We start from the raw sequence: 109773 nt of genomic DNA, 5'->3' as shown, positions 1-109773 counted from the left end.
CAAAGCGCAATGGACAAGAACGGAGGATGCCCGGTTTTGGTTCCAGTAGGTGAACGCCGAGCCGCCTTGATTTGGGCCAGCGAATATGATGGACCTGCCCGCCATGAGAAAGCTCTGTCTCACCGCGTCGGCACTCCTCGTGCTCGCCTCGCCGGCCATGGCGCTCGACCCGCGGCTCAAGGCCGGCCTCCTGAAACTCGACCCCGACACGCGGCTTGAACAGCGCTGCGACGCCGAGGCGCTGGAGCGCATCGGGCGCGATCCCAACCCCTACAAGCCGGACCGTGTCGTCGCCTATGCGATCAGGACGCCGAAGCTGCAGGGAACCACCATCGAGAGCCTCGGCGCCGCATTCCGCGCCAAGGGTCAGTGGTATCGCCTCTCCTATACCTGCCGCACCGCAAACGACCGCATGAAGGTGCTGTCGTTCAGCTACACGATCGGCGACAGGATTTCCGAGAACGACTGGCCGAAATACAATCTCTGGCGCTGAGGGCGGCGCATACCCCGGGGGCGGCCAGACTAGCCGCGCCGCTTGGAGTATTCGCCCCGACCTGGCTTCGACCTACGCGCCCATGCCGCTGCGCGGCAGCAGGATGTTTTCGAAGCGCGCGCGCAGCTTGTCGTCGATGGCGCGCGACACATGGCGCGGGAAGCGCTCGGCCAGGATCTTCTTCTTTTCCGCGATGGCCCGCTGCAGGATGTCGGGCTTGCCCTTTTCGTTCCATTCCTTGGGGCTGAAACGGTCGCCGATGGCCGGATAGAAATATTCGGTCTGCATCAGCTTCAGCGTCTGGTCGTTGCCGAGATAATGGCCCGGCCCGTTGAGGCAGACCTCGCTGATGGTGTCGATGGACAGCGCCTCGTCGGTGACCTCGATGCCGCGCACGCAGCGCTGGCAGTGGCCGAGCATGTCGTTGTCGATGATCAGGCTTTCCAGGCAGAAGCCCAGCAGCGAGGCATGCATGCCGGCCGATTCATAGACGAGGTTGAGGCCCGACAGGCCGGCCATGACATTGGTGATGCCCTTTTCGTAGCCGGACTGGATGTCAGGCAGCTTGGAATCCGCCATGCCGGCGGCCGAACCGCCGGGCAGATCGTAGAACTGGGCCATCTGCGCGCAGGCCGCCGTCAGCAGCGCCTGCTCGGCCGAGCCCCCCGACATGGCGCCGGTGCGCAGGTCGGAGACGAAGGGCCACGTGCCGAAGATCGCCGGATGCCCGGGCTTCAGCGCGTTGACATAGACGAGGCCGGCGAGCACCTCGGCCACCGCCTGCACAACCGCGCCGGCAATAGCGGCGGGTGCGGTCGCACCAGCCTGGCCGGCCGAAAGCAGCAGGATCGGGATGCCGCCTTCCACGCAGGCCTCCAGCACACCGCAGGCGTCCTCGGCGAATTTCATCGGCGGCACGACGAAGCAGTTGGAATTGGAGACGAACGGCCGAGCCCGGAATTTCTCCTCGCCGCCGGCGATCGCATAGAGCATCTCCAGCGCGGGTGCCACGTTCTCGCGCACGGTGAACGACGTGCCGACATGCTTCGACGTGCCCATGATACAGGCGTAGAGCGTGTTGAAGTCCATATCGAGCGGGTCGGGAATGTCGCGCGGGACCATCGGCCGCTGGAAGAAGTGGATGTTGTCGAGCCCGTCGACGATGCGGGCGGCATCATAGATGTCCTGCAGCAGCGACTCGCGGTACTCGCGCTTCTCGACGTCGACCAGGTGCACAGCAGCGCCCGCCGTGCCGTAGTGCACACGCGTGCCCTGGATCACCATATCGTGCTTGGGATCCTGGCCATAAAGCGTGAAGTTGCGCGCGGCGTTCTTGATCGTCGACAAGACAAGCTCGCGCGGGAAGCGGATGCGCCCGTCCTCGCCATAGGTGGCCCCGACCCGCGTCAGCGCCTCGATGCAGCTGGGGATGGCATTGGCGAAGCCGACGGTTTCGAGCAGCGTCAGCACCGCCTCGTGGATGCGCTCGAGCTCGTTCTGGCCCAACGGCTTATACCTGCCGCCCTCCAATCCGGCACGGATCGGCCGCACATCCTCGGCCAGTGGCGCGGCGCGAAGCGCACGGCGGGCCTCGCGGCCGCCGGACCTGCGAGACCTCTGGTCTGCTGCCGCTGCGTCATGTTCTTGAAGGGCGGTCGACATACGAATCCTCCACCATAGTCGTTAGCCTTGTCGCGCCGAATGTGCCTCCGGTCGCGCGGCGTTGTTCCCCAATGGGCACGACTATGCAGCGGCGAGTGGACCACGCGTATGGGCCACGCTTTTCCGCCAGATGTGCCAGAGTTTTCGCAAGGAAGACGGCCGAGCAAGCCCGGCCGCATGCGGTGCTTCAGGCGGCCGCTGGGCGGCGGCCGGCGGCAGTCGCCAGTTCGCGAATGCCGGGCTCGATATGCTGGAGCGAGATCGAAGAAAAGCCGAGCCGCATGAAGCGCGACGGTTTGTCGGTATGATCGAAGAAGCGGTCGCCTGGCTCGATGATGACGCTGCGCGAGGCGGCTGCCTCGGCCAGGCTGCGGGCATCCGTGCCACGCGGCCCCTCCAGCCAGAGCGAGGTACCGCCGGAGGTTTCCGTCGGCCGCCAGTCGGGCAGGAAAGCGTCGATCGCCTGGACCAGGCGCTTGCGGCGCTCGTCGAAGGCGGACGACAGGCGGCGCACCAGCGCCTCGTGGTGACCGAGCGACAGGAACAGCGCCACCGCGCGCTGGTTGTTGGCGGGCGGGTGGCGCAGCATGAAGCGGCGAAGCGCCCTGAGCTCGGCGATCAGATCGGCGGAGGCGACTATGTAGCCGAGCCGCAGCCCCGGCGCGAGCGTCTTGGACATGGAACCGACATAGATGACGCGGCCGGAGCGGTCGATGCTCTTCAGCGCCTGCTGCGGTGCCTCGTCGAGAAGCTGGCTGTCATAGCCGTCCTCGATGATGATCTGGTTGTTGCGGCTGGCGCGCGCCAGCAGGTCCTGGCGCCGCTCGGCGCTCATCGACACCATGGTCGGGCAATGGTGGCTGGGCGTGACGAAGACGAAGCCCGCGTCGGAGGGAACTGCCGAGGTGACGATGCCTTCCTCGTCGACCGGCGTCGGATACACATCGGCGCCGGCCAGCCGGAAGATGCTGCGCGCATCGGGATAGCCCGGATCTTCCATCGCCACCTTGGTGCCCTTGGTCATCAGCAGCGAGGCCAGCATGTAGAGCGCGTTCTGCGCGCCGAGCGTGACGATGATCTCGTCGGGATTAGCGAAGATGCCGCGCCGCGGCAGAAGCCGGGCCTGGATCTGCTCGATCAGCAGCGGGTCGTCGCGGTCGACCATGTCGGCCGCCCAGTTGCGGATCTCGAGCACCGCCAGCGCCATGCGGTTGCACTCGCGCCATTCCGCCGTGGGGAACAGCGCCGGGTCGAACTGTCCGTAGACAAAGGGGTAGGAAGACTTGATCCAGTTGTCGGCCTTAGCCGCGCGCGGCATGTCGCTGGCCGCGATCTGGCGCCGTGCCTTCCAGTCGATCTCGCTGGCCTGATCGGCCGACTTCTGCTGCGGCTTGGCGGGCGTGGCCAGCACTTCCGGGTTGACGAAGTGGCCGCGCCGCTCGCGCGCCACCAGAAAGCCCTGGTCGACGAGCTGCTGGAAGGCCAGCACCACGGTGCCGCGCGCCACGCCGAGCTTCTCTGCGAGGATGCGGCAGGACGGCAGCGGCATGGAAGCGGCGATCTGGCGGTCGAGAATGGCCGCGACGATGGCCTGCCGGATCTGTGCCTGAAGCGTCTGTCCGGATTCCGCGGATATCCGGAACAGTCCCGACCATATGGCCGAATCGTTTCTCTGTGGCATCAGTAATTCCCCGGCTCAGGCGCTATGCATTGTCTTCTGTGGACCAGTGGACCGTATCCGTGGTCCAACCAGTTGCGCCAATGAATTTTTCTAATCGCTATGATTTATGCCAGTGATCTATGCTCACGCGGCACGTGGCGGCGAAAGACAAATTCCATTCAAATCGATTGAAATTTTTCACCGCAAAACCGCGCCCCTCCCTCCGCATTGCCGGCACGGTCTGGTAAGGTCCTGCGACACAGGCCCGACTATTGGAGAATGGCAGTGACAGACGCTTCCTTTCATGACGCGTTGACAGCGCTTCGCGAGGACCGGGACGAGACCCCGATGAACATGCGCGAGGCGTTCAAGTCCGACCCGCAGCGTTTCACCCGGTTTTCGCTGACGGATGGGGACCTGCTGTTCGACTGGTCGAAATGCGCGGTCACGCCCACGACTATGGCGCAGCTGGAAAGGCTGGCGCTGGCAGCAAAGCTGCCGGAGCGCCGCGAGGCGATGTTCTCGGGCCAGAAGATCAACTTCACCGAAGGCCGCGCCGTGCTGCACACCGCGCTACGTGCCGGGCCGGACGCCAAGGTGATGGTCGACGGCAAGGACGTGATGCCGGACGTGCGCGCAGTGCTGGCTGCCATGGGCGATTTCGCCCACGCGGTGCGCTCGGGAACCGCCACCGGCGCGACCGGCAAGCGCATCACCGACATCGTCAACATCGGCATCGGCGGCTCCGACCTCGGGCCGGTCATGGCGACGCTGGCGCTCGCCCCCTACCATGACGGGCCGCGCGCGCATTTCGTGTCCAACATCGACGGCGCGCACATGCACGACACGCTGAAGGTCCTCGACCCGCAAACGACGCTGTTCATCGTCGCGTCGAAGACCTTCACAACGGTCGAGACCATGACCAATGCCGAGACCGCCCGCAAATGGGTGGAGCAAGCGCTGGGCAAGGAGGCGGTGGGCAAGCATTTCGCCGCCGTCTCAACCGCGCTCGACAAGGTCGCTGCCTTCGGCATTGCGTCCGACCGCGTCTTCGGCTTCTGGGACTGGGTGGGCGGCCGCTATTCGCTGTGGTCGGCGATCGGCCTCCCGATCATGATTGCCATCGGGCCGGAGCGGTTTGGAGAGTTCCTCGCCGGCGCGCATGAGATGGACCGCCATTTCGAAACGGCGCCGCTTCTGAAGAACATTCCTGTGGTGATGGGGCTGATCGGCTATTTCCACCGCGTGGTCTGCGGCTATCCGGCGCGCGCCGTCATCCCCTACGACCAGCGGCTGGCGCGCCTGCCCGCCTATCTGCAGCAGCTCGACATGGAATCCAACGGCAAGCATGTGCTGCTCGGCGGCCAGAAGGCGGTGACGCCGACCGGCCCGCTGGTGTGGGGCGAGCCCGGCACCAACGGCCAGCATGCCTTCTTCCAGCTTCTGCACCAGGGCACCGACATCATCCCGGTCGAATTCCTGGCGGCGGCGGAAGGCCACGAGCCGGAACTGCGCCACCATCACGACCTCTTGCTCGCCAACTGCCTGGCGCAATCGGAAGCACTGATGAAGGGCCGCACTCTGGAGGAGGCACGTCGGCAGATGCTGACGCGCGGCATGCCGCTGGAGGAGGTCGACCGCATCGCGCCGCACCGCGTGTTCTCGGGCAACCGGCCGTCGGTCACCCTGCTCTACCGCAAGCTCGACCCGCGCACGCTGGGGCGGCTGATTGCGCTTTACGAGCACCGGGTCCTCGTGGAAGGAACGCTCTTCGACATCAACTCATTCGACCAATGGGGCGTGGAGCTGGGCAAGGAACTGGCAACGGGGCTGCTGCCTGTCGTGGAGGGAACGGAAGATGCCGCGCAAAGCGACGCTTCCACCGCCGGTTTGGTGCGCCATATCCATCGTCTCAGGGCAACGGAGTAGACGGATTTGCAAGGCATAAAGGGCATCCTGTTCGACAAGGACGGGACACTGGTCGATTTCCAGAAGACATGGTTCGCCATCGGCGACCTGATGGCACTTAAGGCGGCGGACGGCGACCGCGAAAGGGCGAACGCGCTGCTCGAATTAGCCGGCTATGATTTCGCCAACCACCGCTTCAAGGCCGATTCCGTCTTCGCCGCCGGCACCAATGCCGAGATCGTGGCGCTGTGGTATCCCGACGCCAGCGAGGAGGAGCGCCAGGCGATCACCGCCGGCTTCAACACCATGACTGCACAAGCCGGCGCGGCGGCCTCGGTGCCGCTGCCGGGCAGCAAGGACGCGATTGCCGCGCTGCACGGCTCGGGCTTCCGGCTCGGCGTGGCGACCAACGATTCCACCAGCGGGGCGGAGCAGACGCTGCTGGCGCTCGGCATCGCGCAGATGTTCGACGCGGCCTACGGCTACGACGCGGTGGCCAATCCCAAGCCGGCGCCGGATGCGATCCACGCCTTTGCCGACCTCACCGGCCTGAAGCCCTCGGAGATCGCCATGGTCGGCGACAACCGCCATGACCTGGAAATGGCGCGGGCCGGCGGCGCCGGGCTGGTGGTGGCCGTGCTGAGCGGCACCGGAACCCGCGAGACGCTGGCACCCATGGCCGACGTGATCCTCAACTCGGTCGCGGATTTGCCGGGCTTTTTGGGAACGGCCTGATCAGCCATGCCGCATGACCTCTCGATCCGGACTGCAACGCGAGACGATCTTCCCGCGTTGCTCGAGCTCTACCGGCATCTTGTTCCGGACGAATACGACCTCGACATCGAGCAGGCTGCGGACATCTGGGAACGCTTTTCGCGCTATGACGGCAGCGCGATCCATGTCGGCGTACTGGACGGCGTGCCGGTTTCCACCTGCACGCTGATCGTGGTGCCGAACCTGACCAGGGGCGGCGTGCCCTATGCCTTGGTAGAAAATGTGACGACGCATGCTGAGCATCGCGGACGCGGACATGGAAAGGCAGTGATCGAGGCCGCAGTCGCCAAGGCATGGGACCACGGTTGCTACAAGGTGATGCTGCTCACCGGATCGAAGAACCCGGCCACGCTCGGCTTTTATGAGCGTGCCGGTTTCCAGCGCACCAAGACCGGTTTTGAGATGCGGCGACTGCCCCCGCGAGAGATTTAACCCGCCGGCCTATAGTCTTATGCAAAAGGCTCTGCGCGATGCGCAGAGCCTGCCATGCACGACCTCTCAGCCCCGCAGCTCGCGCCTGAGAATCTTGCCCACATTGGTCTTGGGCAGTTCGGTGCGGAACTCGATGTGGCGCGGGCGCTTGTAGCCGGTCAGGTTCTCGCGGCAGAAGGTCATCAGTTCCTCCGCCGTCAGGTTCGGGTCTTTCCTGACCACGAACAGTTTGGGCACCTCGCCCGAATGCTCGTCAGGCACGCCCACGGCCGCAACCTCCAGCACGCCCGGGTGCTGCGCCACGACATCCTCGAGCTCGTTGGGATAGACGTTGAAACCGGAGACCAGGATCATGTCCTTCTTGCGGTCGACGATCTTGGTGTAGCCGTCCGCATTCATGAAGCCCATGTCGCCGGTCTTGAAGTAGCCGTCCGGCGTCATCACCTTGGCGGTCTCCTCGGGCCGGTTCCAGTAGCCGGCCATGACCTGCGGGCCACGGATGCAGATCTCGCCGACTTCACCCAGCGGCAGTTCCCTGCCCTCCTCGTCGCGGATCGCGACCTCGGTGGAGGGGATGGGCAGGCCGATGGTGCCGGAAAACTCCTCGGCGTCGAAGCGGTTGGCGGTCGCCACCGGCGAGGTCTCCGACAGGCCATAGCCTTCCGAGATGTTGATGCCGGTGAGCTTCTTCCAGCGCTCGGCCACCGCCCGCTGCACGGCCATGCCGCCGCCGAAGGTCAGCAGCAGCGGCTTGAAGTCGAGCTTGCGGAACTCCTCATTGTTGAGCAGCGCGTTGAACAGCGTGTTGAGGCCGGGGAAGACGTTGACCGGGTATTTCTGCAGCTCCTTGACGAAGCCGGGAATGTCGCGCGGGTTGGTGATGAGGATGTTGTGCGCGCCCTGCTGCATGCCCATCAGCGCGTTCACCGTCAGCGCATAGATATGATAGAGCGGCAGCGCGCAGACGAAGGTGAGCGTTGCCGGCCGCGGCTTCTTCACGAAGGCGGTTTCCATCCACAGCATGTTCTGCGCCACATTGGCCAGCACGTTGCGGTGAAGCAGGATCGCGCCCTTGGAAACGCCGGTGGTGCCGCCCGTATATTGCAGGAAGGCGATGTCGTCGGCATCGACGCGCGCCGGCTTGAAGATGCGCGCGGCACCTTCCCTGAGCGCGTCGGGGAACTTGACGTGGCCCGGCAGCGACCAGGCTGGCACCATCTTCTTGATGCGCCTCACCACCAGATTGACGATAAGGCCCTTGAGGCCGAGCATGTCGCCCAGGCTCGCAACGATCACATGCTTGACCGGCGTCCTTGCGATCACCGCTTCCAGGCTGACGGCGAAATTCTCAAGGATGACAATCGCATCGGCACCGGAATCCTTCAGCTGGTGCTCAAGCTCTCGCGGCGTGTAGAGCGGGTTGACGTTGACAACCGTGTAGCCCGCGCGCAGCACGCCCAGCAGCGCCACCGGATATTGCAGCACGTTGGGCATCATCAGCGCCACGCGCGCCCCCTGCGGCAGGCCCTTCGATTGGAGATAGGCGCCGAACGCAGCCGACGCTCGCTCGAGCTCGGCGAAGGTCATGGTCTTGCCCATGCAGGTGAAAGCCGGCCGACTTGCATATTTCTTGGCGGCATCTACCACCAGATCGCCGATGGAGGCGAACTCCAGCGGCTGGATTTCGGCCGGCACGTTGCTGGGGTAGTGCTTCAGCCAGGGCTTGGCGACACTGGGTGCGATCGGCCCGTTGGGCTTGGCTGCGGGGGCGGCATCTGCCGTCTCGACTGTCTTCACTGCCTTCTCCACGACTGCCGCATCATTCCTCGTGACCGCCTTGCTGTTGCCCGCGACCTTCTTCGCTGCCGGCTTGACGGCCTTCCCTGTGACCGGCTTGGCAGCGGATTTTGTCGCGGCCGGGGCAGCCTTAGGCTTTGCGGAGGCCTTCGCCGTCTTCCCGGCGACGGGTGCGGCGGACTTCCCTGCGGGCTTAGGCTTGTCCATGCTCATGGGTTTAGATCCGGCGGACTTGGCGGCTGTCTTTGCGGGAGTAGCCTTCGCCGGCTTGGTTGCCGGGGCCTTGCTCTTCGCCCCCGGCTCGGACTGTTCGGTCGCGCTGGTCGCTCTGCTGGTCGTTCTGGCCACTCGTTCCTCCCTTCGCTCGCCCTTATTGTCGCAATCCTGTCGGCAGCCTCATTCTATGGTCTCGGCCCACCCCGGAGTCCGGCCGCGTTTTCCACGCGGTAATTCGAGTAAAAAAACCGCCTTAACTTCAATGTATTGTGACAAGCGCGGGGCACGCAAGCCTTACCCCTGCGTCACATGGGTCGCGAAGCCCGCAAGGGATGGCGCAGAACGACGCCCGGAACCCAGGTTTACGCTGCGTCAGCACAATCATAAAGGCGCCGGCAAAGCTCGTGCCAGAAGTGGGATCGGCGCATTTCAACGAGATGTATTTCGTATAGAGCCCTCGAATCGAAACAATATGGCGCGCGCACGCCAAAATGTTGAAACTTTGTTCTGCTGGCCCAATGATGTGCAAACAGGAGTTCCAATGGCCCAAAAACGATGCTTATATGCGGCCTTCAAAGCCTGGTAGAGGGGCTTGGATCACGACAGGGAGTGTTCAATGATAAAGAAGCTGACTTTTGCAGCTGCTCTTGCGGCTGCAACCGTCTTGGGCGGCGCAGCGAATGCCAAAACTCTGGTGTACTGCTCGGAAGCGTCGCCGGCAGGCTTTGACCCGTCGCCGTGGAGCGGCGGCAACGATTTCGACGCGTCCTCGCGCACCATTTATTCGCGCCTGGTCGAGTTCGAGCACGGCAAGACCAGCATCATGCCCGGTCTGGCCGAGAGCTGGACGGTCTCGGACGATGGCCTCGAATACACCTTCAAGCTTCGTCCGGGCGTTAAGTTCCAGACGACCGACTATTTCACGCCGAGCCGCGACCTCAACGCCGACGACGTGATCTTCTCCTTCGAGCGCCAGTGGAAGAAGGACAGCCCCTGGTTCGACTACCTGCCGGGCACCGGTTGGGAATACTTCACCGGCATGGGCTTCCCGGATCTGCTCAAGGAAATCGTCAAGGTCGACGACCTGACCGTCAAGTTCGTGCTCAAAACGCCGGAAGTCGCCTTCCTGCCCGACCTCGGCATGGACTTCGCTTCGATCGTGTCGAAGGAATATGCCGATCAGCTGGAAAAGGCCGGCAACCTGCAGCAGTTCACGCAGAAGCCGGTTGGCACGGGTCCCTTCCAGTTCGTCGACTACCAGGTTGATGCCGTCATCCGCTACGCCGCGTGGGATGGCTACTTCGGCGGCCGCCAGAAGATCGACGACCTGATCTTCGCCATCACTCCCGACCCGGCAGTGCGCGCGCAGAAGCTGAAGGCCGGCGAGTGCAACATCATGTCCTACCCGGCCCCGGCCGACATCGCTGGCCTGCAGGCTGACGAGAACCTGAAGGTCGACGAGCAGGAAGGCCTGAACATCGGCTACATGGCCTACAACACCACGCAGCCGCCGTTCGACAAGGCCGAGGTCCGCAAGGCCCTCAACATGGCCGTCAACAAGCAGGCCATCATCGACGCGGTCTATCAGGGCGCCGGCCAGGCGGCCGTCAACCCGATCCCGCCGACGATGTGGGGCTACAACACCGAGATCAAGGACGATCCGTACGATCCGGATGCGGCCAAGAAGATGCTCGATGAAGCCGGCGTCAAGGATCTCTCGATGAAGATCTGGGCCATGCCGGTCAGCCGTCCGTACAACCCGAACGCCCAGCGCGTCGCCGAGATGATCCAGGCCGACTACGCCAAGGTCGGCGTGAAGGCCGAGATCGTCAGCTACGAGTGGACCGAATACCGCACCCGCGGCAAGGCCAACGACCGCGACGGCGCGTTCCAGCTCGGCTGGACCGGCGACAACGGCGACCCGGACAACTTCCTGTTCCTGCTCGGCTGCGAAGCCATCGGCCAGTCCAACTACGCCATCTGGTGCAACAAGGACTTCGAAGACCTTCTCCAGAAGGGCAAGAAGACGACCGACCAGGCCGAACGCACCAAGATCTATGAGGAAGCTCAGGTCATCTTCAAGCGCGAAGCGCCGTGGCTGACCATCGCCCACTCCAAGGTCTTCATGCCCATGACCAAGAACGTCTCGGGCTTCGAGATGGATCCGCTCGGCATCCACCGCTTCGACGGCGTCGACATCGCCGAATAAGAAAAGCGAATGGGGACTGCGCCCTCCGGGGCGCAGTCTTGCCATCGCCACAACCATGTTCCGCTATATCCTCCACAAACTCGCCTTGATCGTTCCGACGATCTTCGGCATCTCACTGGCTGCATTCGCCTTCGTGCGTCTGCTCCCCGGTGATCCGATCCTGGCCATGGCCGGGGAACGCGGCGTCAGCCCCGAACGCTATGCCGAGCTGCTTGAACGCTTCGGCTACAACCGCCCGATCTGGGTCCAGTATTTCGACTACATCAGCAACGTCCTGCACGGCGATTTCGGCATCTCGCTTGCCACGAAGCGGCCGGTGCTCGGCGAATTCCTGGCGCTGTTTCCGGCCACGCTGGAACTGGCGACGGTCGCCATGCTGCTGGCGATCCTGATCGGCATTCCCGCCGGCATCTTCGCAGCCGTCAAGCGCGGCTCCTGGTTCGACCAGCTCACCATGGGCGCTGCCCTGACCGGCTATTCCATGCCGATCTTCTGGTGGGGCCTGCTGCTCATCATCTTCTTCTCGGGCACGCTGGGCTGGACGCCGGTTTCCGGCCGCATCGGCCTGCAATACTTCTTCCCGTCTCATACCGGCTTCATGCTGATCGACAGCCTGTTGTCGGGCAAGAAGGGCGCCTTCTCGTCTGCCGTCAGCCACCTGATCCTGCCGTCGATCGTGCTGGCCACGATTCCTCTCGCCGTCATTGCGCGCCAGACGCGCTCGGCCATGCTGGAGGTGCTGGGAGAAGACTATGTGCGCACCGCGCGCGCCAAGGGTCTGGCGCCGCGCCGGGTCATCGGCATGCATGCGTTCCGCAATGCGCTGATCCCGGTCGTGACCACGATCGGCCTTCAGGTCGGCACGCTGATGGCGGGCGCGATCCTCACCGAAACCATCTTCTCCTGGCCGGGCATCGGCAAGTGGATGATCGATTCCATCGGCAAGCGCGACTACGTCGTCGTGCAGAGCGGCCTGCTCATGATCGCCCTGATCGTCATGGCCGTGAACCTTGTCGTCGATCTCCTCTACGCCGTCATCAACCCGCGCATCCGCGTGCAGTGAGGCAAGGATGAGCAACGAAGCTACTGCTATGCCGGCCAAGGCAGCCGCCGCCCGTCCGGGCGCGCTTGCCGAGTTCTGGCACTACTACTCCATGAACCGCGGGGCCGTCCTCGGCCTCATCGTCTTCGCACTGCTGGTGCTGGTTGCGGTCTTCGCCCCGCTGATCGCACCGCACGCGCCCAACGAACAGTATCGCGATGCGCTGCTGACTCCGCCGATGTGGTGGGCGAACGGCACGTCGAACTTCATACTCGGCACCGATGCCGTCGGCCGCGACATCCTTTCGCGACTGATCTTCGGCGCGCGCTACTCGCTGTTCATCGGTGTCGTCGTCGTCACCTTCGCACTGACCAGCGGCATCATCCTCGGCCTTCTCGCCGGCTATTTCCGCGGCTGGGTCGACACGGTGATCATGCGCGTGATGGACATCATCCTCGCCTTCCCGTCGTTGCTTCTGGCGCTGGTGCTGGTGGCGATCCTCGGGCCTGGCCTGTTCAACGCCATGCTCGCCATCGCAGTCGTTCTGCAGCCGCACTTCGCGCGCCTGACGCGTGCTGCGGTGATGGCCGAGAAGAACCGCGAATATGTCGTCTCGGCCAGGGTAGCCGGCGCAGGCAATAGTCGCCTGATGCTGGTGACCATCCTGCCGAACTGCCTTGCACCGTTGATCGTGCAGGCGACGATGTCCTTCTCCAACGCCATTCTCGAGGCTGCGGCGCTGGGCTTCCTGGGCATGGGCGCGCAGCCGCCGACGCCGGAGTGGGGCACGATGCTGGCCGCGGCACGCGAGTTCATCCTGCGCGCGCCCTGGGTGGTGACCTTCCCGGGTCTGGCCATCCTGATCACCGTGCTTGCAATCAACCTGATCGGCGACGGCCTGCGCGACGCCTTCGACCCCAAGCTGAAGAGATCGTAAGATGCCGCTTCTTGAAATCAGGAACCTTTGCGTTTCCTTCGACACCAGCGCCGGCGAGTTCATGGCCGTGAAGGGCATCGATCTGTCGATCGAGCCGCGCGAGGTGCTGGCGATCGTGGGCGAATCCGGCTCGGGCAAGTCCGTCTCGATGCTGGCGGTGATGGGCCTTCTGCCCAAGACCGCCACGGTGAAGGCCGACAGCATGACCTTCAACGGCAAGGACCTGCTCGCCATGACGCCCGAGCAGCGCCGCAAGATCATCGGCCGAGACATCGCCATGATCTTCCAGGAGCCGATCGCGAGCCTCAACCCGTGCTTCACCGTCGGCTTCCAGATCGAGGAAGTGCTGCGCGTGCACATGGGCATGGACCGCACCCAGCGCCGCGCCCGCGCCATCGAGCTGTTCCAGCAAGTGGGCATTCCCGATCCGGCGGAACGGCTGAACTCCTACCCGCACCAAATGTCGGGCGGGCAGTGCCAGCGCGTGATGATCGCCATTGCCATTGCCTGCAATCCCAAGCTTCTGATCGCCGACGAGCCGACCACCGCGCTCGACGTGACGATCCAGAAGCAGATCCTCGACCTTCTGATGGGGCTGCAGGCCGAGCACGGCATGGGGCTGATCATGATCACCCACAATATGGGCGTGGTCGCCGAGACGGCCGACCGCGTCGTCGTGCAGTACAAGGGACGCAAGATGGAAGAAGCCGACGTGCTCTCCCTGTTTGAATCGCCCAAGAGCAACTACACCAAGGCGCTGCTGTCGGCCCTGCCCGACAACGCCACCGGCGACCGTCTGCCCACCGTCTCCGACTTTGTGCTCGATGCGCCGGAAGGAGCGGTGGCATGACCAACACGGTTCTCGAAGCAAAGCATATCAAGCGCGACTACCATGTCGCGGGCGGGCTCTTTTCCAAGGCGCGCACCGTGCATGCCCTGAAGGGCGTCAGCTTCTCCGTCGAGAAGGGCAAGACGTTGGCAATCGTCGGCGAGAGCGGCTGCGGCAAGTCCACGCTCGCACGCATCATCACTCTGATCGATGCGCCGACCTCGGGCGAGTTGTTCATCGACGACAAGAAGGTGGACATCGCCCGTGAGGGCCTGACGCCCGAGATGCGCCGCAAGGTGCAGATCGTGTTCCAGAACCCCTACGGTTCGCTCAACCCGCGCCAGAAGATCGGCGACGTGCTTGGCGAGCCGCTGAAGATCAACACCGACATGCCGGCCTCCGAGCGGCGCGACCGCGCCATGGCGATGCTGAAGAAGGTCGGGTTGGGCGAGGAACACTTCAACCGCTATCCGCACATGTTCTCCGGCGGCCAGCGCCAGCGTATCGCCATTGCGCGCGCGCTGATGCTGAACCCGAGCCTGCTGGTGCTGGACGAGCCGGTTTCGGCGCTGGATCTTTCGGTGCAGGCGCAGGTGCTGAACCTGCTCGCCGACCTGCAGGACGAACTCAAGCTCACCTACGTTTTCATCAGCCACGACCTTTCGGTGGTGCGCTACATCGCCGACGAGGTGATGGTGATGTATTTCGGCGAGGCGGTGGAATACGGCACCCGCGACGAGGTGTTTTCGGACCCGCAGCACAGCTACACCAAGACGCTGTTTGCAGCCACGCCCCGCGCCGACGTGGAAAGCATCAGGGCCCGGCTGGCGCGCAAGCAGGCGGCCTGAGAGCCAACGTCCCCCTCCCCTTCAGGGGAGGGGCGATCCGCGCAGCGGATCGGGGAGGGATCATAGCGTGCGCCGGCCCCCACCTCCCCTTCCAAAACACAACGCAAGATGCCCGTAGGGCCATTGCGGCCGCGCTTGGCATGAGCCGAGCCCTCCCGGCCCTTCGGGCCACCCTCCCCTCAAGGGGGAGGGAAGGCCGCGCATTCGCTCAATGATTGTCCCGCGGAATGCCCTTGGTCTGCGCGACGCGCTGGTATTTTGTCGCCGGCTTCAGCACCATGCCTTCCGACAGCTGGTCGACCATGCCGCGCTGGATTTCCTGCCACGGCGTCTGGTGGTCCGGGTAATGATAGCCGCCATTGCCCTGTAGTGCGGCGCGGCGGCTCTGCAGCTCCTCGTCGCCGATCAGGATATCGGCGGTCCCCTTGCGCAAATCGATGCGCACGCGGTCGCCCGATTTCAGCAGCGCCAGCCCGCCGCCGACCGCCGCTTCCGGCGAGGCGTTGAGGATGGAGGGCGAACCCGAAGTGCCTGACTGGCGGCCGTCGCCGATGCAAGGCAGCGAGTGCACGCCTTTTTTGATGAGGTAAGCCGGCGGCTGCATGTTCACCACCTCGGCAGCGCCGGGATAGCCGACAGGCCCTGCCCCGCGCATGAACAGGATGGTGTGCTCGTCGATGCCGACAGCGGGATCATCGATGCGGGCGTGGTAATCCTCCGGCCCGTCGAACACCATCGCCTTGCCCTCGAAGGCATCGGGGTCGGAAGGGTTCGACAGATAGCGCTCGCGGAATTCTTTCGAGATCACGCTGGTCTTCATGATCGCGCTGTCGAACAGATTGCCTTTGAGATTGATGAAGCCGGCATCCTTCTTCAACGGATCGGAGACCGGCCGGATGACCTCGGGATTGAGGTTTTCGACCGCGCCGCAATTCTCGCCGATGGGGCTGCCGTTGGCGGTCACCGCGCCGGGATGCGGCAGAAGGCGTGCCTTCATCAGTTCCATCACCACCGCCGGCACACCGCCGGCATGACAGAAATCCTCGCCCAAATATTCGCCGGCCGGCTGCAGGTTCACCAGCAGCGGGATCTTGTGGCCGATGGCCTGCCAGTCGTCATTGTCGAGTTTTATGCCGAGATGGCGCGCGATTGCGTTCAGGTGGATCGGCGCGTTGGTGGAACCGCCGATGGCCGAATTGACGACGATGGCGTTCTCGAAGGCTTCGCGCGTCATGATGTCGGAAGGCTTCAGATCTTCATACACCATGCCTACGATGCGCTTGCCCGTTTCGTAGGCGATCTGGCCGCGCTCCCGGTAGGGCGCGGGAATGGCAGCCGAGCCCGGCAGCTGCATGCCCAGCGCCTCGGCCAGGCTGTTCATGGTGGTGGCGGTGCCCATGGTGTTGCAATAGCCGACCGAGGGGGCGGACGATGCGACGATCTCCATGAACTCGTTATAGTCGATCTCGCCGGCCGAAAGGCGCTGGCGCGATTCCCACACGATGGTGCCCGAGCCGGTGCGCTTGCCCTTGTGCCAGCCATTGAGCATGGGGCCGACCGACAGCGCGATGGCCGGAATGTTGACCGTGGCCGCCGCCATCAGCAGCGCCGGCGTGGTCTTGTCGCAGCCGATTGTCAGCACCACGCCGTCGAGCGGATAGCCGTAGAGCACCTCGACGAGCGAGAGATAGGCAAGGTTGCGGTCGAGCGCGGCGGTGGGGCGCTTGCCCGTTTCCTGGATGGGATGGCAGGGGAACTCGAAGGGAATGCCGCCGGCGGCCACGATGCCTTCGCGCACGCGCTTGGCAAGCTCGAGGTGGTGGCGGTTGCAGGGCGACAGGTCCGAGCCGGTTTGGGCAATGCCAATGAGCGGCTTGCCCGACTGCAGCTCTTCGCGTGTGAGGCCATAGTTCAGGTAGCGCTCGAGATAGAGCGCGGTCATGCCGGGGTTGTCGGGATTGTCGAACCATTCCTGCGAACGGAATTTCTTGGGCGTCTTGGTATCGGCCATCGGCTTCTCCCGGAATGCGGCTGTAGAATCGTTATGACAAGGTTTTGGGGGCCGCAAGAGCCACGGCGCGGAGAGCGCGCGGGGAAGACGAAAGCCGCCCAAGATGCTATCAGCGCGTGCAATAAGGAGGAGTTCCCGCATGAGCCTGATCGACGACCGCCTTTATATCGACCCCGAACTGGTGCAGTTCTACGACCTCGAAAACGACGGCGGCGCCGATCTCGACTATTGCATCGCCTTTGCCGAAGGCGCGCGCAGCGTGCTCGACCTCGGCTGCGGCACAGGCCAGGTGGCGGTGACCCTCGCGACCGGCCGAGACGTTACCGGCGTCGATCCGGCTGGCGCCATGCTGGACGTGGCGCGCAGCCGGCCGGGCGGCCAAAGCGTGGAGTGGGTGGAGGCCGACGCGCGCAACGTGCGGCTGGGCAAGAAATTCGACCTGGTGCTGCTGACCGGCCACGCCTTCCAGGTGTTTTTGACCGCGGAGGACCAGCGGGCGGTCCTGGCCACCATCGCTGCCCACCTCGCTCCGGAAGGTCGCTTCATCTTCGACAGCCGCAATCCGGCAGCGCGGGAGTGGTTGGAATGGGTGCCGGAGCAGTCGCAGCGGTCGGTCGAGCACCCGCGCCTCGGCACGGTGAAAGGCTGGAACGACGCGGCGTGGGACGAAGCGGCCGGGGTCGTGACCTACGAGACTCATTACGAGGCAGCTGACGGCCGCCGTTTCCATGCCGAGTCAAAAATCGCCTTTCCGGACAAGGACGCGCTGACCGGCATGCTGGAGGAAGCCGGGCTTGCCGCCGATCGCTGGCTGGGCGACTGGTACGGAGCGCCGTGGACGCCGACCTCACGCGAAATCATCCCGATCGGGCGGCTGCGCTAGCCGGGAAGGCCCGGTTTCTTAGCCGCATTTGTGCGACGCCAAGCGATTCCGCTTGGCTGCAAAATGCTCTAAGCACTTTGGTGTGATAGACAAGAAACGCCGTGTCCAGTACCCCTCTCGGAGCAATCCACTCGGGAGGAAGTCATGGCTCTGGTCATCGCAGGTGAAGAACACATCGCCGCGCCCGTGCAGAAGGTGTGGGAGGCGCTGAACGACCCGGAAGTGCTGAAGGAATGCATCCCCGGCTGCCAGAGCCTGGAGATGAAATCGCCCACTGACATGGCGGCCACCGTGGTGCTGAAGATCGGGCCGATCAAGGCAACTTTCGCCGGCGAGGTGACGCTGACGAACCTGAAGCCGCCGCACTCCTACACCATCACCGGCGAGGGCAAGGGCGGCATCGCCGGCTTCGCCAAGGGCGGCGCCGACGTGACGCTGACCGAGGACGGCCCCGACACCACCATTCTCAAATATGAGGCCAAGGCCGATGTGGGCGGCAAGATCGCCCAGCTCGGCAGCCGGCTGATCACTTCAACATCGAAGAAGCTCGCCGGGCAGTTCTTTTCGAGTTTTGGGGAAAAAGTGAGCGCGGGGTAGCGCTCACTCAAACACAATGTTCGGCACAGCCGCCTCGGCTGCGCCGCGCTCTTCCTGAACCCGCGTCCAGACCTTCGAGGCAATGTCGCGATAGGTTTGCGCCTCCAGCCCGTCGGGCTTGGAGACCACCACCGGCGCGCCGGCGTCGGAGCTTTCGCGGATGCCCATTTCCAGCGGCACTTCGCCAAGGAACGTGACGCCGAGCCGCTCGGCTTCCCTCTTGGCGCCGCCATGGCCAAAAATGTCGTAGCGCTTGCCGGTATCGGGGGCCACGAAGTAGCTCATGTTCTCGACGATGCCGAGCAGGGGCACGTCGACCTTCTTGAACATGTTGAGGCCCTTGCGTGCGTCGATCAGCGCAAGGTCCTGCGGCGTCGAGACGATGACCGCGCCGGCCAGCGGCACCTGCTGGGCCATGGTGAGCTGGGCGTCGCCCGTGCCGGGCGGCATATCGACCACCAGCACGTCGAGCGGACCCCAATCGACCTCGCGCAGCATCTGGGTGAGCGCCGACATGACCATCGGCCCGCGCCAGATCATCGGCGTTTCCTCGTCGACGAGGAAGCCCATGGACATGACCTTGAGCCCGTATTTCTCCATCGGCTTCAGTACCTTGCCGTCCACCGTCTGCGGCCGGCCGTGGAGGTTGAGGAGCTTCGGCATGGAAGGGCCGTAGATGTCGGCGTCGAGCACGCCGACCTTCAGGCCGTTGGCGGCAAGGCCGAGCGCGACATTGATCGCGGTCGTCGACTTGCCGACGCCACCCTTGCCGGAAGCCACTGCGATAATCGCCTCGATGCCAGGCACGCCGCGCTTGCCCGGCTGGTGGCCGGCGGGCGCGTGGGGTGCAGGACGCGGCGGCGTGGCCGGCGCTGCCGGGCGGGGCGGAACGGGGCGCGGCGGGGCGCTTTCCATCCCGCCGCCCTTCTTCTCGGCGGTCAGCGCCACCATCGCGCTGGCGACGCCCGGAATGGATTTCACCGCGCGCTCGGCAGCCGCGCGCAGCGGCTCCAGTTCCTTGGCCCGGGCGGCCGGAACGGTGATCGAGAAGAAGACCTTGCTGTCGGCGATGAAGATTTCGGAGACCAGGCCGAGGCTGACGATGTCGCCTTCCAGATCGGGGCCCTTGATCGTGCTGAGCTTTTCGAGAACGACTTCTCTGGTGACTGACATGATGCTTCTTCTGTTTCAGGCCGCAGTGTTTGGCTTGAGATAATGCATATTGCCGCCAGAACCAAGCGCCGGTCCCGCGCGGTCGGCGCGACATCCAGACGAAAAGCTTCCGCCGGGTGCGCAAAAGGCAAGCCGGGTGATGCAGGCGATGATGCAGATGAGCAAGATCGACACCGCCGAACTGGAGCGGGCGGCGGCTTGATTGCCGAGACGAGCGGCCGGTCGACTACGATCAAGTCACTGCTGGCGCTCAAAGAATCAAAGCGCTAGTTTCGCCGCATGATCGACAAGCTCGAATTCTTTCTGGCGCTCGCCAAGGAGCAGCATTTCGGCCGCGCAGCCGAGGAATGCGGCGTGACGCAGCCCACCCTTTCTGCCGGCATCAAGCAGTTGGAGGACCAGTTGGGCGTGATGCTGGTGCAGCGCGGCTCGCGCTTCCAGGGGCTGACGCCGGAAGGCAGCCGCGTGCTGGAATGGGCACGCCGCATCGTCGGCGACACCCGCACCATGCGCGAGGAGATGCGCGCGGCGCGCCACGGCCTCTCCGGCCATGTGCGCATCGCCGCAATCCCCACCGCGCTCGCCATGACGCCGCGCCTGACCACGCCGTTCCACGAAAAGCACCCCGCGGTAACGTTCTCGATCATCTCGCGCACCTCGATCGAGGTGCTGACGCTTCTGGAAAACCTCGAGATCGACATCGGCATCACCTATCTCGACAACGAGCCGCTCGGCCGCGTCGCTTCGGTGCCGCTCTATTCGGAGCGCTACCAGCTCATCACCGCGGCAGGCACACCCTACTCTGACCGCAAGACGGTGACCTGGGCCGAGGTGAGCACGCTGCCGCTGTGCCTGCTGACGCCGGACATGCAGAACCGCCGCATCATCAACCGGCATCTGGAAGAAGCCGGAGTGAAGGCGCAGACCACGCTCGAATCGAACTCGATGATCGTTCTGTTCTCGCATATCCGCACCGGCAAATGGGCCTCGATCATGCCGCTGAATCTCGCCGAGACCTTCGGCTTCGCCGAACCCATCCGCGCCATCCCCATCGTCGAGCCGGATGCCAGCCATCTCGTGGGGCTGGTGGCCGCGCACCGCGAGCCGCACACGCCGATCGTTTCGGCATTGATGCACGAGGCGCGTCTGCTTGCGGCACGCCTCGTCGCCCTTCAATAGAAAATTTCTATCGTCCAACGAAACTGCTATATTGATTGCGCTTTCCCGTTCTGACTAGCTTTGCTTGATTACAGAAAGGGAGGGCGCTGCATGGCCATGCAGTCGGCAGGTACCGACGTCGCCGCCAAGGCAAGATCGGTCATCGACGAATTCAAGGATCTGGAAGGCCCTCTGCTTCCGATTCTCCACGGCATCCAGGAAGAATTCGGCCACGTGCCGTCCGAGACCGTGCCGGTCATCGCCGAGGCGCTGAACCTGTCGCGGGCGGAAGTGCACGGCGTCGTCACCTTCTATCACGACTATCGCAACCACCCCGCCGGCCGGCATGTGCTGAAGCTCTGCCGCGCCGAGGCCTGCCAGTCCATGGGCGCCGACGCCATCGCGGCCCAGATCAGCCAGGCGCTGGGCATCGGCTTCCATGAGACGGCCAAGGACGATTCGGTGACGCTGGAGCCGGTGTTCTGCCTCGGCCTTTGCGCCTGCGCGCCGGCCGCCATGCTGGACGGCGAAGTGATCGGCAGGCTCGACGCCGACAAGATCGAGGAAATCGTCGCGGAGGTGCGCTCGTGACCGTTACCATCTACGTTCCCGGCGATTCCGGCGCACTGGCGCTTGGCGCCGACAAGGTGGCCAAGGCAATCGAAGCGCAAATTCTTGCGCACGGCATCGATGCGCGGATTGTGCGCAACGGCTCGCGCGGCCTCTACTGGCTGGAGCCGATGGTGGAAGTCGCCACCGATGCCGGCCGCGTCGCCTATGGCCCGGTTTCGGCCAAGGACGTGCCGTCGCTGTTCGAGGCCGGCTTCGTTTCCGGCGGCCAGCACAAGCTTTCGCTCGGCGATCCTGAAAAAATCCCGTTCCTCGCCAAGCAGACCCGCCTCACCTTCGCCCGTTGCGGCATCACCGACCCGGTGTCGCTGGAGGACTATGAGGCGCATGGCGGCCTCACCGGCCTGAAGAACGCGGTGAAGATGGTGCCGGCCGACATCGTCAAGCAGGTGACCGATTCGGGCCTGCGCGGACGCGGCGGCGCGGGCTTCCCCACCGGCATCAAGTGGAAGACCGTTCACGACACGGCGGCCGAGCAGAAATACATCGTCTGCAACGCCGACGAAGGCGACTCGGCCACCTTCGCCGACCGCATGATCATGGAAGGCGACCCCTTCGTGCTCATCGAGGGCATGACGATCGCCGGCCTCGCCACCGGCGCGACCAAGGGTTTTGTCTATATCCGCTCCGAATATCCGCACGCGATCGCGGTGATGAACAAGGCCGTGCAAGTGGCACGGCGCGCCGGCATTCTCGGCAAGAGCGTCCTAGGGTCCTCCCAAGCCTTTGACCTCGAGATCCGCTCCGGCGCAGGCGCCTATGTGTGCGGCGAGGAGACCTCGCTGCTCAACAGCCTGGAAGGCAAGCGTGGCGTGGTGCGCGCCAAGCCGCCGCTGCCGGCGATCCAGGGCCTGTTCGGCAAGCCCACCGTCATCAACAACGTGATCTCGCTGGCCTCGGTGCCGATCATCATGGACAAGGGCGCGGAATATTACCGCGACTTCGGCATGGGCCGCTCGCGCGGCACCATCCCGATCCAGATCGCCGGCAATGCAAAGCATGGCGGCCTGTTCGAAGTGGCCTTCGGCCTGACGCTGGGCGAGATCGTCGACGAGATCGGCGGCGGCACCGCCACCGGCCGGCCGGTGAAGGCGGTGCAGGTTGGCGGCCCGCTGGGCGCCTATTTCCCGCGCGCGCTGTTCGACACGCCCTTCGACTACGAGGAATTCGCCAAGCGCGACGGCCTGATCGGCCACGCCGGCATCACCGTGTTCGACGACAGCGCCGACATGCTGAAGATGGCCCGCTTCGCCATGGAGTTCTGCGCCATCGAAAGCTGCGGCAAGTGCACGCCCTGCCGCATCGGCTCGACGCGCGGCGTCGAAACGCTGGACAAGGTCGCGGGCGGCATCGAGCCCGAGAAGAACCTCGCGCTGGTCACTGATCTCTGCAACACGATGAAGTTCGGCTCGCTCTGCGCGCTGGGCGGCTTCACGCCCTACCCGGTCATGAGCGCGCTTACCCATTTCCCCGAAGATTTCCGGCCGGTCGCGGTCGCCCAGGCAGCGGAATAGGAGTCAGAACCATGGGTCTCGTCCACGAAATCGACTATGGCACCCCTGCCTCGAAGGCCGAAAAGCAGGTCACGCTGACCGTCGACGGCTTTTCGGTGACCGTGCCTGAGGGCACCTCGATCATGCGCGCCTCGATGGAGGCCGGCATCCAGGTGCCGAAGCTGTGCGCCACCGACATGGTCGATGCCTTCGGCTCCTGCCGCCTCTGCCTGGTCGAGATCGAGGGTCGCGCCGGCACGCCCGCCTCCTGCACCACTCCAGTGGCGCCGGGCATGGTGGTTCACACCCAGACGAGCCGGCTCAAGGACATCCGCAAGGGCGTGATGGAGCTCTACATCTCCGATCATCCGCTGGACTGCCTGACCTGCGCGGCCAACGGTGACTGCGAGCTGCAGGACATGGCCGGTGCTGTCGGCCTGCGCGACGTGCGCTACGGCTACGAGGGCGAAAACCACGTCCGCGCCAAGAACGACGGCGTCCAGAACTTCAACTGGATGCCGAAGGACGAATCCAACCCCTATTTCACCTATGATCCTTCCAAGTGCATCGTCTGCTCGCGCTGCGTGCGCGCTTGCGAGGAGGTGCAGGGCACGTTCGCGCTGACCATCGAAGGCCGCGGCTTCGACAGCCGCGTTTCGCCGGGCGCGCACGAACTCTTCCTCGACAGCGAATGCGTGTCCTGCGGCGCCTGCGTGCAGGCCTGCCCGACCGCCACGCTGACGGAAAAGTCGGTGATCCAGATCGGCCAGCCGGAGCACTCGGTGGTCACCACCTGCGCCTATTGCGGCGTCGGCTGCTCGTTCAAGGCCGAGATGCGCGGCGAGGAGCTGGTGCGCATGGTGCCGTGGAAGGACGGCAAGGCCAACCGCGGCCACTCCTGCGTCAAGGGCCGCTTCGCCTATGGCTATGCCACGCACAAGGAGCGCATCCTCAACCCGATGATCCGCGAGAAGATCACCGATCCGTGGCGCGAAGTGTCGTGGGAAGAGGCGCTGACCCATACCGCCAACGAGTTCCGCCGCATCCAGTACCAGTACGGCCGCGCGGCCATCGGCGGCATCACCTCCTCGCGCTGCACGAATGAAGAAACCTTCCTCGTGCAGAAGCTGATCCGCCAGGGCTTTGGCAACAACAACGTCGACACCTGCGCCCGCGTCTGCCACTCGCCGACCGGCTACGGCCTCGGCCAGACCTATGGCACCTCGGCCGGCACGCAGGACTTCGACTCGGTCGAGCATACCGATGTCGCGCTGATCATCGGCGCCAACCCGGCGTCGGCGCATCCCGTGTTCGCATCGCGCCTCAAGAAGCGGCTGCGCGCCGGCGCCAAGCTGATCGTCATCGATCCGCGCCGCACCGAGATGGTCAAGTCGGCCCATATCGAGGCGGCACATCACCTGGCGCTGAAGCCGGGCACCAACGTCGCCGTCGTCACCTCGCTTGCGCATGTCATCGTCACCGAGGGCCTGTTCAACGAAGCCTTCATCCGCGAGCGCTGCGACTGGGCGGAATTCCAGGACTATGCGGAGTTCGTGTCGGACCCGCGCCACAGCCCCGAAGAGGTTGAAAAGCTGTCGGGCGTGCCGGCGGAGACGATCCGGGGTGCTGCCCGCCTTTACGCCACCGGCGGCAATGGCGCGATCTATTACGGCCTCGGCGTGACCGAGCACAGCCAGGGCTCGACGACCGTTATCGCGATCGCCAACCTCGCCATGCTGACCGGCAATATCGGCCGCAGGGGCGTGGGCGTAAACCCGCTGCGCGGCCAGAACAACGTGCAGGGCGCCTGCGACATGGGCTCGTTCCCGCACGAACTGCCGGGCTACCGCCACATTTCGGGCGACGCCGTGCGCGACATCTATGACAGCCTGTGGGGCGTGAAGCTCGACAACGAGCCGGGCCTGCGCATCCCCAACATGCTCGACGCCGCCGTAGAAGGCACGTTCAAGGGCATCTACATCCAGGGCGAAGACATCTTGCAGTCGGACCCCGACACCAAGCATGTCTCGGCCGGCCTCGCCGCCATGGAATGCGTGGTCGTGCAGGACCTGTTCCTCAACGAGACGGCGAACTACGCGCATGTCTTCCTGCCGGGTTCGACCTTCCTCGAGAAGGATGGCACCTTCACCAATGCCGAGCGCCGCATCAACCGCGTGCGCAAGGTGATGACCCCGAAGAACGGCTATGCCGACTGGGAAGTGACGCAGAAGCTTGCCCAGGCCATGGGCCTGAACTGGAACTACCAGCACCCGTCCGAGATCATGGACGAAGTTGCCAAGACGACGCCGAGCTTCGCCAACGTCTCCTATGAGTTCCTCGAAAAGATGGGCTCGGTGCAGTGGCCGTGCAACGAGAAGGCGCCGGAAGGCACACCAATCATGCATATCGACGGCTTCGTGCGCGGCAAGGGCAAGTTCATCCGCACCGAATATGTGGCGACCGACGAAAAGACCGGTCCGCGCTTCCCGCTGCTGCTCACCACAGGCCGCATTCTCAGCCAGTACAATGTCGGCGCGCAGACCCGCCGCACCGACAATGTGATGTGGCACGACGAGGACCGGCTGGAAATCCACTCGCACGACGCCGAAAATCGCGGCATCCGCGACGGCGACTGGGTGCGGCTGGCCAGCCGTGCCGGCGAGACGACCCTGCGCGCGCTCGTCACCGACAAGGTGTCGCCGGGCGTGGTCTACACGACCTTCCACCACCCCGACACGCAGGCCAACGTCATCACCACCGACTTCTCCGACTGGGCAACCAATTGTCCGGAATACAAGGTGACGGCGGTGCAGGTGGCGCCTTCCAACGGCCCATCGGAATGGCAGAAGGAATACAACGAGCAGGCACGCCAGAGCCGCCGCATCGCAGGCCGGCTGGAAGCAGCGGAGTGATGGTGGCGCTGCGCCGATACCCTCTCCCTTGTGGGGTGGGTCGGACCGCAGGTCCGGGGTGGGGGTTGACACGCGCCCGTCCTGCCCGACAGATTACCCTGAACCTGATCCACTTCGTGGATCGCCCCTCCGCACAAGGGGAAGGGTGAGGCGCACAATGACAAACCGCCCCGCCACCACGCAGATCACCCGTATTGCGCGCCGCGCAAGCGGGACGACTGCGGCGCAGCGCATGGTGCCGGAGGAAACGCCGATCGCGCTTTCCTATGCCGGCACGACGCATGCGGTGATGATGGCGAGCCCCGCCGATTTCGAGGATTTTGCGCTGGGCTTTTCGCTCACCGAGGGCATCGTGGGGTCTGCCGAAGAGATCGAGGCAATCGAGATCGAGGATCTCGGCGCCGGCATCGACATCCAGATCCGCCTGAAGGACAAGGCCAACACGCGCTTCCAGGCGCGGCGGCGTAGGCTCGCCGGCCCGGTCGGCTGCGGGCTGTGCGGCATCGAATCCATCGATGAAGCCATGCGTTCCGTCTGCCAGGTGGGCGCGGCCGCACTGACGCTTTCCGAGGACGACATCGTCCAGTCGGTAAAGCTGCTTTCGAAGGTCCAGCCCATGCATGCCGAGACCGGCGCGGTGCACGCCGCCGGCTTCTACGTGCCCGGCCAGGGCGTAGTGCTGGCGCGCGAGGATGTCGGCCGCCACAATGCGCTCGACAAGCTTGCCGGCGCGCTGGCTCGCGCCGGCATCGCAGGCGCCAGCGGCGCGGTCGTCGTCACCTCCCGCGTTTCGGTCGAGATGGTGCAGAAGGCCGCGGCCATCGGTTCGCGCTTCATCATTGCCGTTTCGGCGCCGACCGCGCTCGCCATCCGCACCGCAGACGCAGCCGGCATGACGCTGGTGGCGCTGGTGCGCGGCGACGATTTCGACATTTTCACCAATCCAGACCGCGTAATTTCCGGAGCCGAACGTCATGTCGCTTGATGAACACAGGGCCAGCACGCGCGACAAGATCATCCGCATGGCCAACCAGATCGCCACCTTCTTTCATTCCAAGCCGCGCGAGGAAGGCATCGCCGGCACGGCCGAGCACATCAACAAGTTCTGGGAGCCGCGCATGCGCCGGCACCTGTTCGAGATCATCGATGCCGGCGGCGACGGGCTGGACGAGCTGGTGCTCGCAGCGTCTGCGACCATCAGGCGGCCGGCTGAAGCGGCGGCGTAAGGCGCCCCACCTTCCTGGGTCGGTTCGGTCCAATTCTGCATCGGCTTTGGCGGCACAACCGTCGGGGCCTGGATCCCCGCAACCATTCGGCCTTCGCCATTCGCTTCGCTCATGGCGAAAGCCGAATGGCAGGAGGATGACGGGTGGCAGATGCCTTCGCGAACTCGTCAACGTCCGAAGGTTGCGCGGAGAGACCTATATCGCTCACTTCATGGCGCCCCTCCACTCCGTCGTCCTCTGGCCGGAGCACGAGCGCAGCGAAGTGCGGAGGTTCCGGGGACCCATGCCTCTACGTGAGAGCCCCCACATCGTCGAAGCATGACACGCGCGCAGACGCTTGCCCGCCCGGGATCATACCCGGACGAGCAAGCTGTCTCCGCCCCCCACGGCTTGCCGCCGCTACATCAACCCGAGTTGCTTGTAGACCCCCAGCGCGTCGTAATAATCGGCCTGATGGGTGATCTTGCCGCCGCCGATCTCGAATATCGACGCACCGTCGAACTTGAAGCTCTTGCCGGTGGCCTTGGTGCCGTCAGCCCAGTCGCCGGTGTTGGTGCCGGAGAACTGCCATTCGAAGGACACGCGTCCCTCCTGCACGATGGGCGAGCCCTTCATCTTCCACGCCGCATCCGGCACGGCGTTGAGGAAATTGTCGATGACGTCGGTCTTGGCCGCCTCGCGACCTTCGACCGGCGTGCCGACCGAGGCATCGTAATAGCTGACATTGTCGGCGAAATGGCTCGCCGCCTTGGCGGAATCGTGGGCATTCCACGCCGCCAGATAAGATTCCACGACCGCCTGCGGGCTGTCGTCGGCCATGGCCGGCGGCACAACCATCATGCCGGCCAGAGCAAGGGCACCGGTGACTGCGAGAAACTGACGCCTGCGCATGCTATTCCTCCCTTTTCTTCGTTGAGTATTCCGCCCGCCCGTCCGGAGCGCCGCTGCCTGCGGCGTTCCGGAAATTTTTGGGCCCGATCTTCAGACCCCCGGCCGGGTCCCCGCTGCCTCCGGCAGCGTCCCGGCGTTCGCTGGCCTGCCATGATGCCACTGGCATCATGGCTTTCGCGCTCCGCGCGAAACCGGCCGCTCACCCATGCGCGACCATGACGTGGCGGACCACCGTGTAGTCCTCCAGCGCATAGAGCGACATGTCCTTGCCGTAGCCCGACTGCTTGATGCCGCCATGCGGCATCTCGTTGGTGAGCATGAAGTGGGTGTTGATCCAGGTGCAGCCATATTGCAGCCGCGCGGCGGTGGCCATGGCGCGAGAAATGTCCTTGGTCCACACCGACGAGGCAAGGCCGTAGTCGGACGCGTTGGCCCAATTCACAGCCTCGTCAACGTCGGAGAAGCGGGTGACCGAGACCACCGGGCCAAACACCTCGCGTTGCACGATCTCGTCTTCCTGCAGCGCGCCGGCCACCACCGTTGGCTGGTAGAAGAAGCCGCCGCCCTCGCCCGGCCGGCCGCCGGTGGTGATCTCGATATGCTTTTGCTCGGTGGCGCGCTCCACGAAGCTTGCCACGCGGTCGCGCTGGCGGCTGGAGATGAGCGGCCCGATCTCGTTTTCAGTGTCGTCGGCAAGGTTGTACCTGATCGACGAGACGGCCGAGGTCAGGTCGGCGACCAGCTTGTCGTAGATCTTCTTGCCGGCATAGATGCGGCAGGCGGCGGTGCAGTCCTGGCCGGCATTGTAGTAGCCGAAGGCGCGCACGCCGTTGACCACTGCTTCCACGTCGGCGTCATCGAAGACGATGACCGGCGCCTTGCCGCCGAGCTCCAGATGCGTGCGCTTGACCGAGCGGGCGGCCGCCTGCAGCACCTTCTTGCCGGTGGCGATGTCGCCTGTGATCGAGACCATGTTGATCTTGGGATGGTTGATCAGCGCGTTGCCGACGGTCTCGCCGCGGCCGAGCACGATGTTGACAACGCCCTCGGGCAGCACTTCGGAAAGGATGCGGCCGAGCTTCAGCGCCGTCAGCGGCGTCTGCTCGGAAGGCTTGAAGACCACAGTGTTGCCGCCGGCAATCGCCGGCGCCAACTTCCAGGCCATCATCATCAGCGGATAGTTCCACGGCGCGATGGAAGCGACGATGCCGACCGGGTCGCGGCGGATCATCGAGGTATGGCCGGGGATATATTCGCCCGCAACGACGCCCGGCATGGTCCGCACCGCGCCGGCAAAGAAGCGATAGCAATCCACCAGCGCCGGGATCTCGTCATTGAGCACGGCGTTGATGGGCTTGCCGCAGTTCAGCGCCTCGAGCTTGGCGAAGCTCTCGGCCTCCGCCTCGATGCGCTCGGCGATCTTCAGCAGATAGCCGGAGCGCTCGGCCGGCGTGGTGCGCGACCAGGCGGCAAAGGCCTTTTCGGCCGAGGCGACCGCCGCGTCGATCTGCGCCTGGTTTGCCTCGGGCAGGCGGAGGATGGTTTCGCCCGTCTTCGGGTTGAGGATGGGCTCCTCGGTTTCCGTGCCGCTCTCAAAGCGCGAACCGATCAGCATCTCGGTGTACATGATGTCTCTCTCCCTTTGAATTCTATTTGCCGCTGCCGGCGACCTGGTCGCCTTCGCGGGTCAGGTAATAGGCGGCGAGGATGGGCAGGAAGGTCAACAGCACCACCACCATGGCCACCACATTGGTGACCGGGCGCTGGCGCGGCCGCACCAGTTCCTCCAGCATCCAGATCGGCAGCGTCTGCTGCTGGCCGGCGGTGAAGGTGGTGACGATGACCTCGTCGAAGGACAGCGCAAAGGCCAGCATGCCGCCGGCAAGCAGTGCCGTGCCGATATTGGGCAGCACCACGTGCCGGAAGGTCTGAAAACCGTCGGCGCCCAGGTCCATCGAGGCCTCGATCATCGAACCGGAGGTGCGGCGGAAGCGCGCCACGGCGTTGTTGTAGACCACCACCACGCAGAAGGTGGCGTGGCCGAGGATGATCGTCCAGAACGAGAACGGGATGTCGGCGAGGCTGAAGGCCGAACGCAGCGCGATACCGGTGATGATGCCGGGCAGCGCAATCGGCAGGATGACCAGCAGCGACACTACCTCGCGGCCGAAGAATTTTGTTTGGCTCACAGCAGCCGCACAGAGCGTGCCCAGCACCAGCGCGATCGTCGTGGCGATCGACGCCACCTTGACCGACAGGCCAAGTGCGGCCCACACGTCTGGCCGGTTCCAAGCGACAGACAGCCAGTTCAGCGTGAGGCCCGGCGGCGGCCACTGGTAGGTCTTTTCTTCCGTCGTGAAGGCGTAGACGAAGATCAGCAAGATCGGCAGGTGCAGGAACAGGAGCCCCGCTGCTGCTGCAAGCTTGACGCCCAAAGGCGCGGACTGGTTGCGATCAGAGCGCATCGAAAGCTCCCATGCGCTTGGCGCCCCACAGGTAGAAACCCATGATGACGACCGGGACGACGGTGAAGGCGGCAGCCAGCGGAATGTTGCCCGCGGTGCCCTGCTGGGCGTAGACGGCCTGGCCGATGAACAGCCGCGAGGTGCCGATGATCTGCGGGATGATGTAATCACCCAGCGTCAGCGAGAAGGTGAAGATGGAACCGGCAACGATGCCCGGCAGCGCCAGCGGAAACAGCACGTTGCGGAAGGTCTGCCCCGGCGAGGCGCCGAGATCGGACGAGGCTTCCACCAGATTGCCCGGCACGCGCTCGAGCGCGGCCTGGATCGGCAGGATCATGTAGGGGAGCCACACATAGACGAAGACGATGAAGGTGCCGGTGAAGGACACCGACAGCGAGTTGCCGCCGACATAGGGCAGCGACAGCCAGGCATCGAGCAGCCACGATAGGTGCAGCTTGTCGAACAGCCAGGTCAGGATGCCTTCCTTGGCGAGGATGAGCTTCCAGGCATAGACCTTGACCAGATAGCTCGACCACAGCGGCAGCATGATGCCGAGATAGAACAGCGCCTTCCATTTGCCGCGCGCATAGCGGGCCGCGTAGTAGGCGATGGGGAAGGCGACGACCGCCGAGGCGAGCGTCACGCAGGCCGCCATGGTGACGGTGCGCAGGATGATGTCGAGATTGGCGGCCTGGAACAGGTCGCCGTAGGTCTTGAGCGTGAACTCGCGGTTGATGAGGCCGGAAAACTCGTCGATCGAGAAGAAGCTCTGCAAGAGCAGCGCAAACAGCGACCCGAGATATACGATGCCGAGCCAAAGAAGCGGCGGCAGCAGCATCAGGAACAGCAGCAGCTTCGGCTGGCGCCAGAAGGTGTCGGACAGGGCGCCTGCGATGCCGCCGCGACTTGGCAGGATGGCGGGCGCGGCACGCGCGGACATGACGGCTGACGCGCTCATGACGCTTCTTCCATCAGGTGCAGGTCGGAGGGCGACCACGACAGGCGGATGTCAGCGCCGTCGTCCGGCAGCGACAGGCCGGCCGGCACCACCACGTGCAGGCGCACGCTCTCGGCCTCGACGGTGACGCGGTTGGTGGCGCCGAGGAAGCTGCGCGACTTGACCGCGCCGGACACGCCCGCGTTGCCCTCGCCGAGGCGGATCTTTTCGGGTCTGAGGCTCGCCCAGCGACGCGCGCCGCCATGGCGTGCCACGAAATCGGGCGGCAGCACGTTGGAGGAGCCGACGAAATCGGCGACGAAGCGCGACTGCGGCCGCTCATAGATGTCCTGCGGGGCACCGATCTGCATGATGCGCCCGTCGTTGAACACGGCCACGCGGTCGGCCATGGACAGCGCCTCGCCCTGATCGTGGGTGACGAAGACGAAGGTGATGCCGAGCGCGCGCTGCAGGAGCTTCAGCTCTTCCTGCATGTTCTCGCGCAGCTTCAGGTCGAGCGCACCGAGCGGCTCGTCGAGCAGAAGCACGCGGGGCTTGTTGACCAGCGCGCGGGCAAGCGCGACGCGCTGGCGCTGGCCGCCGGAAAGCTGGCCGGGCTTGCGCGCGCCATAGCCGGGAAGCTGCACCAGCTTCAGCGCTTCTTCCGCCTGCCTGCCGCGCTCGGCACGGGAAACGCCCTTCACCATCAGCCCGTAGGCGACGTTGTCGAGTACGTTGAGATGCGGAAACAGCGCGTAGTCCTGGAACACGGTGTTGACGTTGCGGCGATAGGGCGGGACGCCCTCGGCGCGCTCGCCGAAGATCTTGATGCTGCCGCCGGTCGGCTGCTCGAAGCCGGCTATGAGGCGCAGGCACGTGGTCTTGCCCGAGCCCGACGGGCCGAGCATGGCGAAGAACTCGCCCGGCCTGATGTCGAGATCGACCGCATCGACCGCGCGCACGGCGCCGAAGTGGCGGGAGACATTTTCGAAGGAAACGGCTGAGGTCATGTGATTATCAATCGCTGCTTTGAAGCATGATGCTGCCCCCTGTCCGCATCGCTGACGCTCGGCATCTCTTCCCCACTCCGTGGGGCGAGGAACGAGGAAGGGCGCTTTTCCTCTCCCCCCTGCGGGGGAGAGGTGTCGAGGCGAAGCCGAGACGGAGAGGGGGCGGAAACCGAACGATCAGGTTACCCCTCCCCGGACCTGCGGTCCCATCACGGGACGGGCAAAAGGCCTTAGCGCCCGCCGATCACGGCGATGTAGTCGGAGACCCAGCGGTAGTAGGGCACGCACTCGCCCTGGCTTGCGCACTTGGCCACCGGGGTCCGCCAGAACCTGACCTTCTCGAAGTCCTCGAAGCCGTTGGTCTTGCAGCCCTCTTCGCCCAGCAGCTCGTTGCCCTTACAGGCGGCCGGCACGGCCGGGTTCGAGCCGAACCAGGCGGCGAGATCGCCCTGCACCTTGGGCGACAGCGAATGCTCCAGCCACATATAGGCGCAGTTCGGATGGGCGGCCTCGGCATGCATCATGGTGGTGTCGGCCCAGCCGGTGGCGCCCTCTTCCGGAATGGTCGAGGCGACGGGCTGGTCTTCCGACTTCAGCAGGTTGACCTGGAACGGCCACGAGCCGGAGGCGACCACGCCCTCGTTCTTGAAGTCGTCGACCTGGATCATGGCGTCGTGCCAGTAGCGGCCGGCGAGCGTGCGCTGCACCCGCAGCAGGTCAAGCGCTGCCTTGTACTGGTCTTCGTTCAGCTCGTAGGGGTCCTTGATGCCGAGCTCGGGCTTGTGCGCCATGAGGTAGTTGGAGGCGTCGGCGATGTGGATCGGGCCGTCATAGGCCTGGATGCGGCCCTTGTTGGGCTTGCCGTCCGGGAAATCCATCGGCTCGAACACGACGTTCCAGCTCTTGGGAGCTTCCTTGAAGACGTGGGTGTTGTACATCAGCACGTTCGGGCCCCACTGGTAGGGCACGCCGTAATGGACGTTGTCGACCGTGAACCAGGGCGCGTTCTGCAGGCGCTCGTCCACCGTCTTCCAGCTCGGGATGAGATCGACATTGACCGGCTGCACGCGCTTGCCGGCCACGAGACGCAGCGAGGCGTCGCCCGAGGCGGTGACCAGGTCGAAGCCGCCCTCGTTCATCAGCGCGACCATTTCGTCGGAGGTCGCGGCGGTCTTCACATTGACCTTGCAGCCCGTCTGCTTCTCGAAATCCGTGACCCAGTCATAGTCCTTGTCGGTTTCGCCGCGCTCGATATAGCCCGGCCAGGCGACGATATTGACCTCGCCCTCGCCCTTGCCCAGTTCCTTCAGCATCTCCTGCGCCATGACCTGGCTGGAAAAGCTCAGCGCCAGAGTCATGGCAGTGCACGTCTTCAGAAAAGATTTCATGACTTCTCTCTCCCATTGTGAGGGGCCGCTCTGAATGGCGACACTGATCCCTGCGAGAGAAGTTGATCCGAAAGCGGAGCATTCGCAAACGGATTTATCAGAAAGACGATATCGGTTTTTCCGATAGGTCTCGGCGGTGCTGATCTTGGACTTTCATGAAGTGAGCAAGCAGCCCTTCCCGGGAACAGGCCTACGGTCTCTGCCGCGTTTGCCGCTGAAGCTGCGCCACGCCGATGAAATCGCGCGCCGCTTGCGGCAGGCTGGAGCCGCGCCGCCAGACCATGCCGACCTGCACCGCCGGCAGCGAGCCGGAAACGTCGCGCGACTCGATGCGGTCGCCTTCCAGCGACCATGGCCGGTAGACCAGATCGGGCAGCAGCGTGACCCCTGCCCCGGTGGCGACCAGGCTGCGCACTGCTTCCACCGACCTCGTGCGGAAAGCCACATGCGGGCGCGCGCCGAAGGCGGAAAGCAGCTTGCCGGTGTTCTCCTCGATTTCGTCCACCGTCAGCATGATCAGCGGCTCGGCGGCGATGTCGTTGATGCCGATGATGTCGGCGTCGACCAGCGCATGGCCGAGCGGCAGCCACAGCCGATAGGGCGAGACCTCGAGAATTTCGGCCTGCAGCGCCATGCGGTCGCGCAGGTTGGAGATGATCATGACGGCGACGTCGAGCTCGCCGCCGATGAGCAGGTGCTCGAGATAGTCGCCATTGTCCTCGATGGCCGAAACCTCGATCGAGGGAAAGGCGCGGCGGTAGCGCGCGAGCAGGTCGGACAGCACATAGCCGGCCACCAGCGAGGTGACGCCGAGCTGGAGGCGGCCGCCGACCCGCTCCGGCGTTTCTGTAAATGTGCGCCGGGCATCCGAGACATTCGCGAGGATCTTTGTCGCGTGGCGCAGGAACTGGTGGCCCTTGTGTGTGATGGTGAGCCCGCGCGGATGACGCTCGAAAAGCTCGACGCCGAGGTCGCGTTCCAGGTCCTTGATCGCCTCGGTGACCGCCGACTGCGAGATGGACAGGTTCTGCGCAGCGCCCGAGACCGTGCCCTGCTCGGCCACCGCGACGAAAAACTGCAACTGCCTGATCGTGAATGCCATGGCGCGACTAAACACGGGCGCGCCTCACTTGGGAAGAGGCTGCCCGTCCGCCTAAGCCTCAGGCGCCGGCCACGGTCAGACGCGTGCCGGCGGCGGCGAGTGCGGCGGCAATGTCGGGCGGCGGGGCGCGGTCGGTGACCAGTTCGCCGAAACCGTCGAAGCCGCACACCTGCACCAGCCCCTGCCGGCCGAACTTGGTGTGGTCGGTGACCACCAGCGAGCGCGTGCCGCGCGACAGCACCATGCGCGCGAATTCCGCCTCTTCAAGATCATAGTCCATGACGCCCGCAACGGCATCGAGCGCGCCGATGGAGATGATGGCATGGTTGACGCTGAAGCGGCTGACGAACTCGATGGCCGAAATGCCGAAGGCCGCACCTGAATCGCTGCGCAGCTCGCCGCCGGCCATGTAGACGCGGTTGCCGTTGACCGTCGCCAGCGTGCGCGCGATGTCGGACGAATTGGTCACCACCGTCAGCCGGCGATGGCCCAGCAGCTCGCGCGCAAGGTAGCTGGTGGTCGTGCCGGTGTCGAGCATGACCGACTCGCCGTCGAGGATAGTGGTGGCAACCAGGCGGGCGATCGCGCGCTTGGCTTCGCTGTTTTCGCGCATGCGCCGCTCGAAGGGGGCCTCGCCCACGATCGCCGGCAAGCCGATGGCGCCATGCATCTTCATGACCGTGCCGTCGCTGGTCAGCGGCTTCACGTCACGGCGCACCGTTTCCAGCGACACGCCCAGTCGGTCGGCCAGGTCGGCAATGCTGATCGTGCCTTCGTCCTGCACGATGCGCAGGATTTCCGCGTGCCGTTTGGAGTGGTTCATGATGGGCGCTGCTGCTTTGCCGAAAACCGATCCTTTATGACCGCTTCTTAGGCAATTGTGACAATGATCGCAACGAATACGGGCGCCATTCGGTCACAAAATCACAAAATGCCACAAATCGGCGTTGACAACCCGCTTTCCCCTGCGTGAGATTGCCAGCGGGAACAGCACCGGGCCGATTGGCGTCACAAGACGCGCCAGCGCAGCTCCGGGGCACACAAAGACAAGAAGAACGACGACAACGAGGAGGTTTCGACATGCATTCGCGCAGTCGTTTCAACAGCCGCATGGCCATGTCCGCGCTCGGCGCGCTGGCCCTGTCGGCAGCCATGTTTCTGTCCTCCGGGCCGCAGGCGCGCGCCGAGGATTCCACCGACCCGATCAAGCTGACTTTGCATGACTGGACCGGCCAGCTCATCACCACGCACATCATGGGCGAGGTGCTGAAGAAGGCCGGCTACAGCGTCGACTATGTGCAGGCCGACTATCTGGCGCAGTTCGCCGGGCTGGAGACGGGCGATCTCGACGTCGCCATGGAGATGTGGGAGACGACCGGGCGCGACGCCATGGACGCCGCCGTCGCCACCGGCAAGGTCGAGAACCTCGGCGAGAACGGCATGCAGGCCATCGAGGAGTGGTGGTATCCCGACTACATGGTGGAAAGGTGCCCCGGCCTGCCAAACTGGGAAGCGCTGAAGGACGAGAAATGCGCCGAGGCCTTCGCCACCGCCGAGACCTATCCCAAGGGCCGCTATCTCGGCGGACCGGTGACCTGGGGCGGCTTCGACGACGAGCGCGTCGAGGCGCTTGGGCTGCCCTTCGAGGTGGTGCATGCCGGCACCGATGCCGCGCTCTTTGCCGAACTCGAATCCGCCTACCAACGCAAGGCGCCGATCCTGCTGTGGATCTATGCCCCGCACTGGGCGCCTGTGAAGTTCAAGGGCAACTGGATCGAGTTCCCGAAATACGAGAAGGCCTGTTACACCGACCCTTCCTGGGGCATAAATCCGGACGCGCTCTATGACTGTGCCAAGCCGCGCGGGCCGATCTGGAAGGTCGCCTGGTCCGGCGTGAAGGACAAGTGGCCGGGCGCCTACAAGGCGATCAAGGCATTCAAGCTCGACAACGACGAAATGGGTCAGATGATCGTCAAGGTCGACCTCGAAGGCCAGAAGGTGGACGACGTGGTGGCCGAATGGATCGGCGCCAACGAAGCCCGCTGGTCCGAGTGGATCAAGAAATAGCCGCTGATCGGCTTTCGCCCGCCGCGCGTTGCGGCGGGCCTCCTCCCCCCAGTGCCTGAAACGACTTTGCGACCGGACGGACCATGCCTTCACCGGAACCGAAACTCATTTGCCGCAACGTATCGAAGATATTCGGCGGCGGCGCCCGGGAATTCATGGCCGCGGCTAGGGCCGACATCTCGGCCGAAACGCTTGCGCGAGCCGGACTGGTCGGCGCGGTGCGCAACGTGGACCTCGAAGTCCGTGCCGGCGAGATCTTCGTCATCATGGGCCTGTCCGGTTCAGGCAAGTCGACGCTGGTGCGCTGCCTGTCGCGGCTGATCGAGCCGACCGCCGGCGAGATCCTGTTCAACGGCGAGAACCTGTTGGCGGCGAGCGACGCCCGCATGATCGAGATCCGCCGCCACCAGATGGGCATGGTGTTCCAGAATTTCGCGCTTCTGCCGCATCTCACCGTGCTGGCCAATGTCGCCTTCCCGCTGGAGGTGCAGGGCATCGACAAATCGACACGCGAGGCGCGTGCGCGAAAAATGATCGAACTGGTCGGCCTGTCGGGCAAGGAGAACGCCTTCCCGCGCGAACTTTCCGGCGGCCAGCAGCAGCGCGTGGGCATCGCCCGCTCGCTGGCGGTGGAGCCGGAACTCTGGTTCCTCGACGAGCCCTTCTCAGCGCTCGACCCGCTGATCCGCCGCGAGATGCAGGACGAGTTCATGCGCCTGCAGTCGGTGCTGAAGAAGACGATCGTCTTCATCACCCATGATTTCGACGAGGCGATAAGGCTCGCCGACCGCATCGCCATCATGAAGGACGGTGCGGTGGTGCAGGCCGGCACGCCGGAAGACATCGTGCTCAACCCGGCCACGGCCTATGTCGCCGAATTCACCCGCAATGTGCCCAAGGCCAAGGTGGTGCGGGTCGCCTCGATCATGCGCCGGGCCAATGGCAGCATGCCGAACGGGGTCGCAACCGTGCAGGCACGCGCGACCGTCTCCGAGGCTGCGCCCGTCTTCGGCGAAAACAGCGAACATCTTGGCGTGGTCGACGGCGACAGCCGGCCGGTCGGCGTGCTGCATCGCGCCGACGTCGTTGACCTGATGATGCGGGGGTGAGCGAAGTGAGCGCGCCGGCCCGCCCCATCGAAGCATCCGTGCAAGCCCCAGCCACGGCGAGGGCCGCGGGCAAGGCATCGCTCGTCGCCTGGGGTGTGGCTATAGCCGCGTTCCTCCTTCTGTGGCGGTTCGGCGCCGAGGCGCTCAAATGGACCTTCGATTATCCCAAGAGCTGGCAGATCCCGCTCGCGCGCTGGATCGGCGATGCCATGAAATGGCTGGTGAACCAGGCGAGCTTCGGCCTCTTCACCTTCACCGACCTCACGCGCTTCATCGCCAGCATCATCGACCTGCCCTACAGACTGGCGCTCAGCCTGCTTTCCACCGGCTTCCTGTCGGGCCAGGGCTCGAGCGCGGTGCAGATCCTGCCGCCGCTCTCCTGGATCGCCGTGATCGCCATTGTCACCATGATGGGTTTTCATGCCGGCGGCCGACGACTGGCGCTGATAGTCGGGCTCTGCTTCGGCTTCCTGGCGGTGTTCGGCCAGTGGCAGAGCGCGATGGTGACGCTGGCCTCGATCCTGGTGGCGGTGCCGCTCGGCGTGGTCGCGGGGCTCTTGCTCGGCATCGCCGCCTATCGCTGGCCGCGCTTCGAAAAGGCGCTGACGCCGGTGCTCGACCTGATGCAGACCATTCCGGTCTTCGCCTATCTGGTCCCGATCCTGTTCCTGTTCGGCTTCGGGCCGACGGCCGCGGTGGTGGCGACGCTGATCTACGCCATGCCGCCGATGACGCGCATCACCGCGCTTTCGCTGCGCTCGGTGCCGTCCGAGATCCACGACCTCGGCAAGATGATCGGCTGCACGCGCCGGCAGATGACCTGGCGGGTGCTGGTGCCGTCGGCCAAGGACAGCCTGATGGTGGGCGTCAACCAGGTGATCATGCTGTCGCTCAACATGGTCATCATAGCCTCCATGATCGGCGCCGGCGGGCTCGGCTTCGACGTGCTGGCAGCGCTTCGCAGGCTCGACATCGGTGCGGGGCTGGAATCGGGCCTTGCCATCGTCGCGCTGGCGGTGGCGCTGGACCGGCTGAGCCAGGCCTATGCCGAGCGCGCCGGAATGCCCGGCACGACGGGTGTCGCAGGCGGCAGCTTCGTGGCGCGAAATCCCTATACGCTGGCCGCGCTGGCAATCGTGCTTCTCACGGGCCTCGCCGGCCTCGCTTTGCCCTTCGTGCAGACCTATCCCGAAAGCCTGCGGCTCTCGACCGGGTCGTTCTGGTCGAATGTCGTGGCCTGGATCAACGTCAATTTCTTCGACACCTTCGAAGCGATCAAGAACGGGGTGCTGCTCAACGTGCTGGTGCCGTTCAAGCGCTTCCTGGGCGGCCTGCCTTGGCTGGGCGTGACCGGTCTCCTGGCCTTTGCCGGCTACCGGCTGGGCGGCGCCCGGCTTGCGCTTGTGGTCGGTATCCTCGCCTTCCTCATCGCCGCCACCGGCCAGTGGGAAAAGGCGACCATCACCGTCTATCTCTGCGGCATCTCGGTGATGCTCGCCATGCTGATCGGCATTCCCATCGGCATCCTGGCGGCGGAGCGGGAGCGCCTGTGGAGCTGGGTGCGCGTGATCATCGACACGCTGCAGACGCTGCCCTCCTTCGTCTATCTGATGCCGGCCGTGATGCTGTTCCGTGTCGGCGACTTCACCGCCATGATCGCCGTCGTCGCCTATTCGATCGTCCCGGCGATCCGCTACACGGTGCACGGCCTGACCCGCGTCGACCCGCGGCTGATCGAGGCTGGCCGCGCCATGGGCTGCACGCCCTGGCAGATCCTGACCAAGATCAAGCTCAAGCTGGCGCTGCCCGAGATCATGCTGGGGCTGAACCAGACCATCATGTTCGCGCTGTCGATGCTGGTCATCACCGCACTCGTAGGCACCCGCGATCTCGGACAGGAGGTCTACATCGCGCTGACCAAGGCCGACACCGGGCGCGGGCTGGTGGCGGGGCTGGCGGTCGCCTTCATCGCCATCATCGCCGACCGGCTGATCTCGGCGGGTGCTGCGCGCACCAAGGCTAGGCTGGGGCTCGCATGAGGGGGAAACCGTGAGGACCAACGATCTTCGCATCCGCACCCTGCCGATCTGGAGCGGTGGCGTCAGCATCGAGCCGCTGCGCGGCGGCATCAGCAACGAGAGCTATCTCGTCACCGACGCCAAGGGCCGGCACGTGGTGCGCTTCGGCAAGGACTATCCGTTCCATCATGTCTATCGCGAGCGCGAGATCATGACCGCGCGCGCCGCCCACGCCGCCGGATTTGCGCCTGCGCTCGAATATGCCGAGCCGGGGCTGATGGTCTCGGCCTTCATCGACGCCCGGACCTATGGCCCCGAGGATGTTCGGAAAAACCGCAACCGGCTGGCCCAGCTGATGCGCCGCTTCCACGAGGAAATGCCGCGTCATGTTTCGGGCGCCGGCTTCATGTTCTGGGTGTTCCACGTCATCCGCGACTATGCCCGGACGCTGGATGCGGGCAGCAGCCGCATGGCGGCCGAGCTGCCCGGCTATATCGCGCTGGCCGACGAGTTGGAGCGCGCGCAGGTGGCGTTGCCGGTGGTGTTCGGCCACAACGACCTCTTGCCGGCAAATTTCCTCGACGACGGCGAAAAACTCTGGCTCATCGATTTCGAATATGCCGGTTTTTCCACCGCGATGTTCGACCTGGCAGGCGTCGCCTCCAATGCCGGCATGACCCAGGAGGAAGCCGAGGAGCTGCTGGCGACCTATCTCGGCCGCGAGCCGGACCTTGCCACTAGGCGCGCGCATTCGGCCATGCAATGCGCCTCGCTGCTGCGCGAGGCGATGTGGAGCATGGTCTCCGAACTCCACCTCTCTGCCCCCGGCGTCGACTACGTCGCCTACACCGCTGACAACTTGGCCCGGCTCGACGCCGCGCTCGACCATTACCGCACGACCTATGGAAAGACCGCATCATGACCTTGCCATCCCACGCTGAGATCGTCGTCATCGGCGGCGGCATCATCGGCTGCTCGACCGCCTATCACCTGGCGCGCGACCACAAGGCCGACGTGGTGCTGCTGGAACAGGGCCGGCTCACCTCCGGCTCGACCTGGCACGCGGCGGGCCTCGTCGGGCAGCTGCGCTCCTCGGCCTCGATCACGAGGGTGCTGAAATATTCGGTCGACCTCTACAAGCGGCTCGACGCCGAGACCGGCCTTGCCACCGGCTGGAAGATGACCGGTTGCCTGAGGCTCGCCACCAACCAGGATCGCTGGACCGAATACCGCCGGCTCGCCACCACCGCCAAGAGCTTCGGCATGGAGATGCACCTGATCTCGCCGGAAGAGGTCAAGCGTATGTGGCCGCTGATGGAGGTGGACGACCTTGTCGGCGCAAGCTGGCTGCCCACCGACGGCCAGGCCAGCCCCTCCGACATCACCCAGTCGCTCGCCAAGGGTGCGCGCATGCATGGCGCAAAGCTCTTCGAGGAGGTCCGCGTCACCGGCTTCGAGATGAAGGACGGCCGCATCACGGCGGTGAAGACCAACAAGGGCGACATCGCCTGCGAGAAGGTAGTGAACTGCGCCGGCCAATGGGCGCGCCAGGTGGGCGCCATGGCCGGCATCAACGTGCCGCTGCAGCCGGTAAAACACCAGTACATCATTACCGAGAAGATCACGGGGCTGGCCACCGACGCGCCGACCATCCGCGACCCCGACCGCCGCACCTATTTCAAGGAGGAAGTGGGAGGGCTAGTCATGGGCGGCTATGAGCCGAACCCGATCGCCTGGACCACTGGCGACGTGCCGAACGACTGGGAATTCCGCCTGTTCGACGACGATTTCGACCATTTCGAGCAGCACATGGTGCAGGCCATCGAGCGCATCCCCGCGCTGGGGCAGGTTGGCGTCAAGCAGATGATCAACGGCCCCGAGAGCTTTACGCCCGACGGCAATTTCATCCTCGGCCTCGCGCCGGAATGCCACAACATGTTCGTGGGCGCCGGCTTCAACGCCTTCGGCATCGCTTCGGGCGGCGGCGCGGGCTGGGTGCTGGCGCAGTGGGTGGTTGACGGCGAGGCGCCGCTGGACCTCTGGGTGGTCGATATCCGCCGCTTCTCCGACCTGCACCGCGACCGGCAATGGGTGTGCGACCGTACGCTAGAGGCCTATGGCAAGCACTACACGATCGGCTTCCCGCATGAGGAACATGAGAGCGGCCGACCGCGCATCGTCTCGCCGCTGTACGAGCGGCTGAAGGCCCATCGCGCCGTGTTCGGCTCCAAGCTCGGCTGGGAGCGACCGAACTGGTTCGCGCCCGAGGGCATGGAGGCGAAGGACGTCTATTCGATGGGGAGGCAAAACTGGTTCGGCCCGGTGGGCGACGAGCACGCCCACGTCCGCGAGGCGGTCGGCATTTTCGACCAATCGTCCTTCGCCAAATATGAGATGACCGGACCCGACGCGCTGAAGGCGCTGGACTGGATCTGCGCCAACGACGTCAACAAGCCGGTGGGGCGGCTGACCTATACCCAGCTTCTCAACACCCGCGGCGGCATCGAGGCCGACCTGACCGTGGCGCGGCTGGCCGACGAGAAATTCTACATCGTCACCGGCACCGGCTTCCGCACGCATGACCTGGCCTGGATACGCGACCACATCGGGGCGGACCTCGACGCGACGCTGACCGACGTGACCGAGGATTTCGGTACGCTGTCGCTGATGGGACCGCACGCGAGAAACGTGCTTTCGGCGGTGACGGATGTAGATGTTTCAAACGCCGCCTTCCCCTTCGGCCATGTGCGCGAGATTTCGATTGCCGGGCATAAGGTTCGGGCGCTGCGCGTGACCTATGTCGGCGAGCTTGGCTGGGAGCTGCATGTGCCGATCGAGGCCACCGGCGAGATTTTCGACGCGCTGATGGCGGCGGGCGACCCCTGGGGCATCCGCCCCGTAGGCTACCGCGCGCTGGAATCGCTACGGCTCGAAAAGGGCTATCGCGCCTGGGGCTCGGACATCACGCCCAACGATACGCCGCAGGAGGCGGGCCTGGGCTGGGCGGTGAAGCTGAAGAAGAACACCGACTTCCTCGGCCGCCGCGCGCTGGAGGAGCTGAACGGCGCCACGCCGAAGAAGCGCTTTGCCGGCTTCACGGTGAACGATCCGGACATCGTTCTGGTCGGACGAGAAACCATCCTGCGCGACGGCGAGCCGGTCGGCTACCTCACCAGCGGCGGCTATGGCTACACGGTCGGCAGGCCGGTGGGCTACGGCTATGTCCGCAATGCCGACGGCGTCAGCGACGACTTTTTGGCCTCGGGCGAATACGAGCTGGTGGTGGCGATGGAGCGGACCAAGGCAAAAATCCACCTCGAGCCGCTCTACGATCCCGCCAATGCGAAGGTGAAGGGCTGAGCCTTCACCTTGCCGACAGGGGCCTGGGCAGCTGCCGCAACGTGTGCGGCGGCAGCGAGGCCAGCGTGCGCACGATCATGGTGGCGGCGAACAGGCCCGACACGAAGGCGCCACCGAGGGTGAAGGCTGTGTTGGTGGATAGCTCCGGGTGCAGGGCCAGCGCCGCGCCCTGCGCATAGCGGGTGACGAAGATGCCCAGGATCAGTCCGAAGGGCAGCCAGTCGCCCTTCTGGCGGATCATGCCGTTGGCGAGCACCTCTGCGGGACGGCGGCGAGCGACGGCCTGCCCGGCAAAGGCACCGAGGCCGGCCCCGACCATATAGGCGGCGAGCGAGACGAGCGTCAGCCCGTTTGCGGCAAGCCCGTAGATCGACAGACCGAACATCAGCGCCGGCATCACGGCCATGCGCCACAGCGCGGTGTCGCGGTCGCGGCTCATGCTCCATCCGGCCCACAGCACGTAAGCAAGCAGCGGCCAGACCCAAAGCGGCGTGCCGGAGATAATCTGGATCAAGCCGGGGCCGCCGGCGGAGGGAGCGGCAGTGGCTGCCGGATGGATGGCCGCTTCCGGAGCGCCGAACAGCACCGCATGCATCACCCGGCCGGGCATGAAGGTGAAGAAACCGGCAATCACCAGGCCGCCAGAATAGACCATCTTCATGATGCGTGCATGCTGCACGACCTTGCGGCTCCGGATCATCATGATCGCCTTGACCAGCCCGAAAAGCGTGACGATCGCGAGAAGGTGGACCGGGCTCCATGGCCCCCACATCCGGATGATGTGGATGAAGAAGGAGGAGATCGCCACCGTCGCCATCAGGACGACCCAGATGCGGCCGCCGAGCTTGTGCAACCGATCCCCCTTGCGGCGGAACAGCACCACCGCGCCAAGCAGCAGCGCGGCGATCGCCGAGACGGCATGTATCTGGATAACGGGCGAGGCCTCGAGCAGCGGTTGAAGGGTCATGTCGTCTCTGCCAGTGTTGGAATTTGACCGTGGGCGGGCTATCACGGCCTGCCGTTGCCCCCGGACAATGGCGAGCGTTCGGTAAGGCTTCAAACGCACTTTCGCGAAAGGACGATCGAATTCGTGGACGAAGGGCCGCTGCATTTCACGCTTCGCAGATTGCAGGCGATGGCGTTTTCGCCGCGCTTCTGGGCCACCATCCTCGTCGTGGCGGCGATGCTGGGCGTGGTCGGGCCGTTCGGCACTTTTTCGCAAATGCCCTTCCTGCCGCGCCTCGGCTACTGGCTCGCGGTCGCGTTGATGACCTACGCCATCGGCTACGTCGTCACCTGTCTGGTGCTCGGTTACTACCTGCCCGGCCCGGCGCATCGCGGCGCCAAGATCCTGCTCGCTGGCTTCGTGGCGGCCGTGCCGATCACGGCTTCGGTGGCCCTTCTCAACGCCGCGCTGTTTGCCGACCCGCAATGGGTCAATGGCGATCTCGTCGCGCTGTACTTCAATGTCGCGCTGATCGCCTCCGGCATCTCGTTTCTCTATGATCTGATCGACGGGCGCGAAAGCGCGGGAACCGTCGCGACGGTGCAACCCGAGACGCCCGAAGCGCCAACCTTATCGGCCGTGTTTCCCACCGACACCGCCCCGCCTGCGACGCGGCCGGCGTTGGTCGACCGGCTGCCGTCTGCCGCGCGCGGCAAGCTCACCTACATGTCGATGCAGGACCACTATGTGGACGTGCACACCGACCGCGGCTCGGCGCTGGTGCTGCTGCGGTTCGCGGATGCCCTGCGCGAAACCGGTCCGATCGCCGGGCTGCAGATCCACCGCTCCCACTGGGTGGCGCTGGACGCCGTGGAGGACACGCTTCGCAAGGACGACAAGCTTTATGTGAAGATGCAGGACGGGACGCTTTTGCCGGTAAGCCGCAGCTTTCAGGCAGCGGCGCGAGAGGCCGGCATCGGCTGAAGATCGAAGCCGGCCGGCTCAGGCCTCCAGCGCGGCAGCTTCCTCGGATGCATTGGTTTCCGAAGCGGGCGGCGGTGCGGCGGACAACTTGCCGGCATCTCCCCATCTCAGCTTCTTGTAGTCGAAGCCGTGTTCCAGCGTCGGCTTCACGACCTGGAAATAGGGCGAGAGATCGAAGTCGCGCGGCGTGTAGAGCGAGTGGTGGCGAATGTGCAGGATCTCCTGCCGCATGTAGCGCGACTGCACCGAGGCGCGGCCGGCCGCCCGGGTAACGCCCGGCAGGATCGGATAGCGGATGCGCCCGAACGCCTCCGCGATCAGCGACGAGCAGATCGCCCGCGTGGGGTCGCCCGAGCCGAAGGCGATCATGCGGCGACGCCAGCGCACCGGCACCGGCGGCGTCGGCAGGAAATAGCGCAGCATGTCAAAAATGTTCTTCAGGTCGTATTTCAGCCCCAGCCGCGAGATCATGAACTCGACCACCTCGCTCCGGTCTTCCGAAGTAAGGCCACGCGCCCGGCAGATGCGGGTGTTGTAGGTGCGGTATTTCGACAAGGGCACAGCCACGCAGCCCTCGCCGAGATTGACCTCGATGAGCTGTGGCCGCTCCGAGCCGTCTTCCGGCATCGGCAGGGCGTTGCCGACATAGAGGCAGGAATGCGACCAGGTGGACTGGGTCAGATATTTGATCGCCGCCGAGACCTTCTGGTTGCCCTCGACCAGCAGAATGTCGCCCGGCTGCAGGACGCGGTGCAGGGTTTCGGGATCGGACGGCGTATAGGGTTCGTAGCCGGACGATTTCTGCTGCAGCCGCGCCGCCAGCCAGAGCCCGACGCGGTCGAGCAAGGTGTCGGCCGCAGTCATCCGCGGGCACCGTAAGCAGCGGCTTCACTGAGAAAGGAATGCGGATCGGCGCGATGGTTCATGGCAGCTCCACGGGCCGGCCGACAAGCGCCAGCGATGCGTTGTAATAGGCGGGCTGGCCGGTGACCTCGCGCCCAAGCCAGGACGGAAGCGCGGTATCAGGCACTTCGTCCGGGGTCTCCAGTTCAGCAAGCACCAGCCCGTCCAGCCCTCCGGCAAAGACATCGACCTCGTAGAGATAACCGTCATGGCGAACGTGGTGGCGCGTCTTCTCGATGACATTGCCGAGGACAAAAGCCTGCATCTCCTCGGCTTCGGCGATGGGAATGGGATATTCGAACTCGTCGCGCACCCTGGCATTCTTCCCGAACTTCAGGGTCAGCACCGCCTTCCCGTCGTGGATGCGCACGCGCACGGTGCGGTCGGCGGCGGCGACAAGGTAGAACTGACGGATCGGCAGCACGGCCGTGACGTGGCCACGCCATTCGTCATTCGCCACCAGGAATTTGCGTTCGATCTCCTTCGCCATGGCGCGAGTATAAAGCCTACCGGAGCGGCGGCGGCAAGATACGGCTTGATTTTAATCAATCGATTGATTAAAATTTGCACATGAGCCAGCAGCCAAAGACCAGGCGCACACGCAACGCGCCCTCCCCCGCCAGCGACCAGACCCGCGCCGCACTGGTGCATGCGGCGCTGCAGCTGTTCGGCGCCAAGGGATTCGACGGCGCATCCACGCGCGAGATCGCCGCGCTGGCCGAGGCCAATATCGGCTCCATCGCCTACCATTTCGGCGGCAAGGAAGGCCTGCGGCTGGGGGCTGCCGACTACATCGTGGAGACGATCCAGCGCGTCGCCACCCAGGCGCTGGATGGTGTAGCCCCCATCAACGAGGTGCAAGGCTCGGCGGAAGCCGCACACCAGCAATTGCGCGGAGCGATCGAACGCATGGTGCAGTTCGTCGTCGCACGTCCGGAAGCCGGTGAGATCGTGCAGTTCCTGTTGCGCGAACTGTCGCACCCCACCGCCGCGCTGGACCGCATCTATGCCGGCGTGTTCGAGCCGCTGCACCGGCGGCTCTGCGCCATATGGGCGGCGGCCACCGGCGAAGCGGCCGAGAGCGACAGGACAAAGCTTACCGTCTTCACCCTCATCGGCCAGGTCATCTATTTCCGCATCGGCCAGGAGGCGGTGAAGCGCCGCATGGGCTGGGCCGCGATCGGCAACGAAGAGGCCGCCGCAGTTGCTGCCATAGCCAAGGACAATCTTGCCGCGATGCTGGCCTTCCACCAGGCGGCAAGGCCCCAGGATGAAGGAGCATGAGCCTGCTTTGCGCCATTCCCCTCGTCGCTTCGCTGCTGTCGGCCTGCGGCACCGCGCCGCTCGCCGTCGGCTATGTCGAAGGCGACTTCGTGCTGCTGGCGCCGCTCGACGTGGCGCAGGTGCGCTCGCTTGCGGTCGCGCGCGGTGATCGCGTGGAGAAAGACCAGACGATCGCGTTGACCGAGGACACCGATGCCAAGATTGCGGTGGCGCAGGCGGAAGGCGCGCTGGCCCAGGCGCAGGCCCAGCTGGCCGACCTGCTGGTCGGCCGCCGGCCGGAGGAGATCGAGGTGCTGGAGGCGGCCATCACTACGGCCAAGGCGCAATCGGACGCGGCAAAGCGCACACTGACGCGCACTCAGGACCTGAACAAGCACGGCTTCGCCACCCAGGCCCAGCTTGATGACGCCACGACCCAGGTCGAAGTTACCGATGCGGCCATCGGCCAGAGCGAGGCCAATCTGGCGGTCGGCCGCCTGCCGGCGCGTCCCGAGGCGATCAAGGCCGCCCAGAACGCCGTGAAGGTTGCCCAGTCGGAGCTCGATCAGGCCCGCTGGCGCCTTTCCAAGCGCACCATCGAAGCTCCGGCGCCGGGCCGCGTCACCGACGTCATCCGCTATCCTGGCGATCTTGCCGGCCCTTCCGCGCCGGTGATCTCGATGCTGCCGGACGACGCCGTCAAGCTGAAGGTCTATGTGCCGCAGGAAAAGTTCTCCGCCGTCACGATCGGCGCCGTCTTGTCGGTCCATTGCGACGGGTGCCCTTCCGGGCTGCAGGCGCGTGTGAGCTACGTCTCGCCGGACCCGGAGTTCACCCCGCCGGTCATCTATTCGCTGGAGACGCGGCAGAAGCTCGTCTACCTCATCGAGGCGCGGCCGATCGGCACCCACACGCCGCTGCAGCCGGGCCAGATCGTCGACGTGGATCTGGCGAGCTAGCGCAAGCGACAGGCGCGCGAAATGTCAAAGCCGATTTCTTCCGTTTTCAAGACGCCGCATCCCTTTGCGGCCATCGCCGGAGGCCTGCCATGAACGCGATCGAAGTCAGCGGATTGGTCAAGCGCTTCGGCGACCACACCGTCGTCGACCATGTGTCGATGAGCGTGGCCGAGGGCGAGATCGTCGGCTTCCTCGGGCCCAACGGCTCGGGCAAGACCACGACCATCCGCATGATGTGCGGGCTGTTGACGCCGGACGAAGGCGGCGGCCAGGTGCTGGGCTACGACCTGCGCACGGAGGCGCTGAAGATCAAGCGCGAGGTCGGCTACATGACCCAGCGCTTCTCGTTCTACGAGGACCTGACGATCGCCGAGAACCTCGAATTCGTCGCGCGGCTCTACCAGCTGAAGCCTGTGAAAGACTATGTCGGCCGCACGCTGGAGGAGCTGGGCCTGGCCTCGCGCAGCAAGCAGCTGGCGGGCACGCTGTCGGGCGGCTGGAAGCAGCGGCTGGCGCTCGCCGCCTGCATCATGCACAGGCCCAAGCTGCTCCTGCTCGACGAGCCCACTGCGGGCGTCGATCCCAAGGCGCGGCGCGAGTTCTGGGACGAGATCCACCGCCTGGCCAATGAGGGGCTGACGGTGCTGGTCTCGACCCACTATATGGACGAGGCGGAGCGCTGCCACCGCATCAGCTACATCTCCTACGGCAAGATGCTGGCCACCGGCACGGTCGACGAGGTGATTGCTGCCGCCGGGCTGACGACCTTCGTGGTCACCGGGCCTCGGCTGGGCAAGGTGGCGCGGGAGCTGGAGGGCAAGCCTGGCGTCGACCAGGTGGCGCCCTTCGGCTCGACCCTGCACGTGGTCGGCTCGGACCGGGCCAGGCTGGAAGCCGCGCTGGACGACGTCAAGCGCCGCGACGGCATCACGGTGGAGGCCGGCCAGACCAGCCTGGAAGACGTGTTCATCCAGTTCATGGGCAAGGCGAAGGGCAACGGGCGATGAACACCGTGCTTTCCTTCGCCCGCCTCGGCGCCATGCTGATGAAGGAATTCATCCAGATGCGGCGCGACCGGCTGACTTTCGCCATGATGCTCGGGGTGCCGCTGATGCAGCTTCTGCTGTTCGGCTATGCCATCAACAACGACCCCAAGAGCCTGCCGACGGCGCTGGTGGCGACCAGCAACGACCACTACACGCGCGCCATAGTCTCGGCGCTCGAGACGACCGGCTACTACCGCTTCACCCATGTCGCGCGCAGCGAGGCCGAGGCCGAGGCGTTGATCGCCAACGGCGCGGTTTCCTTCGTCGTCACCATCCCTTCGGACCTCGCCCGGCGCATGGACAGGGGCGACAACCCGCAGATCCTGATCGAGGCCGACGCCACCGATCCCGCGGCGTCCAGCGGCGCAATATCGACGCTCAGCACCGTGACCGCCCAGGCGCTGCTGCGTGAGCAGGGCATGCAGGCAGCGGCCGACGAGACGGCCAAGAGCCAGCTGCAGGTGATCGTGCACCGGCGCTACAATCCCGAAATCATCTCCCAGTACAACATCGTGCCCGGCCTGCTCGGCGTCATCCTGCAGATGACCATGGTGATGATGACGGCCATGGCGCTGACGCGCGAGACCGAGCGCGGCACCATGGAAAACCTGCTGGCGATGCCGGCAAGCCCGGCCGAGATCATGCTCGGCAAGGTTTTACCCTATCTGGTGGTCGGGGCGGTGCAGGTCGTGGTGGTGCTGGTGGCGGCAAAGCTCCTGTTCGGCGTGCCCTTCGTGGGCTCGCTCGGACTGCTGCTGTCGTCCGTGCTGATCTTCGTGCTGGCGCTGGTGCTGCTCGGCTATACGATCTCGACGGTGTCGCGCACGCAGATGCAAGCCATGCAGCTGACCTTCTTCTTCTTCCTGCCGTCGATCCTGCTGTCGGGCTTCATGTTCCCCTATCGCGGCATGCCCGACTGGGCGCAGGTGTTCGGCGAGATTTTTCCGCTCACGCATTTCCTGCGCATCATCCGCGGCGTGATGCTGAAAGGCGCCGACTTCCAGGCGATCGCCAGCGAGGTGGGGGCGCTGCTGGTCTTCGTGGTCCTGTTCGCGACGATGGCGCTGCTGCGCTTCCGCCGCACGCTGGATTGAGGCAAACTCCCGCGCGCCGGAACAAACCTCCAGGCAACGCCCGGCAGGAGAACCGCAATGCTTCGCAGTTCAGGACTTGCCTGCCTTGTGGCTCTGCTGGCGCCTGCCGCGACCGGTTGCGGTGCGGCGGCCGACGAACTCTATCAAGCGAAAGCTGTCGTCAGCGGACAGGGAGAGGAACGCCGGGCGCTCGGATTTGCCCTGTGCCTGAAGGACGTGGTGGCCAAGGTGTCGGGCGACGCTCGGCTGACGGACGATCCGAGGATGGCCGAGCCGGCGAGCAAGGCAGCCTCGTTCGTGACCGGCTTCAGCTATCGGGACCGCCTCAGCGGCAAGCCGCTTCACGACGAGCAGGGAAGCTATGACAGGCCGCATGATCTGACCTGCGATTTCGACCGCCACAGGATCGACGCCCTTCTGGAAACGCTCGGCCACCGGCCATGGCCCGAGCCGCGCCCGCGCATCCTGCTTCTGGTCGACATCAAGGACAGGCAGGGAAAGGCCTTCATGCTTGCCAATGACAGCGCCGACGCCCGCGACCAGGACATGAGCGGCGCGCTGGCGGCGGCCTCGGAGCGCTTCGCCCTGCTCTTCCGGCTCCCGGCGCAAGCCCTTCTTGCGAAGGCCGTGGTGGATGAGATGGTGCAGGGCAAAGCCGACCCCGCCGACCTCGAGCGGGTGGCCAATGCCGCCGGCGCCGAGAAGGTGGTGGCCGGCACCCTGCTGTGGAGCGACCAGGCGCTGGGCTGGGTCTCTGAGTGGCGGCTTTCAGTGCAGGGAAAGAGCTATCGCTGGCAGGCGCGCGGCGTCGGCTTCGACGACGCCTTTCGCAATGTCGTCAGCGGCGCGGCCCAGATCCTGTCCGGAAACGGTCAGCCGGCCGACATCGTGAAGTGACTGACTGGCCTGTGCATGAGGCACAGCGCTTAGCCAAGCCGCACGCGCGGACGCTTTTCGCCGCCGACCCTGCGCCATGAATTGAAGCGATGGGTGGCGGCGGCGAAGGAGATCTTCATAGCCCGCGCGACCGAGTAACGGGTCTTGCCTTCGTCGAACAGGCGGTAGCAGCATTCAACGCCTTCGGCTGTGAGCTTTCCGTCGTAGGTCTTGTTGCGCGGGTCAGCCGGGTCGAATTCCTTCGCTGGCGGCTGGAGCATGCCCTTCAGCCGGTCCAGATCGGCCTGGATGCTGGTGATGAGTTCGAGAATCAGCGTGGCGTCGAGAGCTGTCTGCTTGGCGGGCATCGTACAACCATCCTTATCCATGGATGCAACCCTGCGCATATAGGCAAAGATATAGCTATAAAAAGACCCATCCCAATTTCTTGATCCAGCCCCCTATCGGCCGTTGACCCGCTCATGGTCCTCCCCTAGTTTAGAACCATTCTAAACTTTTGGATTCTACTCATGCTTTCCCGCGTCCTCGGCATCGGCCGCCGTCCTTTCGATTCCCTGACGGAACAAGAAATCCTGGCGCTGGCGATCTCCTCCGAAGAGGACGACGCTCGCATCTACCGCGCCTATGCCGACGGGCTTGCCGCCCAATATCCGGACTCGGCCAAGGTGTTCGAGGAGATGGCCGAGGAGGAAGACGGCCATCGCGCGGCGCTGATCGAGATGCACCGCAAGCGCTTCGGCGACCGCATTCCGCTCATCCGGCGCGAGCATGTGCGCGGCTATTACGACCGCAAGCCGGACTGGCTGGTGCGGCCGCTGGGGCTCGACAAGGTGCGCGCCATGGCCGAGCAGATGGAGGAGCAGGCCTACCGTTTCTACACGGAGGCCATCAATCGCACGACCGACGCCTCCACCCGCAAGCTGCTGGGCGACCTTGCGGCGGCGGAGAAGACGCATGAATCGCTTGCGACGCGGCTAGGACAAAAACATCTCACCGACGATGTGCGCGCCGAGGAAGCCGCCACAGAGCGGCGGCAGTTCATCCTGACCTACATCCAGCCGGGCCTGGCCGGGCTGATGGACGGTTCAGTCTCCACCCTGGCGCCGATCTTCGCCGCCGCCTTCGCCACGCAGGATACCTGGCAGACTTTCCTGGTCGGCCTGTCGGCCTCGGTGGGCGCGGGCATATCCATGGGCTTCACCGAAGCCGCCCATGACGACGGCAAGATTTCCGGGCGCGGCTCGCCGCTGATCCGGGGCCTTTCCTGCGGCATCATGACGGCGATTGGCGGACTGGGCCATACCCTGCCCTACCTGATCCGCGATTTCTGGACCGCGACCACCGTCGCCGCGATCATCGTGTTCTTCGAATTGTGGGCGATCGTGTTCATCCAGAACCGCTTCATGGAAACGCCCTGGCTACGGGCGACTTTCCAGATCGTGCTGGGCGGCGCGCTGGTGCTGGCCGCCGGCGTGCTGATCGGAAGCTCCTAAGATCGCGGAGGCGGTTCAGCCGTGCACGGCACGGCTGTCCGCCGGCGCCGCCGCCCGGTCGTGCATGCCATAGTCGCGCAGGACAAGGGCAACGCGCAGTCTGTAGGCGGCCAGCACGCCGCCGCGCCCTGCCCTTTGTGCCTGCCGATGCTCTTCGGCATTCCGCCATGCTTCGACCGCCTCCTCGTCGCGCCAGAAGGAGAGCGACAGGAGCCGCGCGGGATCGGAGAGGCTCTGGAAGCGCTCTATCGACAGGAAGCCGTCGACGCCGTCGAGCAGCGGACGCAGGTCCGCCGCGAGGCCGAGATACGCATCCCTACGGCCATCTGCCGGCGATACCTCGAAGATCACGGCGATCATGGCCGCACCAGCGGCGCATGCGGCAGCGAAACGCAATTCAGGAAAATGCGGTCCTCGCGGCGAATGAACTTTTTCTCCTGCGCGAATAGATAGTTCTCACGGCCGAGCGAATCGGCCGTCAGCCTCGCCCGATAGGCCTCGTAGGCGGCGAGGCTATCGATGTTGTAGGCGGCGTAGGCCGTCGTGGCCGAGCCCTCATGCGGAGCGAAATAGCCAATCAACTCGGCGCCGCAACGCGGGATCGCCTGCCCCCAGTTGCGCGCATAATGCTCGAAATCCGCCTTGCCTGTCGGCTCGATCTCGTAACGGATGAAGCAGGTGATGGTCATGTTGTCTCCTTGTTTCCAATGCCGGCGATGCTTCGATACGGATCGAAACAACGGCTGCGGGTTTCGTGTCACGCTGGCTCAGCGCCGCCAGAACGGCTTGGCGCATTCGCGCTCGACCGCGCCGGGAGGAATGCCGATGTCGCGCAATATGTGGTCGTCCAGATCGGCGAGGTGCTGGCGCTGCTGCCAACGGTCGTACCAATTGCCGACCCCGATCAGGACCGACCGCGCCATGCGTGAGATTGCGCGCGGGCCCTCCCCAGCGATGGCCGTTCGGGTCGTTTCAGCGATGTCTTTCTCGTTCGTCATGCAGGCGAGAGTAGCCCTTGCTGGACAACAATGCTTCGACTAGCATCGAACCATGCGAAACGGCCCAGACATAGCGCGCATCGCCAGCCTCGTGGGAGACCCCGCCCGCGCCAACATGCTGACGGCGCTGATGGGCGGCGGCGCGCTCACCGCAAGCGAACTGGCGCTGGAAGCGGGCGTGACCGTGCAGACGGCAAGCTCGCACCTGTCCAAGCTGATGGAAGGCGGATTGCTGTCGCTCGCCGCCCAGGGTCGCCACCGCTATTACGGCCTCGCCAATGCGCAGGTGGCGGCGATGCTGGAATCGATCATGGGCGTTGCCGCCTCTACCGGGCCGCAGCGCGTGCGCCCCGGCCCGCGCGATGCGACGATGCGCGAGGCACGCATCTGCTACGACCATCTGGCCGGCGACCACGCGGTGGCGATGCTCGACGGTTTCCTGGCGCGCGAAATCATCACCCGCGACGGCGAAAAACTCGTCATTGGGCCCGCCGGCCCTTCCTTTTTCCGCGCCGTCGGCATCGAGCCGGATGCACTGAAGAAATCGCGCCGGCCGATCTGTCGCGCCTGCCTCGACTGGAGCGTGCGGCGCTCGCATCTGGCCGGCTCGCTGGGCGCGGCGATCTTCAACAGAATCGTCTCCGAGAAATGGGCACGCCTCGAAGCTGGCAGCCGTGCCGTGATCTTTTCGCCTCCCGGCAAGCGTGCTTTCGAGAAGACCTTTCTGCCCTGAATTTTTTCCCGCGGCCTTGCCGGTCGAGGTAGTCGTGACGCGGGACGATCAGCCCCGCTTTCCGTTGCGTAAAAGGCACAGTTGGCCGCCACGCGCCAACTGCCGGCGAAAGACCCCGAAACCTCCACTTTTCGGCCATGTTTGGAGGCTTTTTCGGAGCAGATATTAACAACGCGTTCACGGACTATTCACGACCGTACGCTATCATTGGTCCGCATTCGGAAGGGGCTTCCGACGGACTGGGACTTGAAGACCATGGCTCTCTGGAATCGCATAACCAGCTACGCAACCGCGCTGCGCGAATTCATCGCTCCGACCTACCGTCCGGAACGCCATTATATGCGCGGCCCTGGCCCGGCTTGCGAGCGTCGCCGCAACACCACGCTCAACGTCCAGCCTTCCTTTCAGTGAGCGGCTTCACCGCCGCAAACCGTGATCGCTGCGGGCGGATCTTCGCCCGCGCTGGCGCGTTGCCAGCCGTCTCCTCGCGCGCCTAGGCCTCTGGCCGCGCGCGGCAGCCGTTTGGCTGCGCCAGCAAAAAAGATCCCCTTCGCCTGTTGACCGAAGCTTGCCTCCGAGCCGAGGCGCCGGCTCGAAACCGGCCCTTGCCGGTTCCCCGCGATGGGTGGAAGATTTCTCTCCGACGATTGTCGAAATCGAAGTGCGTCGCACGACATAGGTTCGGCACGCGACGATGCGGCCGATGATATCCAGGAGAGACCCATGCGCTACATGCTGCTGATCTATGCGAACGAAGCCGCCATCCAGGCAGACCCCAAAAAGGTGAAAACCGTCAGCCCCGCCTATGTCGCCTACACCAATGCCATAAGGGAAGCCGGCATTCTGCTTGGTGGCGAGCCCCTTCAGCCGACCGCCAATGCCACCACGGTGCGCACCAGGGCGGGCAAGACGGAGGTGCTGGGAGGCCCCTATGCCGAAACCCGCGAGCAGCTCGCTGGCTACTACATGATCGAGGCGGCCGACCTTGACGCCGCGATCAGCTGGGCGGCACGCTGCCCCGGCGCCGAAAACGGCACGATCGAGGTGCGGCCGCTGTGGGAGATGCAGGCAAGCTGATGGCCGACACACTGGCCATTGCGCGGGCGGCGGCCGAAACAGCCGCCCGCCAGAGCTACGGCAAGCTGGTCGCCTATCTCGCCGCCCGCACGCGCGACGTGGCGGGGGCGGAAGACGCGCTTGCCGACGCCTTTGCCGCCGCGCTGGAGCGCTGGCCGGCCGAAGGCGTGCCCGCAAGGCCCGAAGCCTGGCTGCTGACGGTGGCGCGCAGGCGCAGCGTCGACCAGCTGCGCCGGCGCCAGACCGGCATTGCGGCCGAGGACCATCTGCGCCTGATGGCCGAGGAGGTCGAGGCGCGGGAGACGGCCGGCGACCTGCCGGACGAACGGCTGGGGCTGATGTTCGCCTGCGCCCATCCCGCGATCGAGCCCGGCATGCGCGCGCCGCTGGTCTTGCAGACCATTCTCGGCCTCGATGCGGCAATCATCGCCGCTGCGTTCCTGGTGCCGCCGGCCACGATGGGCCAGAGGCTCGTCCGCGCAAAGAGCCGCATCCGGCAGACCGGAATTCCCTTCCGCATTCCGGAGCGCGCCGAGCTCGACGAGCGGCTGGATGCCGTTCTGGAAGCGATCTACGCCGCCTATGCCGAGGGCTGGAGTGATCCGACCGCAACAGAGAGCCGTCGCCGAGGCCTCGCCGACGAGGGCATCTGGCTTGGCCGGCTGGTGGCATCGCTTATGCCGCAAGAGCCGGAAGCGCTGGGCCTGCTGGCGCTGATGCTGTTTGCGGAATCGCGCCGCCACGCCCGCCGCAGCGCGAGCGGCGATTTCGTGCCGCTCGCCGAACAGAACACCGCCCTCTGGGATGCTGGCATGATCGCCGAGGGCGAAGCCCTGCTGCATTCCGCCGCGCGCATGGGCAAGGTTGGCCGCTACCAGCTGGAAGCGGCAATACAATCGGCGCATGCGGCGCGTCTCGATCTCGGCGCAACCGACTGGACCGCGATTGCCGGTCTCTATGCGGCGCTTGCCACCCTCACCCGCTCCCCCGTGGTGGCGGTCAACCACGCCGTTGCGGTGGCGCTGGCCGGGCGAGCCGACGAGGCGATGCGCATGCTGGACCACGTCGGCGACGACCCGCGCCTTGCCGAATACCAACCCTATTGGGCGGCGCGCGCCGACGTGCTGGAGCGGCTTGGCAATCGGCCCGCGGCCGACGCCGCATATGAGCGCGCCATCGGCCTCGAACCCGACCCGGCGGTCAGGCGGTTCCTGCAGGCGAAGCGGGCAGCCTTGGCGACCGCCGCCAGCCGCTAGCGGCGGCCTTGCAGCCACCTCTTGGCTGAAGCCTCACCACATCTCGTGGGCGGCGTTCAGTTCTTCGATCACCGGATGCTTCCGCAACCCGGCGCAAACCCTCTCCACATTCGGCAACGCCGCGCGCGCCTTTTCGGGCTGCGGGTGCCAGGAATAGAGCATCAGCAGATAGACATCCGCCAGCGAGAGGCTGTCGCCCACCAGCCAGTCGCGCCCCTCGAGCGCGCCGTCGACGATGCCGAGACCGCGGTCGATCTCGGCCACGGCTGCGTCCTCGACAGCAACCTTACCCTCGGGATCGGCCGTGTAGCGCGGCGCATAGTAGCGGCGCAGCACGGCCGGATAGAGCGTGGAGGACATGAATGCCATCCAGCGCAGGAAGTCGCCGCGCGCTTCCTCGCCCAGGCCAGGCGCAAGCCCCGCTTCCGGATGACGCTCGCCCAGCAGGATGCAGATGGCCGCGGATTCGGTCATCGTGCCGCCTTCGGGCAGCGCAAGCGCCGGCACCTGGCCCAGCGGGCTGACTTTCAGGAATTGCGGATCGGCCGCCTCCGATTTGGCGACGTTGATCCGTTCGTAGGGCACATTGGCCAGCGCGAACGCAGCTTCCGCGACGAAACCGCCGCTGCCGGGACGCGTATAGAGCTTGTACATGAAATCCTCCGCCGCCGGCTTATGCCGGCTGGCGGAGTCTTGACCGCAAATGCTGCGCCGCTCAACCGGGCGGTCGCTTCACCACACCGGTTTTTTCGACGGTCCAGCCGCTTCGGTTCAGCCGCCCAGCCCCTCGAACAGCGCCGTCGACAGATAGCGCTCGGCAAAGTCGGGAATGACCACGACAAGGTTCTTGCCCGCGTTTTCAGGACGCGCGCCGATGATGCTCGCCGCATGCAGGGCCGCACCCGAAGAGATACCGACCGGCACGCCTTCGAGCTTGGCCAGTAGCCGCGAGGCGGCAAAGGCATCCTCGTTGGTGACGCGCACGATCTCGTCGTAGATCGAGGTGTCGAGGACCTTCGGCGCAAAGCCGGCGCCGATGCCCTGGATCTTGTGCGGGCCCGGCTGGCCGCCGGACAAAACCGGCGAGGCGTCCGGCTCCACCGCCACGACCTTCACCTCGGGCTTGCGCTGCTTCAGCACCTGGCCAACGCCGGTGATGGTGCCGCCGGTGCCGATGCCGGAAACCAGGATATCCACCTCGCCATGGGTGTCGTTCCAGATCTCCTCAGCCGTCGTCTGGCGATGAATTTCCGGATTGGCCGGGTTCTCGAACTGCTGCGGGATGACCGCGTCGGGGATGGTGGCGGCCAGCTCGTCGGCCTTGGCGATCGCGCCCTTCATGCCCTTGGCGCCCTCGGTCAGCACCAGCTCGGCGCCGAGCAGCGCCAGCATCTTGCGGCGCTCGATCGACATCGTCTCTGGCATGGTGAGGATCAGGCGATAGCCCTTGGCGGCGGCCGTGAAGGCCAGCGCAATGCCGGTGTTGCCCGAGGTCGGCTCGATCAGCGTGGTCTTGCCGGGGGTGATCTTGCCCGCCGCCTCCAGCGCCTCGATCATGGCCACGCCGATGCGGTCCTTGACGCTGGCGATGGGGTTGAAGAACTCGAGCTTGGCGATGAGATTAGCAACGATGCCCCTCTCCTTCGCGAACTTGTCGAGCCGCACCAGGGGCGTGTCGCCGACCGTCTCTGTGATCGAGCCGTAGACGCGGCCGCGCCCGGGCGCGCGCGTATTGATGGCGGGCTTGTTCATGAGGACTGCTCCACTGTCGATTGCTTGAAAAGACTTCTCCAACCAAGAATAGGGCGGAGCCTGGAAAAAACCGAGTGGCGGGCATGCCGAAAAGCCGCACCCAAGAGAATGAAATTCTCTCAGGAGCGGCATCTATAAAATCCTATTGCGGATTGTAAGACTTCAGCGGGCCGCGATGGCTGCCGCCGCGCCGGCCATGAAGGCTGCGGCGGTGCGATTCAGCGCCTTGAGCGCGCGCGGCGTCCGGAGCAGCCAGCGCGCCTTGGCCGCCAGCGCCAGATAGGGCACCAGCACCACGAGCAGCACCAGCACGGTCAGAACGGCCAGCACGCCGTAATCGGCAAGCGTGATGGTGCGCAGGTCCACCAGCGTCGGCGTCAGCGCCAGATAGAAGATCATCGTCTTGGGGTTGCCCAGCGTGACGGTCAGCCCCGAGAAGTAGGCGGCGAACATGCCGCCCTTGCCTTTGCGCGCCTCGATGTTCTCCGGCGTGATGCCGCTCCTCCAGAAGGTCCAGGCGAGATAGGCAAGATAGGCGACGCCCAACCACTTGATGACCAGGAACACGGTGCCGAAGGTCTGTGCCACCAGCGCCAGGCCAAGCACCACGGCCGTGAGATAGGTGAGGTCGCCGCAGATCAGTCCGACCGACATGGCCAGCGACGAACGGAAGCCGGAGCCAAGCGCACGCGCCACGAGCGCGGTGACGCCGGGTCCGGGAATGGCGGCTGCAACGGCGAGTGCGCCGCTGTAGGCAAGAAATCCGGCAAGGGTCATGGGATCATGGGGTCTCGAACAGATCAGGGGGCGGACAATCGCACGCCGCCGCGCCTTTTGGAATGGGCCAACACCGCTTCTCCTGCTGGCGGCCAGAAGGCGCCTGCGCCGATCAAATAATCCGGAGCAAGGATGATATGCCGGCTCCTTGCGCTATCCTCCCGGTCGAAAACGCCGGCGATAAGGACGATGCTGCGCAATCGGGACGATTCCTACGGATCGATCGCGATCCTGTTCCACTGGACGATCGCGGCGCTTTTCGTCGGGCAGATGCTGCTGGGGCTGGTGCCGCGCTGGATCGAAAGCATGGCGCTGCAGTTCACGCTGATCCAGTGGCACAAGTCCTTCGGCTTCCTCATCCTGGCGCTGGCGGCGCTGCGCTTGCTGTGGGCCGGCGCAAACAGGTGGCCGCAGCGCCCGCCCTCGCTTGGGCAGGGCGAATGGCTGGCCGCCAAGAGCGTGCAGGCTTCGCTCTATCTGCTTATGCTGGTGGTGCCGCTGACCGGCTGGGCGCTGGTTTCGACCTCCACGCTCCGTATCCCGAGCTTCGCCTTCGACCTGGCGGTGGTGCCCGACCTGCCGATGCTCAGGTCCGAAGCGGCGGAGGATTTTTGGCGGGTGACGCACCAGTGGCTTGCCTATGCCACGGCGGCGATCGCCACCGGCCACATGATGGCGGCGCTGCACCATCATTTCTGGCTGCGCGACGGCGTCCTGAGGCGCATGCTCAACATGAGGGGAAACGAGCCAAGCGGGGAAGAAGAGACCAGACGGCGGGAAACCGCCAGGAGGTAGAGAATGCCCAACCACTCCATGATTTCAACCGGCGGCGGACTGGCGCTGGCCCTCGTCGGGCTGGCCAGCCCGGCGCATGCCGACGCACTGTCGGAGGCCGCCGGGCAATACCGCATAGAGCCGTCCTCGCATATCGGCTTCCATATCGGCGAAGTCGGCGGAAATGGAGGCATCACGGGCGACTTCGGCAAGTTCCACGGGACGTTCCGCATCGACGCGCACGACTTCGAGCGCTCAAGCGTGCAGTTCGAGCTGATGCCGGCCAGCGTCAGTACGGGCGAGGCCAGGATCGACAAGTTCCTGCGCTCGGATGCCGTGTTCAATGCGGATGCCTATCCGGAGATCCGGTTCCGCTCTACCAAGGTGACGCGAACCGGCGACGACACCGCACGCATCGAAGGCCAGCTTACCGCGCGGGGCAAGACCCACCCGGCGGAGTTCACCGCCACCGTCGGCGAGCGCACCGGGCGCAGCATAACCTTCCACGTACAAGGCAGCGTCCAGCGCTCCGCCTATGGCATGGATGCTGGCACGCCGCTCTATTTCGACATGGTCGACTTCGACATTCAGCTCAACGGCTCGCGGAACTGAACCGCCCCTGTCCGCTCAGCCTTCGGCCGTATCGAACCCGGCGTCGAGCTGTTTTTCGAGCTTCACGAGATCGGCCGGCAACGGCATGCCCATTGCGCGCAGCTCGTTGAGCGTTTCGCGAATGCGCTCCTGGATCTCATGGGCGTCTTCGGGCTGGTCGACCATCTGCGCCATGAGCAGGCTGATCTGTGCCTTAAGTTCCTCCAGTGCCATAGTTCCTCCTGAGGGCCGCGCCGGCAGCTTGTGCCGGTCGGCCCGTTTGCATAACCATCGCCGCCGTCAGGCTGCGCGCCGCCGCCGTTCGGCCGTCGCCTTTGCGTTCGTCTTCGCCGGCTCGATCACCTTGCGGTAGAGATGCCAGGTTGCGTGCCCCAGGATCGGCAGGACGACCACCAGTCCCGCAAAGATGGGTATCGAGCCGATCACCAGCAGGACCGCCACGATCAGGCCCCAGAACAGCATCTGCAGCGGGTTGACCAGCACGGTGCGCACCGAGGTCTCGATCGCCGCCACGACGCCGACGTCGCGGTCGAGCAATAGCGGAAAGGCGACCACGGTGGTGGCGAGCGCCACGATGGCGAAGCCGAGCCCCATCAGGTTGCCCCACAGCATCAGCTCGTGCCCGCTCCGCGTGCTGAACACGTCATGTATGAAGCCGCCTATCGAGGCCGGCACTTCAGGCCCAAAGAGGGAGACGTAGAGCGTCTTGGCGCTAAGCAGCCAGGTGACGAACAGGATGAAAAGCCAGATGCCGACAGCCGCGATCGAAGGTAGCGCTGGCGAGCGGCGGACGTCGAACGCATGGCGCCAAGATGAATCAATGCCAAGTTCACGCCTGCGGCTGATCTCGTAGAGACCCAATGCTGTCAGCGGCCCGAGCAGGGCAAAACCCGAAGCCAGCGGAAACAGCAGTGGCAGCGCATTGTTGCCCGAAGTCCACGTCATCAGGAACACGCCGATGATGGGATAGAACACGCACATGAACACATAATGCGACGGCTTCTCCCAAAAGTCCTCGGCACCCTGCCGCAGCGAAACGAGGACGTCGGAAAAGCTGATCTTGCGCACCGCCACGCGGTTGTAGCTCTGAGAAGCACCTGCCATCACGTGGAAACTTGCCATTACCGTTCCTCCGCTGTTGGACACGGCCATCGGAATACGTCCCGGCGCGAGCATGACGCCACGACGATCCGTGACCCGCACAGCAGCGATCATATCGCGCCGCGCGTTTCTTGTCGCCTCACGAACGGTTCAAGGGGTGCCGGGGTTCCCCGGTATCAGCGGAGCATGCGGGAGATGAGCTGCGCCGTATAATCGACCATCGGCACGATGCGGGCATAGTTCAGCCGGGTCGGGCCGATGACGCCGAGCGCGCCGATGACCCGGGCATCCTTGTCGCGATAGGGCGCGACGACCAGCGAGGAGCCGGAGAGCGAAAACAGCTTGTTTTCCGAGCCGATGAAGATGCGCACGCCCGAGCCCGCCTCGGCGAGGTCGAGAAGCTGGACCATGCCCTCCTGCGTCTCGAGGTCCTCGAACAGATGCTTGAGCAGCTCGATGTCGGCTTGCGCGGTGAGGTTTTCCAGAAGATTGGCGCGGCCGCGCACGATAAGGCGCGCCGGCAGCCCGCTGTCGGCGCCCGCCCACACGGCCAGGCCCCGCTGCACCAATTCCTGCGACAGCGTGTCGAGGGCGGCCTTGGTCTCGTCCTTCAGCCGGGCGATCTCGTCCCTGGCCTCTGCCAACGTGCGTCCCCGGACATGGGCGTTGAGATAGTTGGAAGCCTCGATAAGCTGAGAGGCGGTGACGCCCGCGGGCAACTCCACGACGCGGTTCTCCACGTCGCCATTCTGCGACACCATGATGGTCAGAGCCCGGCGCGGGTCGAGCTGGATGAACTCGATGTGCTTCAGCGGCACCTCGTTCTTGCTCGCCAGCACCAGGCCCGCACCACGCGACAGGCCCGACAGCATCTGGCTGGCGTCGATCAGCATCTGCTCCAGCGTGGCGCCGCTGCTGGCGGCCTTGAGCTGCGTCTCGATGGAACGCCGCTCCTCCTCCGACAGGTCGCCAAGCTCCATGAAGGCGTCGACGAAGAAGCGCAGTCCCTGCTGCGTGGGCAGGCGGCCGGCCGAAATGTGCGGCGCATAGATGAGGCCGAGCTGCTCCAGGTCGCTCATGACGTTGCGCACGGTGGCAGGCGAGAGCGTGGCCGGCAGCATGCGCGCCAGGTTGCGCGAGCCGACCGGCTCACCGTCGTGCAGGTAGGACTCGACGATGCGGCGGAATATGTCGCGCGAGCGCATATCGAGAGTCTGCAATATCGGATCCTGCACCGGCTTCGTCATGGTTTCACCAAACCTCTGGAATCAAGATATAGATTCCCTTCGCTGGAACACAACCATGCGGCGGCCGCCGTGTTTTCCTTTGCGCCGAAACCCGCATGACGCTACAAGCCGCCGGATTATCGCTCTTTACGAAGAAAGAACCGTATGCGCCCCTCCAAACGCCAGTTCGACGAAATGCGCCCCATCTCCTTCGAGCGTAACGTCTCCAAGCACGCGGAGGGCTCCTGCCTCGTCAAATTCGGCGACACGCACGTGCTGTGCACGGCAAGCCTCGAGGAAAAGGTTCCCGGCTGGATGCGCAACACCGGCAAGGGCTGGGTAACGGCCGAATACGGCATGCTGCCGCGCGCCACGGGCGAGCGCATGCGCCGCGAGGCCGCCACCGGCAAGCAGGGCGGCCGCACGCTGGAGATCCAGCGGCTGATCGGCCGTTCCTTGCGCGCGGTCGTGGACCTGCAGGCGCTGGGCGAGATGCAGATCACCGTCGACTGCGACGTCATCCAGGCCGATGGCGGAACGCGCACCGCCGCAATCACGGGCGGCTGGGTGGCGCTGCATGACTGCCTGCGCTGGATGGAAGCGCGCCAGATGGTTTCGGTCTCCAAGGTGCTGAAGGACCATGTCGCGGCGATCTCCTGCGGCATCTATGAGGGCCAGCCGGTGATCGACCTCGACTATCCGGAAGACTCCGCGGCCGGCACCGACGCCAATTTCGTAATGACCGGCAAGGGCGGCATCGTCGAGATCCAGGGCACGGCCGAGGGCGCGCCCTTCACCGAAGAAGAATTCGCCAATCTGATGGCGCTGGCCAAGAAGGGTATTTCGCGGCTGGTCGACCTTCAGCAGATGGCGGTGGCCTGAGCCAGCGATGCACCTCTCCGGCATCCTCGAAAGCGCCCTCTACGTCGCCGATCTCGATGCGGCGGAGGCGTTTTACGGCGAGGTGATGGGGCTGGAGCGCATTGCCAAGGTGCCGGGCCGGCACGTCTTCTTCCGCTGCGGGCAAGGCGTGCTCCTGCTGTTCAACGCGGACGCCACCCGTCATCCGCCGGCGCCGGACGCAAAACTTCCGGTGCCGCCGCATGGCACGGTGGGCCAGGGGCACCTCTGCTTTTCGGGCACTGCCGATGAAATCGAGCGATGGAAGGCCCATCTGGAGGCCAGCAACATCGCTATCGAGGCCGATTTCGAGTGGCCGAATGGCGGCCGATCCATCTATTTCCGCGATCCGTCCGGCAATTCGCTGGAGATCGCCGAACCACGTATCTGGGGTATTTGAATGCGCATTCTGACCGAACGGGAAATCGTCGTCGCCAGCCACAATGACGGCAAGCTGCGCGAATTCGCCGACCTGATGGCGCCGTTCGGCTTCAAGGCAAAGTCGGCCAGGGAGTTCGGCCTGCCCGAGCCCGACGAGACCGGCACCACGTTCGAGGAAAACGCCGCCATCAAGGCACTGGCCGCCGCGACCGCCACCGGCATGCCGGCGCTGTCGGACGATTCCGGCCTGTGCGTCGATGCGCTCGACGGCCAGCCCGGCGTCTACACCGCCAACTGGGCCGAGAAGCCCGACGGCGGCCGCGACTTCGGCATGGCCATGCAGCGCACGGAAGATGCGATGAACGAGGCAGGCGCCGTCTCGCCCGACAAGCGCAGCGGCCGCTTCGTGGCTGTCATCTGCGTGGCCTGGCCGGACGGTCACACCGAATATTTCCGCGGGGAGGCTGAGGGCCAGTTGGTTTGGCCGCCGCGCGGCGAGAAGGGTTTCGGCTACGACCCGGTCTTCCTGCCGGAAGGCTATGACAAGACCTTCGGCGAGATGACCGCCGAGGAAAAACACGGCTGGAAGCCGGGGCAGGACAAGGCACTGTCGCACCGCGCCCGCGCCTTCCAGAAATTTGCCCGCGCCATGCTCGGCTCGGCGTGAAGGACGCGATATTGACCAACAGGGAACCGGGCTTCGGCGTCTACATCCATTGGCCCTTCTGCGCGGCCAAATGCCCGTATTGCGACTTCAACAGCCATGTCCGCCACCAGCCGGTGGACCAGGAGCGTTTTGTCCGCGCCTTCGAAGCCGAGTTGGCGACGATGCGCCAGCGCACCGGGCCGCGCGAGGTGACCAGTATCTTCCTCGGCGGCGGCACGCCCTCGCTGATGAAGCCGCAGACGGTGGCCGCCGTGCTCGACGCGGTCGCCGCCAACTGGACCGTGCGGCAGGGCGTGGAGATCACGCTGGAGGCCAACCCCTCCTCCGTCGAGGCCGAGCGCTTCCGCGGCTACCGCACCGCAGGCGTCAACCGCGTCTCGCTCGGCGTGCAGTCGCTGAACGACGCCGATCTGCGTTTTTTGGGCCGGCTGCACAATGTCGAGGAAGCGCTCCACGCCATCGAACTGGCGCGCGAAATCTTCCCGCGCATGTCTTTCGACCTGATCTATGCCCGGCCCGGCCAGACGCCCGAGGCCTGGGCGGCGGAGCTCAAGCAGGCGATTGACCACGCCGCCGACCATCTGTCGCTCTACCAGCTCACCATCGAGGAAGGCACGCGCTTCCACGCGCTCTATGCCGCGCACAAATTCGAGCTGCCGGACGCGGAAGCGTCGGCCGAACTCTACGCGGTGACGCAGAAAGTGACGGCAGCGCACGGCCTGCCGGCCTACGAGATCTCCAACCATGCCAGGCCCGGCGCGGAAAGCCGGCACAACCTGACCTACTGGCGCTACGGCGAATATGTCGGCGTCGGCCCCGGCGCGCATGGCCGTTTCGTCGAGGACGGACAGCGCGTGGTGACGATTGCCGAGAAGATGCCGGAAACCTGGCTCGATCTGGTCGAGACAAAGGGCCACGGCATCACCGGCGGCGAGATATTGACCCGCTCTGAGGAGGCCGACGAATTCCTGCTGATGGGGCTGCGGCTTGTCGAAGGCATCGACCTCGTCCGCTACGAGGCGCTGTCGGGCCGGGAGTTGTCTCCGGCGCGCATGTCGATCCTGCAGGGCGAAGGGCTGATCGCGCCCGTGGGCAATTCGCGCCTGCGCGCCACGCCATCCGGCATGATCGTGCTCGATGCCGTGGTGGCCGATCTGGCGCGGTGAGAGGCGGCTGCGCCAATTTTCCAGGCGCGAAAAATCTTCTGATCCGTAGCGGCGGCGGGTATGTCGAGGCATGGATTCCCGGCACTCTCCGCTCGTTTCACTCGCTCACGAGGTCGGGAATGACGGCTGGAATGCTGTGCGACCTCTCGACCACATTAATGCGGAGGCTTCTCAACGCCGTCATTCCCGACCTCGTGAGCGAACGGAGTGAGCGGAGAGTGTCGGGAATCCATGCCTCTCCCGTGACAACGAGCCAGCGGTGCAAACGATGTACGGCCATGACCACAACGGGCTGAGTGCCGCGGCGATCACGAAGACGCATCCCCAATTCCCGCCCAAAATGCTACAGCCTTTGCACCAACGTCCCGGCGGAGAAATGAGGCCATGACCATCTACTCATCCTGGCAGTTCTGGGCGGTGCTGTCGGCCGCCTTCGCGGCTCTCACCGCCATCTTCGCCAAGGTCGGCGTGGAAAACATCAATTCGGACTTCGCCACGCTGATCCGCACCATCGTCATCCTGCTGGTGACCGCCGGCATCGTCGTCGCGACGGGCCAAGCGCAGGCGCTCGGCTCGATCTCCACGAAGACCTATGCCTTCCTGATCCTGTCCGGGTGCGCCACAGGCGCATCGTGGCTCTGCTATTTCCGCGCGCTGAAGCTTGGCCAGGCCGCGCAGGTGGCGCCGATCGACAAGCTAAGCGTGGTTCTTGTCGCGGTGTTCGGCGTTGTTTTTCTTGGCGAGCGGCTGACCGGCGCGAACTGGCTTGGCATCGCGCTGATTGCCGCCGGTGCGGTGCTGGTCGCCTACCGCGTTTGACGAGCGCTCGGACGAGCGGCCCCTTTCCAGACGCGACAGGAATACATCGAAGCGATTGGGCATTGTGCTTCCAGCCTTTTGACCGTGGCGTCGGAAGGCTGCGCCGCAGCGAAACGCTTCCGACTCGGTCCACAGGTTTCGACCCGATTGCGGCAAAATTCGCGCCGTGGCGCGAAAGGCTTTTTGCAACGCACCGCTACCCATGCGAAAGAGAACCAGCAGGAGATAAGCAGGCGTGACGACGGACAGCGGCAGGAAAAGCTACATGATCGGGCAGACGGAGGTCGTGGCCCGGCCGCTGGAGGTGGCGCTCTATCTCGTCGCCACGCCTATCGGCAATCTCGGCGACATCACGCTGCGCGCGCTGGAAACGCTGGCCGGCGCGGATGTGCTTGCCTGCGAGGACACGCGCGTCACCCGAGTGCTGCTCGACCGCTACGGTATCCGCCAGCGCCCCACCCCCTATCACGAGCACAATGCGGCCGAGGCCGGCCCGCGCTTGATCGAGACTCTGGAGGCGGGCAGAAGCGTGGCGCTGGTGTCGGATGCCGGCACGCCGCTGGTCTCCGACCCCGGCTATCGGCTGGTGGAGCAGGCGCAGGAGCATGGCATTCGCGTGGTGCCGATCCCCGGGCCGTCCGCCGTTCTCGCCGCGCTGACCGCCTCCGGCCTGCCTTCGGATGCCTTCATGTTCGCCGGCTTCCTGCCGGTGAAGGACGGCCAGCGCCGCACCCGGCTTTCCGAGCTTACCGCCGTTCCCGCCACGCTGATCTTCTTCGAATCGCCGCGCCGTCTGGCCGACACGCTCGTCGCCATGGCCGATGTCTATGGCGACCGGCCGGCCGCCATCGGCCGCGAACTCACCAAGACCTTCGAGGAGATGCGCACCGGTACACTGGCCGCCCTTGCGGCCCACTATGCAGAGACGCCAACGCCCAAGGGCGAGATCGTCATCTGCGTCGGGCCGCCGATGGCACAGGCCGTGGCCGAACCGGCCGATGTCGACCGCCTGCTGCTTTCGCTCGCGGCCGAGATGCCGGCTTCCAAAGCGGCGGCCGAGGCCGCGCGCATGACCGGCGGCCAGAAGCCCGCGCTCTATCGCCGACTGCTCGAACTCAAGGAAGGCGGCGGTGGCTGATACGCTGGCGCGACGCAAGGCCTACAGGCGCGGACATCGCGGCGAATGGCTTGCGGCACTCGCGCTGATGCTGAAAGGCTACCGCGTCGTCGCCCGGCGCTATCGAACAAGACTTGGCGAGATCGACCTCATCGCCCGGCGCGGCAATCTCGTGCTGATCGTCGAGGTCAAGGCGCGACCGACCCTTGCGGAGGCCATGGATGCGGTGGCCTATGGCTCGGAACGCCGCATCGAGGGCGCGGCCGATCTGTGGCTGTCGCGTCAGCCGGACTACGGCCGGCTTTCCGTGCGCTTCGACCTGGTGGCGGTGCTGCCGCGCCGCTGGCCGGTGCATGTGGAGAATGTGTTTTACGGGCGGAACTGAGCATAGGTCTTTACCCTGACTGCCGATGCCCTTAACAGGCCTCGCAAAGCCTGCGGCGCGGGCAATCGCGTCCGCATGGACGCCAAGAATTAATGGAGAAAGCAATGACCCTTCCCGACCGGCTGAGCATCGACCCGCGCAGCCCCTTCTTCGACGGCGAAGTGCTGGAACGCGGCGTCGGCATCCTGTTCAACGGACGCGAGCGCGAGGATGTCAGCGAATATTGCGTCAGCGAGGGCTGGATCCGCGTGCCGGCCGGCAAGTCCAAGGACCGTTTCGGCCAGCCAATCACCATCAAGCTCAAGGGCACGGTCGAGCCTTTTCCGAGGGCCTGAGCGCCCGAGAACGCTTTCGGGCGCCGGGACCGAGCGGCTTTCAGCCGGTAATGGAAGGCGTCGGCGGCGACCTCACCGTCGCGTCACCCGCATCGGCAGGCCGCCCTGCGGCTGGGTGGTCAGCTTCTGCACCGGCCAAGGTTTTGTCTCCGGCACCGTGTCGAAGCGGAAGCGGGAGAGCAGGATGGCGAGCGCGATGATCGCCTCCTGCATGGCAAAGCTGGCGCCGATGCAGACGCGCGGGCCGGCGCCGAAAGGCAGGTACTGGTAGCGGTCGATCTTCTCGCGGTTGCCGGGGTGGAAGCGCGCCGGGATGAAGGCCTCGGGCTGGTCCCACAGCTTGCGGTGGCGATGCACCGTCCAGGGCATGACCAGCACCTGCGAGCCCTTGCGGATCTCCAGATCCTTGTAGCGGTCGGTCTCGATGGGCTCGCGGTTGATCGAAGGCGCTGGCGGATAAAGCCGCAGCGCCTCCTCGAAGGCAGCACGAGTCAGCGGCATGGCATCCAGCCACCTGGTCGGATCGGGCTCGCGCGCCAGCACCGCGTCGATCTCGGCCTCGATTGGCGCGCGCTCCCACGGCGCCTCGGCCAGGCAATAGAGCGTCCAGCCCAGCGCGCGGGCGGTGGTTTCGTGGCCGGCACCGATGAAGGTGATGATGTTGTCCTCGATCTCGCCGCGCGTCAGCCCGTCCGGCCCTTCGGCGCGTAGCAGCAAGGTCAAGAAATCCTGCGGCACTGCATCGGGCTCGCGCGCCAGCCGGTCCTTGCGCATGGCCATGGTGTCGGACACGATCTTGCGAAAATAGGCCATGGTCTTGCGGCCGCGGATGCGCGTGATGCGCGGCAGCCAGTCGGGCGCGCGCAAGAGGTCGAGCGGATCGACCCGGCCCATGGTTTCGAACAGATGGTCGATCTGGCGCGCGAAGCTGCCCGGCTCGCCGGCAATCTCGCCGGAAAACAGCGTCTCGGCGAGGATTTCATAGGTCAGCATGGTCATGTCGTGGGCGATGTCGACCGTGCCGGTCTCGCCCTCGTAGCGCTCGACGAAGTCCAGCGTGCGCTTCAGCATCGGCTGCGCGAAGCCGAAGATGTGGCGCGGCGTGAACACCGGCGCCATGGCCTTGCGCGAGCGCTTCCACACCTCGCCCTCTGCGGTCAGAAGCCCGTCGCGCAGGATCGGCCGCAGGATCTTCTGGCGCACCGTGGCCATCTTGTAGTTCTTGGCATTGTCCACCAGCACATGGCGGATCAGGCCGGGATCGTTGACGATCACCAGCGGCCCGCCGACGCCGGCCACCGAAATCCACGGCTCGTTGTAGGAAGGCTCGCCCCACAATTCGAGCGGGTTGCGATAGACGATGCGGATCATCTGCAGCGTCGAGGGTGGCGTGCTGCGAGGCTTTGGCGCGGGCGGAATGAAGGGAGCGGGCGCGGTATCCATCGTGTCCTCCGTCCCGGTGTATGTAGGCTTTGAAAGAAGCCCCGTCCACATAAACGAGGATCGTCGCGCAAAGGGTGAACGCTGCGTCACCTGCAAATTCGGCCGATTACCACAAGGTGCTCGCTTGCCTTCCGGGTGAGAAAGGCCCACTTCCTCCCTAAGTCACCTTTGGTGACTAGATTGCACAGGGAATACGACATTGACGCACAAGCTCCACATCATCATCGGCAGCACCCGGCCGGGCCGCGTCGGCCCCGTCTTCGCCAAGTGGTTCGCCGATTTCGCCCGCGAGCACGGCAAGTTCGAACCGGTGTTGGTGGACATCGCCGACTTCGACCTGCCGCTGTTCGACGAGCCGAAGCATCCGCGCCTCGGCCAGTATGAGAACGAGCACACCAAGCGCTGGTCGCAGACCATTGCCGAGGGCGACGCCTTCGTGTTCGTGACGCCGGAATACAACTACTTCATCCCGGCGCCGCTGGTGAATGCCATCACCTATCTGTCAGCCGAGTGGCGCTACAAGCCGGCCGGCTTCCTGAGCTATGGCGGCGTTTCGGGCGGCCTGCGCGCCGTCGAATCGGCCAAGCCGCTGCTGATGGTGCAGAAGGTGGTGCCGATTCCCGAAGGCGTGCCGGTGCCGAATTATCCGCAGTTCCTGGTGGACGGCGAGTTCAAGCCGAACGACCTCATCATCGCCAGCGCCAAGACCATGCTGGACGAGCTCGACCGCTGGGCCGGCGCTCTCGAGACGCTGCGCCCCGCCAAGCAGGCGGCGGCCGCAGCCTGACCTGCAGGCGTGGCCAGATAGAGCCAGTCCGGAAACTCGCCGCCCGGTCGATGATCGGCCGGGCGCGCGGCCAGGTAAGCTCTCATGCCTGCCAGCCGATCTGGCGGGCTTGTGCTGCGCTGTCGCGCACGCCCCAGCGGTCGGTGATGAGGCCGTCGCGGATAGTGAACCACTCGATGGCAATGATCTCATAGGTCTTGCCGGTAGCGCGCAACCCGCGGAACTCGCCCACCGAGCGGCCGGTCTCGCGGAAGCGGGCGACCACGGTGTCGCCGTCTGCCGCCAGTTCCTCGATTTCCAGATGCATGTCGAGTGCGCCGTGCAGCTCGCGCCAGATCGGCATGGCGATGTCGAGCGAGCCGCGGCCGAGCACGCCGTGGATATTGGTGTCCTTGGTGAAAAGGCGTTCCAGCCTGTCGAAATCGCCGGTGTTCATCGCCTCGACATAGGCGCGCACCACATCCTTGTTCTGCTGTTCGTGAAGCATGACTGTCTCCTGCTGCCGCGCGAAGGCGGCGGTGTTGGAATGGAAAAGTCAGGGCCGGCCGGTCGATGACGATCTGCCGTATAGCCGCTCTCCCCCACAATCGGCAGTTGCTCCACTTGCCTAACGGTTCTGCATTTGTGCAGAATGGGCGATGTTCGACTGGAACGACCTCCGTTATTTCCTCGCGACCGCGCGGCACGAGTCGACGCTGAAGGCTTCGGCTGCGCTGGGCGTGAACCAGACTACGGTGGCGCGGCGAATCAAGGCGCTGGAGACGGCGCTGGGGGTTGCGCTGTTCCATCGCCAGCAATCCGGCTATCGCATCACCGAAGAAGGCCGCGCGGTGCTCGACCTGGCCACAGCGGCCGAAAAGGCGGCGGACGCGCTAGAGCAGAAGATCCGCTCGCGCCAGCGCAATGTGTCAGGCACGGTGCGCATCACCGGCACCGAATACATGGCCCGCGCGCTGCTGGCGCCGGCGGCGTCCCTGCTCAGGACCCGGCACCCCGGCATCAATGCCGAGATCATCGTCTCCGATCGCCGCCTCGACCTCGCGGCCGGCGAGGCCGACATCGCGCTGCGCGCCGGCGGCACCAACGAGCAGCCCGACATCGTGCGCCGGCGCATGCCCGACACGCTATGGGCGATCTATGCCAGCCGCACCTTCCTGCACGATTTCGGCATGCCCGAAAGCGAGGCCGACATCGCCCGCTATCCGGTGATCCTCGGCGAAGGCATCGTGTCCGCTGCACCTCCGCTGGCCTATCTGGGAGGCAAGGCGGGCGCAGGGCGTATTGCTTTCCGCTCCAATTCACTGCCCGGCCTGCTGGCCGCCGCCGAATCCGGCCTCGGGCTGGCGGCGTTGCCTGCGGTAGCGGCCGCGACGGCGCCCGACCTGGTGCGTTGCGGGGCGTTGCCGGCCTTCCCGGCCCAGCTCTGGATCTGCTGGCACGAGAGCCGCCGCAACGATCCGCTCATCCGGCTCGCCAGCGACGTGTTGGCCGAAGTGATCGCGACAAAGGTCGATCTGCTGCGTGGTGAGCAGTTGGCTTCGCCCGTGTCCTGAGGGCAGGCAAATCGCCCCTGAAATCGCCCGATTTCCCCCGCAAAATCCTTGTAAAACTTGGAAAAAAGCCTCGAAACCCCTATATCTTGAGGATGAATGGGTGCGCGATTCGGGGAGACTTCGCGCGCGCCCGTCCCGCGACAGAGAGACGAAAGTATTTCATGAGCGATACGACCGAGACCCAGGCCGGTGCGCCGGCCGAATACGGCGCCGAATCCATCAAGGTCCTCAAGGGCCTGGACGCGGTGCGCAAGCGGCCCGGCATGTATATTGGCGACACCGACGACGGCTCGGGCCTGCACCACATGGTCTACGAGGTGGTGGACAACGCCATCGACGAGGCGCTGGCCGGCCACGCCACGCTGGTCACCGTCACGCTCAATCCCGACGGCTCCTGTACGGTGACCGACAACGGCCGCGGCATCCCTACTGATCTGCACCCCTCCGAGGGCGTCTCGGCGGCGGAAGTCATCATGACCCAGCTGCATGCCGGCGGTAAGTTCGACCAGAACTCCTACAAGGTTTCCGGCGGTCTGCACGGCGTCGGCGTCTCGGTCGTCAACGCGCTGTCGCTCTGGCTGAAGCTGAAGATCCGCCGCAAGGGCCAGGTCCACGAGATGTCCTTCACCCACGGCGTGCCCGACAGCCCGCTGGCGGCAACTGGCGATGCCGGCGAGCTGACCGGCACGGAAGTGTCCTTCCTGCCCTCGCCCGACACCTTCACGATGGTCGAGTTCGACTACAACACGCTGGAGCATCGGCTGCGCGAGCTCGCCTTCCTGAATTCCGGCGTGCGCATCGTGCTGACCGACAAGCGCCATGCCGACGTGAAGAGCCAGGAGCTGCTCTACCAGGGCGGTCTGGAAGCCTTCGTGAAGTATCTCGACCGCGCCAAGAAGCCGCTGATCCCTTCGCCCATCGCCATCCGCGCCGAGCGCGACGGCATCACGGTAGAAGTGGCGATGTGGTGGAACGACAGCTATCACGAGAACGTGCTGTGCTTCACCAACAACATTCCGCAGCGCGACGGCGGCACGCATCTGGCCGGCTTCCGCGGCGCGCTCACGCGCCAGGTGACCGGCTATGCCGAGACCTCGGGCCTGACCAAGAAGGAAAAGGTCTCGATCACGGGCGATGACAGCCGAGAAGGCCTGACGGCGGTGCTTTCGGTCAAGGTGCCGGACCCGAAATTCTCCTCGCAGACCAAGGACAAGCTGGTTTCCTCCGAAGTGCGGCCGGTGGTCGAAAGCCTGGTCAACGAGGCGCTCGGCACCTGGTTCGAGGAACATCCGACCGAAGCCAAGATCCTGATCGCCAAGGTGGTTGAAGCCGCTGCCGCGCGCGAGGCCGCCCGCAAGGCCCGCGAGCTTACGCGGCGCAAGGGCGTGCTCGACATCACTTCGCTCCCCGGCAAGCTCGCCGACTGCCAGGAGCGCGATCCAGCCAAGTCCGAACTCTTCATCGTCGAGGGTGACTCCGCAGGCGGCTCGGCCAAGGGCGGCCGCTCGCGCCAGAACCAGGCGATCCTGCCGCTGCGCGGCAAGATCCTCAACGTGGAGCGCGCCCGCTTCGACCGCATGCTGTCGTCCGACATGATCGGCACGCTGATCACGGCGCTCGGCACGTCCATCGGCAAGGACGAGTTCAACGCCGACAAGCTGCGCTACCACAAGATCATCATCATGACCGACGCCGACGTCGACGGCGCCCACATCCGCACGCTGCTGCTCACCTTCTTCTTCCGGCAGATGCCGGAACTGATCGAGCGCGGCCACCTCTATATCGCGCAGCCGCCGCTCTATAAGGTCTCGCGCGGCAAGAGCTCGCAATATCTCAAGAACGAGGCCGCCTTCGAGGAATTCCTCATCGGCACCGGGCTCGAGGAAGCCTCGCTGACGCTCGGCTCCGGCGAGGTGCGCACCGGCCATGACCTGCGCACGGTCGTGGACGACGCAATGGCCGTGCGCGGGTTGCTCAACGGCCTGCACACGCGCTATTCGCGCAGCATCGTGGAACAGGCGGCGATCGCAGGCGCGCTCAACCCGGCGACCCTCGACGATCTCGCCCGCGCGAACGAGATGGCCGAGACCATCGCCAGACGCCTGGACGCGATCGCGGAAGACACCGAGCGCGGCTGGCATGGCCGCACCGCGACCTCCAACGAAGGCCCCGGCGGCTACATTCTGGAGCGCACCGTGCGCGGCGTGAAGGAAGCCGCCTTCCTCGACATGGGGCTGTTGCATTCGGCCGACGCACGCGCGCTCGACCGCTATTCGGCTCGCCTCGGCGAGATCTATGGCAGTTCGCCGGTTCTGCGCCGCAAGGAGACTTCCGAGACGATCTCCGGGCCTATGGCGCTGCTCGACACCATCTTCGCCACCGGCCGCAAGGGCCTGACCATGCAGCGCTACAAGGGCCTTGGCGAAATGAACGCCGAGCAGCTGTGGGAAACCACGCTGGACCCGAATGTGCGCTCGCTGCTGCAGGTCAAGGTCTCGGACGCCACCGACGCCGACAGCCTGTTCTCGCGCCTGATGGGCGACGAAGTGGAGCCGCGCCGCGAGTTCATCCAGGACAACGCATTGTCGGTGGCAAACCTGGACGTGTGACGACCAGCATTATTATTTGGTCGGCATCACAAATAGTGAGAAGCTATTTGTGCCTAATGAGAAATCGCCTCGAACTCGTATTCTGGGCGCTTCTCCTGCCCCAAATTTGCGGCATTCGGTAAAAAAGTGCGTTTTCTACCTAACGCCGCAAATCTGAATATGTTTAGAAGCTCGGCATAGCTGACGGCCGTCCAAACGCGCTCTGATCCCCCTTGGTCGTGCCTCGACCCTGCCGTTTAGCCGCGGAAGGCGCAGCCTGGCGTCTATTTTCTGGAATCGGTTCGCCTGCCAGGCTCATGCCGGCGCACTGACGGTGGCTCCAGCGTGTTCTCGGGAATCCGCATCCCCGGCCCGTGGCCTCCCTCTGGAGCCAGGAACTTCACGCCCCACGCTTCGAGTGCGGCCCGGACCCGCTCGAGGGAGTCGGCGGAAACACTCTGGGGCGTTTCAAAGCGCACCAAGGTGCGCTCGCTGACGCCGGCCTCCTTGGCGAGATCGTCATGTCTCTTGTCGAGCGCCACGCGTGCCGCCCACAGTAGCTGGTAGGGGACCTTCATGTCTCCTTCTAGCCAGCCACCTCCGCCCGTTCCAGGCCCGCAATATAGGAAAATGGCCGCAAGGATCCCGCAGAAAAATTGCCGTGGACGCCTAGGCGCCCACGCGCTCGGCGCCGTATGCCTGCGGCTGTGTCCATGGGGAATCAAGGATTCGCGGCCCATGGCTGGTCTGGTGCGCGGCTGAAGGCATACAGATGGCGACGCTGGACATACGCAAGCAGCAACAAGACGAGCTCTTCGAGTTCGAACTCGGTCGGCTGTCGAGAGATTCTGCCGAATAAGCAGGTGGAGGTGAAGCAACAGCGGGCATTGAAAAGGTACTAAGCCACAGTATCAAAGAATAGATCCGCACCATTCTTCGCGCCTTGCACCAATGCAATTTTGGTTCGATTGCGGCCAGCAAGTTTGGCGTTGTAAAGCAGCCTGTCGGCTTGTTCGTAGAGCTCTGCGAACTCCGCGTCAGCATTTGGCGACGCATCCGTCATGCCCATGCTGGCAGTTACGGGTCGCCCAAGGCCTGGAACTGCATTGGCGACGACGGAGGGGATCGCCTGGCGCCGACGCTCTGCACGGGCCTGAGCATCTTCGCCGCGCACAAGCAGCACGAATTCCTCTCCGCCGAGGCGGAACGCATGAACCTGCGGGTCCGCCTGGAGCGCTTCGGCCACGGCTTTCAGCACGGCGTCGCCGACCACGTGGCCGTGAGCATCATTGGTTGCCTTGAAGTGATCCAGGTCGAGCAGGGCAAGTGTGCGGTAGCCCTCGGCGCGGAACTTCTCGAAATTCCGCTCGATTGCCCGCCGGTTGAGCAATCCCGTCAGTGCGTCGCGTTCAGACAGACGCTCAAGCATGTCAACTTCGAAGCGCGCGTGGTCTCGCTGGCGCTTGATCGTCATGAAGCGGTCTGCGACGCCGAGTGTGGTGAGCAAGACTTCGCATGCGCAACCCAAATAGAACAGGAGCATGGCATCATTGCTCTGCAACCAGGGAACCACGCCCGTGACCAGGCGCACCAATCCGGCCAAAATCATAGGCGTGTAACCGATCGCCTGGAACTTGGCGGCCCGACTTCCGCGCCGTAGTGCATCGGCAACTGACAGTACGAAAATGACGACCACCGGAGCAAAAGCCGCCGTGTACACTGTCGACTGAATCGAGCGCCCCACGAAGGGAAATGCCGCGTGAGCCGTGCTAAGAAACATCGCCCATGCGGCGCAATAGACCAGCGCCCGCCGCAGGCGCGGATGCATGCGGCCGGGTTCGATGAAGCTGTGGGTAAACATGGCCCCGGAAGCGACCGTAAGGCCGAAGATCACCGTCGTCATCCAGCTCAACGTCATTGCTGGCGGATCGAAGAGAATGACTGCAAGACCCGACGAGACCAGGATAGTCAGCAGCAAAGAGACCGTGAGCATGGAATGCCAAAGCACGAATGGCTCGCGCAGGATCCGGTAGAAGGCCGCGTTGAAAATGAGCGGCATGGAAAGCATTCCGGCAAGGATAGCCAAGAGAAGCAGGGACCGCAGAAGGTCCGGGCCCAGAGCGATGTCAGACGGTGACAGATAGGCTCTCTCCAGCGTCATCTGGTGGCTCGGCAAATCGAACGCGACAACGACCTGCAGCGTGTCGCGGGTTATGCCCGGCAGAGAGGCCTTGAAATACCCGCCATGCAGAGCGCTACGTAGTTCCCCCGCCGACAAGGAGGTCTGGCGCATTGCGCCGTCTCGGTCGATTGCCAGCAGATGCACGGCCGCGAGCGCACTTCGCCTTGAAAAGAGATATTGGGGAAGGACATCGTGTGGACCGATTTCAAAACGCAGCAGCGTCCGCTCGCCTTCGAGCGAATAGATCCGATTTCCACAGGTCCAGCGCCTGGGCGAGCGGACAACAGTGACCAAGTCGTCCGACAAACTGCTGGACATCCAGCAGGAGCTGCGAATGCCCATAGATTCAGCCGCGCCAAGGGGTGCAGCGCCCAGAGATGCAAGCATTACGAAGCTCAGAACCGCCGTCACCAGCGCTTTTCGGAGGTCATTCCAGAACATTGATTGAGGTTACACGCCCAACATTGAGATGCGATTACACGACCTCCAAATCGGTCGGCACCCCATGAATCAGACAAAGCTCAAGTCAGGAATCCCAAACGCAATACATGCGGCAATCCGTCCACACTGCCGACAAAGTGCTGACGCCTGACCGCGCGACAGTTTCCGGCGGAAGACGACACCGCCATCCGCGCCGGCTCCATGGACTTGAAAGACCCGCTTTGCAAGGTCGAGGCCGACAATGCCAACTTCCTTCATGGATGCTCTCCTCCTCGAGGTGACGTTCTCGCGAACATCACCTGGGCACATCACGATGCCGTCGGGAGGGGGCATCCACTCCATCAGTTCTCAGTGAAAATCAACGTTCGACCGAACGAGTCGAGAAGAGCAGAAAAAACTCCGTTTACACGAACAGCATGATCACGACATAGCCCACCACGACTAGAACTAGGCCGCTGACCAGCATGGGGAGAAGGGTGCTTCCGTCGCTTTTTTCACTCATGACCATTCCTCTCACTCTTGACCATGAGTATGGTCGCTTAATTGTGGTATTTGCAATACGACAATTAAACGAGGGAAATTTCTCAGTGTCGCGGATTCTCGTATTGTCAGAACAAGGTCCTCCGGATGGACCGAGGCGCGCGCTCGCCGCAGACGATGGTCGCGTCGATCTAGCTGCACCACTCCGGCAGCCAGTTCTGCACTTCATACAAATTGACTAGTTCATGTACCCGGAAAGTAGAGTTGGCTGCAGAGATACTGCCACTGTCAGCCGCATACTTTGCGCATTAAATAAATCGGTAGGCGAGTGTTGTCTGACCATGGTCGACGGAGCGGGGGCACCCAATGTTCGGCATTTCGAAATCCAAAGCACCGACACACCAAGCAAATCACGAAATGACGGAAATGGATATTCCAGGCTTCGAAGAAGAGCTGGGAGAAGCGCTCGCTTTGGCCGCAGCCGAGACACCGCCCGGGCCATTGGACCCCAGCCAGGACATAGGAACCGGCGACGAAAGCTCGAAGCCTACGAACAAGCAATCTTCAGGCACCCAGGCCAGCTTGGCAGCCTTGGTCGCCTTCGAAAATGAAATGCGCGATGCCGCGGCAGGGCTTGAAGTCCTAGAATCGACCATGGCCGCCATCGGCGCCGCTCACGAAACGGCAAACCGCCTCCTGGGCAACCTACGCACAGCCGTCCTAAGGGCGAATGGCATCGAAGACGCGAACATGGCGCTTTCAGCCGAAAAGCGCCACCTGTCAGAACAGCTGGAGCAGGCGAAGCACTTGCAACGCCAGCAGGAAAGTGCCTCCGAAGCCGACAAGCGCCGGATCGAACTCCTGATCAAGGACTTCGACGAGGTGAAAATCGCGCTTGGACGGACCCAGGTCGAAACGATCGATTTGCGCGCCGCGCTGGCGGACGCGGAGGCCGAAAAATCGTCGCTCATCTACGAACTGGCAACCAAGGCGTCCACAGCCGACCGCCTCATGCGCGAAACCGAACTGCTACGGCAAAAATGCGTAAACCACCAGATTAGCCATGCGGGACTGGAACAGCGCAGTTCCGAACTCGCACTGAAGCTCGACGAGCTTTCCTCAATTCGCAAGGCGGAAACAGTCGAAATGGAAGACCTGCGCGTGCGCTACGAGCATGCCGAAAAGGAAAGCAGGCGCTTGCAAAAGCAGTCCGAACTCTCGCAAGTGAGGCAGGCAGAAACCCAAGAACGCATCATGACCCTGGAAGCCGATCTCGAGGAGATGATGGATCGTTGCGGTGCTATGAGCGAGCGCTTCAGGGCAGAGAGTGAAGTCATGCGGGCCAAACTCGACACCGCGGTCAGAAAGAACGTAGCCGACGCGGACGAAATAGCGGCGCTGAAGCAGCGGCTTGGGGAGGCACTGGCAACGGCGAGCGTGGCGGAGGCACAGCGGGCCGGCAGCGGCGCACGGACTGATGTCCAGACTTCAAAACCACAGACTCCGAGCACCCCCCCGGAGTTCGGAGGTTCGTCCTACAGCCGCGTGCGGTCGATCAAAAATGGGAAGATTTTGGCGACTGGAAGCCACGTGAATGGGGGCGGAGAAAAGCTCATCAGGCCACCCCAACAACACGGCTGAGGAATTGGCGTGCCGCTTTCGACAGACTTGAGGGCGGTGTGCCCTTTCAACTCAGCCCATTGAGCGCGCGGGATAATTAAGAATCCCTTTGTGAGGGCTGCCTTGATTGCGGTGCCCACGTTCCATGACACATGTGACCGGTTAGGGTTCGGACTCATAACCAGAAGGCGACGGCCGCGGCGATGTGAACGGCGGCGAGGAAGTTGGTGGCGTTTCGGTCGTAGCGAATTGCGATGCGCTTGAAGTCCTTGGTGCGGCAGAACATGCGCTCTATGGCGTTGCGGCCGCGGTAGAGGAAAGGCGAGAAGCAATTCTTGCAGATGCGGTTGGCCATTGACGGATGTTCGCGAAGGCTCCCCGCTCCCCGACCTGACGACGTATGGCATTGGTGTCATAGCCCTTCTCGGCATGAACGCGCCCGGTGTCGGGCAACTGGCCGAGTAGAATCTCGCCTGCCTTGCAGTCGGCGACGTTGGCGACGGGCCGCCCCAAGCCGTCGGTCAGGGTGTGGATCTTGGCGTTGCGGCCGCCGCGCGAGCTGATTGTGCTCCCCCGCTTTATGGATGGCCCGCCCCTCCCGCCGACGTCTGTGTAGGATGTCGGTGTTCTCAGCAAAGGAAGGAGCGGACCATGAGCATAGTGATCCTCGGCATCGATCCTCGGCATCGACCTGGGCAAGAACAGTTGTAGTGTCGTCGCTTTCGACGCGGATGGGTCGGTGGTCGTGCGACAAGGGATGCGCCGAGATGGCGTGATTGCGTTTGCCGCAAAGCTACCGCTCTGCACCATGGTGATGGAAGCCTGCTGCGGCGCCCATCACATGGGGCCGTCGCTAGCGGCGCTGGGACATGAGGTTCGGCTGAAGTCTCCGGAGTAAGTGCGACCTTACGTCAAGGCGCAGAAGAATGATGATCGCGATGCCAGAGCTATGGCCCGGACCGACGACCGGGCCCGGCGGCTGACAGCCATCCCCGGCATCGGAGCGCTGAACGCCACCGCACTGGTGGCAGCAGTCAGAGACCGAACTCAAGCGTCGATTGTCTGATGGCCGCGTAGCGCGCATCGACGCACGCGAACAGAGTCGCCGCACCAATGCTGTAGATGATGGCAAGAACCAGAAGTCCGGCATGCTGCCGGTCGATACAACCGCAGTTCCTCCAGAAAAGCTTGCTGAAGCCATGCATCAATGGCGGACCGGCCGCCATTGATGCCCAACTGGATAAGTTGCCGGAATAATTCGGCGCGACTTACCTGGCTCCGGCCAGCACGCTGACATTCCCGCCATGATGAACTCGAGCGGCGTGGGAGGGCTTGTTGCCCGTGCGGAACTGGGCAAGAAGGTCGTTCAGAGCAACCACTTCGTTTGCCAGCGCATGGCTGGCGGCAGTCTGCTCCTCCACCATTGCGGCATTGCGCTGCGTTCCCTGGTCGATGGAATTGATTGCCGAGCTGATCTCGTTCAGCGAGGTCGCCTGCTCACGGGCGGCAATGATGATGGCCGCCACGTTCTGGTCGATCTGGCTCACCCGGCTGGCGATCTCATCCAGAGCTGCGCCGGTCTCGCTGACCAGTTCGACGCCCGTGTTGACCTGCTCGCCGGATTTGTTGATCAGCATTTTTATTTCCCGCGCGGCCGTCGCCGAATGCTGCGCGAGCTGCCGGACCTCCTGAGCGACCACGGCAAACCCCCTGCCCGCATCACCAGCCCGCGCCGCTTCCACGCCGGCGTTCAGCGCGAGCAGGTTGGTCTGAAATGCGATCTCGTCGATCACACCGATGATGTTCGAGATTTCCTTCGACGAACTCTCGATGCCGCTCATGGCGACCACGGCGCGCTTCACAACCTCGCCTGACTTCTCGGCACTCACCCGTGTGCCTTCAACGAGACCGCCGACTTCTTCCGCACGCTTCGAGGTGTCTTTGAGCGAGGAGCTGATTTCCTCGACCGCCGCGGCAGTCTGCTCCACCGCTGCCACTTGTTGCTCGGTGCGTGTCGCTAGATCGTCAGAGGCTGCCCGGATTTCACCGGATCCGGCTTGAATGGCCTGCGCGTTCTCACCGACGGAAAGCAAGGTCATCTGCAGCTTCTCGGCCGAAGAGTTGAAGTCCAACCGGACCTGGTCGAGCGAGCCTGCGAAGTGGTCTTCGATCCGATGGGTCGTATCGCCGTCGGCAAGCTTCTGCAGGGCTTCAGCCAAAGAGTCGACTGCAAACCGCGTCTGACGCTCCCGTTCGGCGGCTTCCGCCGCACGGCGCTGCTCCTCCTTTGCATCGCGCTCCCGCGCTTCTGCCGCTTCCATTTCCAACCGGCTCTTGGCGAGCGTTGCATCGCGGAGGACCCCCAGCGAGCGCGCCATCTCGCCGATCTCGTCCTTCTTCACTGATTCCGAAAGATCGACATCGGTCTTGCCGGAGGCTATTCCGACGGTGGCGGTAATGACCTTGTCGAGGCGCTTGCGGAAGCGCGCGGCAAGCAGCAAGCCAACGGCGGTCATCAAGCCTGCCGCAAGTGCGATGATGGCGATCGACGTGATGACGAGCGACGACAGGCTCGCAAACAAGACAGATTGCGGTACCGAGACCACGGTGTACCACGTGGTATCTGGCAGCAAACGGACCGGAACCGCGACGGCAATGCTAGCCTCGCCCGAGGTTTCGACGATACTTGCCGGCTTGTCCGGATTTGCAATCAGGCTTTTCCAAGCGGCGGAGTCGAGGCCGGAATCGTTGAGGTCCTTTCCGCGAACAGACGCTTCGGGGTAGCTGACGATGCCGCCGTTGCCGGTGACGAGCGCCACATAGCCTTGCCCCAGCGGCTTGATCTTGGACAGGTCGTCGCCAAGGCTGTCGAGCGAGATGTCCACACCCACCGTCCCCCGGAATGTACCGTTGAAAAGCAACGGCACCATGTAGGAGGTCATCATGACATCCTTGCCAGCAATGTTGTAGCTGAAGGGTTCCATCAGCACTTCCTTGCCCGTCTTCTTGGGGACGAGGTACCAATCGCCATCACCTGGCTTCTCGTAGTCGACCAAGGCCTCCAATTCGACCTTGCCATTGTTCCGCACGAAATAGGGAACGTAACGGCCGCTATCGTCATGCCCGGGCGCATTGCGATACTCCGCATCCTTTCCGTCGAAAGCGTTGGGCTCCCAACAAGTGCTGAGGCCAAGAGCGAAGGTATTGTCTTGCATCCAACGCTCGAACAAGCGGTTCGTGGCGTCCCGATCCGGAATCGTACCATCTTTGGCCGCATAAAGGCTCGACCTGGCGTTGTGCGTTAATTGTTCCACGCGGCTGAAGTAGGTCTCGACTCGCCTTGCGCTTTCCTCGGCAATATTCGTCATTTCGGACAAGGAACGCTCTTCCAGCGCTCCATGCGCGAGCCAAACCAGGACCCCCGCTGTGGCGACCGTGGTTAGGACACCGGTCGCCACGATGGCAAACATGTTGCGGCCGGTTGCTGTCTTTGGAAACATCGAATTCCTCCCTGTAACCCGGCGGAAGGTCCACCGGGATATCTTCCCAAGAACGAAACTTGCCCGGAAGGGGGCTTAGGGCGGATTCATTCGTAAGGGATCGATAGCGCGTCGGTTGTTTCCAAAAAGCTAACGCCGATTGTGAATCTCAAGCAGAAAACCCAAGTTTTCGGCGCGATCGTTCAAGCACTTGTTCGATCAATGCTTGCCGCAGGTCTTCAGCTTGCAGCAGCTGCATCACAGGAACGAAAGTCTTCGGAGACGAACTGTTTCGGGACGCGTTCGAGCTTCTTCGTCGAGTCGCCATCGCGAGGCCACGGCCTCGCGATGGCGCGCCTTGCCTCAAGCCAGGCCTTCCTCGCGCAGGGACTGCTGCACCGCCGGGCGGGCGGCGACAGTGCCAAGGAAACGCTGGATGTTGGCGAAGGACGACAAGTCGAAGCCGATATACTTGGCCCAGCCGAGCACGGTCCACAGATAGGCATCAGCGGCACTGAAGGCCTCGCCCATCAGGTAGGGCCGGCCCTCGAGCTTCTGGTCGACATAGGCCAGGCGCTTCGCCAGATGCGCGCGGTTCGACTCTTTGGTCGCCTCGGGCGTGTCGGGCCGGAAGAAGGGGCCGAAGGCCTTGTGCAGCTCGGTCGAAATGAAGGCCAGCCACTGCTGGACGCGGTAACGCGCCATCTCGCCGGCCTTGGGCATCAGCCCGCTTTCGGGCTTCTGGTCGGCGAGGTACTGCACCAGCACGGATGCCTCGGTCATCAGCTCGCCATCGGCCAGCACCAGCGCCGGCACATAGCCGTTCGGGTTGGTGGCGAGAAAATCCTGGTCGGCCTCGGTCTTCTTGCTCTTGCCGTCGACCTTGATGAGTTCGAAGTCCAGACCGGCTTCGTTGGCAACGATGTGCGGAGCCAGCGAGCAGGCGCCGGGCATGTAGAAAAGCTTCATTTCAAGAATGTCTCCAAATGGATTGGCGCGCCCGTCTCGCACGCGCGCGCCAGGCCGCCAAGTCCGCGTGCGATAAACACTGCGTGTTCAGGCGAAAGACAGCGGTGGTTCGGAGACTGCGGGACGCCGGCTAAACCGTGGTGGTCTTCAGGCGTTCGGCGATAACCTCGGCCAGCCGTTCGGCGACCTCGGCCTTGCTCATGTCGGGCCATTCCTCGATGCCGGCCTTGGAGATGATCTTCACCCGGTTGCGGTCGCCGCCCATGGCGCCGCCCGCGTCCGAAACATCGTTGGCGACGATGAAATCGGCGCCCTTCTTCTTGAGCTTCGCCTCGGCATTGGCGACGATGTTCTGGGTCTCGGCCGCAAAGCCGACCACGAGATAGGGCCGGTTCCTGTGGTGGCCGATGGTGGCGAGGATGTCCGGGTTCTCCACCATCTGCAGTGCTGGCGGGCCCTCGCCCGGAACCTTCTTGATTTTTTCATCCGCCGAATTGGCGGTACGCCAGTCGGCAACGGCCGCCACGAACACGGCGGCGTCCGCCGGCAGCAGGCCCTCCACGGCGTCGCGCATTTCGCGCGCGGTCTCGACATGCGTGGTCTGCACGCCGGCCGGGTCGGGAATGATGACCGGGCCGGACACCAGCCGCACATCGGCGCCGAGCTTGGCGAGCGCCGCCGCGATCGCGTGGCCCTGCTTGCCCGACGAGCGGTTGGCGATGTAGCGCACCGGGTCGATCGGCTCATGCGTGGGGCCGGAAGTGACGATTATCCTGCGGCCCGTGAGCGGCTTCGGACGCGTGTCGAACTGCGCCTCGATGGCCGCCACGATCTCCAGCGGCTCGGCCATGCGCCCCTCGCCGGCCTCTCCGCTCTCGGCCATCTCGCCCTTGTTGGGGCCGACGAAGGCGACGCCGTCCATCTTGAGCGTCGCATGGTTGCGCCGCGTCGCCGGATGCGCCCACATTTTCGGGTTCATCGCCGGTGCCATAAGCACCGGCTTGTCGGTGGCGAGCAACACGGCGGAGGCAAGATCGTTGGCGAGCCCGTTGGCGAGCTTGGCCATCAGATCGGCCGTTGCTGGCGCCACCACGATCAGGTCGGCCTCGCGCGACAGGCGGATGTGGCCGACGTCCTGCTCGTCCTGACGGTCGAAGAGATCGGTGAAGACATGGTCGGCGCTGAGCGCGCCCACTGCAAGCGGCGTGACGAACTGCTGCGCGGCACCGGTCATGACGCAGCGCACCGACGCGCCCCGCTCGCGCAGGCGGCGGATGAGGTCGAGCGACTTGTAGGCCGCTATGCCGCCGCCGATGATGAGCAGAATGCGCTTGCCCGAAAGTGTCATGCCTTGCCCGCCCTCACGCCGGCCTCAGGGCCGGTTCGATATCCGTATGGATGAAATCGTCGCCTTTGAAAAGCAGAGGCAGGTTGCGGGTCTTGGCAAGCGCATAGGAAAAGCAGTCGCCGAAATTCAGATTGGCGGCATGACCGCTGCCTCGGCCAAATTGCTGGTATGCGCGCAATCCTTCCTTCGCCTCGGCCTCCGTCACCGCTGCGACTTCGATCTCCACGCGCTTAATGAATTCATCGAGAACGTCCTGACGACCGTCCCGCCGCGCCATCACAACGCCCGCCTCGAGATAGCTGCCCGCGCTCATCATGCGCTGGGTAGCGGTTCCCAGCGTTTCGACCAGCAACCGCGCATCGTCCTCAGCCCGAAGAATCGCAATCACGACCGAGGTGTCGACGATGAGCCTCATTGCGTATCGAGGTAATCATAGAGGGCATCAGACTCGGCCTTGTGATCGATCGGCCGTTCCGGTTTGCGGCCGAGCGCCAGGATGTCGTCGACCGTCGCCTTCAGCCGCCATCCGCGTTCACCGTCGGAAGCGGCGGCCTGGTCCGAGCGAAGCGACTGGCGGAGTCGGTCCCGCGCTTCCTGCTCCATGGAAACGCCGCGCTCAGCAGCGCGCTTGCGCAGTTCCATCTTCACCGCGTCATCGAGATTGCGGATCGTCAAAGTGCCCATGGCCTTGCTCCTATCCATGAAAGATAGCGCGCCTTGCCCATGCCTTCAATGACAGCACTGCTAGCAATGCTGTCACCTAGGCCCCTACACCAGCCTCCAGCCGATCCAGATCAGCGCCAGCGCGATCACCCACAGCGCCGCGCGGCCCCAGCGGGTGTGGCGCGCCTCGGCCTTGCCGATGGCTTGGGCGGTGGCTTCGTCAAAGCGCAGGCCGTGCTCGGCCATGGCGTCGATCTCGCGCGATAGGCGCTCGGTGCGGGCGGCGAAATCCGGCGCCTGGCGGGCGAGCGAAAGCAGCGCGTTCACGCCGTCGCGTGCGTCGCTCAGCATGCCGCGCGGCCCCAGATTGTCGGCGATCCAGCTGCCCACCACCGGCTCGGACGTCTTCCACATGTTGAAATGCGGATCGAGCGTGCGGGCCACGCCTTCCACGACCACCATGGTCTTCTGCAGCAGGATCAGTTCGGGCCGCGTCTGCATGTCGAACAGTTCGGTGACTTCGAACAACAGGGTCAGCAGCTTGGCCATGGAGATGGTCTCGGCCGGCTGGCCATGGATCGGCTCGCCGATGGCACGGATGGCCTGGGCGAAGGCTGCCACATTGTGCTTGCGCGGCACATAGCCCGCCTCGAAATGCACCTCGGCCACGCGCACATAATTGCGGGTGATGAAGCCGTAGAGGATTTCCGCCAGGAAGTGCCGCTCCTTCTTGCCGAGCCGCCCGGAGATACCGAGATCGACAGCAACGATGGTTCCATCGGCCTCCACGAACAGGTTGCCCGGATGCATGTCGGCATGGAAGAAGCCGTCGCGCAACGTGTGGCGCAGGAAGGACTGGACCAGGTTTGAGGCGATCAGCGGCAGGTCGTAACCGGCGGCGCGCAAGCCTTCGACATCGCTCATCTTGATGCCGTCAACCCACTCCATCGTCAGCACGTCGCGGCCGGTGCGTTCCCAGTCGACCTCGGGCACGCGAAAGCCGGGGTCCTCGCGCGTATTTTCCCGGATTTCCGACAGCGCCGCCGCCTCCAGGCGCAGATCCATCTCGATGCGGGTGGTCTGCGCCAGCGTCTCGGTCACCTCGACAGGCTTCAGCCGGCGGCTGGAGGGGATGTATCGCTCCTGCAGGCGCGCTGCGAGGAAGAAGCTTTCAAGGTCGTGCTGGAAGGCTTTGCGCACGCCCGGCCGGATGACCTTGACGGCCACCTTCGCTTCCCCACCACCATTGCGCACCTCGGCGGTGTGCACCTGGGCGATTGACGCTGCCGCCACCGGCGCGCCCAACTCGACGAACAGGTCGTCGATCGGCCGCCCCAGCGAGCCTTCGATGGCATGCACCGCCTGCTGCCTTGGGAAGGTTTCCATGCGGTCCTGCAGCAGGGCGAGGTCGAGCGCGATGTCGTTGCCGACTACGTCGGGCCGGGTCGCCAGGAACTGGCCGAGCTTGACATACGATGGCCCCAGCCGCGCCACCGCGCCGGCCAGCCGCTCGGAGCGCTGGCGGCGGCGGGCGCCGCCGCGCGTCAAAAGCTTCGCCACGCGCCAGCCGAATTTCGGCAGGCCCGTCATGTCCTCGCCGGGCAATGCCGCGACGACGCCCTCACGCGTGAGAATCCATCCCGCCCTGACCAGCCGGAAAGCGGCCCCTATCGAAGTCATGCGCAGGCTTCCGTCAAAGCTTCCAGCCGGAATGCAGCGCGGCAATGCCGCCCGAATAGTTCCGATATGTCACACGGTCGAAGCCGGCGCGCGAGATCATCGCGGCGAAGTTGGGCTGGTTGGGGAACTTGCGGATCGATTCGACCAGATAGCTGTAGGGCTCGCCGTCGCCGGTCACCATCTGTCCGATGCGCGGAATGGCGTTGAACGACCACTGCTCGTAGATCTTGTCGAGCACCGGCATGTCCACCTCCGAAAACTCCAGGCACAGGAAGCGGCCGCCAGGCTTCAGCACGCGATAGGCCTCCGAAAGCGCCACGTCTATGCGCGGCACGTTGCGGATGCCGAAGGCGATCGTGAAGGCGTCGAAGGTCTCGTCGTCGAAGGGCAGTTCCTCGGCATTCGCCTCGACGAAATCGGTATTGGCGGCAAGCCCGCGCTTTTCGGCGCGCTCCTTGCCGACCGCCAGCATGGAGCCGTTGATGTCGAGCACGGTGGCATGCGCCTGGCGATGCGAAGCTTCGATGATGCGGAAAGAGATGTCTCCGGTGCCGCCGGCCACGTCCAGCACCTTCCAGCCCGCGCGCTTGGGCGGGTTGAGCCAGGCCACCATGGCATCCTTCCACAGCCGGTGCAGGCCGCCCGACATCAGGTCGTTCATCAGGTCGTAGCGGCCGGCGACGCGGTGGAAAACTTCGTTGACCAATCCCTGCTTCTCGGCCTGGTCTACGCTCTTGAAACCATAGGAGGTTTCCATGCCCCCGGCCGCCGTGGTCCGTTGCTCTGACATTTTTTCCGATCCGCCTTAAATCCGGCGGGACCATAGCCGATCACGGTGGGCAACGCTATTGTTTAAGGCGCGGTGAAGAGCCGCGCTTTTCGGAATGCGGGTTGCGAGAGGGAGACAAAATGCCTTTGAAAGCGGAATTGCACTGCCACATCGAGGGTGCGGCAGCGCCCGAGCTAGTGCTGAAACAGGCCGCGAAATATGGCAAGGACGTCTCCCACGTCATTCGCGACGGCTCTTTCGTCTGGCATGATTTCACCAGCTTTCTCGCGGCCTACGACGTCGCCTCCGACCTCTTCCGAACCGAGGAGGACTATGCGCGGCTGGCCGACCACTACCTGACCAGCCTGGCGCGCGACGGCGCGATCTATTCTGAGGTCTTCACCTCTCCCGACCATGCCATCAAGGCCGGGCTGTCGCCAAAGGCCTACACCGACGCGCTGGGTGAAGGCATTACGCGCGCCCGCGACAAGACCGGCATCGAGGGCCGCATGATCGTGACCGGCGTGCGCCATGTCGGCGTCGAATCGATCGAGGCGGCGGCGCGCTTCGCAGCCAAGTGCGACCACCCGCTCGTGACCGGCTTCGGCGTTGCCGGCGACGAGCGCCACGGCGACATGGAAGACTATGTGCGCGCTTTCGAGATCGCGCGCGAGGCGGGGCTGGGCATTACCGTGCATGCCGGCGAGTTCGGCGGCTGGGAGAGCGTGAAGGCCGCGCTCGATCATATCCGCCCCTCGCGCATCGGCCATGGCGTGCGCGCCATCGAGAACCCGGACCTCGTCAAGCGCATCGCCGACGAGGGCGTGGTACTGGAATGCTGCCCCGGATCGAACATCGCGCTCAAGGTGTTCGAGGATTTCGCCAGCCACCCCTTCCTGAAGCTGCAGGAGGCCGGTTGCAAGGTGACGCTCAACTCCGACGACCCGCCCTATTTCTGGACCACGCTGAAGCGCGAGTACGAGATCGCCGCCACCCATTTCGGCATGAACGACAAGGCGCTCGCCGCCGTGACCCGCACGGCGATCGAGGCCGCTTTCGTCGACCGCAAGACCAAGGCCACCCTTCTGGCCAAGCTCGACGGTCGCCAGCGTTAGAGCGGTTCAGGGCAAGAAGGCGCGACAAATCTGTGGCTGGCGCGTGCTAGGCGGTTTCGCCGACCCGCGGCAGCCGATAATATTGCCCGGCAGCAGAACCTTCAGGAGCGAATTTCAATGGGCGTCATTGTCGTCGACCACCCGCTTGTCCAGCACAAGCTCACCATCATGCGCGACAAGGAAACGTCGACCGCCAGCTTCCGGCGGCTGCTCCGCGAGATCTCGCTGCTGCTCGGCTATGAGGTGACGCGCGACCTGGAGCTCACCACCAAGAGCATCGAGACGCCCATCGAGACGATGGAAGCGCCGATCCTGGAAGGCAAGAAGCTGGTCTTCGCCTCGGTCCTGCGCGCCGGCAACGGGCTTTTGGAAGGTCTGCTCGACCTGGTGCCGGCCGCGCGCGTCGCTCATATCGGTCTCTATCGCGACCACGACACGCTCGAGGCGGTGGAGTATTTCTTCAAGGCGCCGAGCGACCTCGCCAACCGCCTGATCATCGTCGTCGACCCGATGCTGGCGACCGCCAATTCCGCGATCGCGGCCATCGACAAGCTGAAGGAGCGCGGCGCCACCAACATGCGCTATCTGTGCCTGCTGGCCGCGCCCGAAGGCATCGAACGCTTCACCAAGGCCCACCCGGACGTGCCGGTCTACACCGCCGCGATCGACCGCCAGCTCAACGAGAAGGGTTACATACTTCCCGGCCTGGGCGACGCCGGCGACCGCCTCTACGGCACCAAGTAGCCTTTCGCGCCGTTTTACCGGCGGTTAAGGACACCCGCCGAATTCCCTGCGGATTGCGGCCGAACATCGCCGGCGTTAAAGCCGCCGACACCATGCGCACGTAGGGTCACCCAAAAAAGAACAGGGTGGCTCATGTTCCGCAAGTTGATCATCTTTTCCGTTTGCGCGGGAACCTCGGCGTCGTTCCCGACGCTCTACGAATCGAACCAGGAGACGGTCAGTCGCCTGCTGCGCCCCTATTTGGGCGCCGCATACACGGAACCGGCGACGCCACAGCCGGTGTCGTTGCGGCCGGGCGAGACCAGCGGACGCAAGGTGCGGCTGGCCGCAGACTATCGCGGCCATTTCACCGCCGACTTCAAGATGAACGGCCGCTCCGTGGAAGCCATGATCGACACCGGCGCCACTCTGGTGGCGATCAACCGCTCCACCGCGCGGCGCATCGGCATTTCGCCAGCACAGCTGGAGTACAATCAGGAAGTCGACACCGCCAACGGCGTCGCGCGCGCCGCATTCGTCACCATCGACCGGCTGCAGGTCGGGCAAATCTCGCTCGACAAGGTGCAGGCCGTGGTGATGGACGACCGGGCTCTTTCCAGCACGCTGATCGGCATGAATTTTCTGAATCGCCTCGGCAAGTATCAGGTCGAGAACCGCACGCTGCTGATGGTGCAATAGGCGCCGGCGCTTTTCGCGTCCAATTGCAATGACGGCGCCGTTCCTCCTAAACTTTCCGACCGCGTGACTTTAGAGGAGACGCAGCATGGACCGATTCACGGGCGGTTGCCTGTGCGGCAACGTCCGAATTGTCGCGTCGGGGGCCCCAATCCGGGTCGGGCTTTGTCACTGTCTCGACTGCCGCAAGCATCACGGTGCCCTTTTCCACGCTTCCGCGATATTCCCTCAGGATGCGGTGGCGATCGATGGCGAAACACGCGACTACGCCGGGCGGTTTTTCTGTCCCCGTTGCGGCTCGTCCGTTTTTTCACGCAGCGCGGACGAAATCGAAGTGAACCTCGGATCGCTGGATGCCCCCGACCAACTGAAGCCGACCTACGAACTCTGGACCGTCCGTCGCGAGTCCTGGTTGCCGCCGTTTCCGCTCACGAGACGATACGACCGCGATCGCGACGCCACGAGTCGCTCGGAGGAGTAGGTCGCACGAATGGCGCGAAGGGGCACTCCCGGAAGGAACTCAAACGCAGTTAAAGCGGCCTATCCCGTCCCGCAAAGGTGAGCGACGCCGCTCACCTCGGCGCGATGCGTCTCACCACGGCCTTGCGCGGAGCCGGCCTCGCATCCCCCAGCGTGTAGGCGGCCAGCACCGAAGCCGCCGCGCGCTCGGCATCCGCCTCGTTGCGCGCATGCACCAGCGCCAGCGCCTCGCCGGCCCGCACCTCCGCGCCCACCGGCAGCAGCCGGGTGATGCCCACGGTGTGGTCGACGCTGTCTTCCGGCTTGGTACGGCCGCCGCCGAGCGCCACGACGGCCATGCCGACGTCGCGCGTCTCGATGTTGGTCACGAAGCCGCCGCGCGGCGCTTTCACCGTGAATTCCGTCTTGGCCCTGGGCAGATAGGAAGCGCAGTTCTCGACAAAGTCCGACGGCCCGCCAAGCGCCGCCACCATGCGCGAAAACACTTCAGCCGCCGAACCGCTGTCCAGCGCCTGCCGCGCGCGCCGTTCGCCTTCCTGGATGGACGCAGCGATACCTGCCTGCTGCAGCATCTCGGCGGCCAGCGCCAGAGTGACCTCTTCCAGCCGACGGTCGCGATGCCGGCCGGTGAGGAAATCGACCGCGTTCTGCACCTCAACCGCATTGCCGGCGGCCGAGGCCAGCGGCTCGCTCATGTCGGTGATCAGCGCCGAGGTGGGCAAGCCGGCGCCATTCGCCACCTCGACCAGGCTGGTCGCAAGTGCTGTGGCATCGCGGCTCTTGGCCATGAAGGCGCCGTTGCCGACCTTGACGTCGAGCACCAGCGACTGCAGACCCGCTGCCAATTTCTTGGACAGGATCGAGGCGGTGATGAGCGGAATGGATTCGACGGTCGCCGTCACGTCGCGGATCGAATAGACCCGCTTGTCGGCCGGCGCGAGGTTGGCCGTCTGGCCGATGATGGCGCAACCAGTCTTCAGCACCGCGTCGCGAAACAGCTTGTTGTCGGGCTGGCTGACATAGCCGGGGATGGAATCCATCTTGTCGAGCGTGCCGCCGGTGTGGCCGAGGCCGCGGCCGGAGATCATCGGCACATAGGCGCCGCAGGCCGCCACGATGGGCGCCAGCATCAGCGAGACATTGTCTCCGACGCCGCCGGTGGAATGCTTGTCGGTGACCGGGCCGGGCAGATCCGACCAGTCGAGTACGTCGCCGGAATCGCGCATGGCGAGCGTCAGCGGCACCGCCTCGTCGCGGCTCATGCCGTTGAAGAAGACGGCCATGGCAAGCGCAGCCACCTGCCCCTCCGACACCGTGCCCGAGGTCAGCCCGTGGACGAAGCCGGCGATCTCCTCGGCGGAGAGCGGCTTGCCGTCGCGCTTGCGGCGGATGATTTCCTGCGGAAGCAGGTTGCTCCCCCTCGCGGCACCGCTACTCATCCAGAAACCCCTCGCGGAACATGGTCTTCAGCACCGTCGCCAGCCGGGCGCCGCCGATGGGCGCCATGTCCTTGGTCTCCTCGTGCGACAGCTCGGCCCCGGTCATACCGGCGGCCAGGTTGGTGACGACCGAGCAGGCCGCCACCTTGAGCCCGAAGAAGCGCGCCAAGATGACTTCCGGCACGGTCGACATGCCTACCGCGTTGGCGCCCAGCACGCGCGCCATGCGGATTTCGGCCGGCGTTTCGAAGCTCGGACCCGAGAACCACATGTAGACGCCCCGGTGCAGCTTGATTTCATCCGTCTCCGCCGCCCGCGCGATCGCCGCGCGCAAGCCCGCATCATAGGCTTCCGTCATGCCGACGAAGCGGCGGTCGCTCGGCTCGCCGAACAGCGGGTTGGTGCCCGAGAAATTGATATGGTCGTCGATCAGCATCACCGAGCCCGGCAGCATGTCGGGGTCCACCGAGCCGGCGGCATTGGTAAGCAGCAGGTGCGTGATGCCGACCCCGGCCAGCACCTCGATGACCGGCCGCATCGCGGCGGCGTTGCCATGCTCATAGTAGTGCGCGCGGCCGGCCAGCATCAGCACCGGAACGCCGGCGAACTGCCCGGCCACGACCTCGCCGGCATGGCCGGTTACGCCGCTGACCGGGAAGCCCGGCAGGTCAGCATAGGAGATGCGGACCGGCTTTTCGACCTCGTTGACGAGGCCGCCCAGGCCGGAGCCGAGCACGAGCGCCACGCGCGGCGCGAGCCCGCCCAGCCGTTCGACGAGATGATCGATGGCTTCCTTCATTTGAGCGTGCTGCCTTCGAAACCGTAGGGGAGCATCTGCCCCATCGTCACGGTCTCGACCACGCCCGCATCGTCGCAGAGGTAGAGCTTGGTGTCGGCGTCGGCGAACTCCGCCAGCCGCTGGCGGCAGCCACCGCAGGGTGTGATGCGGTGCATGCGCTCGGCGACCACGGCAATCTCCGTAATCTTGCCGCCGCCGCCCATGATGTAATGGCCGAGCGCGGTGGTCTCGGCGCACCAGCCCTCGGGATAGGACGCCACCTCGATGTTGCAGCCGGAAAAGACGCGGCCGTCTTCCGTGCGCAGGGCCGCCCCCACCGGGAACTTCGAATAGGGCGCGTGGGCGTTCTTCATGGCCTGCCTTGCGGCAAGAACTAGATCATGAGGCTTAAGTGCGGCCTGAAAGGCGGTACGAAATGAGTCATTGGACATGGTTTTTCCTCTCCGTCTCGGCTACGCCTCGACACCTCTTCCCTCTTGGCGAGGGGAGAGAGTGTCCTTTCGAAAGCCTCTATCACCGTTCCTTCACGTAGGGCACGCCGCCGGCACGCGGCGGGATGGCCTTGCCGATGAAGCCGGCGAGAAGGATGACGGTGAGGATGTAAGGCAGCGCCTGCATGAGCTGCACCGGCACCTTGCCGATGAACGGCCAAGGCATGCCCTGGAAGCGGATGGAAGCGGCTTCCAGGAAACCGAAAAGCAGGCAGGCGAACATGGCCGGCACCGGCTTCCACTTGGCGAAGATGAGTGCAGCGAGCGCGATAAAGCCCTTGCCGGCGGTCATGTCCTTCACGAAGCCTGCGTTCTGGGCCACCGAGAGATAGGCGCCGGCAATGCCGGTCAGCACGCCGGTGCACAGCACCGCGCGATAGCGCAGCCAGGTGACCGAGATGCCTGCCGTATCCACCGCCGCCGGGTTTTCGCCAACGGCGCGCAGGCGCAGGCCGAAGCGCGTGCGAAACAGCACCCACCAGGTGAACGGCACCATCAGGAAGGCGACATAGACCAGCAGCGAATGGCCGGAGATGACTTCCGCATAGATCGGGCCGATCACCGGCACGTCATGAACCGCATCCGCACCCGGCAGCGTGATGGCCTGGAAGCGGGCATCACCGCTCAGCGAGGGCGTGCGGCCGCCCTGCTGGAACCAGGCCTGGCCGAGGATGATGGTGGAGCCAGCCGCGATGAAGTTGATCGCCACGCCCGAGACGATCTGGTTGCCGCGGTGGGTGATCGAGGCAAAGCCGTGCACCAGCCCGAAGCAGACCGCCGTCAGTATCGCGGCGGCCAGCCCGATCCATGCCGAGCCGGTGACGGCCGCGGCCGAAGCGCCGGCGAAGGCGCCGGCCAGCATCTTGCCTTCGAGGCCGATGTCGAAAATGCCCGCGCGCTCCGAATAGAGGCCGGCGAGGCAGGCGAGCAGCAGCGGCACCGAGACGCGGATCGTCGCGCCGACGAGCTGAACGAGAACGTCGATGAGCTCCATCAGGCGCCCTCCCCCTTGACCACGGTGACGCCGACCGAACCTGGGCTCACACTGGCGAACAGCGTCTGGATCGCCGGGCGGAACATATGCTCCAGCGCGCCGGCAAACAGGATGACCAGGCCCTGGATGATGACGATCATGTCGCGCGAGATGGCGGGCATGTCGAAGGCGAGTTCGGCGCCGCCCTGGTAGAGCACGCCGAACAGGATGGCTGCCGGCACGATGCCAGCCGGATGCGAGCGGCCCATCAGCGCCACCGCGATGCCGACGAAGCCGGCGCCGGTGACGAAATCTAGCTGCACGCGGTGCTGGTCGCCCATGATCGGGTTAAGCGCCATCATGCCGGCCAGCGCGCCAGAAATCATCATGGTGATGATGATGATGCGCGCTTCGGAAATGCCGGCATAGCGCGCCGCCTTCGGGCTGAAGCCATAGGTGCGCATTTCATAGCCGAGCTTGGTGCGCCAGATCAGCACCCAGACCAGGAAGGCCATGACCAGCGCCAGCAGGAACGAGATGTTCAGCGGCGCCGAGCGCACGGTCATGCCGAACATTTCGAGCAGCCAGCCGAGCTTGGGCAGTTGAGCGCCGGGCAGGAAGTCGCGCGTCTGCGGCGCCATCGAGCCTGCGGGCTTGAGCACGTCGACCAGCAGGTAGACCATCGCGCTGGCGGCGATGAAGTTGAACATGATGGTGGTGATGACGATGTGCGAGCCACGCTTGGCCAGGAGATAGGCAGGGATCAGCGCCCACAGTGCGCCCACCGCCGCCGAGGCGAGGATCGCCAGCGGGAAGGTCCCCCACCAGGGCAGGACGCCGTCGAGGCCAAGGCAGACCAGCGCGACGCCGAGACCGGCGATATAGGCCTGGCCCTCGCCGCCGATGTTGAACAGGCCGCAATGGAAGGCCACCGCGACCGCGAGACCGGTGAAGATGAAGTTGGTGGCGTAGAACAGCGTGTAGGCGATGTTCTGGCCGTTGCCGAAGGCGCCCTTCACCAGGATTCCCGCGGCCTGCAGCGGGTTTTCGCCCACCAGCATGACGACGAAGCCGGCCACCATGAAGGCCACGGCCAGATTGATGATCGGGATCAGACCGTAGTCCGCCCAGCCGGGCAGTTTTGCGTAGGGCGTGCTCACTCTGCGGCCTCCTTGCCTTCGACGCCGGCCATAAGCAGGCCCAGTTCGCCTTCGCCCGCGTCGGGACCACGCTCGCCGACGACGCGGCCGGCAAACATCACCAGGATGCGGTCGGACAGCGAGCGGATCTCGTCGAGCTCGACCGAGATCAGCAGCACTGCCTTGCCCTGGTCGCGCATGGCGATGAGGCGCTTGTGGATGAATTCGATGGCGCCGACGTCGACGCCGCGCGTCGGCTGGCCGACGATCAGGACGCCCGGGTCCTGCTCGATCTCGCGCGCCAGCACGATCTTCTGCTGGTTGCCGCCGGAGAAGTTCGCGGTCTTCAGCCGGCAGTCGCCCGGCCGGATGTCGTATTTCTCGATCTTCTCCCGGGCATCGTTGCGGATCGCGTCGATGTTCAGGAACGGGCCGTTCAGATATTTCGGCTGGTCGTGATAGCCGAGAATGGAGTTCTCGTTCTCCTCGAAGGCCAGCACGAGGCCGACATGGTGGCGGTCCTCCGGCACGTGGGCCAGGCCACGGTCGCGCAATTCGCCGGGGTCGGCGATGCCGGTGACATCGATGGGCTTGCCGTCGAGCATCACCGTGCCCGAAACGGCGCGGCGTGTGCCAGCGATCGCCTCGATCAGCTCCGACTGGCCGTTGCCGGCAACGCCGGCGATGCCGACGATCTCGCCGGCGCCCACGTCGAAGGAGACGTTGTCGACCATGGTGATGCCGCGCGAGTCCTTCACCGTCAGGTTCTTCACCGACAGCTTCACGGCGCCAGGCTTGGCCTCGCCCTTTTCGACGCGCAGCAGGACGCGGCGGCCCACCATCAGCTCGGCCAGCTCCTCGACCGTGGTCTCGGCCGTCTTGCGGGTGGCGACCATCGTGCCCTGGCGCATGACCGAGACGGTGTCGGTGATGGCCATGATCTCGCGCAGCTTGTGCGTGATGAGCACCACCGTCTTGCCCTGCTGCTTGAGCTGCTCGAGGATGCGAAACAGGTGATCGGCCTCGGCCGGCGTCAGCACGCCGGTCGGCTCGTCGAGGATCAGGATTTCGGCGCCGCGATAGAGCGCCTTGAGGATTTCGACGCGCTGCTGCAGGCCCACCGGCAGCTCCTCGATCACCGCATCGGGATCGACCTCCAGCCCGTATTCGCGCTCCAGCCGGCGAAGCTCCGCGCGCGCCTTGGAAATGGAATTGTTGAGCAGGGCCTCGCCCTCGGCCCCGAGGATGATGTTTTCGAGCACCGAGAAGTTTTCCACCAGCATGAAGTGCTGGTGCACCATGCCGATGCCCGCCGCGATCGCATCATTGGAGGAACGGATGGCGGTCGGCTTGCCGTCGACGCGGATCTCGCCGCTGTCGGCCTGGTAGAAACCGTACAGGATCGACATCAGCGTCGACTTGCCGGCTCCGTTTTCGCCGATGATGCCGTGGATTGTGCCGGGAGCGATTTCAAGATTGATATCGCGGTTGGCGCGAACGGCACCAAAACTCTTGTTGATGCCGATCAGCTCGATTGCAGCTTCCGCCATGCGACGGTCTACCCCTGTTTTATTTTTATCGTTTGGTCAAAAACTAGCATGCCGCATTTTCCCTGCCAACTGGCCGGGAGACCTGGATTTCACTCTCGACAAATCGCCTGCCGATTGTCAATTTCCAAGGCGGTGCCGGGCGCGATATCGACAGATTGTCGAGAATTTGTGGCAGAATGCCCGCATCGGTTCTTACTTCTGCAACAAGGATACCGACATGACCGCCACCGACGACCGGCTGACGACGCTCGAGATACGAGCGGCCGAGCAGGAGAAGACCATCGAGGAACTGTCCAGCCAGATCGCCGAACAATGGCAAGTGATCGACCGGCTTCAGCGCAAGTTGGATATGCTGACGGAGCGCTTCCTGACCCTCGAAGAGCAGACCGCCCCCGGCCACGAGGCGACGAAGCCACCCCATTGGTGACTTCGCCCTCCGGCGACTTCATTCGGCCGCGCTCCGACCGGCCGGCGCAGGCTGTACTCCCAGCGCCGAGGCGCGCGCCAGCGGCAGCAGGCAAAGCCCGCCGATTGCGGCAGTCAGCGCCAGGAAGACGCCGAACCCAGCCCAACCATGGGTCTCGATGACATAGCCTGCCAGCGGCGGTCCGATGACGGTGCCGATGCCGCCCGCCTGGCAGACGAGGCCGATGGCGATCGACGCGGATTTTCCCTGCGGCACGATCGCCGGAATGCTGGCAAACAGCGCCGAGGCGACGATGCCGCCGGCAATGGCGATGACCACCGCCGCCGTCGTCGCCAACGCGGACGCGGAGCCGCCGAAGGTCGGCACTGCCGCCACCAGACTGGCCGCGAAACCCACGCCCGCCAGCATCAGCACGAAGCGGCCGTCGCGGCCCTTCACCAGAGCACCGGTCAGCACGTTGCCGATCGGCACGATCAGCGCGATCAGGCCGGCCGAAAGCGCGATATTCGCTTCCGGAAGCCCGACGAATGCCGGCATGAAGGCAAAGAAGCTGACCGAGAGCACGACGTAGAAGCCGAAGGACAGCGCCACCAACGCGACCGGAAAGGTGAGCTGCCCGGCCAGGCCGCCGGTCAGCGGCGGCGCCTTCTGAGCCTCTCCCCCGGCATCAGCGTCGCCGATGGCGGCAAGCAGCATGGCGCCCAGCAGTGCAAAGAGCGCAAAGGCCAGAACGGCCGCCAGCAGGAAGAATTTCGGCTCGGCCGCCGGCAGCATGCCGCGCGCCAGAAAGTCCGCCACCGCGAAGCCGACGGGGACAAAACCGCCCCAGATCGCCAGCGCCGGCGCCCGCCAGGCAGGCGGCGCGATGGTATTGAGCAGCGCCGGGATGACGATCACCAGCACCAGATAGCCGATGCCTTCGACCAGGCGCGCAGCGAGGATGGCCGCCGGGTCGCTGAGGAAGGCGAGCGCCAGGCCGCCAACCGTCATCACCACGGCCGAGGCGACGAAGGAGCGGCGCATTCCGGCGCGCTCGATGGCCCAGCCGGTCGGCAGCGCCACCAGCGCCACGAAGATGCTGATCATCGAGGTCAGCCAGCCGATCAGCACCAGCGAGAAGCCGGCTTCGCTTCTGTACCATTCGACCAGCGGCGCAATCTTGCCGAGCTGGGTGCCGGCGAACACGCCGGCCAGCAGCAGCGCGGCGATGGCGGCGAGGCGTGTCTTGCTGTCGTTCATCGGTGTCCTCCCCACGCCGCAGCGGCTCGAAATCGGATTGAGGCGTCCTCGCGCCAGGGCGGGCGCGGCGCCTGAAAAGGGTCAAAGAAAAACCGCCGGCTTGCGCCGGCGGTTCATGTTCATGTCCCTAAAGATCAATAGGGGCAGGCGTTGTCCGACATGTAGTCGTGGACTTCGATCTTGCCCGAGGCGATGTCGGCCTTGGCCTGTTCCACCGCCGCCTTCATCTCGTCGGTCACCAGGTCCTTGTTGTTCTCGTCCATGGCGTAGTCGACGCCGCCTTCCTTCAGGCCTAGATCGTTGAAGCCCGGCGTGAACTTGTCGTTCTTGGTGTCCATGAAGGCGTTGTAGACGGCCACGTCGACGCGCTTGAGCATCGACGTCAGCACCTTGCCCGGCTGCAGCCCGTTCTGGTTGGAATCGACGCCAATGCCGAGCTTGCCCGCATCTGCGGCCGCCTGGAGAACGCCCACGCCGGTGCCGCCGGCAGCATGGTAGACCACGTCGGCGCCCTGCGAGATCTGCGACTTGGCGATTTCGCCGCCCTTCGTCGGGTCGTTCCAGGCCGCCGGGGTGTCGCCGGTCATGTTGTAGAACACCTCGGTCGCGCCGGCAGCCTTGGCGCCGCCGACATAGCCGCAGCCGAACTTGCGGATCAGCGGGATGTCCATGCCGCCGATGAAGCCGACCTTCTTGGTCTTGGAGGCCATGGCCGCCAGCATGCCGACGATGTAGGAGCCTTCATTGTCCTTGAAGATGACGGAGCGGACATTGGGCTTGTCGACCACCATGTCGATGATGGCGAACTTGGTGTCCGGGAACTCCGGCGCAACCTTCTCGAGCGTAGCGGCCCAGGAGAAGCCGGCCATCACGATCGGGTTGTTGCCGCCCTCGGCGAACTTGCGCAGCGCCTGCTCGCGCTGGGCGTCGTTCTGGATTTCGAAGTCGCGGTAGGCGATGCCGGTTTCTTCCTTGAACTTCTCGGCGCCATGGAAGGCAGCCTCGTTGAAGGATTTGTCGAACTTGCCGCCGAGATCGTAGATGATCGCCGGCTTGACGTCCTCGGCGAAAGCCGGGAAGGCCAGTGCGGTTGCGGCCAGAAGGCCAAGAACGATACGCTTCATGTGATCCACACCCTGTTTTGCGTTGGTGCGCCGCGTACGTTCCTCGCCCTGCGGGCGCTCCACGGCGCTTCGCAGGAGGTGCCCCTCCCACATGCGCGCCACTCTTGCACGGCAAAAAATAAAATTCACGCGGAATCTTGAACGGCCGGAATGCCGTTGCGGCAACGGAAGCCGCCACGGCATTCGCTCATCGCCCTGCCCGCGGAGCGTAGGAAATGGAATCTTGTCCCCCTCCCCCGCCGGCGCCTGCGCAATCAGGCGCCGGTCGAAACTCTCTGCGGGATCGGGCAGGCAACGCCCGTGCCCTGCAGCCCGCAATAGCCGTTCGGGTTCTTGGCCAGATACTGCTGGTGGTCTTCCTCGGCAAAGTAGAATTCGGGCGCTGGCTTGATCTCGGTTGTGATCTTGTCGCGGCCTGCCCCGCGCAGCGACGCCTCATAGGCATCGCGCGAGGCAATGGCCTCCTGGTACTGCTCATCACCAAAAGTGTAGATCGCCGAGCGATAGGTGGTGCCGACGTCGTTGCCCTGGCGCATGCCCTGGGTGGGATCGTGGCTTTCCCAGAACGTCTTCAGCAGATCGGCATAGGAAACCACCTTGGGGTCGAACACCACCAGCACCACCTCGGCATGGCCGGTGAGCCCGGTGCAGGTCTCCTGATAGGTCGGGTTGGGCGTGACGCCGCCGGCATAGCCCACCGCGGTCACCCACACACCGTCCATCTGCCAGAACAGGCGTTCCGCCCCCCAGAAGCAGCCCATGCCGAACATCGCCTTCTCAAGCCCCTCCGGATAGGGCCCTTTCAGCGGGTGCTTGGAGACGAAATGCTTCGCCGCGGTGGGGATCGGCCGGTCGCGGCCGGGCAAGGCCTCCTCCGGCTTCGGCAGCTTGAGTTTCTTGTTCAGCATGTCGCTCAGGAAAAACATGGCATTGTCCCTTTCTCGGGATTTTTGGGCCCCAGACCGTCAGCTTCCCACCCGGCCTCAGGGCTCGACCGCAAAGTCCCGCCCGCGCCGCCGCGGCTTGTGGCCTATCGCGTAGAGCAGGAAGGCGAGCACGCCGAACACGGCGAAGCCGGGCAGGTTCAGGACGGTGACCGCGACCGGGTCCCAGGCCAGCGGGTTGATCTTCGTCTGCATGAAGTGCTGGAAGCTCTCCAGCGTGTGGGGCGACACCGCGCCCCAGCTCGCGCGCAGCGGCGTGAGCACCAGATGCGAGGCAGCAACGGTGCGCGTCGCATCCAGCACCGCCATGATGACGGCGACGGCCAGCGAGATCGTTGCGGCAAGCCTGAACAGGAAGCGCAAGGTCAAGTCCTCTGGGCTGCGTTTCGTCAAGAGAGATATGGTGCGTTGCAGTGCTTCGCAATCGTCCTATATCAAATTCGTCTGATCCACGCTGGCCGCCGAGGCTGGGCACAATTTTTTGCGCCAACCAAAAAACAGTGATCCGGCAGGCTTGGCATTCGCCGCAGGATCGACTAGATGAGCCCGGCGCATGCGTCGTTCGACGATGCCTGCGCCCGCGGAGAGGTGGCCGAGTGGTTTAAGGCGCACGCCTGGAAAGTGTGTATACGGGGAACCGTATCGGGGGTTCGAATCCCCCTCTCTCCGCCAGAAACACAAGCTACCGACTTGTTTTTCCTTCATTTTTTGACTTTTCCGTCCAGCTTTCCCCACAACCTTCCCCACAAGGCCTTTGTGATGCAATTGGTTTGAGAGCCGCCAGATTACTGGCAGCCCTCCGGCAGGTTATCGAGCCATTCCTTAGCATCTTCGGCCCGGACAAGGGTCCTACGGCCGGCTTTTCGTACCTTCAATAGCCCGGCCTTTGTCTGCTCGTAGAAATGGGTCCGGCTCACGCCGAACGCCTGGCAGAACTCATTCACCGTGTATGCGTGCTTTTCGGACGCATCATTCACAGCACTGCCCTCCATCCAAAGCCGAGCCAGACGCCGGCAATACCGACGCCTAGGATCGAAGTGAGAATGACGAGCTCGACGGGTCGAAGCTGCTTCAGCATGCGGCGCCTCCAGCGAACAAATGCGGATGCCGCGACTTGGCCACTGCGACCAGCCGGGCGAACTCGTCTTCGCCAAGTTCAAGACGGACGGTGTCGAGGATGACCCGCTGTTTGTCGTCCTGCTGTTTGACGTCCGGCTTGTGCCGGGCGGGGCGTAGCGTTGCCGCGTGATTCTTGATCGCCGACCGGACGCGCTTCTTCCAGCGAATGGCGCTTTGTGCTCTGGTGCGCCATCCTGGCCCACGGCGGGCCGGGTCAGTCTCGGACTCGGCTATCTGAGCAATGATGCTCTCAATTTCCATTTCGAGTTTGAGGACTTCCGCGTCGCATTCCTCGCGGGTTCTCAGATCGCGGACGCACATGTCGCCCTCGACGATAAGGTCGAGCGGGTCGGTGGGGATGACACTGATCACGACACGCCTCCCTTGTCTATCAGCGTGCCCATGGCGTCGCGGAGTCGGTTGGTGGTGCCGTTCAGCGCCTCGCGAACCGTAATGACGTAGTCATCCGCCATGTCGGTCGAGTTGCCCAGGGCCAGCCAGATCGTCACGAGCTCGTCAATGACTTGGTCGATCTGGTCAATGGCGTCGATCTTCTTTGCCGGAGCGGCGATCATTGCGACACCTCCTTGCTGGCAAGGCCTTCATGACTGACCAACGCATCGTGCATCACGTCGATCAGATCGCGAGCGAGACGCATGCCGGCGCCGATAGCGTCGGCAAGATCTGTTGGCGGTTCGCCGTTCTGGATGGACCAAGCCGCCGCCTCGCATAGTCGCGTGATGGCCGATGCTTCATAGGCGCAGCTGATAATCTCGTCGGAGGACATATCGCGTTGGGGAACGAAACGGCTCATCGGTTCGCCTCCTGTACCGCCGGCCTGACGTATTCGAGATCCTTCAGGGCCTGTTCGAGGACCCCGGCGAGGCTGTCGAGGTCGTCGCCGGCAACTTCGCCACCGAACATGGCACACATGACGGTGCGAATTTTGTCGATGCCGCGGTCGAAGAGGTCTTCGGCGCCGATTGTCTGGGCAGGGATGGTGACCTTCATCATCATGACCGCACCTCCCCCAGCGACGCCACGCTCTTGGTAAGCTCCTCCATGGCGTAGGCAGGATCGGTCAGCCCATCGACCATGCGGTTCGCCAGGAAGAAGAATTTCTGCGCCGCGTCGTTCGGTGCCTTTACTGGTCGACCACTGGCCTCATTGTCGATGGCTTCCAGAAGACCAGCGACCGAATTGCGGAGCTTCTCCAGCATCTCCCCTGCTGGAGAAAAGACGTTGCCATCCGATACGAACCTTGGCTGGCAAATTAGCGCGGTGAATACCTCGAATATCGTTTTGAGGGCATCATGCAGGTCAAAAAGGCCTTCCATGTTCAGCTTAGAGGGATCGAAGATCGGTCCGGCTTCCGGCGCACCTTGAACGAAGGCAATCCCCTCCTCGCGGATGCTGTCTACCCATTCGTCGCGAACAGAGATGGTCAGGTTGTCGCTCGCCGCAAGTATCTTCGCGACCCAGTCGAGGGGGCATGTCGAGTCCTGCCCAAGAAACCTGTCGGCGTCGGCGTCGAGCTCGTCGCACAGGGCTGCGATTTCGTCGCTGGTGAAGCCGCCCTTACTGGCGTGGCGGTTCTTCACCTCCCATTCGCGAAAAAGCGACTGGATCGGTGTGGTTGCGGGCATAGCTTCGGCGTGCGCCCGCGTGGCGTCGTTCGTATGCATGGTGGGAAATCTCCCGAAAATGGATTGTGGAAGCGCGGCCCAGGAGCCGCTTCAGGTTCGACTAGGCGACTTCCCCGTCTGCGGCAGGAATGTCTAGCGCGTATGCCTCCCGCCACACATCGGCATGGTAGGCTTTCACCGTGCCGTAGTTGGCATCGAAAACGTCGATGGAGGCGATGCCCATTTCGGTCGACGTACTTTTGAGCAAGCGCCAAGAAAACTGTTGTCCGTGGTAGAGCATCTCCATACGCTTGACGGTCGCGTATTGGCGAGAGCGGTCGAGTTCGATCTGCAACCGGCCGGCCTTTTTGACCGCCTGGCTCGCGGTATTCATAGCCGTCGCCTCGCGGCGCGATCCGATTTCGGCTTTCGTTTGTTCGGCAAGCCGTCTTGCTTCGACCTGATCAGCCCATGCGCGAGCGGCAGCTACGGGATCGGAGAAGTTGGGTATCGCCAAAGAGCTTCCCGCAACAATCCCTTCTAATTCGCGCAGGCGAATAAGCACCTTGCGGCGCAGTGGTGCGCTGTAGCCAAGAAGCAGTGTTTCCGTCAGTTCTCGGTCAAGCCGGAACTCGGTTTGCCCCCGGTTCATGCTGTCGAAATAGATATGAGCAAACTTGCTCACATCTTCCTGAAGCTCGGAAAGCATGCGCTCGATATCCCTTTTGACATCGGGATGCCGCTTGCCGGTCAGCCCCGCAATCTCGCGGCTGGACATTGTGATCGGGGTATTCACCGTTTGTGCCGGTGGAATTTGCACCGAAGTGGTGCTATGTACGCTCTGCATCAGCTTTCTCCAGATTGCTGCTGTTTTCCGGCTTCGACGGGGTTAGGTCGCCAAACTCAGACCCCGTCGTCGCCATTCCCTCTTGTACCTCAGTCGCGTCGGAAACGGATTCCACTATCCTGCGAACTTGGGACATTTTCTCCATCCGATCACGAATGCACCGGACGATTTCGCTGTTCTGCGAGCTGCCGTTTCTGGCCGCCTGCGCTTCGATGAAGGCCTTCGCATCATCCGGAAGGCGTAAGGAAGTTGTGCACGTGCTCATTCGCTACCTCTTTTTAACTATGTTGACACCGTTTTAGTGTCACACCAAAATAGTGTCAAGACACTGACACCAGAATAGTGCTATGGTGTTGTGGATAGTAGGAGCCCGCAATGGCAGAAGACCGTCTCGACGACGAAGTCAGGATCACGTTACGGCTGCCAGCCAGACTGCGTGACGCCTTGATCAAAAGCGCAAACGAAAGTTCTCGCTCAATGAACGGGGAGATTGTGAACCGCCTAGACGAGAGCCTGGGCATTGAACGTGCTGAGGCGAGCTTCCATCGCCGCCAGCAAGAGACTGAAAGGAAAATGCTGTACGTCGTTCTAGATGCTGACGGCCATCCGGTATCTTGGCAGAGCGTCATGGGCAATTTAGCGAGGATCGCGGAAAATTCGCAGGGTGAAGTTCGCGCAATCGACGCCGTCGTCATCTCTCCGACTGACGAGATCAAGCCATGGGCTCGCGAATATGACCTGGTCGAAGACGCCCCAAATTTCCGACAGACCGCCAAAAGTGAAGGTGGGAGCGCCATCGTCGATCGACCCGAGTTCCCTCGGCGACAGAGGCCGATCCGATAGCGGCCTGTTCTTGCAGCTCTCTGGGGTATTGCCGATGCAGCATCGCGCCTCTGCAAAACGGGGCCAAGGTGTTTCGCCTCGGCTATTTTCAGCATGTGCGGTTGTCGGCTTGAGGCGTGATCCACATCGGCTCCATCGATTTAATGAAGCCAGCCTAGTGGGCTATTGCCCTCACTGTCAATGGGCTATTGCCCCCATCCACATCAGCGTGGCCTAATCCAGTCGATAGGAGCAGCCCACTCTACGACTACGTCTTCGATGTCAGCAGCGTTGGTGCTCGTCAAAGTCCAGACGTCTTGCGCCGCACCTCGCCGGATGGTTTTCACCAAAATCCGCCCGTCTGCGAGTTGCACCACGCAGCGACGGTTGATCATTTCGTGCGGCGGCAGATGCCGCGAGTAGTAGAGCAGCCACCCGTCCTCGAAGGCCGGCAGCATCGAGTCGCCTTTAATCCTTACGGCAACCGTGCTCTCTGAGGCTTCTGGAGGGGCTTCAGCCATCTCCCCGCCGCCATCATCTATTGGATAAACCGCCTGCCCGGCGCCGACGTAACCCATCAAAGGCACAAACCTTTGCGCATCTGGCTGCTCTCCGAGCAGATCAGCAACGGTTGTGTCCAGGACCTTCGCGATCTTGGCGAACTTGTCGATACTCGGCACGCGGCTGCGCTCCAGCATGTCGCGAACGAAGGTGTTACCAAGCCCAGCCGCCATAGATAGCGTCCGCATGGACAGCCCCTTGGCCTCCATTCGCGCGCGCAGCCGTTTTCCCCAATCTGTTTCCATGCCGAGGGTTATAGCCCACTTTGTACTTGACTGTCACGGGGGAAATAGCCCACATAGTTATCGGATCGTTTTTGAGGTGGCGGACTATGACCACGACGGAGCTTCTCGCTCGAATTGAAAAGTTCAAAGCCGTGACCGGAATGTCGGACACGGCGATAGGGCTCAACTGCCTGAAGGATGGCAAGTTCGTTGCCGAGCTTCGTGCTGGGCGGCGGTGTTGGCCGGAAACAACGGAACGCGTCCTTGCTTACATCGGTAGACATGACCTCCCTCCCCCACATCCGCACCACTGACGGAACAGTCCTGGTTCGCGATCCGCAAACCGGTCGCGTCGTGTCGGGCCGTTCGCTCGACGATGCGGTCACCCGTCTCTCGCGCGTGCACCCCGCCCATACGCATGAGCATGCGCACGTGCACGAGGAAAAGCCATCATGAGCAACATCGACGATCAGATGAACGCCGAGCAGGAGCGCGCATTCCTGGCATGGCGCGAACTCCGCAACAAGGCCTGGGAAACCGGCGACAAGGCCGATGCCCACGCAGCAGGCAAGGCGTTCGCGACGTTCTCCTACCTGTACACCGCAAACACCTATCGGCCATCGTCGAAGACTGGAAGGCATGGCCTGTGATCCCCAGTCAACCGGTCCCCGATACCGCCTTTGTCCAGGAGATCGAGCAGGACGTGCTTGGCACTCTCCTGTTCGGCGGCGACTTCCGAAAGGTGATGTCCTTCCTCCGGGAAGAACATTTCGTTGCCGATGTTCACCGCATCCTTTTTCGTGCCATCCATGCCGCGCATGAGCAATACGGCACGACAACCATGGCTGTGGTCAGCAGGCTCATGCCCGCCGAGACCGCCATGCTGTTCAACGAGAAGGCAGGGCAACCGCCGATGGCTTATATGGCCTCGCTCGCCTCTGCCGTGTTCACCGGCCCCGCTGGCCTTGAGCGCGGGGGCAAAGCGGTTATTGCGCAGTGGGCGCGCCTGAAGGCGGCGGAAGTCGGCACTAAGCTGCATGAGGCCGCGACCGACGCGACATCGGACCCGAAAGCGCTTATCCAGGGGATCGCGTCCGACCTCGACGACATATCCGCAGAACTTCGTGCCGGACCACGCAGGAAGACACTCCACACCCTTGATACCGCTACTTCGGAAGCCGTCGAGGACGTCCGGGCAGCAATGGCACGCGGCAACGGCCTTACCGGGTCCACATGGGGGCTGACGGATATCAACGCCGCTACAGGCGGCATTCATCCGGGCGAAATGGTGATTGTTGGGGCCAGGCCTTCCATGGGGAAGACCGCATTTGCCTTGTCGGTAGCCCTTCGCACTGCCGGATCGGGTGTCGGGGTCGGGTTTCTGTCGCTCGAAATGGGCGCCAAGAAGCTTGCGGTGCGCCGGTTGACCGACGTTGCATTCGATTGGGGCGTCAAGGTGCCTTACACCAACCTCGTCAAGGGCACTGTGACGGAGGAGGAGCTATCTGCCATCCTCCAGGCAAACCAAGACGCGGACGGCCTGCCGCTCTGGATCGAGGAACAGTCTGGACTCACCCTCAGCGATATCAGGGTCAGGGTCGAGCGTATGGCGGAACAGGCCGCCGCCAGGAAGATCGCGTTCGGTGTCCTGATTGTCGACTATCTCCAATTGGTGAGGGCGTCCGGACGATATGCCGGCAACCGCGTCAACGAGATCAGCGAAATCTCGTGGGGGCTGCGCGAGCTCGGCCGCGAGTACGGCTTTGGCGTTATTGCCCTGTCTCAGCTCTCGCGGCAGGTCGAGACACGCGACGACAAGCGCCCGCAGCTTTCAGACCTCCGCGATTCCGGCTCGATCGAGCAGGACGCCGATATGGTCGCGTTCCTGTTCCGTGAAGCCTACTACCTCGAAAAGGCCAAGGGCAAAGACCCCGACAAGGAAGCCGACCGCGTCGGCCGTCTGATCGAGGTTCAAAACGAGCTCGAATTCATCATTTCGAAGCAGCGCAACGGCCCGACGAAGACGGTCAAGCTCTTCGTCGACATCGCATGCTCGGCCGTCAGAAACGCGGCGAGGTTCTGATGAGCATTCAAGCTGTCGCATGGGCACTGGAGCAGACGATACCGGATCAGGGCGCAAAGCTTGTCCTGATCTCGCTGGCGAACGCCTATAATTCCAAATCCGGTCGCTGCTTCCCGTCGATCGAGCAGATCATGGTCGAGGCATCCTGTTCTCGCGCAACGGTCAAACGCAAGCTCTCGTGGCTGGCCGAAAATGGATGGATCGAGTCTCAGAACACGTTCGATAGGACCGGCCGCCAGCTATCGAACAGCTACACGATTCACTTTCATGCCGGGCACGAAGGAGGGGTTCAAATTGAACCGGACGGGGGGCTCAATTTGAACCACCGGGTGTTGATTTCCGCCAGGAACTGACCCGGGATTTCCGCCGAGAATTGACCCGCCTTTCAGGTATGTTTCGGTTCGGTGGTGGTGGTCAAGGTCCTGCTTTTCTCCTTCGTGGTTTTGGTCTCAT

At 64.4% G+C, this 109773-nt stretch carries 112 protein-coding genes, 1 tRNA gene and 3 pseudogenes; 60 read left to right on the top strand and 56 right to left on the bottom strand.

The window, feature by feature from the left end; genetic code table 11:
- Nucleotides 1-85 precede the first annotated feature (85 nt).
- Nucleotides 86-493, top strand: a complete 408-nt coding sequence (locus tag ABLE85_RS00580; protein WP_348790751.1) for a DUF930 domain-containing protein — start codon at nucleotides 86-88, stop codon at nucleotides 491-493.
- Between the two features lie 72 nt (nucleotides 494-565).
- On the opposite strand, the gene ABLE85_RS00575 is transcribed toward ABLE85_RS00580, so the two are convergent.
- Both ABLE85_RS00575 and ABLE85_RS00570 read right to left on the bottom strand, forming a co-directional pair.
- Nucleotides 566-2155 (bottom strand): trimethylamine methyltransferase family protein, encoded by a 1590-nt coding sequence (locus ABLE85_RS00575; protein WP_348790750.1) that lies wholly within the window; start codon nucleotides 2153-2155, stop codon nucleotides 566-568.
- 187 nt (nucleotides 2156-2342) lie between these two features.
- The gene (locus tag ABLE85_RS00570; protein WP_348790749.1) at nucleotides 2343-3836 is read right to left on the bottom strand and encodes a PLP-dependent aminotransferase family protein; all 1494 of its coding nucleotides are present in this window, start codon (nucleotides 3834-3836) and stop codon (nucleotides 2343-2345) included.
- 264 nt (nucleotides 3837-4100) lie between these two features.
- Between ABLE85_RS00570 and pgi the strand changes: the two genes are divergently transcribed.
- Genes pgi through ABLE85_RS00555 form a run of 3 tightly spaced genes read left to right on the top strand, consistent with a single transcriptional unit; the run spans nucleotide 4101 to nucleotide 6929 of the window.
- Nucleotides 4101-5744 carry a glucose-6-phosphate isomerase gene (pgi, locus tag ABLE85_RS00565; RefSeq protein ID WP_348790748.1) on the top strand — a complete coding sequence of 548 codons (1644 nt, stop codon included), beginning with the start codon at nucleotides 4101-4103 and terminating at the stop codon, nucleotides 5742-5744.
- A 6-nt stretch (nucleotides 5745-5750) separates the two neighbouring features.
- On the top strand, nucleotides 5751-6458 hold the full coding sequence (locus ABLE85_RS00560) for an HAD family hydrolase (protein WP_348790747.1): 708 nt from the start codon (nucleotides 5751-5753) through the stop codon (nucleotides 6456-6458).
- Between the two features lie 6 nt (nucleotides 6459-6464).
- The gene (locus ABLE85_RS00555; RefSeq protein WP_348790746.1) at nucleotides 6465-6929 is read left to right on the top strand and encodes a GNAT family N-acetyltransferase; all 465 of its coding nucleotides are present in this window, start codon (nucleotides 6465-6467) and stop codon (nucleotides 6927-6929) included.
- Nucleotides 6930-6995: 66 nt separating this feature from the next.
- Here the strand turns inward: ABLE85_RS00555 and ABLE85_RS00550 are convergent, their stop codons facing one another.
- Nucleotides 6996-8939, bottom strand: a complete 1944-nt coding sequence (locus ABLE85_RS00550) for a long-chain fatty acid--CoA ligase (protein ID WP_348790745.1) — start codon at nucleotides 8937-8939, stop codon at nucleotides 6996-6998.
- Nucleotides 8940-9558: 619 nt separating this feature from the next.
- On the opposite strand from ABLE85_RS00550, the gene ABLE85_RS00545 reads away from it, so the two are divergent.
- The 5 genes from ABLE85_RS00545 to ABLE85_RS00525 are packed head-to-tail and all read left to right on the top strand — an operon-like array spanning nucleotide 9559 to nucleotide 14807.
- Complete coding sequence (locus ABLE85_RS00545; protein WP_348790744.1) at nucleotides 9559-11151, top strand: ABC transporter substrate-binding protein; 1593 nt, start codon at nucleotides 9559-9561, stop codon at nucleotides 11149-11151.
- Nucleotides 11152-11206: 55 nt separating this feature from the next.
- Complete coding sequence (locus tag ABLE85_RS00540) at nucleotides 11207-12214, top strand: ABC transporter permease subunit (RefSeq protein ID WP_348790743.1); 1008 nt, start codon at nucleotides 11207-11209, stop codon at nucleotides 12212-12214.
- 7 nt (nucleotides 12215-12221) lie between these two features.
- Complete coding sequence (locus tag ABLE85_RS00535) at nucleotides 12222-13130, top strand: ABC transporter permease subunit (protein ID WP_348790742.1); 909 nt, start codon at nucleotides 12222-12224, stop codon at nucleotides 13128-13130.
- Nucleotide 13131: 1 nt separating this feature from the next.
- On the top strand, nucleotides 13132-13980 hold the full coding sequence (locus tag ABLE85_RS00530) for an ABC transporter ATP-binding protein (RefSeq protein ID WP_348790741.1): 849 nt from the start codon (nucleotides 13132-13134) through the stop codon (nucleotides 13978-13980).
- The gene (locus tag ABLE85_RS00525) at nucleotides 13977-14807 is read left to right on the top strand and encodes a dipeptide ABC transporter ATP-binding protein (RefSeq protein ID WP_348790740.1); all 831 of its coding nucleotides are present in this window, start codon (nucleotides 13977-13979) and stop codon (nucleotides 14805-14807) included. The genes ABLE85_RS00530 and ABLE85_RS00525 overlap by 4 nt, the downstream gene beginning before the upstream one ends.
- A 208-nt stretch (nucleotides 14808-15015) precedes the next feature.
- Here the strand turns inward: ABLE85_RS00525 and ABLE85_RS00520 are convergent, their stop codons facing one another.
- Nucleotides 15016-16818, bottom strand: a complete 1803-nt coding sequence (locus tag ABLE85_RS00520) for an IlvD/Edd family dehydratase (RefSeq protein WP_348790739.1) — start codon at nucleotides 16816-16818, stop codon at nucleotides 15016-15018.
- A 148-nt stretch (nucleotides 16819-16966) separates the two neighbouring features.
- On the opposite strand from ABLE85_RS00520, the gene ABLE85_RS00515 reads away from it, so the two are divergent.
- Together ABLE85_RS00515 and ABLE85_RS00510 are read left to right on the top strand one after the other, a co-directional pair.
- Nucleotides 16967-17701, top strand: coding sequence for a class I SAM-dependent methyltransferase (locus tag ABLE85_RS00515; RefSeq protein WP_348791417.1), 735 nt, complete (start codon nucleotides 16967-16969; stop codon nucleotides 17699-17701).
- A gap of 144 nt (nucleotides 17702-17845) precedes the next feature.
- Nucleotides 17846-18298, top strand: coding sequence for a carbon monoxide dehydrogenase subunit G (locus ABLE85_RS00510; protein ID WP_348790738.1), 453 nt, complete (start codon nucleotides 17846-17848; stop codon nucleotides 18296-18298).
- A gap of 3 nt (nucleotides 18299-18301) precedes the next feature.
- On the opposite strand, the gene ABLE85_RS00505 is transcribed toward ABLE85_RS00510, so the two are convergent.
- The gene (locus ABLE85_RS00505; RefSeq protein ID WP_348790737.1) at nucleotides 18302-19471 is read right to left on the bottom strand and encodes an Mrp/NBP35 family ATP-binding protein; all 1170 of its coding nucleotides are present in this window, start codon (nucleotides 19469-19471) and stop codon (nucleotides 18302-18304) included.
- Nucleotides 19472-19750: 279 nt separating this feature from the next.
- Here ABLE85_RS00505 and ABLE85_RS00500 point away from each other — a divergent pair, with 279 nt between their 5' ends.
- The 6 genes from ABLE85_RS00500 to ABLE85_RS00475 all read left to right on the top strand — a co-directional run bounded on the left by ABLE85_RS00500 (nucleotide 19751) and on the right by ABLE85_RS00475 (nucleotide 26890).
- The gene (locus tag ABLE85_RS00500; protein ID WP_348790736.1) at nucleotides 19751-20650 is read left to right on the top strand and encodes a LysR family transcriptional regulator; all 900 of its coding nucleotides are present in this window, start codon (nucleotides 19751-19753) and stop codon (nucleotides 20648-20650) included.
- Nucleotides 20651-20740: 90 nt separating this feature from the next.
- A complete protein-coding gene (locus ABLE85_RS00495) occupies nucleotides 20741-21220 on the top strand; it encodes a formate dehydrogenase subunit gamma (RefSeq protein WP_348790735.1) in 480 nt (159 codons plus the stop codon).
- Nucleotides 21217-22773, top strand: coding sequence for an NADH-quinone oxidoreductase subunit NuoF (locus tag ABLE85_RS00490; RefSeq protein ID WP_348790734.1), 1557 nt, complete (start codon nucleotides 21217-21219; stop codon nucleotides 22771-22773). The genes ABLE85_RS00495 and ABLE85_RS00490 overlap by 4 nt, the downstream gene beginning before the upstream one ends.
- An 11-nt stretch (nucleotides 22774-22784) precedes the next feature.
- A complete protein-coding gene (gene fdhF, locus ABLE85_RS00485) occupies nucleotides 22785-25664 on the top strand; it encodes a formate dehydrogenase subunit alpha (RefSeq protein WP_348790733.1) in 2880 nt (959 codons plus the stop codon).
- A gap of 157 nt (nucleotides 25665-25821) precedes the next feature.
- On the top strand, nucleotides 25822-26649 hold the full coding sequence (fdhD, locus tag ABLE85_RS00480) for a formate dehydrogenase accessory sulfurtransferase FdhD (protein ID WP_348790732.1): 828 nt from the start codon (nucleotides 25822-25824) through the stop codon (nucleotides 26647-26649).
- Nucleotides 26639-26890 (top strand): formate dehydrogenase subunit delta, encoded by a 252-nt coding sequence (locus ABLE85_RS00475; protein WP_348790731.1) that lies wholly within the window; start codon nucleotides 26639-26641, stop codon nucleotides 26888-26890. The genes fdhD and ABLE85_RS00475 overlap by 11 nt, the downstream gene beginning before the upstream one ends.
- A 399-nt stretch (nucleotides 26891-27289) precedes the next feature.
- Here ABLE85_RS00475 and ABLE85_RS00470 read toward each other — a convergent pair whose 3' ends face one another.
- The 8 genes from ABLE85_RS00470 to ABLE85_RS00435 all read right to left on the bottom strand — a co-directional run bounded on the left by ABLE85_RS00470 (nucleotide 27290) and on the right by ABLE85_RS00435 (nucleotide 35506).
- Nucleotides 27290-27781 carry an ester cyclase gene (locus ABLE85_RS00470; RefSeq protein WP_348790730.1) on the bottom strand — a complete coding sequence of 164 codons (492 nt, stop codon included), beginning with the start codon at nucleotides 27779-27781 and terminating at the stop codon, nucleotides 27290-27292.
- 199 nt (nucleotides 27782-27980) lie between these two features.
- On the bottom strand, nucleotides 27981-29408 hold the full coding sequence (locus ABLE85_RS00465) for a gamma-aminobutyraldehyde dehydrogenase (RefSeq protein WP_348790729.1): 1428 nt from the start codon (nucleotides 29406-29408) through the stop codon (nucleotides 27981-27983).
- Nucleotides 29409-29430: 22 nt separating this feature from the next.
- The gene (locus ABLE85_RS00460; protein WP_348790728.1) at nucleotides 29431-30246 is read right to left on the bottom strand and encodes an ABC transporter permease; all 816 of its coding nucleotides are present in this window, start codon (nucleotides 30244-30246) and stop codon (nucleotides 29431-29433) included.
- Nucleotides 30236-31186 carry an ABC transporter permease gene (locus tag ABLE85_RS00455; protein ID WP_348791416.1) on the bottom strand — a complete coding sequence of 317 codons (951 nt, stop codon included), beginning with the start codon at nucleotides 31184-31186 and terminating at the stop codon, nucleotides 30236-30238. The genes ABLE85_RS00460 and ABLE85_RS00455 overlap by 11 nt, the downstream gene beginning before the upstream one ends.
- Before the next feature lie 14 nt (nucleotides 31187-31200).
- Nucleotides 31201-32193 (bottom strand): ABC transporter ATP-binding protein, encoded by a 993-nt coding sequence (locus ABLE85_RS00450; RefSeq protein WP_348790727.1) that lies wholly within the window; start codon nucleotides 32191-32193, stop codon nucleotides 31201-31203.
- Nucleotides 32194-32423: 230 nt separating this feature from the next.
- Complete coding sequence (locus ABLE85_RS00445; protein WP_348790726.1) at nucleotides 32424-33581, bottom strand: ABC transporter substrate-binding protein; 1158 nt, start codon at nucleotides 33579-33581, stop codon at nucleotides 32424-32426.
- Nucleotides 33582-33771: 190 nt separating this feature from the next.
- Nucleotides 33772-34683 (bottom strand): LysR substrate-binding domain-containing protein, encoded by a 912-nt coding sequence (locus ABLE85_RS00440; protein ID WP_348790725.1) that lies wholly within the window; start codon nucleotides 34681-34683, stop codon nucleotides 33772-33774.
- Between the two features lie 58 nt (nucleotides 34684-34741).
- Complete coding sequence (locus tag ABLE85_RS00435; RefSeq protein WP_348790724.1) at nucleotides 34742-35506, bottom strand: DeoR/GlpR family DNA-binding transcription regulator; 765 nt, start codon at nucleotides 35504-35506, stop codon at nucleotides 34742-34744.
- A gap of 257 nt (nucleotides 35507-35763) precedes the next feature.
- Between ABLE85_RS00435 and ABLE85_RS00430 the strand changes: the two genes are divergently transcribed.
- The 5 genes from ABLE85_RS00430 (at nucleotide 35764) to ABLE85_RS00410 (ending at nucleotide 43237) form a co-directional block, all read left to right on the top strand.
- Nucleotides 35764-36750, top strand: a complete 987-nt coding sequence (locus ABLE85_RS00430; protein ID WP_348790723.1) for an ABC transporter substrate-binding protein — start codon at nucleotides 35764-35766, stop codon at nucleotides 36748-36750.
- 83 nt (nucleotides 36751-36833) lie between these two features.
- A complete protein-coding gene (locus tag ABLE85_RS00425) occupies nucleotides 36834-37859 on the top strand; it encodes a betaine/proline/choline family ABC transporter ATP-binding protein (RefSeq protein WP_348790722.1) in 1026 nt (341 codons plus the stop codon).
- Nucleotides 37856-39898, top strand: a complete 2043-nt coding sequence (locus tag ABLE85_RS00420; protein WP_348790721.1) for an ABC transporter permease subunit — start codon at nucleotides 37856-37858, stop codon at nucleotides 39896-39898. Before ABLE85_RS00425 ends, ABLE85_RS00420 begins: the two co-directional genes overlap by 4 nt.
- Nucleotides 39899-39908: 10 nt before the next feature.
- Entirely contained in the window at nucleotides 39909-40799 is an 891-nt protein-coding gene (locus tag ABLE85_RS00415) for a phosphotransferase family protein (RefSeq protein ID WP_348790720.1), read from the top strand.
- The gene (locus ABLE85_RS00410; RefSeq protein ID WP_348790719.1) at nucleotides 40796-43237 is read left to right on the top strand and encodes an FAD-dependent oxidoreductase; all 2442 of its coding nucleotides are present in this window, start codon (nucleotides 40796-40798) and stop codon (nucleotides 43235-43237) included. Before ABLE85_RS00415 ends, ABLE85_RS00410 begins: the two co-directional genes overlap by 4 nt.
- A 4-nt stretch (nucleotides 43238-43241) precedes the next feature.
- Here ABLE85_RS00410 and ABLE85_RS00405 read toward each other — a convergent pair whose 3' ends face one another.
- Nucleotides 43242-44204 carry a DUF6622 family protein gene (locus ABLE85_RS00405; RefSeq protein ID WP_348790718.1) on the bottom strand — a complete coding sequence of 321 codons (963 nt, stop codon included), beginning with the start codon at nucleotides 44202-44204 and terminating at the stop codon, nucleotides 43242-43244.
- Between the two features lie 123 nt (nucleotides 44205-44327).
- Between ABLE85_RS00405 and ABLE85_RS00400 the strand changes: the two genes are divergently transcribed.
- Nucleotides 44328-45167 (top strand): LytTR family DNA-binding domain-containing protein, encoded by an 840-nt coding sequence (locus ABLE85_RS00400; RefSeq protein ID WP_348790717.1) that lies wholly within the window; start codon nucleotides 44328-44330, stop codon nucleotides 45165-45167.
- Between the two features lie 18 nt (nucleotides 45168-45185).
- Here ABLE85_RS00400 and ABLE85_RS00395 read toward each other — a convergent pair whose 3' ends face one another.
- Both ABLE85_RS00395 and ABLE85_RS00390 read right to left on the bottom strand, forming a co-directional pair.
- The gene (locus ABLE85_RS00395; RefSeq protein WP_348790716.1) at nucleotides 45186-46031 is read right to left on the bottom strand and encodes a YiiX/YebB-like N1pC/P60 family cysteine hydrolase; all 846 of its coding nucleotides are present in this window, start codon (nucleotides 46029-46031) and stop codon (nucleotides 45186-45188) included.
- Nucleotides 46032-46089: 58 nt separating this feature from the next.
- Nucleotides 46090-46560, bottom strand: coding sequence for a CYTH domain-containing protein (locus tag ABLE85_RS00390; RefSeq protein ID WP_348790715.1), 471 nt, complete (start codon nucleotides 46558-46560; stop codon nucleotides 46090-46092).
- Nucleotides 46561-46640: 80 nt separating this feature from the next.
- Here ABLE85_RS00390 and ABLE85_RS00385 point away from each other — a divergent pair, with 80 nt between their 5' ends.
- The 5 genes from ABLE85_RS00385 (at nucleotide 46641) to ABLE85_RS00365 (ending at nucleotide 51329) form a co-directional block, all read left to right on the top strand.
- Complete coding sequence (locus ABLE85_RS00385) at nucleotides 46641-47354, top strand: CerR family C-terminal domain-containing protein (protein ID WP_348790714.1); 714 nt, start codon at nucleotides 46641-46643, stop codon at nucleotides 47352-47354.
- The gene (locus ABLE85_RS00380) at nucleotides 47351-48292 is read left to right on the top strand and encodes an HlyD family efflux transporter periplasmic adaptor subunit (protein ID WP_348790713.1); all 942 of its coding nucleotides are present in this window, start codon (nucleotides 47351-47353) and stop codon (nucleotides 48290-48292) included. Before ABLE85_RS00385 ends, ABLE85_RS00380 begins: the two co-directional genes overlap by 4 nt.
- A gap of 89 nt (nucleotides 48293-48381) precedes the next feature.
- Nucleotides 48382-49299, top strand: coding sequence for an ABC transporter ATP-binding protein (locus ABLE85_RS00375; protein WP_348790712.1), 918 nt, complete (start codon nucleotides 48382-48384; stop codon nucleotides 49297-49299).
- Nucleotides 49296-50432 carry an ABC transporter permease gene (locus tag ABLE85_RS00370; RefSeq protein WP_348790711.1) on the top strand — a complete coding sequence of 379 codons (1137 nt, stop codon included), beginning with the start codon at nucleotides 49296-49298 and terminating at the stop codon, nucleotides 50430-50432. Before ABLE85_RS00375 ends, ABLE85_RS00370 begins: the two co-directional genes overlap by 4 nt.
- Nucleotides 50433-50489: 57 nt before the next feature.
- Nucleotides 50490-51329, top strand: coding sequence for a DUF2066 domain-containing protein (locus ABLE85_RS00365; RefSeq protein ID WP_348790710.1), 840 nt, complete (start codon nucleotides 50490-50492; stop codon nucleotides 51327-51329).
- A 29-nt stretch (nucleotides 51330-51358) separates the two neighbouring features.
- Here the strand turns inward: ABLE85_RS00365 and ABLE85_RS00360 are convergent, their stop codons facing one another.
- Nucleotides 51359-51676, bottom strand: coding sequence for a hypothetical protein (locus ABLE85_RS00360; RefSeq protein WP_348790709.1), 318 nt, complete (start codon nucleotides 51674-51676; stop codon nucleotides 51359-51361).
- 162 nt (nucleotides 51677-51838) lie between these two features.
- On the opposite strand from ABLE85_RS00360, the gene mbfA reads away from it, so the two are divergent.
- The gene (mbfA, locus tag ABLE85_RS00355) at nucleotides 51839-52822 is read left to right on the top strand and encodes an iron exporter MbfA (protein WP_348790708.1); all 984 of its coding nucleotides are present in this window, start codon (nucleotides 51839-51841) and stop codon (nucleotides 52820-52822) included.
- Nucleotides 52823-52837: 15 nt separating this feature from the next.
- Here mbfA and ABLE85_RS00350 read toward each other — a convergent pair whose 3' ends face one another.
- From ABLE85_RS00350 to ABLE85_RS00340, 3 genes are all read right to left on the bottom strand, one after another.
- The gene (locus tag ABLE85_RS00350) at nucleotides 52838-53182 is read right to left on the bottom strand and encodes an antibiotic biosynthesis monooxygenase (RefSeq protein ID WP_348790707.1); all 345 of its coding nucleotides are present in this window, start codon (nucleotides 53180-53182) and stop codon (nucleotides 52838-52840) included.
- Nucleotides 53179-53511 carry an NIPSNAP family protein gene (locus ABLE85_RS00345; RefSeq protein WP_348790706.1) on the bottom strand — a complete coding sequence of 111 codons (333 nt, stop codon included), beginning with the start codon at nucleotides 53509-53511 and terminating at the stop codon, nucleotides 53179-53181. Before ABLE85_RS00345 ends, ABLE85_RS00350 begins: the two co-directional genes overlap by 4 nt.
- Nucleotides 53512-53589: 78 nt before the next feature.
- Nucleotides 53590-53745 carry a DUF1127 domain-containing protein gene (locus tag ABLE85_RS00340; protein WP_348790705.1) on the bottom strand — a complete coding sequence of 52 codons (156 nt, stop codon included), beginning with the start codon at nucleotides 53743-53745 and terminating at the stop codon, nucleotides 53590-53592.
- Between the two features lie 127 nt (nucleotides 53746-53872).
- On the opposite strand from ABLE85_RS00340, the gene ABLE85_RS00335 reads away from it, so the two are divergent.
- The 4 genes from ABLE85_RS00335 (at nucleotide 53873) to ABLE85_RS00320 (ending at nucleotide 56886) form a co-directional block, all read left to right on the top strand.
- Nucleotides 53873-54553, top strand: coding sequence for a winged helix-turn-helix domain-containing protein (locus ABLE85_RS00335; RefSeq protein WP_348790704.1), 681 nt, complete (start codon nucleotides 53873-53875; stop codon nucleotides 54551-54553).
- 255 nt (nucleotides 54554-54808) lie between these two features.
- Nucleotides 54809-54964: a hypothetical protein gene (locus ABLE85_RS00330; protein WP_348790703.1), complete on the top strand. Its 156-nt coding sequence runs from the start codon at nucleotides 54809-54811 to the stop codon at nucleotides 54962-54964.
- Nucleotides 54965-55276: 312 nt separating this feature from the next.
- Nucleotides 55277-55630, top strand: coding sequence for a YciI family protein (locus ABLE85_RS00325; protein ID WP_348790702.1), 354 nt, complete (start codon nucleotides 55277-55279; stop codon nucleotides 55628-55630).
- Complete coding sequence (locus tag ABLE85_RS00320) at nucleotides 55630-56886, top strand: DUF6596 domain-containing protein (RefSeq protein WP_348790701.1); 1257 nt, start codon at nucleotides 55630-55632, stop codon at nucleotides 56884-56886. Before ABLE85_RS00325 ends, ABLE85_RS00320 begins: the two co-directional genes overlap by 1 nt.
- Nucleotides 56887-56919: 33 nt before the next feature.
- Here the strand turns inward: ABLE85_RS00320 and ABLE85_RS00315 are convergent, their stop codons facing one another.
- From ABLE85_RS00315 to ABLE85_RS00305, 3 genes are all read right to left on the bottom strand, one after another.
- The gene (locus ABLE85_RS00315) at nucleotides 56920-57540 is read right to left on the bottom strand and encodes a glutathione S-transferase family protein (RefSeq protein WP_348790700.1); all 621 of its coding nucleotides are present in this window, start codon (nucleotides 57538-57540) and stop codon (nucleotides 56920-56922) included.
- A 117-nt stretch (nucleotides 57541-57657) separates the two neighbouring features.
- Nucleotides 57658-58638 (bottom strand): cysteine synthase A, encoded by a 981-nt coding sequence (gene cysK, locus ABLE85_RS00310; protein WP_348790699.1) that lies wholly within the window; start codon nucleotides 58636-58638, stop codon nucleotides 57658-57660.
- A 162-nt stretch (nucleotides 58639-58800) separates the two neighbouring features.
- Nucleotides 58801-59415: a LysE family translocator gene (locus tag ABLE85_RS00305; protein WP_348790698.1), complete on the bottom strand. Its 615-nt coding sequence runs from the start codon at nucleotides 59413-59415 to the stop codon at nucleotides 58801-58803.
- 189 nt (nucleotides 59416-59604) lie between these two features.
- Between ABLE85_RS00305 and ABLE85_RS00300 the strand changes: the two genes are divergently transcribed.
- Nucleotides 59605-60210, top strand: a complete 606-nt coding sequence (locus ABLE85_RS00300; protein ID WP_348790697.1) for a cytochrome b — start codon at nucleotides 59605-59607, stop codon at nucleotides 60208-60210.
- 3 nt (nucleotides 60211-60213) lie between these two features.
- Nucleotides 60214-60801 (top strand): YceI family protein, encoded by a 588-nt coding sequence (locus tag ABLE85_RS00295; RefSeq protein ID WP_348790696.1) that lies wholly within the window; start codon nucleotides 60214-60216, stop codon nucleotides 60799-60801.
- Nucleotides 60802-60816: 15 nt separating this feature from the next.
- On the opposite strand, the gene ABLE85_RS00290 is transcribed toward ABLE85_RS00295, so the two are convergent.
- From ABLE85_RS00290 to hrcA, 3 genes are all read right to left on the bottom strand, one after another.
- Nucleotides 60817-61014: a hypothetical protein gene (locus ABLE85_RS00290; RefSeq protein ID WP_348790695.1), complete on the bottom strand. Its 198-nt coding sequence runs from the start codon at nucleotides 61012-61014 to the stop codon at nucleotides 60817-60819.
- A 66-nt stretch (nucleotides 61015-61080) separates the two neighbouring features.
- Complete coding sequence (locus tag ABLE85_RS00285) at nucleotides 61081-61923, bottom strand: DUF2189 domain-containing protein (protein WP_348790694.1); 843 nt, start codon at nucleotides 61921-61923, stop codon at nucleotides 61081-61083.
- Between the two features lie 155 nt (nucleotides 61924-62078).
- Nucleotides 62079-63149: a heat-inducible transcriptional repressor HrcA gene (hrcA, locus tag ABLE85_RS00280; RefSeq protein WP_348790693.1), complete on the bottom strand. Its 1071-nt coding sequence runs from the start codon at nucleotides 63147-63149 to the stop codon at nucleotides 62079-62081.
- A gap of 144 nt (nucleotides 63150-63293) precedes the next feature.
- On the opposite strand from hrcA, the gene rph reads away from it, so the two are divergent.
- From rph to ABLE85_RS00240, 8 genes are all read left to right on the top strand, one after another.
- Nucleotides 63294-64010, top strand: a complete 717-nt coding sequence (gene rph, locus ABLE85_RS00275; protein ID WP_348790692.1) for a ribonuclease PH — start codon at nucleotides 63294-63296, stop codon at nucleotides 64008-64010.
- A gap of 7 nt (nucleotides 64011-64017) precedes the next feature.
- Entirely contained in the window at nucleotides 64018-64428 is a 411-nt protein-coding gene (locus ABLE85_RS00270; RefSeq protein ID WP_348790691.1) for a VOC family protein, read from the top strand.
- Complete coding sequence (gene rdgB, locus ABLE85_RS00265; protein WP_348790690.1) at nucleotides 64429-65076, top strand: RdgB/HAM1 family non-canonical purine NTP pyrophosphatase; 648 nt, start codon at nucleotides 64429-64431, stop codon at nucleotides 65074-65076.
- An 8-nt stretch (nucleotides 65077-65084) separates the two neighbouring features.
- The gene (hemW, locus tag ABLE85_RS00260) at nucleotides 65085-66242 is read left to right on the top strand and encodes a radical SAM family heme chaperone HemW (protein ID WP_348791415.1); all 1158 of its coding nucleotides are present in this window, start codon (nucleotides 65085-65087) and stop codon (nucleotides 66240-66242) included.
- 384 nt (nucleotides 66243-66626) lie between these two features.
- The gene (locus ABLE85_RS00255) at nucleotides 66627-67061 is read left to right on the top strand and encodes an EamA family transporter (RefSeq protein WP_348790689.1); all 435 of its coding nucleotides are present in this window, start codon (nucleotides 66627-66629) and stop codon (nucleotides 67059-67061) included.
- A gap of 235 nt (nucleotides 67062-67296) precedes the next feature.
- A complete protein-coding gene (gene rsmI / locus ABLE85_RS00250) occupies nucleotides 67297-68199 on the top strand; it encodes a 16S rRNA (cytidine(1402)-2'-O)-methyltransferase (protein ID WP_348790688.1) in 903 nt (300 codons plus the stop codon).
- Nucleotides 68192-68563 (top strand): YraN family protein, encoded by a 372-nt coding sequence (locus ABLE85_RS00245; protein ID WP_348790687.1) that lies wholly within the window; start codon nucleotides 68192-68194, stop codon nucleotides 68561-68563. Before rsmI ends, ABLE85_RS00245 begins: the two co-directional genes overlap by 8 nt.
- A 104-nt stretch (nucleotides 68564-68667) precedes the next feature.
- Entirely contained in the window at nucleotides 68668-68898 is a 231-nt protein-coding gene (locus ABLE85_RS00240) for a DUF3297 family protein (RefSeq protein WP_106724504.1), read from the top strand.
- 72 nt (nucleotides 68899-68970) lie between these two features.
- Here the strand turns inward: ABLE85_RS00240 and ABLE85_RS00235 are convergent, their stop codons facing one another.
- Entirely contained in the window at nucleotides 68971-70341 is a 1371-nt protein-coding gene (locus tag ABLE85_RS00235; protein ID WP_348790686.1) for a cytochrome P450, read from the bottom strand.
- 199 nt (nucleotides 70342-70540) lie between these two features.
- Between ABLE85_RS00235 and ABLE85_RS00230 the strand changes: the two genes are divergently transcribed.
- Nucleotides 70541-71128 carry an NAD(P)H-dependent oxidoreductase gene (locus ABLE85_RS00230; RefSeq protein ID WP_348790685.1) on the top strand — a complete coding sequence of 196 codons (588 nt, stop codon included), beginning with the start codon at nucleotides 70541-70543 and terminating at the stop codon, nucleotides 71126-71128.
- An 82-nt stretch (nucleotides 71129-71210) separates the two neighbouring features.
- Here the strand turns inward: ABLE85_RS00230 and ABLE85_RS00225 are convergent, their stop codons facing one another.
- The gene (locus ABLE85_RS00225) at nucleotides 71211-71615 is read right to left on the bottom strand and encodes an ester cyclase (protein ID WP_348790684.1); all 405 of its coding nucleotides are present in this window, start codon (nucleotides 71613-71615) and stop codon (nucleotides 71211-71213) included.
- Between the two features lie 151 nt (nucleotides 71616-71766).
- Here ABLE85_RS00225 and ABLE85_RS00220 point away from each other — a divergent pair, with 151 nt between their 5' ends.
- Both ABLE85_RS00220 and gyrB read left to right on the top strand, forming a co-directional pair.
- A complete protein-coding gene (locus ABLE85_RS00220) occupies nucleotides 71767-72681 on the top strand; it encodes a LysR family transcriptional regulator (protein WP_348790683.1) in 915 nt (304 codons plus the stop codon).
- A 161-nt stretch (nucleotides 72682-72842) separates the two neighbouring features.
- Complete coding sequence (gene gyrB / locus ABLE85_RS00215; protein ID WP_348790682.1) at nucleotides 72843-75290, top strand: DNA topoisomerase (ATP-hydrolyzing) subunit B; 2448 nt, start codon at nucleotides 72843-72845, stop codon at nucleotides 75288-75290.
- Nucleotides 75291-75553: 263 nt separating this feature from the next.
- Here gyrB and ABLE85_RS00210 read toward each other — a convergent pair whose 3' ends face one another.
- The 3 genes and pseudogenes from ABLE85_RS00210 to ABLE85_RS00200 form a co-directional block, all read right to left on the bottom strand.
- A complete protein-coding gene (locus ABLE85_RS00210; RefSeq protein ID WP_348790681.1) occupies nucleotides 75554-75847 on the bottom strand; it encodes a helix-turn-helix transcriptional regulator in 294 nt (97 codons plus the stop codon).
- A 320-nt stretch (nucleotides 75848-76167) separates the two neighbouring features.
- Nucleotides 76168-77892 (bottom strand): diguanylate cyclase, encoded by a 1725-nt coding sequence (locus ABLE85_RS00205; RefSeq protein WP_348790680.1) that lies wholly within the window; start codon nucleotides 77890-77892, stop codon nucleotides 76168-76170.
- A gap of 147 nt (nucleotides 77893-78039) precedes the next feature.
- Nucleotides 78040-78150 (bottom strand): annotated as a pseudogene (locus ABLE85_RS00200) (IS110 family transposase); the annotation flags it as partial.
- 588 nt (nucleotides 78151-78738) lie between these two features.
- Between ABLE85_RS00200 and ABLE85_RS00195 the strand changes: the two are divergent.
- Nucleotides 78739-80013: a hypothetical protein gene (locus tag ABLE85_RS00195; protein ID WP_348790679.1), complete on the top strand. Its 1275-nt coding sequence runs from the start codon at nucleotides 78739-78741 to the stop codon at nucleotides 80011-80013.
- Between the two features lie 154 nt (nucleotides 80014-80167).
- Here the strand turns inward: ABLE85_RS00195 and ABLE85_RS00190 are convergent.
- Nucleotides 80168-80595: pseudogene (locus ABLE85_RS00190) on the bottom strand (transposase); the annotation flags it as partial.
- A gap of 73 nt (nucleotides 80596-80668) precedes the next feature.
- On the opposite strand from ABLE85_RS00190, the pseudogene ABLE85_RS00185 reads away from it, so the two are divergent.
- A pseudogene (locus ABLE85_RS00185) lies at nucleotides 80669-81034 on the top strand (IS110 family transposase); the annotation flags it as partial.
- Between the two features lie 16 nt (nucleotides 81035-81050).
- Nucleotides 81051-81221: a hypothetical protein gene (locus tag ABLE85_RS00180; protein ID WP_348790678.1), complete on the top strand. Its 171-nt coding sequence runs from the start codon at nucleotides 81051-81053 to the stop codon at nucleotides 81219-81221.
- Between the two features lie 39 nt (nucleotides 81222-81260).
- On the opposite strand, the gene ABLE85_RS00175 is transcribed toward ABLE85_RS00180, so the two are convergent.
- The 7 genes from ABLE85_RS00175 to ubiE all read right to left on the bottom strand — a co-directional run bounded on the left by ABLE85_RS00175 (nucleotide 81261) and on the right by ubiE (nucleotide 88921).
- The gene (locus tag ABLE85_RS00175) at nucleotides 81261-83492 is read right to left on the bottom strand and encodes a methyl-accepting chemotaxis protein (RefSeq protein WP_348790677.1); all 2232 of its coding nucleotides are present in this window, start codon (nucleotides 83490-83492) and stop codon (nucleotides 81261-81263) included.
- A 342-nt stretch (nucleotides 83493-83834) separates the two neighbouring features.
- A complete protein-coding gene (gene gstA / locus ABLE85_RS00170; protein WP_348790676.1) occupies nucleotides 83835-84440 on the bottom strand; it encodes a glutathione transferase GstA in 606 nt (201 codons plus the stop codon).
- 130 nt (nucleotides 84441-84570) lie between these two features.
- The gene (gene coaBC / locus ABLE85_RS00165; RefSeq protein ID WP_348790675.1) at nucleotides 84571-85788 is read right to left on the bottom strand and encodes a bifunctional phosphopantothenoylcysteine decarboxylase/phosphopantothenate--cysteine ligase CoaBC; all 1218 of its coding nucleotides are present in this window, start codon (nucleotides 85786-85788) and stop codon (nucleotides 84571-84573) included.
- A 13-nt stretch (nucleotides 85789-85801) separates the two neighbouring features.
- Nucleotides 85802-86203, bottom strand: coding sequence for a type II toxin-antitoxin system VapC family toxin (locus tag ABLE85_RS00160; RefSeq protein WP_348790674.1), 402 nt, complete (start codon nucleotides 86201-86203; stop codon nucleotides 85802-85804).
- The gene (locus tag ABLE85_RS00155) at nucleotides 86200-86472 is read right to left on the bottom strand and encodes a hypothetical protein (protein ID WP_348790673.1); all 273 of its coding nucleotides are present in this window, start codon (nucleotides 86470-86472) and stop codon (nucleotides 86200-86202) included. Before ABLE85_RS00155 ends, ABLE85_RS00160 begins: the two co-directional genes overlap by 4 nt.
- Before the next feature lie 84 nt (nucleotides 86473-86556).
- Nucleotides 86557-88131, bottom strand: a complete 1575-nt coding sequence (gene ubiB / locus ABLE85_RS00150; protein WP_348790672.1) for a 2-polyprenylphenol 6-hydroxylase — start codon at nucleotides 88129-88131, stop codon at nucleotides 86557-86559.
- A gap of 13 nt (nucleotides 88132-88144) precedes the next feature.
- The gene (gene ubiE / locus ABLE85_RS00145; RefSeq protein WP_348790671.1) at nucleotides 88145-88921 is read right to left on the bottom strand and encodes a bifunctional demethylmenaquinone methyltransferase/2-methoxy-6-polyprenyl-1,4-benzoquinol methylase UbiE; all 777 of its coding nucleotides are present in this window, start codon (nucleotides 88919-88921) and stop codon (nucleotides 88145-88147) included.
- Between the two features lie 119 nt (nucleotides 88922-89040).
- On the opposite strand from ubiE, the gene ABLE85_RS00140 reads away from it, so the two are divergent.
- The 4 genes from ABLE85_RS00140 (at nucleotide 89041) to ABLE85_RS00125 (ending at nucleotide 91915) form a co-directional block, all read left to right on the top strand.
- Complete coding sequence (locus ABLE85_RS00140; protein WP_348790670.1) at nucleotides 89041-90015, top strand: adenosine deaminase; 975 nt, start codon at nucleotides 89041-89043, stop codon at nucleotides 90013-90015.
- Between the two features lie 117 nt (nucleotides 90016-90132).
- Nucleotides 90133-90759, top strand: coding sequence for a uracil phosphoribosyltransferase (gene upp / locus ABLE85_RS00135; protein WP_348790669.1), 627 nt, complete (start codon nucleotides 90133-90135; stop codon nucleotides 90757-90759).
- Nucleotides 90760-90891: 132 nt separating this feature from the next.
- Nucleotides 90892-91437, top strand: coding sequence for a TIGR02281 family clan AA aspartic protease (locus tag ABLE85_RS00130; protein WP_348790668.1), 546 nt, complete (start codon nucleotides 90892-90894; stop codon nucleotides 91435-91437).
- 85 nt (nucleotides 91438-91522) lie between these two features.
- Entirely contained in the window at nucleotides 91523-91915 is a 393-nt protein-coding gene (locus ABLE85_RS00125; RefSeq protein ID WP_348790667.1) for a GFA family protein, read from the top strand.
- 91 nt (nucleotides 91916-92006) lie between these two features.
- Here the strand turns inward: ABLE85_RS00125 and deoA are convergent, their stop codons facing one another.
- The 6 genes from deoA to ABLE85_RS00095 all read right to left on the bottom strand — a co-directional run bounded on the left by deoA (nucleotide 92007) and on the right by ABLE85_RS00095 (nucleotide 98305).
- A complete protein-coding gene (gene deoA, locus ABLE85_RS00120) occupies nucleotides 92007-93323 on the bottom strand; it encodes a thymidine phosphorylase (RefSeq protein ID WP_348791414.1) in 1317 nt (438 codons plus the stop codon).
- A gap of 22 nt (nucleotides 93324-93345) precedes the next feature.
- Nucleotides 93346-94152 (bottom strand): purine-nucleoside phosphorylase, encoded by an 807-nt coding sequence (locus ABLE85_RS00115; protein ID WP_348790666.1) that lies wholly within the window; start codon nucleotides 94150-94152, stop codon nucleotides 93346-93348.
- The gene (cdd, locus tag ABLE85_RS00110) at nucleotides 94149-94583 is read right to left on the bottom strand and encodes a cytidine deaminase (protein WP_348790665.1); all 435 of its coding nucleotides are present in this window, start codon (nucleotides 94581-94583) and stop codon (nucleotides 94149-94151) included. Before cdd ends, ABLE85_RS00115 begins: the two co-directional genes overlap by 4 nt.
- Before the next feature lie 82 nt (nucleotides 94584-94665).
- Nucleotides 94666-95637 (bottom strand): ABC transporter permease, encoded by a 972-nt coding sequence (locus ABLE85_RS00105; protein ID WP_348790664.1) that lies wholly within the window; start codon nucleotides 95635-95637, stop codon nucleotides 94666-94668.
- Entirely contained in the window at nucleotides 95637-96776 is a 1140-nt protein-coding gene (locus ABLE85_RS00100) for an ABC transporter permease (protein ID WP_348790663.1), read from the bottom strand. The genes ABLE85_RS00105 and ABLE85_RS00100 overlap by 1 nt, the downstream gene beginning before the upstream one ends.
- Nucleotides 96773-98305 (bottom strand): ABC transporter ATP-binding protein, encoded by a 1533-nt coding sequence (locus tag ABLE85_RS00095; RefSeq protein WP_348790662.1) that lies wholly within the window; start codon nucleotides 98303-98305, stop codon nucleotides 96773-96775. The genes ABLE85_RS00100 and ABLE85_RS00095 overlap by 4 nt, the downstream gene beginning before the upstream one ends.
- A gap of 217 nt (nucleotides 98306-98522) precedes the next feature.
- Between ABLE85_RS00095 and ABLE85_RS00090 the strand changes: the two genes are divergently transcribed.
- Nucleotides 98523-98732, top strand: a complete 210-nt coding sequence (locus ABLE85_RS00090) for a SlyX family protein (RefSeq protein ID WP_348790661.1) — start codon at nucleotides 98523-98525, stop codon at nucleotides 98730-98732.
- Between the two features lie 18 nt (nucleotides 98733-98750).
- On the opposite strand, the gene ABLE85_RS00085 is transcribed toward ABLE85_RS00090, so the two are convergent.
- From ABLE85_RS00085 to ABLE85_RS00070, 4 genes are all read right to left on the bottom strand, one after another.
- Nucleotides 98751-99971 carry an MFS transporter gene (locus ABLE85_RS00085; protein WP_348790660.1) on the bottom strand — a complete coding sequence of 407 codons (1221 nt, stop codon included), beginning with the start codon at nucleotides 99969-99971 and terminating at the stop codon, nucleotides 98751-98753.
- A 134-nt stretch (nucleotides 99972-100105) separates the two neighbouring features.
- Nucleotides 100106-101095 carry a BMP family ABC transporter substrate-binding protein gene (locus ABLE85_RS00080; protein WP_348790659.1) on the bottom strand — a complete coding sequence of 330 codons (990 nt, stop codon included), beginning with the start codon at nucleotides 101093-101095 and terminating at the stop codon, nucleotides 100106-100108.
- A gap of 254 nt (nucleotides 101096-101349) precedes the next feature.
- Nucleotides 101350-102021, bottom strand: a complete 672-nt coding sequence (msrA, locus tag ABLE85_RS00075) for a peptide-methionine (S)-S-oxide reductase MsrA (RefSeq protein ID WP_348790658.1) — start codon at nucleotides 102019-102021, stop codon at nucleotides 101350-101352.
- 57 nt (nucleotides 102022-102078) lie between these two features.
- Complete coding sequence (locus ABLE85_RS00070; RefSeq protein ID WP_348791413.1) at nucleotides 102079-102348, bottom strand: hypothetical protein; 270 nt, start codon at nucleotides 102346-102348, stop codon at nucleotides 102079-102081.
- 273 nt (nucleotides 102349-102621) lie between these two features.
- On the opposite strand from ABLE85_RS00070, the gene ABLE85_RS00065 reads away from it, so the two are divergent.
- A tRNA-Ser gene (locus tag ABLE85_RS00065) sits at nucleotides 102622-102711 on the top strand.
- A 399-nt stretch (nucleotides 102712-103110) separates the two neighbouring features.
- Here the strand turns inward: ABLE85_RS00065 and ABLE85_RS00060 are convergent.
- The 6 genes from ABLE85_RS00060 to ABLE85_RS00035 all read right to left on the bottom strand — a co-directional run bounded on the left by ABLE85_RS00060 (nucleotide 103111) and on the right by ABLE85_RS00035 (nucleotide 105630).
- Nucleotides 103111-103530, bottom strand: a complete 420-nt coding sequence (locus ABLE85_RS00060) for a hypothetical protein (RefSeq protein WP_348790657.1) — start codon at nucleotides 103528-103530, stop codon at nucleotides 103111-103113.
- Nucleotides 103527-103733, bottom strand: a complete 207-nt coding sequence (locus ABLE85_RS00055) for a hypothetical protein (RefSeq protein WP_348790656.1) — start codon at nucleotides 103731-103733, stop codon at nucleotides 103527-103529. The genes ABLE85_RS00060 and ABLE85_RS00055 overlap by 4 nt, the downstream gene beginning before the upstream one ends.
- Entirely contained in the window at nucleotides 103730-103972 is a 243-nt protein-coding gene (locus ABLE85_RS00050) for a hypothetical protein (RefSeq protein WP_348790655.1), read from the bottom strand. Before ABLE85_RS00050 ends, ABLE85_RS00055 begins: the two co-directional genes overlap by 4 nt.
- Nucleotides 103969-104175: a hypothetical protein gene (locus ABLE85_RS00045; RefSeq protein ID WP_348790654.1), complete on the bottom strand. Its 207-nt coding sequence runs from the start codon at nucleotides 104173-104175 to the stop codon at nucleotides 103969-103971. The genes ABLE85_RS00050 and ABLE85_RS00045 overlap by 4 nt, the downstream gene beginning before the upstream one ends.
- On the bottom strand, nucleotides 104172-104843 hold the full coding sequence (locus tag ABLE85_RS00040; protein WP_348790653.1) for a hypothetical protein: 672 nt from the start codon (nucleotides 104841-104843) through the stop codon (nucleotides 104172-104174). Before ABLE85_RS00040 ends, ABLE85_RS00045 begins: the two co-directional genes overlap by 4 nt.
- Nucleotides 104844-104904: 61 nt before the next feature.
- The gene (locus ABLE85_RS00035) at nucleotides 104905-105630 is read right to left on the bottom strand and encodes a Rha family transcriptional regulator (RefSeq protein ID WP_348790652.1); all 726 of its coding nucleotides are present in this window, start codon (nucleotides 105628-105630) and stop codon (nucleotides 104905-104907) included.
- A 375-nt stretch (nucleotides 105631-106005) separates the two neighbouring features.
- Between ABLE85_RS00035 and ABLE85_RS00030 the strand changes: the two genes are divergently transcribed.
- Entirely contained in the window at nucleotides 106006-106473 is a 468-nt protein-coding gene (locus tag ABLE85_RS00030) for an Arc family DNA-binding protein (RefSeq protein WP_348790651.1), read from the top strand.
- A gap of 203 nt (nucleotides 106474-106676) precedes the next feature.
- Here the strand turns inward: ABLE85_RS00030 and ABLE85_RS00025 are convergent, their stop codons facing one another.
- The gene (locus ABLE85_RS00025; RefSeq protein ID WP_348790650.1) at nucleotides 106677-107258 is read right to left on the bottom strand and encodes an XRE family transcriptional regulator; all 582 of its coding nucleotides are present in this window, start codon (nucleotides 107256-107258) and stop codon (nucleotides 106677-106679) included.
- 243 nt (nucleotides 107259-107501) lie between these two features.
- Here ABLE85_RS00025 and ABLE85_RS00020 point away from each other — a divergent pair, with 243 nt between their 5' ends.
- From ABLE85_RS00020 to ABLE85_RS00005, 4 genes are read left to right on the top strand one after another with little or no spacing between them, the layout of a single operon-like run.
- Nucleotides 107502-107693: a hypothetical protein gene (locus tag ABLE85_RS00020; RefSeq protein WP_348790649.1), complete on the top strand. Its 192-nt coding sequence runs from the start codon at nucleotides 107502-107504 to the stop codon at nucleotides 107691-107693.
- Nucleotides 107690-107887 (top strand): hypothetical protein, encoded by a 198-nt coding sequence (locus ABLE85_RS00015; protein ID WP_348791461.1) that lies wholly within the window; start codon nucleotides 107690-107692, stop codon nucleotides 107885-107887. The genes ABLE85_RS00020 and ABLE85_RS00015 overlap by 4 nt, the downstream gene beginning before the upstream one ends.
- Nucleotides 107884-109320, top strand: a complete 1437-nt coding sequence (locus ABLE85_RS00010) for a DnaB-like helicase C-terminal domain-containing protein (RefSeq protein WP_348791412.1) — start codon at nucleotides 107884-107886, stop codon at nucleotides 109318-109320. Before ABLE85_RS00015 ends, ABLE85_RS00010 begins: the two co-directional genes overlap by 4 nt.
- Entirely contained in the window at nucleotides 109320-109673 is a 354-nt protein-coding gene (locus ABLE85_RS00005; protein WP_348790648.1) for a helix-turn-helix domain-containing protein, read from the top strand. The genes ABLE85_RS00010 and ABLE85_RS00005 overlap by 1 nt, the downstream gene beginning before the upstream one ends.
- Nucleotides 109674-109773 lie beyond the last annotated feature (100 nt).

Origin of the sequence: Mesorhizobium sp. KR1-2, from assembly GCF_040045035.1 — a bacterium.
Taxonomy (GTDB): Bacteria; Pseudomonadota; Alphaproteobacteria; order Rhizobiales; family Rhizobiaceae; genus Pseudaminobacter.
This window is presented reverse-complemented; position numbering and strand designations above follow the sequence as displayed.

Coding starts and splice junctions, on each gene's coding strand:
- ABLE85_RS00580 (WP_348790751.1), top strand. CDS start 86: ATGATGGACCTGCCCGCCATGAGAAAGCTCTGTCTCACCGCGTCGGCA.
- ABLE85_RS00575 (WP_348790750.1), bottom strand. CDS start 2,155: ATGTCGACCGCCCTTCAAGAACATGACGCAGCGGCAGCAGACCAGAGG.
- ABLE85_RS00570 (WP_348790749.1), bottom strand. CDS start 3,836: ATGCCACAGAGAAACGATTCGGCCATATGGTCGGGACTGTTCCGGATA.
- ABLE85_RS00555 (WP_348790746.1), top strand. CDS start 6,465: ATGCCGCATGACCTCTCGATCCGGACTGCAACGCGAGACGATCTTCCC.
- ABLE85_RS00550 (WP_348790745.1), bottom strand. CDS start 8,939: ATGAGCATGGACAAGCCTAAGCCCGCAGGGAAGTCCGCCGCACCCGTC.
- ABLE85_RS00545 (WP_348790744.1), top strand. CDS start 9,559: ATGATAAAGAAGCTGACTTTTGCAGCTGCTCTTGCGGCTGCAACCGTC.
- ABLE85_RS00540 (WP_348790743.1), top strand. CDS start 11,207: ATGTTCCGCTATATCCTCCACAAACTCGCCTTGATCGTTCCGACGATC.
- ABLE85_RS00535 (WP_348790742.1), top strand. CDS start 12,222: ATGAGCAACGAAGCTACTGCTATGCCGGCCAAGGCAGCCGCCGCCCGT.
- ABLE85_RS00530 (WP_348790741.1), top strand. CDS start 13,132: ATGCCGCTTCTTGAAATCAGGAACCTTTGCGTTTCCTTCGACACCAGC.
- ABLE85_RS00525 (WP_348790740.1), top strand. CDS start 13,977: ATGACCAACACGGTTCTCGAAGCAAAGCATATCAAGCGCGACTACCAT.
- ABLE85_RS00520 (WP_348790739.1), bottom strand. CDS start 16,818: ATGGCCGATACCAAGACGCCCAAGAAATTCCGTTCGCAGGAATGGTTC.
- ABLE85_RS00510 (WP_348790738.1), top strand. CDS start 17,846: ATGGCTCTGGTCATCGCAGGTGAAGAACACATCGCCGCGCCCGTGCAG.
- ABLE85_RS00505 (WP_348790737.1), bottom strand. CDS start 19,471: ATGTCAGTCACCAGAGAAGTCGTTCTCGAAAAGCTCAGCACGATCAAG.
- ABLE85_RS00500 (WP_348790736.1), top strand. CDS start 19,751: ATGATCGACAAGCTCGAATTCTTTCTGGCGCTCGCCAAGGAGCAGCAT.
- ABLE85_RS00495 (WP_348790735.1), top strand. CDS start 20,741: ATGGCCATGCAGTCGGCAGGTACCGACGTCGCCGCCAAGGCAAGATCG.
- fdhF (WP_348790733.1), top strand. CDS start 22,785: ATGGGTCTCGTCCACGAAATCGACTATGGCACCCCTGCCTCGAAGGCC.
- fdhD (WP_348790732.1), top strand. CDS start 25,822: ATGACAAACCGCCCCGCCACCACGCAGATCACCCGTATTGCGCGCCGC.
- ABLE85_RS00475 (WP_348790731.1), top strand. CDS start 26,639: ATGTCGCTTGATGAACACAGGGCCAGCACGCGCGACAAGATCATCCGC.
- ABLE85_RS00470 (WP_348790730.1), bottom strand. CDS start 27,781: ATGCGCAGGCGTCAGTTTCTCGCAGTCACCGGTGCCCTTGCTCTGGCC.
- ABLE85_RS00465 (WP_348790729.1), bottom strand. CDS start 29,408: ATGTACACCGAGATGCTGATCGGTTCGCGCTTTGAGAGCGGCACGGAA.
- ABLE85_RS00460 (WP_348790728.1), bottom strand. CDS start 30,246: ATGCGCTCTGATCGCAACCAGTCCGCGCCTTTGGGCGTCAAGCTTGCA.
- ABLE85_RS00455 (WP_348791416.1), bottom strand. CDS start 31,186: ATGTCCGCGCGTGCCGCGCCCGCCATCCTGCCAAGTCGCGGCGGCATC.
- ABLE85_RS00450 (WP_348790727.1), bottom strand. CDS start 32,193: ATGACCTCAGCCGTTTCCTTCGAAAATGTCTCCCGCCACTTCGGCGCC.
- ABLE85_RS00445 (WP_348790726.1), bottom strand. CDS start 33,581: ATGAAATCTTTTCTGAAGACGTGCACTGCCATGACTCTGGCGCTGAGC.
- ABLE85_RS00440 (WP_348790725.1), bottom strand. CDS start 34,683: ATGGCATTCACGATCAGGCAGTTGCAGTTTTTCGTCGCGGTGGCCGAG.
- ABLE85_RS00435 (WP_348790724.1), bottom strand. CDS start 35,506: ATGAACCACTCCAAACGGCACGCGGAAATCCTGCGCATCGTGCAGGAC.
- ABLE85_RS00430 (WP_348790723.1), top strand. CDS start 35,764: ATGCATTCGCGCAGTCGTTTCAACAGCCGCATGGCCATGTCCGCGCTC.
- ABLE85_RS00425 (WP_348790722.1), top strand. CDS start 36,834: ATGCCTTCACCGGAACCGAAACTCATTTGCCGCAACGTATCGAAGATA.
- ABLE85_RS00410 (WP_348790719.1), top strand. CDS start 40,796: ATGACCTTGCCATCCCACGCTGAGATCGTCGTCATCGGCGGCGGCATC.
- ABLE85_RS00405 (WP_348790718.1), bottom strand. CDS start 44,204: ATGACCCTTCAACCGCTGCTCGAGGCCTCGCCCGTTATCCAGATACAT.
- ABLE85_RS00395 (WP_348790716.1), bottom strand. CDS start 46,031: ATGACTGCGGCCGACACCTTGCTCGACCGCGTCGGGCTCTGGCTGGCG.
- ABLE85_RS00390 (WP_348790715.1), bottom strand. CDS start 46,560: ATGGCGAAGGAGATCGAACGCAAATTCCTGGTGGCGAATGACGAATGG.
- ABLE85_RS00385 (WP_348790714.1), top strand. CDS start 46,641: ATGAGCCAGCAGCCAAAGACCAGGCGCACACGCAACGCGCCCTCCCCC.
- ABLE85_RS00380 (WP_348790713.1), top strand. CDS start 47,351: ATGAGCCTGCTTTGCGCCATTCCCCTCGTCGCTTCGCTGCTGTCGGCC.
- ABLE85_RS00375 (WP_348790712.1), top strand. CDS start 48,382: ATGAACGCGATCGAAGTCAGCGGATTGGTCAAGCGCTTCGGCGACCAC.
- ABLE85_RS00370 (WP_348790711.1), top strand. CDS start 49,296: ATGAACACCGTGCTTTCCTTCGCCCGCCTCGGCGCCATGCTGATGAAG.
- ABLE85_RS00365 (WP_348790710.1), top strand. CDS start 50,490: ATGCTTCGCAGTTCAGGACTTGCCTGCCTTGTGGCTCTGCTGGCGCCT.
- ABLE85_RS00360 (WP_348790709.1), bottom strand. CDS start 51,676: ATGCCCGCCAAGCAGACAGCTCTCGACGCCACGCTGATTCTCGAACTC.
- mbfA (WP_348790708.1), top strand. CDS start 51,839: ATGCTTTCCCGCGTCCTCGGCATCGGCCGCCGTCCTTTCGATTCCCTG.
- ABLE85_RS00350 (WP_348790707.1), bottom strand. CDS start 53,182: ATGATCGCCGTGATCTTCGAGGTATCGCCGGCAGATGGCCGTAGGGAT.
- ABLE85_RS00345 (WP_348790706.1), bottom strand. CDS start 53,511: ATGACCATCACCTGCTTCATCCGTTACGAGATCGAGCCGACAGGCAAG.
- ABLE85_RS00340 (WP_348790705.1), bottom strand. CDS start 53,745: ATGGCGCGGTCGGTCCTGATCGGGGTCGGCAATTGGTACGACCGTTGG.
- ABLE85_RS00335 (WP_348790704.1), top strand. CDS start 53,873: ATGCGAAACGGCCCAGACATAGCGCGCATCGCCAGCCTCGTGGGAGAC.
- ABLE85_RS00330 (WP_348790703.1), top strand. CDS start 54,809: ATGGCTCTCTGGAATCGCATAACCAGCTACGCAACCGCGCTGCGCGAA.
- ABLE85_RS00325 (WP_348790702.1), top strand. CDS start 55,277: ATGCGCTACATGCTGCTGATCTATGCGAACGAAGCCGCCATCCAGGCA.
- ABLE85_RS00320 (WP_348790701.1), top strand. CDS start 55,630: ATGGCCGACACACTGGCCATTGCGCGGGCGGCGGCCGAAACAGCCGCC.
- ABLE85_RS00315 (WP_348790700.1), bottom strand. CDS start 57,540: ATGTACAAGCTCTATACGCGTCCCGGCAGCGGCGGTTTCGTCGCGGAA.
- cysK (WP_348790699.1), bottom strand. CDS start 58,638: ATGAACAAGCCCGCCATCAATACGCGCGCGCCCGGGCGCGGCCGCGTC.
- ABLE85_RS00305 (WP_348790698.1), bottom strand. CDS start 59,415: ATGACCCTTGCCGGATTTCTTGCCTACAGCGGCGCACTCGCCGTTGCA.
- ABLE85_RS00300 (WP_348790697.1), top strand. CDS start 59,605: ATGCTGCGCAATCGGGACGATTCCTACGGATCGATCGCGATCCTGTTC.
- ABLE85_RS00295 (WP_348790696.1), top strand. CDS start 60,214: ATGCCCAACCACTCCATGATTTCAACCGGCGGCGGACTGGCGCTGGCC.
- ABLE85_RS00290 (WP_348790695.1), bottom strand. CDS start 61,014: ATGGCACTGGAGGAACTTAAGGCACAGATCAGCCTGCTCATGGCGCAG.
- ABLE85_RS00285 (WP_348790694.1), bottom strand. CDS start 61,923: ATGGCAAGTTTCCACGTGATGGCAGGTGCTTCTCAGAGCTACAACCGC.
- hrcA (WP_348790693.1), bottom strand. CDS start 63,149: ATGACGAAGCCGGTGCAGGATCCGATATTGCAGACTCTCGATATGCGC.
- rph (WP_348790692.1), top strand. CDS start 63,294: ATGCGCCCCTCCAAACGCCAGTTCGACGAAATGCGCCCCATCTCCTTC.
- ABLE85_RS00270 (WP_348790691.1), top strand. CDS start 64,018: ATGCACCTCTCCGGCATCCTCGAAAGCGCCCTCTACGTCGCCGATCTC.
- rdgB (WP_348790690.1), top strand. CDS start 64,429: ATGCGCATTCTGACCGAACGGGAAATCGTCGTCGCCAGCCACAATGAC.
- ABLE85_RS00255 (WP_348790689.1), top strand. CDS start 66,627: ATGACCATCTACTCATCCTGGCAGTTCTGGGCGGTGCTGTCGGCCGCC.
- ABLE85_RS00240 (WP_106724504.1), top strand. CDS start 68,668: ATGACCCTTCCCGACCGGCTGAGCATCGACCCGCGCAGCCCCTTCTTC.
- ABLE85_RS00235 (WP_348790686.1), bottom strand. CDS start 70,341: ATGGATACCGCGCCCGCTCCCTTCATTCCGCCCGCGCCAAAGCCTCGC.
- ABLE85_RS00225 (WP_348790684.1), bottom strand. CDS start 71,615: ATGCTTCACGAACAGCAGAACAAGGATGTGGTGCGCGCCTATGTCGAG.
- ABLE85_RS00220 (WP_348790683.1), top strand. CDS start 71,767: ATGTTCGACTGGAACGACCTCCGTTATTTCCTCGCGACCGCGCGGCAC.
- gyrB (WP_348790682.1), top strand. CDS start 72,843: ATGAGCGATACGACCGAGACCCAGGCCGGTGCGCCGGCCGAATACGGC.
- ABLE85_RS00210 (WP_348790681.1), bottom strand. CDS start 75,847: ATGAAGGTCCCCTACCAGCTACTGTGGGCGGCACGCGTGGCGCTCGAC.
- ABLE85_RS00205 (WP_348790680.1), bottom strand. CDS start 77,892: ATGTTCTGGAATGACCTCCGAAAAGCGCTGGTGACGGCGGTTCTGAGC.
- ABLE85_RS00195 (WP_348790679.1), top strand. CDS start 78,739: ATGTTCGGCATTTCGAAATCCAAAGCACCGACACACCAAGCAAATCAC.
- ABLE85_RS00175 (WP_348790677.1), bottom strand. CDS start 83,492: ATGTTTCCAAAGACAGCAACCGGCCGCAACATGTTTGCCATCGTGGCG.
- gstA (WP_348790676.1), bottom strand. CDS start 84,440: ATGAAGCTTTTCTACATGCCCGGCGCCTGCTCGCTGGCTCCGCACATC.
- coaBC (WP_348790675.1), bottom strand. CDS start 85,788: ATGACACTTTCGGGCAAGCGCATTCTGCTCATCATCGGCGGCGGCATA.
- ABLE85_RS00160 (WP_348790674.1), bottom strand. CDS start 86,203: ATGAGGCTCATCGTCGACACCTCGGTCGTGATTGCGATTCTTCGGGCT.
- ABLE85_RS00155 (WP_348790673.1), bottom strand. CDS start 86,472: ATGGGCACTTTGACGATCCGCAATCTCGATGACGCGGTGAAGATGGAA.
- ubiB (WP_348790672.1), bottom strand. CDS start 88,131: ATGACTTCGATAGGGGCCGCTTTCCGGCTGGTCAGGGCGGGATGGATT.
- ubiE (WP_348790671.1), bottom strand. CDS start 88,921: ATGTCAGAGCAACGGACCACGGCGGCCGGGGGCATGGAAACCTCCTAT.
- ABLE85_RS00140 (WP_348790670.1), top strand. CDS start 89,041: ATGCCTTTGAAAGCGGAATTGCACTGCCACATCGAGGGTGCGGCAGCG.
- upp (WP_348790669.1), top strand. CDS start 90,133: ATGGGCGTCATTGTCGTCGACCACCCGCTTGTCCAGCACAAGCTCACC.
- ABLE85_RS00130 (WP_348790668.1), top strand. CDS start 90,892: ATGTTCCGCAAGTTGATCATCTTTTCCGTTTGCGCGGGAACCTCGGCG.
- ABLE85_RS00125 (WP_348790667.1), top strand. CDS start 91,523: ATGGACCGATTCACGGGCGGTTGCCTGTGCGGCAACGTCCGAATTGTC.
- ABLE85_RS00115 (WP_348790666.1), bottom strand. CDS start 94,152: ATGAAGGAAGCCATCGATCATCTCGTCGAACGGCTGGGCGGGCTCGCG.
- cdd (WP_348790665.1), bottom strand. CDS start 94,583: ATGTCCAATGACTCATTTCGTACCGCCTTTCAGGCCGCACTTAAGCCT.
- ABLE85_RS00105 (WP_348790664.1), bottom strand. CDS start 95,637: ATGGAGCTCATCGACGTTCTCGTTCAGCTCGTCGGCGCGACGATCCGC.
- ABLE85_RS00095 (WP_348790662.1), bottom strand. CDS start 98,305: ATGGCGGAAGCTGCAATCGAGCTGATCGGCATCAACAAGAGTTTTGGT.
- ABLE85_RS00090 (WP_348790661.1), top strand. CDS start 98,523: ATGACCGCCACCGACGACCGGCTGACGACGCTCGAGATACGAGCGGCC.
- ABLE85_RS00085 (WP_348790660.1), bottom strand. CDS start 99,971: ATGAACGACAGCAAGACACGCCTCGCCGCCATCGCCGCGCTGCTGCTG.
- ABLE85_RS00080 (WP_348790659.1), bottom strand. CDS start 101,095: ATGAAGCGTATCGTTCTTGGCCTTCTGGCCGCAACCGCACTGGCCTTC.
- msrA (WP_348790658.1), bottom strand. CDS start 102,021: ATGTTTTTCCTGAGCGACATGCTGAACAAGAAACTCAAGCTGCCGAAG.
- ABLE85_RS00070 (WP_348791413.1), bottom strand. CDS start 102,348: ATGGCGGTGCTGGATGCGACGCGCACCGTTGCTGCCTCGCATCTGGTG.
- ABLE85_RS00055 (WP_348790656.1), bottom strand. CDS start 103,733: ATGATCGCCGCTCCGGCAAAGAAGATCGACGCCATTGACCAGATCGAC.
- ABLE85_RS00050 (WP_348790655.1), bottom strand. CDS start 103,972: ATGAGCCGTTTCGTTCCCCAACGCGATATGTCCTCCGACGAGATTATC.
- ABLE85_RS00045 (WP_348790654.1), bottom strand. CDS start 104,175: ATGATGATGAAGGTCACCATCCCTGCCCAGACAATCGGCGCCGAAGAC.
- ABLE85_RS00040 (WP_348790653.1), bottom strand. CDS start 104,843: ATGCATACGAACGACGCCACGCGGGCGCACGCCGAAGCTATGCCCGCA.
- ABLE85_RS00035 (WP_348790652.1), bottom strand. CDS start 105,630: ATGCAGAGCGTACATAGCACCACTTCGGTGCAAATTCCACCGGCACAA.
- ABLE85_RS00030 (WP_348790651.1), top strand. CDS start 106,006: ATGGCAGAAGACCGTCTCGACGACGAAGTCAGGATCACGTTACGGCTG.
- ABLE85_RS00025 (WP_348790650.1), bottom strand. CDS start 107,258: ATGGAAACAGATTGGGGAAAACGGCTGCGCGCGCGAATGGAGGCCAAG.
- ABLE85_RS00015 (WP_348791461.1), top strand. CDS start 107,690: ATGAGCAACATCGACGATCAGATGAACGCCGAGCAGGAGCGCGCATTC.
- ABLE85_RS00005 (WP_348790648.1), top strand. CDS start 109,320: ATGAGCATTCAAGCTGTCGCATGGGCACTGGAGCAGACGATACCGGAT.